The organism is Amycolatopsis sp. NPDC004772 (assembly GCF_053601215.1).
This window is the reverse complement of record NZ_JBSGBK010000006.1, coordinates 55,269-166,010: the sequence shown is the minus strand read 5'-3', so window position 1 is coordinate 166,010 and position 110,742 is coordinate 55,269. Positions and strand designations below refer to the sequence as shown.

The 110,742-nt window shown below is 70.4% G+C and carries 114 protein-coding genes, 2 tRNA genes and 1 pseudogene (2 of these 117 running past the window's edge); 62 read left to right on the top strand and 55 right to left on the bottom strand.

Annotated features, from left to right (window positions below):
- The 4 genes from ACWEF6_RS06400 to ACWEF6_RS06385 form a co-directional block, all read left to right on the top strand.
- Positions 1–215 carry the final stretch of a hypothetical protein gene (locus ACWEF6_RS06400; protein ID WP_449681943.1) on the top strand. It extends 394 nt beyond the left edge of the window, so the window shows 215 of its 609 coding nt (coding positions 395–609); its start codon lies beyond the left edge, outside the window; the stop codon is at positions 213–215.
- A gap of 102 nt (positions 216–317) precedes the next feature.
- Complete coding sequence (locus ACWEF6_RS06395) at positions 318–1,472, top strand: sensor histidine kinase (RefSeq protein ID WP_449681942.1); 1,155 nt, start codon at positions 318–320, stop codon at positions 1,470–1,472.
- Positions 1,469–2,125: a response regulator gene (locus tag ACWEF6_RS06390; protein WP_449681941.1), complete on the top strand. Its 657-nt coding sequence runs from the start codon at positions 1,469–1,471 to the stop codon at positions 2,123–2,125. The genes ACWEF6_RS06395 and ACWEF6_RS06390 overlap by 4 nt, the downstream gene beginning before the upstream one ends.
- A 9-nt stretch (positions 2,126–2,134) precedes the next feature.
- The gene (locus tag ACWEF6_RS06385; protein ID WP_400896558.1) at positions 2,135–2,332 is read left to right on the top strand and encodes a hypothetical protein; all 198 of its coding nucleotides are present in this window, start codon (positions 2,135–2,137) and stop codon (positions 2,330–2,332) included.
- Here the strand turns inward: ACWEF6_RS06385 and ACWEF6_RS06380 are convergent.
- Positions 2,322–2,768 (bottom strand): nitroreductase family deazaflavin-dependent oxidoreductase, encoded by a 447-nt coding sequence (locus ACWEF6_RS06380; RefSeq protein WP_449681940.1) that lies wholly within the window; start codon positions 2,766–2,768, stop codon positions 2,322–2,324. The two genes, ACWEF6_RS06385 and ACWEF6_RS06380, sit on opposite strands and share 11 nt — an antisense overlap.
- A 125-nt stretch (positions 2,769–2,893) precedes the next feature.
- Between ACWEF6_RS06380 and ACWEF6_RS06375 the strand changes: the two genes are divergently transcribed.
- Both ACWEF6_RS06375 and ACWEF6_RS06370 read left to right on the top strand, forming a co-directional pair.
- The gene (locus ACWEF6_RS06375; protein WP_449681939.1) at positions 2,894–3,565 is read left to right on the top strand and encodes a TetR/AcrR family transcriptional regulator; all 672 of its coding nucleotides are present in this window, start codon (positions 2,894–2,896) and stop codon (positions 3,563–3,565) included.
- A gap of 37 nt (positions 3,566–3,602) precedes the next feature.
- Positions 3,603–5,126: a 3-hydroxyacyl-CoA dehydrogenase gene (locus ACWEF6_RS06370; RefSeq protein ID WP_449681938.1), complete on the top strand. Its 1,524-nt coding sequence runs from the start codon at positions 3,603–3,605 to the stop codon at positions 5,124–5,126.
- A gap of 46 nt (positions 5,127–5,172) precedes the next feature.
- Here ACWEF6_RS06370 and ACWEF6_RS06365 read toward each other — a convergent pair whose 3' ends face one another.
- Positions 5,173–8,148, bottom strand: a complete 2,976-nt coding sequence (locus ACWEF6_RS06365) for a PQQ-dependent sugar dehydrogenase (protein ID WP_449681937.1) — start codon at positions 8,146–8,148, stop codon at positions 5,173–5,175.
- Between the two features lie 111 nt (positions 8,149–8,259).
- Complete coding sequence (locus tag ACWEF6_RS06360) at positions 8,260–8,919, bottom strand: L,D-transpeptidase (RefSeq protein ID WP_449681936.1); 660 nt, start codon at positions 8,917–8,919, stop codon at positions 8,260–8,262.
- 217 nt (positions 8,920–9,136) lie between these two features.
- On the opposite strand from ACWEF6_RS06360, the gene ACWEF6_RS06355 reads away from it, so the two are divergent.
- Complete coding sequence (locus ACWEF6_RS06355; RefSeq protein WP_449681935.1) at positions 9,137–9,634, top strand: hypothetical protein; 498 nt, start codon at positions 9,137–9,139, stop codon at positions 9,632–9,634.
- Here ACWEF6_RS06355 and ACWEF6_RS06350 read toward each other — a convergent pair.
- Both ACWEF6_RS06350 and ACWEF6_RS06345 read right to left on the bottom strand, forming a co-directional pair.
- Positions 9,624–10,514 (bottom strand): serine/threonine-protein kinase, encoded by an 891-nt coding sequence (locus ACWEF6_RS06350; protein ID WP_310969336.1) that lies wholly within the window; start codon positions 10,512–10,514, stop codon positions 9,624–9,626. The two genes, ACWEF6_RS06355 and ACWEF6_RS06350, sit on opposite strands and share 11 nt — an antisense overlap.
- Before the next feature lie 8 nt (positions 10,515–10,522).
- On the bottom strand, positions 10,523–12,217 hold the full coding sequence (locus ACWEF6_RS06345) for an HsdM family class I SAM-dependent methyltransferase (RefSeq protein WP_449681934.1): 1,695 nt from the start codon (positions 12,215–12,217) through the stop codon (positions 10,523–10,525).
- A gap of 78 nt (positions 12,218–12,295) precedes the next feature.
- Here ACWEF6_RS06345 and ACWEF6_RS06340 point away from each other — a divergent pair, with 78 nt between their 5' ends.
- On the top strand, positions 12,296–13,039 hold the full coding sequence (locus ACWEF6_RS06340) for a PP2C family protein-serine/threonine phosphatase (RefSeq protein WP_449681933.1): 744 nt from the start codon (positions 12,296–12,298) through the stop codon (positions 13,037–13,039).
- Between the two features lie 44 nt (positions 13,040–13,083).
- Positions 13,084–13,168 (top strand) — tRNA-Ser (locus ACWEF6_RS06335).
- Positions 13,169–13,259: 91 nt separating this feature from the next.
- Here ACWEF6_RS06335 and ACWEF6_RS06330 read toward each other — a convergent pair.
- The 10 genes and pseudogenes from ACWEF6_RS06330 to ACWEF6_RS06285 all read right to left on the bottom strand — a co-directional run bounded on the left by ACWEF6_RS06330 (position 13,260) and on the right by ACWEF6_RS06285 (position 22,006).
- Positions 13,260–14,618 (bottom strand): tyrosine-type recombinase/integrase, encoded by a 1,359-nt coding sequence (locus ACWEF6_RS06330; RefSeq protein ID WP_449681932.1) that lies wholly within the window; start codon positions 14,616–14,618, stop codon positions 13,260–13,262.
- Between the two features lie 13 nt (positions 14,619–14,631).
- Positions 14,632–14,934 (bottom strand): helix-turn-helix domain-containing protein, encoded by a 303-nt coding sequence (locus ACWEF6_RS06325; protein ID WP_449681931.1) that lies wholly within the window; start codon positions 14,932–14,934, stop codon positions 14,632–14,634.
- Positions 14,935–15,120: 186 nt separating this feature from the next.
- Positions 15,121–16,446, bottom strand: coding sequence for a DUF3987 domain-containing protein (locus ACWEF6_RS06320; RefSeq protein WP_449681930.1), 1,326 nt, complete (start codon positions 16,444–16,446; stop codon positions 15,121–15,123).
- 334 nt (positions 16,447–16,780) lie between these two features.
- A pseudogene (locus ACWEF6_RS06315) lies at positions 16,781–17,263 on the bottom strand (DNA cytosine methyltransferase); the annotation flags it as partial.
- 26 nt (positions 17,264–17,289) lie between these two features.
- Positions 17,290–17,649 (bottom strand): hypothetical protein, encoded by a 360-nt coding sequence (locus ACWEF6_RS06310; RefSeq protein ID WP_449681929.1) that lies wholly within the window; start codon positions 17,647–17,649, stop codon positions 17,290–17,292.
- Positions 17,650–17,883: 234 nt separating this feature from the next.
- On the bottom strand, positions 17,884–20,076 hold the full coding sequence (locus ACWEF6_RS06305; RefSeq protein ID WP_449681928.1) for an FtsK/SpoIIIE domain-containing protein: 2,193 nt from the start codon (positions 20,074–20,076) through the stop codon (positions 17,884–17,886).
- 65 nt (positions 20,077–20,141) lie between these two features.
- The gene (locus ACWEF6_RS06300; protein ID WP_449681927.1) at positions 20,142–21,044 is read right to left on the bottom strand and encodes a hypothetical protein; all 903 of its coding nucleotides are present in this window, start codon (positions 21,042–21,044) and stop codon (positions 20,142–20,144) included.
- On the bottom strand, positions 21,041–21,358 hold the full coding sequence (locus ACWEF6_RS06295; protein ID WP_449681926.1) for a hypothetical protein: 318 nt from the start codon (positions 21,356–21,358) through the stop codon (positions 21,041–21,043). The genes ACWEF6_RS06300 and ACWEF6_RS06295 overlap by 4 nt, the downstream gene beginning before the upstream one ends.
- Position 21,359: 1 nt before the next feature.
- Positions 21,360–21,716, bottom strand: a complete 357-nt coding sequence (locus ACWEF6_RS06290) for a hypothetical protein (protein ID WP_449681925.1) — start codon at positions 21,714–21,716, stop codon at positions 21,360–21,362.
- Positions 21,713–22,006, bottom strand: a complete 294-nt coding sequence (locus ACWEF6_RS06285; RefSeq protein ID WP_449681924.1) for a hypothetical protein — start codon at positions 22,004–22,006, stop codon at positions 21,713–21,715. Before ACWEF6_RS06285 ends, ACWEF6_RS06290 begins: the two co-directional genes overlap by 4 nt.
- A 119-nt stretch (positions 22,007–22,125) precedes the next feature.
- On the opposite strand from ACWEF6_RS06285, the gene ACWEF6_RS06280 reads away from it, so the two are divergent.
- From ACWEF6_RS06280 to ACWEF6_RS06270, 3 genes are all read left to right on the top strand, one after another.
- Positions 22,126–22,452 carry a GntR family transcriptional regulator gene (locus ACWEF6_RS06280; RefSeq protein WP_286001402.1) on the top strand — a complete coding sequence of 109 codons (327 nt, stop codon included), beginning with the start codon at positions 22,126–22,128 and terminating at the stop codon, positions 22,450–22,452.
- Positions 22,453–22,637: 185 nt separating this feature from the next.
- Positions 22,638–24,113, top strand: coding sequence for a helix-turn-helix domain-containing protein (locus tag ACWEF6_RS06275; RefSeq protein WP_449681923.1), 1,476 nt, complete (start codon positions 22,638–22,640; stop codon positions 24,111–24,113).
- 19 nt (positions 24,114–24,132) lie between these two features.
- On the top strand, positions 24,133–25,707 hold the full coding sequence (locus ACWEF6_RS06270; protein ID WP_449681922.1) for a hypothetical protein: 1,575 nt from the start codon (positions 24,133–24,135) through the stop codon (positions 25,705–25,707).
- 151 nt (positions 25,708–25,858) lie between these two features.
- Here the strand turns inward: ACWEF6_RS06270 and ACWEF6_RS06265 are convergent, their stop codons facing one another.
- Genes ACWEF6_RS06265 through ACWEF6_RS06255 form a run of 3 tightly spaced genes read right to left on the bottom strand, consistent with a single transcriptional unit; the run spans position 25,859 to position 27,270 of the window.
- The gene (locus ACWEF6_RS06265) at positions 25,859–26,287 is read right to left on the bottom strand and encodes a PIN domain-containing protein (protein ID WP_449681921.1); all 429 of its coding nucleotides are present in this window, start codon (positions 26,285–26,287) and stop codon (positions 25,859–25,861) included.
- Complete coding sequence (locus tag ACWEF6_RS06260) at positions 26,284–26,487, bottom strand: type II toxin-antitoxin system VapB family antitoxin (RefSeq protein ID WP_449681920.1); 204 nt, start codon at positions 26,485–26,487, stop codon at positions 26,284–26,286. The genes ACWEF6_RS06265 and ACWEF6_RS06260 overlap by 4 nt, the downstream gene beginning before the upstream one ends.
- A gap of 15 nt (positions 26,488–26,502) precedes the next feature.
- A complete protein-coding gene (locus ACWEF6_RS06255) occupies positions 26,503–27,270 on the bottom strand; it encodes a hypothetical protein (RefSeq protein ID WP_449681919.1) in 768 nt (255 codons plus the stop codon).
- An 877-nt stretch (positions 27,271–28,147) separates the two neighbouring features.
- Between ACWEF6_RS06255 and ACWEF6_RS06250 the strand changes: the two genes are divergently transcribed.
- The 4 genes from ACWEF6_RS06250 to ACWEF6_RS06235 are packed head-to-tail and all read left to right on the top strand — an operon-like array spanning position 28,148 to position 31,819.
- The gene (locus ACWEF6_RS06250; protein WP_003056176.1) at positions 28,148–28,408 is read left to right on the top strand and encodes a hypothetical protein; all 261 of its coding nucleotides are present in this window, start codon (positions 28,148–28,150) and stop codon (positions 28,406–28,408) included.
- A gap of 5 nt (positions 28,409–28,413) precedes the next feature.
- Positions 28,414–28,659, top strand: a complete 246-nt coding sequence (locus ACWEF6_RS06245; RefSeq protein WP_086849216.1) for a hypothetical protein — start codon at positions 28,414–28,416, stop codon at positions 28,657–28,659.
- 35 nt (positions 28,660–28,694) lie between these two features.
- Positions 28,695–31,421, top strand: coding sequence for an FtsK/SpoIIIE domain-containing protein (locus ACWEF6_RS06240; RefSeq protein WP_449681918.1), 2,727 nt, complete (start codon positions 28,695–28,697; stop codon positions 31,419–31,421).
- Positions 31,418–31,819: a hypothetical protein gene (locus ACWEF6_RS06235; RefSeq protein ID WP_449681917.1), complete on the top strand. Its 402-nt coding sequence runs from the start codon at positions 31,418–31,420 to the stop codon at positions 31,817–31,819. Before ACWEF6_RS06240 ends, ACWEF6_RS06235 begins: the two co-directional genes overlap by 4 nt.
- A 110-nt stretch (positions 31,820–31,929) precedes the next feature.
- Here ACWEF6_RS06235 and ACWEF6_RS06230 read toward each other — a convergent pair whose 3' ends face one another.
- From ACWEF6_RS06230 to ACWEF6_RS06205, 6 genes are all read right to left on the bottom strand, one after another.
- Positions 31,930–32,304 carry a YbaB/EbfC family nucleoid-associated protein gene (locus ACWEF6_RS06230; protein WP_449681916.1) on the bottom strand — a complete coding sequence of 125 codons (375 nt, stop codon included), beginning with the start codon at positions 32,302–32,304 and terminating at the stop codon, positions 31,930–31,932.
- Complete coding sequence (locus ACWEF6_RS06225) at positions 32,301–32,630, bottom strand: hypothetical protein (protein ID WP_449681915.1); 330 nt, start codon at positions 32,628–32,630, stop codon at positions 32,301–32,303. Before ACWEF6_RS06225 ends, ACWEF6_RS06230 begins: the two co-directional genes overlap by 4 nt.
- On the bottom strand, positions 32,627–33,163 hold the full coding sequence (locus ACWEF6_RS06220) for a hypothetical protein (RefSeq protein ID WP_449681914.1): 537 nt from the start codon (positions 33,161–33,163) through the stop codon (positions 32,627–32,629). The genes ACWEF6_RS06225 and ACWEF6_RS06220 overlap by 4 nt, the downstream gene beginning before the upstream one ends.
- A gap of 38 nt (positions 33,164–33,201) precedes the next feature.
- A complete protein-coding gene (locus tag ACWEF6_RS06215; protein WP_449681913.1) occupies positions 33,202–34,404 on the bottom strand; it encodes a putative T7SS-secreted protein in 1,203 nt (400 codons plus the stop codon).
- On the bottom strand, positions 34,401–35,144 hold the full coding sequence (locus ACWEF6_RS06210; protein ID WP_449681912.1) for a hypothetical protein: 744 nt from the start codon (positions 35,142–35,144) through the stop codon (positions 34,401–34,403). The genes ACWEF6_RS06215 and ACWEF6_RS06210 overlap by 4 nt, the downstream gene beginning before the upstream one ends.
- 141 nt (positions 35,145–35,285) lie before the next feature.
- Positions 35,286–37,751: an endonuclease/exonuclease/phosphatase family protein gene (locus ACWEF6_RS06205; RefSeq protein WP_449681911.1), complete on the bottom strand. Its 2,466-nt coding sequence runs from the start codon at positions 37,749–37,751 to the stop codon at positions 35,286–35,288.
- A 126-nt stretch (positions 37,752–37,877) separates the two neighbouring features.
- On the opposite strand from ACWEF6_RS06205, the gene ACWEF6_RS06200 reads away from it, so the two are divergent.
- Positions 37,878–38,795 carry a CapA family protein gene (locus ACWEF6_RS06200; RefSeq protein ID WP_449681910.1) on the top strand — a complete coding sequence of 306 codons (918 nt, stop codon included), beginning with the start codon at positions 37,878–37,880 and terminating at the stop codon, positions 38,793–38,795.
- A 291-nt stretch (positions 38,796–39,086) separates the two neighbouring features.
- Here ACWEF6_RS06200 and ACWEF6_RS06195 read toward each other — a convergent pair whose 3' ends face one another.
- A complete protein-coding gene (locus tag ACWEF6_RS06195) occupies positions 39,087–39,533 on the bottom strand; it encodes a limonene-1,2-epoxide hydrolase family protein (protein WP_310969361.1) in 447 nt (148 codons plus the stop codon).
- Between the two features lie 16 nt (positions 39,534–39,549).
- Positions 39,550–40,470 carry a TauD/TfdA dioxygenase family protein gene (locus ACWEF6_RS06190; RefSeq protein ID WP_449681909.1) on the bottom strand — a complete coding sequence of 307 codons (921 nt, stop codon included), beginning with the start codon at positions 40,468–40,470 and terminating at the stop codon, positions 39,550–39,552.
- Between the two features lie 309 nt (positions 40,471–40,779).
- Between ACWEF6_RS06190 and ACWEF6_RS06185 the strand changes: the two genes are divergently transcribed.
- Both ACWEF6_RS06185 and ACWEF6_RS06180 read left to right on the top strand, forming a co-directional pair.
- Positions 40,780–41,151 (top strand): hypothetical protein, encoded by a 372-nt coding sequence (locus tag ACWEF6_RS06185; RefSeq protein ID WP_449681908.1) that lies wholly within the window; start codon positions 40,780–40,782, stop codon positions 41,149–41,151.
- The gene (locus ACWEF6_RS06180) at positions 41,148–41,720 is read left to right on the top strand and encodes a hypothetical protein (RefSeq protein ID WP_449681907.1); all 573 of its coding nucleotides are present in this window, start codon (positions 41,148–41,150) and stop codon (positions 41,718–41,720) included. Before ACWEF6_RS06185 ends, ACWEF6_RS06180 begins: the two co-directional genes overlap by 4 nt.
- Here the strand turns inward: ACWEF6_RS06180 and ACWEF6_RS06175 are convergent.
- The 6 genes from ACWEF6_RS06175 to ACWEF6_RS06150 form a co-directional block, all read right to left on the bottom strand.
- On the bottom strand, positions 41,713–42,495 hold the full coding sequence (locus ACWEF6_RS06175) for an SDR family oxidoreductase (RefSeq protein WP_449681906.1): 783 nt from the start codon (positions 42,493–42,495) through the stop codon (positions 41,713–41,715). The two genes, ACWEF6_RS06180 and ACWEF6_RS06175, sit on opposite strands and share 8 nt — an antisense overlap.
- 17 nt (positions 42,496–42,512) lie before the next feature.
- Positions 42,513–42,989, bottom strand: coding sequence for a hypothetical protein (locus ACWEF6_RS06170; protein ID WP_449681905.1), 477 nt, complete (start codon positions 42,987–42,989; stop codon positions 42,513–42,515).
- A gap of 55 nt (positions 42,990–43,044) precedes the next feature.
- Positions 43,045–43,131, bottom strand: a tRNA-Ser gene (locus tag ACWEF6_RS06165).
- 33 nt (positions 43,132–43,164) lie between these two features.
- Positions 43,165–43,380, bottom strand: coding sequence for a CsbD family protein (locus ACWEF6_RS06160; RefSeq protein ID WP_449681904.1), 216 nt, complete (start codon positions 43,378–43,380; stop codon positions 43,165–43,167).
- A 20-nt stretch (positions 43,381–43,400) separates the two neighbouring features.
- Entirely contained in the window at positions 43,401–43,829 is a 429-nt protein-coding gene (locus ACWEF6_RS06155) for a nucleoside deaminase (protein WP_449681903.1), read from the bottom strand.
- 23 nt (positions 43,830–43,852) lie between these two features.
- Positions 43,853–44,335, bottom strand: a complete 483-nt coding sequence (locus tag ACWEF6_RS06150; RefSeq protein WP_400867089.1) for a tRNA adenosine deaminase-associated protein — start codon at positions 44,333–44,335, stop codon at positions 43,853–43,855.
- Between the two features lie 77 nt (positions 44,336–44,412).
- On the opposite strand from ACWEF6_RS06150, the gene ACWEF6_RS06145 reads away from it, so the two are divergent.
- Positions 44,413–45,642, top strand: a complete 1,230-nt coding sequence (locus ACWEF6_RS06145; RefSeq protein ID WP_449681902.1) for a M20 metallopeptidase family protein — start codon at positions 44,413–44,415, stop codon at positions 45,640–45,642.
- Here ACWEF6_RS06145 and ACWEF6_RS06140 read toward each other — a convergent pair.
- The gene (locus tag ACWEF6_RS06140; RefSeq protein WP_449681901.1) at positions 45,639–47,588 is read right to left on the bottom strand and encodes a phosphocholine-specific phospholipase C; all 1,950 of its coding nucleotides are present in this window, start codon (positions 47,586–47,588) and stop codon (positions 45,639–45,641) included. The two genes, ACWEF6_RS06145 and ACWEF6_RS06140, sit on opposite strands and share 4 nt — an antisense overlap.
- A gap of 69 nt (positions 47,589–47,657) precedes the next feature.
- On the opposite strand from ACWEF6_RS06140, the gene ACWEF6_RS06135 reads away from it, so the two are divergent.
- The 4 genes from ACWEF6_RS06135 (at position 47,658) to thrS (ending at position 50,623) form a co-directional block, all read left to right on the top strand.
- The gene (locus ACWEF6_RS06135; RefSeq protein WP_449681900.1) at positions 47,658–48,035 is read left to right on the top strand and encodes a VOC family protein; all 378 of its coding nucleotides are present in this window, start codon (positions 47,658–47,660) and stop codon (positions 48,033–48,035) included.
- A gap of 25 nt (positions 48,036–48,060) precedes the next feature.
- A complete protein-coding gene (locus ACWEF6_RS06130) occupies positions 48,061–48,528 on the top strand; it encodes a heme-degrading domain-containing protein (protein ID WP_449681899.1) in 468 nt (155 codons plus the stop codon).
- Between the two features lie 78 nt (positions 48,529–48,606).
- On the top strand, positions 48,607–49,239 hold the full coding sequence (locus ACWEF6_RS06125; protein WP_449681898.1) for a dihydrofolate reductase family protein: 633 nt from the start codon (positions 48,607–48,609) through the stop codon (positions 49,237–49,239).
- Positions 49,240–49,336: 97 nt separating this feature from the next.
- The gene (thrS, locus tag ACWEF6_RS06120) at positions 49,337–50,623 is read left to right on the top strand and encodes a threonine--tRNA ligase (RefSeq protein WP_449681897.1); all 1,287 of its coding nucleotides are present in this window, start codon (positions 49,337–49,339) and stop codon (positions 50,621–50,623) included.
- Here the strand turns inward: thrS and ACWEF6_RS06115 are convergent.
- The 5 genes from ACWEF6_RS06115 to ACWEF6_RS06095 form a co-directional block, all read right to left on the bottom strand.
- Positions 50,553–51,521 carry a MerR family transcriptional regulator gene (locus ACWEF6_RS06115; RefSeq protein WP_449681896.1) on the bottom strand — a complete coding sequence of 323 codons (969 nt, stop codon included), beginning with the start codon at positions 51,519–51,521 and terminating at the stop codon, positions 50,553–50,555. The two genes, thrS and ACWEF6_RS06115, sit on opposite strands and share 71 nt — an antisense overlap.
- 113 nt (positions 51,522–51,634) lie before the next feature.
- The gene (locus ACWEF6_RS06110) at positions 51,635–52,462 is read right to left on the bottom strand and encodes an ABC transporter permease (RefSeq protein ID WP_449681895.1); all 828 of its coding nucleotides are present in this window, start codon (positions 52,460–52,462) and stop codon (positions 51,635–51,637) included.
- Positions 52,459–53,352: an ABC transporter permease gene (locus tag ACWEF6_RS06105; protein ID WP_310969388.1), complete on the bottom strand. Its 894-nt coding sequence runs from the start codon at positions 53,350–53,352 to the stop codon at positions 52,459–52,461. The genes ACWEF6_RS06110 and ACWEF6_RS06105 overlap by 4 nt, the downstream gene beginning before the upstream one ends.
- A 229-nt stretch (positions 53,353–53,581) precedes the next feature.
- Positions 53,582–54,625 (bottom strand): ABC transporter ATP-binding protein, encoded by a 1,044-nt coding sequence (locus ACWEF6_RS06100; protein ID WP_449681894.1) that lies wholly within the window; start codon positions 54,623–54,625, stop codon positions 53,582–53,584.
- A complete protein-coding gene (locus ACWEF6_RS06095) occupies positions 54,622–55,848 on the bottom strand; it encodes an extracellular solute-binding protein (RefSeq protein WP_449681893.1) in 1,227 nt (408 codons plus the stop codon). The genes ACWEF6_RS06100 and ACWEF6_RS06095 overlap by 4 nt, the downstream gene beginning before the upstream one ends.
- A 62-nt stretch (positions 55,849–55,910) precedes the next feature.
- On the opposite strand from ACWEF6_RS06095, the gene ACWEF6_RS06090 reads away from it, so the two are divergent.
- The 3 genes from ACWEF6_RS06090 (at position 55,911) to lysA (ending at position 59,001) form a co-directional block, all read left to right on the top strand.
- Positions 55,911–56,615 carry a GntR family transcriptional regulator gene (locus ACWEF6_RS06090; RefSeq protein WP_449681968.1) on the top strand — a complete coding sequence of 235 codons (705 nt, stop codon included), beginning with the start codon at positions 55,911–55,913 and terminating at the stop codon, positions 56,613–56,615.
- Positions 56,612–57,517, top strand: coding sequence for a dihydrodipicolinate synthase family protein (locus ACWEF6_RS06085; RefSeq protein ID WP_449681892.1), 906 nt, complete (start codon positions 56,612–56,614; stop codon positions 57,515–57,517). The genes ACWEF6_RS06090 and ACWEF6_RS06085 overlap by 4 nt, the downstream gene beginning before the upstream one ends.
- Positions 57,518–57,657: 140 nt before the next feature.
- Entirely contained in the window at positions 57,658–59,001 is a 1,344-nt protein-coding gene (lysA, locus tag ACWEF6_RS06080; RefSeq protein ID WP_449681891.1) for a diaminopimelate decarboxylase, read from the top strand.
- Here lysA and ACWEF6_RS06075 read toward each other — a convergent pair.
- A complete protein-coding gene (locus tag ACWEF6_RS06075) occupies positions 58,979–60,529 on the bottom strand; it encodes an APC family permease (protein ID WP_449681890.1) in 1,551 nt (516 codons plus the stop codon). The genes lysA and ACWEF6_RS06075 overlap by 23 nt on opposite strands.
- Positions 60,530–60,793: 264 nt before the next feature.
- On the opposite strand from ACWEF6_RS06075, the gene ACWEF6_RS06070 reads away from it, so the two are divergent.
- Positions 60,794–61,270 carry an Lrp/AsnC family transcriptional regulator gene (locus ACWEF6_RS06070; RefSeq protein ID WP_086845095.1) on the top strand — a complete coding sequence of 159 codons (477 nt, stop codon included), beginning with the start codon at positions 60,794–60,796 and terminating at the stop codon, positions 61,268–61,270.
- Positions 61,271–61,314: 44 nt separating this feature from the next.
- Here ACWEF6_RS06070 and helR read toward each other — a convergent pair whose 3' ends face one another.
- Both helR and ACWEF6_RS06060 read right to left on the bottom strand, forming a co-directional pair.
- Positions 61,315–63,519 (bottom strand): RNA polymerase recycling motor ATPase HelR, encoded by a 2,205-nt coding sequence (gene helR / locus ACWEF6_RS06065; protein WP_449681889.1) that lies wholly within the window; start codon positions 63,517–63,519, stop codon positions 61,315–61,317.
- Positions 63,520–63,620: 101 nt separating this feature from the next.
- On the bottom strand, positions 63,621–65,438 hold the full coding sequence (locus ACWEF6_RS06060; protein ID WP_449681888.1) for a LamG-like jellyroll fold domain-containing protein: 1,818 nt from the start codon (positions 65,436–65,438) through the stop codon (positions 63,621–63,623).
- Between the two features lie 79 nt (positions 65,439–65,517).
- Here ACWEF6_RS06060 and ACWEF6_RS06055 point away from each other — a divergent pair, with 79 nt between their 5' ends.
- Positions 65,518–65,910 carry a VOC family protein gene (locus ACWEF6_RS06055; RefSeq protein WP_449681887.1) on the top strand — a complete coding sequence of 131 codons (393 nt, stop codon included), beginning with the start codon at positions 65,518–65,520 and terminating at the stop codon, positions 65,908–65,910.
- Here the strand turns inward: ACWEF6_RS06055 and ACWEF6_RS06050 are convergent.
- Positions 65,886–66,374: a DUF6328 family protein gene (locus ACWEF6_RS06050; RefSeq protein ID WP_449681886.1), complete on the bottom strand. Its 489-nt coding sequence runs from the start codon at positions 66,372–66,374 to the stop codon at positions 65,886–65,888. The genes ACWEF6_RS06055 and ACWEF6_RS06050 overlap by 25 nt on opposite strands.
- A 125-nt stretch (positions 66,375–66,499) precedes the next feature.
- On the opposite strand from ACWEF6_RS06050, the gene ACWEF6_RS06045 reads away from it, so the two are divergent.
- A complete protein-coding gene (locus tag ACWEF6_RS06045) occupies positions 66,500–67,057 on the top strand; it encodes a superoxide dismutase (protein ID WP_449681885.1) in 558 nt (185 codons plus the stop codon).
- On the opposite strand, the gene ACWEF6_RS06040 is transcribed toward ACWEF6_RS06045, so the two are convergent.
- The 3 genes from ACWEF6_RS06040 to ACWEF6_RS06030 all read right to left on the bottom strand — a co-directional run bounded on the left by ACWEF6_RS06040 (position 67,058) and on the right by ACWEF6_RS06030 (position 70,481).
- Positions 67,058–67,447 carry a TIGR03667 family PPOX class F420-dependent oxidoreductase gene (locus ACWEF6_RS06040; protein ID WP_449681884.1) on the bottom strand — a complete coding sequence of 130 codons (390 nt, stop codon included), beginning with the start codon at positions 67,445–67,447 and terminating at the stop codon, positions 67,058–67,060.
- Between the two features lie 68 nt (positions 67,448–67,515).
- Positions 67,516–69,456: a DUF2339 domain-containing protein gene (locus ACWEF6_RS06035; protein WP_449681883.1), complete on the bottom strand. Its 1,941-nt coding sequence runs from the start codon at positions 69,454–69,456 to the stop codon at positions 67,516–67,518.
- 59 nt (positions 69,457–69,515) lie between these two features.
- Positions 69,516–70,481, bottom strand: a complete 966-nt coding sequence (locus ACWEF6_RS06030) for a Gfo/Idh/MocA family protein (protein WP_449681882.1) — start codon at positions 70,479–70,481, stop codon at positions 69,516–69,518.
- Positions 70,482–70,668: 187 nt separating this feature from the next.
- Between ACWEF6_RS06030 and ACWEF6_RS06025 the strand changes: the two genes are divergently transcribed.
- The 5 genes from ACWEF6_RS06025 to dusB all read left to right on the top strand — a co-directional run bounded on the left by ACWEF6_RS06025 (position 70,669) and on the right by dusB (position 77,230).
- Complete coding sequence (locus ACWEF6_RS06025) at positions 70,669–71,391, top strand: FHA domain-containing protein (protein ID WP_449681881.1); 723 nt, start codon at positions 70,669–70,671, stop codon at positions 71,389–71,391.
- An 84-nt stretch (positions 71,392–71,475) separates the two neighbouring features.
- Entirely contained in the window at positions 71,476–73,815 is a 2,340-nt protein-coding gene (locus ACWEF6_RS06020; protein WP_449681880.1) for a DUF4407 domain-containing protein, read from the top strand.
- The gene (locus ACWEF6_RS06015) at positions 73,809–75,290 is read left to right on the top strand and encodes an FHA domain-containing protein (RefSeq protein ID WP_449681879.1); all 1,482 of its coding nucleotides are present in this window, start codon (positions 73,809–73,811) and stop codon (positions 75,288–75,290) included. Before ACWEF6_RS06020 ends, ACWEF6_RS06015 begins: the two co-directional genes overlap by 7 nt.
- Positions 75,291–75,292: 2 nt before the next feature.
- Positions 75,293–76,024: a hypothetical protein gene (locus ACWEF6_RS06010; RefSeq protein WP_449681878.1), complete on the top strand. Its 732-nt coding sequence runs from the start codon at positions 75,293–75,295 to the stop codon at positions 76,022–76,024.
- 66 nt (positions 76,025–76,090) lie between these two features.
- Positions 76,091–77,230 (top strand): tRNA dihydrouridine synthase DusB, encoded by a 1,140-nt coding sequence (gene dusB / locus ACWEF6_RS06005; RefSeq protein WP_449681877.1) that lies wholly within the window; start codon positions 76,091–76,093, stop codon positions 77,228–77,230.
- Here dusB and ACWEF6_RS06000 read toward each other — a convergent pair.
- The gene (locus tag ACWEF6_RS06000; protein WP_449681876.1) at positions 77,151–77,552 is read right to left on the bottom strand and encodes a hypothetical protein; all 402 of its coding nucleotides are present in this window, start codon (positions 77,550–77,552) and stop codon (positions 77,151–77,153) included. The genes dusB and ACWEF6_RS06000 overlap by 80 nt on opposite strands.
- Positions 77,553–77,690: 138 nt before the next feature.
- Between ACWEF6_RS06000 and ACWEF6_RS05995 the strand changes: the two genes are divergently transcribed.
- The 12 genes from ACWEF6_RS05995 (at position 77,691) to phoU (ending at position 91,490) form a co-directional block, all read left to right on the top strand.
- The gene (locus tag ACWEF6_RS05995) at positions 77,691–78,338 is read left to right on the top strand and encodes a VC0807 family protein (protein WP_449681875.1); all 648 of its coding nucleotides are present in this window, start codon (positions 77,691–77,693) and stop codon (positions 78,336–78,338) included.
- A gap of 32 nt (positions 78,339–78,370) precedes the next feature.
- Positions 78,371–79,063 (top strand): GntR family transcriptional regulator, encoded by a 693-nt coding sequence (locus tag ACWEF6_RS05990; protein WP_449681874.1) that lies wholly within the window; start codon positions 78,371–78,373, stop codon positions 79,061–79,063.
- On the top strand, positions 79,060–80,055 hold the full coding sequence (locus ACWEF6_RS05985; RefSeq protein WP_449681873.1) for an ADP-ribosylglycohydrolase family protein: 996 nt from the start codon (positions 79,060–79,062) through the stop codon (positions 80,053–80,055). The genes ACWEF6_RS05990 and ACWEF6_RS05985 overlap by 4 nt, the downstream gene beginning before the upstream one ends.
- A complete protein-coding gene (locus tag ACWEF6_RS05980) occupies positions 80,052–80,927 on the top strand; it encodes a PfkB family carbohydrate kinase (protein ID WP_449681872.1) in 876 nt (291 codons plus the stop codon). Before ACWEF6_RS05985 ends, ACWEF6_RS05980 begins: the two co-directional genes overlap by 4 nt.
- Positions 80,924–82,357 carry a purine-cytosine permease family protein gene (locus ACWEF6_RS05975; protein WP_449681871.1) on the top strand — a complete coding sequence of 478 codons (1,434 nt, stop codon included), beginning with the start codon at positions 80,924–80,926 and terminating at the stop codon, positions 82,355–82,357. The genes ACWEF6_RS05980 and ACWEF6_RS05975 overlap by 4 nt, the downstream gene beginning before the upstream one ends.
- Positions 82,354–82,881, top strand: a complete 528-nt coding sequence (locus ACWEF6_RS05970; protein WP_449681870.1) for a cysteine hydrolase family protein — start codon at positions 82,354–82,356, stop codon at positions 82,879–82,881. Before ACWEF6_RS05975 ends, ACWEF6_RS05970 begins: the two co-directional genes overlap by 4 nt.
- A 10-nt stretch (positions 82,882–82,891) precedes the next feature.
- On the top strand, positions 82,892–85,885 hold the full coding sequence (locus ACWEF6_RS05965) for an NACHT domain-containing protein (RefSeq protein WP_449681869.1): 2,994 nt from the start codon (positions 82,892–82,894) through the stop codon (positions 85,883–85,885).
- Positions 85,882–86,715, top strand: a complete 834-nt coding sequence (locus tag ACWEF6_RS05960; protein WP_449681868.1) for an alpha/beta fold hydrolase — start codon at positions 85,882–85,884, stop codon at positions 86,713–86,715. Before ACWEF6_RS05965 ends, ACWEF6_RS05960 begins: the two co-directional genes overlap by 4 nt.
- Before the next feature lie 87 nt (positions 86,716–86,802).
- Positions 86,803–87,366 carry an isopentenyl-diphosphate Delta-isomerase gene (gene idi / locus ACWEF6_RS05955; RefSeq protein ID WP_449681867.1) on the top strand — a complete coding sequence of 188 codons (564 nt, stop codon included), beginning with the start codon at positions 86,803–86,805 and terminating at the stop codon, positions 87,364–87,366.
- Between the two features lie 120 nt (positions 87,367–87,486).
- Positions 87,487–88,161 carry a GGDEF domain-containing protein gene (locus tag ACWEF6_RS05950; protein WP_449681967.1) on the top strand — a complete coding sequence of 225 codons (675 nt, stop codon included), beginning with the start codon at positions 87,487–87,489 and terminating at the stop codon, positions 88,159–88,161.
- A gap of 1,191 nt (positions 88,162–89,352) precedes the next feature.
- Positions 89,353–90,741, top strand: a complete 1,389-nt coding sequence (locus ACWEF6_RS05945) for an LCP family protein (RefSeq protein ID WP_449681866.1) — start codon at positions 89,353–89,355, stop codon at positions 90,739–90,741.
- An 83-nt stretch (positions 90,742–90,824) separates the two neighbouring features.
- Positions 90,825–91,490, top strand: a complete 666-nt coding sequence (gene phoU / locus ACWEF6_RS05940) for a phosphate signaling complex protein PhoU (RefSeq protein ID WP_449681865.1) — start codon at positions 90,825–90,827, stop codon at positions 91,488–91,490.
- A 125-nt stretch (positions 91,491–91,615) separates the two neighbouring features.
- Here the strand turns inward: phoU and pstB are convergent, their stop codons facing one another.
- From pstB to ACWEF6_RS05910, 6 genes are all read right to left on the bottom strand, one after another.
- Positions 91,616–92,392 carry a phosphate ABC transporter ATP-binding protein PstB gene (gene pstB / locus ACWEF6_RS05935; protein WP_086862623.1) on the bottom strand — a complete coding sequence of 259 codons (777 nt, stop codon included), beginning with the start codon at positions 92,390–92,392 and terminating at the stop codon, positions 91,616–91,618.
- A 10-nt stretch (positions 92,393–92,402) separates the two neighbouring features.
- Positions 92,403–93,323: a phosphate ABC transporter permease PstA gene (pstA, locus tag ACWEF6_RS05930; RefSeq protein ID WP_449681864.1), complete on the bottom strand. Its 921-nt coding sequence runs from the start codon at positions 93,321–93,323 to the stop codon at positions 92,403–92,405.
- Positions 93,324–93,325: 2 nt separating this feature from the next.
- On the bottom strand, positions 93,326–94,249 hold the full coding sequence (gene pstC, locus ACWEF6_RS05925) for a phosphate ABC transporter permease subunit PstC (RefSeq protein ID WP_449681966.1): 924 nt from the start codon (positions 94,247–94,249) through the stop codon (positions 93,326–93,328).
- A 195-nt stretch (positions 94,250–94,444) separates the two neighbouring features.
- A complete protein-coding gene (gene pstS / locus ACWEF6_RS05920; RefSeq protein ID WP_449681965.1) occupies positions 94,445–95,575 on the bottom strand; it encodes a phosphate ABC transporter substrate-binding protein PstS in 1,131 nt (376 codons plus the stop codon).
- Positions 95,576–95,800: 225 nt separating this feature from the next.
- On the bottom strand, positions 95,801–96,700 hold the full coding sequence (mshD, locus tag ACWEF6_RS05915) for a mycothiol synthase (protein ID WP_449681863.1): 900 nt from the start codon (positions 96,698–96,700) through the stop codon (positions 95,801–95,803).
- Positions 96,701–96,771: 71 nt separating this feature from the next.
- Positions 96,772–97,521, bottom strand: a complete 750-nt coding sequence (locus tag ACWEF6_RS05910) for a winged helix-turn-helix transcriptional regulator (protein WP_449681862.1) — start codon at positions 97,519–97,521, stop codon at positions 96,772–96,774.
- 150 nt (positions 97,522–97,671) lie between these two features.
- On the opposite strand from ACWEF6_RS05910, the gene ACWEF6_RS05905 reads away from it, so the two are divergent.
- From ACWEF6_RS05905 to ACWEF6_RS05860, 10 genes are all read left to right on the top strand, one after another.
- Positions 97,672–98,571 (top strand): LmeA family phospholipid-binding protein, encoded by a 900-nt coding sequence (locus ACWEF6_RS05905; RefSeq protein WP_449681861.1) that lies wholly within the window; start codon positions 97,672–97,674, stop codon positions 98,569–98,571.
- A gap of 11 nt (positions 98,572–98,582) precedes the next feature.
- Positions 98,583–99,011 carry a TlpA family protein disulfide reductase gene (locus ACWEF6_RS05900; protein WP_449681860.1) on the top strand — a complete coding sequence of 143 codons (429 nt, stop codon included), beginning with the start codon at positions 98,583–98,585 and terminating at the stop codon, positions 99,009–99,011.
- A gap of 85 nt (positions 99,012–99,096) precedes the next feature.
- Positions 99,097–99,195: a putative leader peptide gene (locus ACWEF6_RS05895; RefSeq protein WP_310969441.1), complete on the top strand. Its 99-nt coding sequence runs from the start codon at positions 99,097–99,099 to the stop codon at positions 99,193–99,195.
- Positions 99,196–99,277: 82 nt separating this feature from the next.
- Complete coding sequence (locus tag ACWEF6_RS05890; RefSeq protein ID WP_449681859.1) at positions 99,278–99,712, top strand: DUF4395 domain-containing protein; 435 nt, start codon at positions 99,278–99,280, stop codon at positions 99,710–99,712.
- 30 nt (positions 99,713–99,742) lie between these two features.
- Complete coding sequence (locus ACWEF6_RS05885; protein ID WP_449681858.1) at positions 99,743–100,579, top strand: sulfurtransferase; 837 nt, start codon at positions 99,743–99,745, stop codon at positions 100,577–100,579.
- Positions 100,579–100,890: a DUF1416 domain-containing protein gene (locus ACWEF6_RS05880; RefSeq protein WP_310969444.1), complete on the top strand. Its 312-nt coding sequence runs from the start codon at positions 100,579–100,581 to the stop codon at positions 100,888–100,890. The genes ACWEF6_RS05885 and ACWEF6_RS05880 overlap by 1 nt, the downstream gene beginning before the upstream one ends.
- Before the next feature lie 232 nt (positions 100,891–101,122).
- Entirely contained in the window at positions 101,123–101,737 is a 615-nt protein-coding gene (locus ACWEF6_RS05875; protein ID WP_449681857.1) for an FABP family protein, read from the top strand.
- A gap of 4 nt (positions 101,738–101,741) precedes the next feature.
- Complete coding sequence (locus ACWEF6_RS05870; RefSeq protein ID WP_449681856.1) at positions 101,742–102,338, top strand: 5-oxoprolinase subunit B family protein; 597 nt, start codon at positions 101,742–101,744, stop codon at positions 102,336–102,338.
- A complete protein-coding gene (locus tag ACWEF6_RS05865; protein WP_449681855.1) occupies positions 102,335–103,180 on the top strand; it encodes a 5-oxoprolinase subunit C family protein in 846 nt (281 codons plus the stop codon). The genes ACWEF6_RS05870 and ACWEF6_RS05865 overlap by 4 nt, the downstream gene beginning before the upstream one ends.
- Before the next feature lie 98 nt (positions 103,181–103,278).
- A complete protein-coding gene (locus ACWEF6_RS05860; RefSeq protein WP_449681854.1) occupies positions 103,279–103,704 on the top strand; it encodes a hypothetical protein in 426 nt (141 codons plus the stop codon).
- Here the strand turns inward: ACWEF6_RS05860 and ACWEF6_RS05855 are convergent.
- Entirely contained in the window at positions 103,683–104,531 is an 849-nt protein-coding gene (locus ACWEF6_RS05855; RefSeq protein WP_449681853.1) for an aminodeoxychorismate lyase, read from the bottom strand. The genes ACWEF6_RS05860 and ACWEF6_RS05855 overlap by 22 nt on opposite strands.
- A 31-nt stretch (positions 104,532–104,562) precedes the next feature.
- On the opposite strand from ACWEF6_RS05855, the gene ygfZ reads away from it, so the two are divergent.
- The 3 genes from ygfZ to ACWEF6_RS05840 are packed head-to-tail and all read left to right on the top strand — an operon-like array spanning position 104,563 to position 107,235.
- Positions 104,563–105,693 carry a CAF17-like 4Fe-4S cluster assembly/insertion protein YgfZ gene (ygfZ, locus tag ACWEF6_RS05850; protein ID WP_449681852.1) on the top strand — a complete coding sequence of 377 codons (1,131 nt, stop codon included), beginning with the start codon at positions 104,563–104,565 and terminating at the stop codon, positions 105,691–105,693.
- A 49-nt stretch (positions 105,694–105,742) separates the two neighbouring features.
- Entirely contained in the window at positions 105,743–106,306 is a 564-nt protein-coding gene (locus ACWEF6_RS05845) for an RsiG family protein (RefSeq protein ID WP_191315250.1), read from the top strand.
- Entirely contained in the window at positions 106,303–107,235 is a 933-nt protein-coding gene (locus ACWEF6_RS05840) for an asparaginase (protein ID WP_449681851.1), read from the top strand. Before ACWEF6_RS05845 ends, ACWEF6_RS05840 begins: the two co-directional genes overlap by 4 nt.
- Positions 107,236–107,654: 419 nt before the next feature.
- Here ACWEF6_RS05840 and ACWEF6_RS05835 read toward each other — a convergent pair whose 3' ends face one another.
- Positions 107,655–108,551, bottom strand: coding sequence for a hypothetical protein (locus tag ACWEF6_RS05835; RefSeq protein ID WP_449681850.1), 897 nt, complete (start codon positions 108,549–108,551; stop codon positions 107,655–107,657).
- A 207-nt stretch (positions 108,552–108,758) separates the two neighbouring features.
- Between ACWEF6_RS05835 and ACWEF6_RS05830 the strand changes: the two genes are divergently transcribed.
- Together ACWEF6_RS05830 and ACWEF6_RS05825 are read left to right on the top strand one after the other, a co-directional pair.
- On the top strand, positions 108,759–108,953 hold the full coding sequence (locus ACWEF6_RS05830) for a DUF3073 domain-containing protein (RefSeq protein WP_091319261.1): 195 nt from the start codon (positions 108,759–108,761) through the stop codon (positions 108,951–108,953).
- 126 nt (positions 108,954–109,079) lie between these two features.
- On the top strand, positions 109,080–109,934 hold the full coding sequence (locus ACWEF6_RS05825; RefSeq protein WP_449681849.1) for a 3-hydroxybutyryl-CoA dehydrogenase: 855 nt from the start codon (positions 109,080–109,082) through the stop codon (positions 109,932–109,934).
- Here the strand turns inward: ACWEF6_RS05825 and ACWEF6_RS05820 are convergent.
- Positions 109,925–110,742, bottom strand: the 3' portion of a protein-coding gene (locus tag ACWEF6_RS05820; RefSeq protein ID WP_449681848.1) for an ECF transporter S component. Its footprint extends 4 nt past the window's final position; only the last 818 of its 822 coding nucleotides appear in the window; the start codon falls outside the window, past its right edge; its stop codon occupies positions 109,925–109,927. The genes ACWEF6_RS05825 and ACWEF6_RS05820 overlap by 10 nt on opposite strands.

Sequence of the window (110,742 nt, the reverse complement as noted above, 5' to 3'; positions counted from 1 at the left end):
CGCTGACCAGCAAGGACGGCTACAAGCAGACGTACACGCTCGACTCGTCGACCCAGAAGACGGGCGACGTGAAGACGGGCGACACGAACGTCACGGTGGTGGCCAAGGTCGAGGGTCAGACGGCCACCGCGACGACGTTGGGCAAGGGCTTCGAGCCGGGCCAGCGTCAGCCGGGCCAGCGCCGGGGCGGCTACTCGGCCCGCCCGACGAACTGACCCGCCTCCCCCAGTCGGGGAACGCCCCGGTGCCGCGCACACCCCCTCACGTCGCATCGGGGCGTTTCCCGTCCGTTCCCCGGGTAGGGCACAGTTGCGGGTGTGCAGGACATCCGGGGGTCGCTGAGACGGCAGTCGCTGCTGGTCGCGCTCGTCTGCGTCGTCTGCGACGCCGCCCTCTTCACCCTGCGCGGGCCCCTTCCCGAGGCCGGGTGGCGGGCCTGGATGGTGCTGGCCGCCGGGATCGCCGTCAACGCCGCGCTCGCCGGGGCCGCGCGCTACTCCGGGTGGGTCGCCCTCGCCCACGCCGCGCTCTTCGCGAGCGCCCCGCTCCTCCTCTGCACGTGCCAGGGGTACGTCACCGGCAACAACGCCGGGATCCTCATCGCCGGCTACCGCGCCGGGGCCTGGCTGCGGACGCGGCCCGCCGTGCTCGCGCTCGGCGCCCTGCTCACCGGCGTCACCCTCGGCTGCATCGAAGGCGGCGGCCGGACCGCGTCCGACTGGCGGCTCATCGCCATCAACGTCGGCGTCTCCGCGCTGCTGCCGTGGCTGGTCGGCCGGTACACGACCGCGCGGCGCGCCTACATCGCCGACCTCGAGCGGGAAGCCGACGAACGGCGGCAGCACGAGGAAGAAGCCGTCAAGCGGGCCGTCCTCGAGGAGCGGACCACCATCGCGCGCGACCTGCACGACGTCATCTCCCACCACGTCAGCGCCATCGGCGTGCACGCCGGCGCCGCCCGGCTCGGCCTGCCCGAGGGCGCCGGAGCGGTGCGGAAGTCGCTCGGCGCGGTCGAGTCGGCGAGCCGCTCGGCGATGGCCGACCTGCGCCGGCTGCTCGACCTCCTGCACGCCGAGACCAACGCCGAACAGCCCGGTCTCGACAACCTCGACGAGCTGGTCGAGACGGTCCGCGCGGCCGGCCTGCCCACCCGCCTGACGCTGCGCGGCGAGCCCCGCGAACTGCCCGGTTCGCTCGACATCGCGCTCTACCGGATCGCGCAGGAGGCCCTGACCAACGCCCTGCGCCACGGCCAGGGCCCGGTCGAGGTCGAGCTGAACCACGGCCGCACCGAGGTCGTGCTGACGGTGACGAACGGGCTCCGCGCCGGCCGCGCCGAAGAGAACGAGCACGCACCCCGCGGCCTGGCGGGGATCCGCCGGCGCGTCACCCTGTTCGGCGGCCAGGTCTCCTACGGCGAGACCGGCGGCCACTGGCAGCTGCGCACGACCTTCCCGGTGGAGAGCACATGATCCGCGTCCTGCTGGCCGACGACCACGCGATGTTCCGTTCCGGGATGCGCGCGCTCCTCGACACCCAGCCCGACTTCACCTGCGTCGGCGAGGCGTCCGACGGCCGCGAGGCGGTCGCCGAGACCGCCCGCCTCCGCCCGGACGTCGCGGTCCTCGACGTCCGCATGCCCCGCCTCGACGGCCTCGCGGCGACCGAGGCGATCCTGGCCGCGCCGGGCAACGACACCCGCGTCTTGGTGCTCACGACGTACGACGCCGACGAGTACGTCTACCGCGCCCTGCGCGCCGGGGCGAGCGGGTTCCTGCTGAAGAGCCTGGCGCCGGAGGAGCTGGTCGCGGCGATGAGGGTGGCGGCCCGCGGCGACGCCCTGATCGACCCGTCGGTGACGCGGCGCCTGGTGGCGAAGTTCGCGGCGGTCCTCGAACCGGCGGCCGCGGAGCCCCCGGAGCTGGCCCGGCTGACGTCCCGCGAGCGCGAGGTGCTGCTGTTGCTGGCGGGGGCCTGCAGCAACGCCGAGATCGCGCGGAAGCTGCACGTCGGCGAGGAGACGGTCAAGACGCACGTCTCGCGCGTGCTCAGCAAGCTCGGGCTGCCCGACCGCGTGCACGCGGTGGTCTACGCCTACCGCCACAACCTCGTGCCGCCCGCTTAAGCTGGGTGGATGAGGCGGTGGATCACCCTCGCGGTCGGAGTCGTGCTCGTGCTGGTCGGCGCCGTTTGGGTGCTGCAGGGGATCGGCGTCATCACCGGCAGCTTCATGACCGGCCAGAAGCTGTGGTTCCTGATCGGCCTGGCCGCGTTCCTGGTCGGCGTGGTCCTGGTGGCGGCCAACCTCACCCGGCGCAAACCTACTTCGTGAAGATCTCGAAGATCGGGTAGCCCGGGGCGATCTCGCGCAGCTTCTCGTCCGAGGCCTTGGCGTCGACGCCGTCGAAGAACACGCCGACCTCGAACTTCCAGCGCTTGAGGTACGCGCGGAGGATGCCCGGCTTCTCGTCGTGGGCCAGCTCGCGGAACGTGAACGTCTCGACCCGGCGCCCGACGCGCAGCGTGCCCTGGCCAGCCGCCCGAAGGTTGCGAACCCACTGCGTCTCGCCGCGCGGGGCGACCAGGTACCGGACGCCGTCGACGGTCAGCAGGTTGACCGGCACCGAGCGCGGCTCCCCGCTCTTCCGGCCGACCACGGTCAGCACCCGGCTGCCCCAGACGCTCAAGCCCAGCTTCGTCAGCTTCGCGACCAGCTCGTTGAAGGCGCTGGTCGACTTCTTCGGCTCGATGTAGCGGGTCCCGGTCATGGTGTCCTCCGAAGGTTGGGAGAGCAGTGCTCTCGGTTAAGAGCAGTGAACACGAGAGCAGTGCACCGTGTCAAGAGCACTGCTCTCGGTTTGGTGCACTGCTCTCGTCGTGGCACACTGATCTCATGACCGCCCCCCGCACCGCACGCGACCGTGCCCGCGCCGAACTGGCCCAGGAGATCAAGGACGAGGCCCGCCGCCAGCTCGGCGAGGTCGGCGCGCAGGGCCTGTCGCTGCGCGCGGTCGCCCGGGAGCTCGGCATGGTGTCGTCCGCGATCTACCGGTACTTCCCGAGCCGCGACCGGCTGCTGACCGACCTGATCGTCGACGCCTACAACGCCATCGGCGAGGCGGCCGAAACCGCCGACCCCGGTACCGGCGACCTCCGCGACCGCTGGGTGGCGATCTGGCAGGGCACCCGCGACTGGGCCCGCGCGCACCCCCACGAGTACGCGCTGATCTACGGCTCCCCGATCCCCGGGTACGCGGCCCCGCAGGACACCGTCGTGCCGGCCTCCCGCGTCGCGCTCGCCCTGGTCAAGGTCCTCACCCACACCGAGCTGCGGGACATCGACGGCGAAGTTCCGCCCGAGCTGCGCGCCCAGGCCGAGACGCTCACGAAGGCCCTCGGGATCATCGCCGGCCCGGAAACCGTCGCCCGCCTGCTCATGGCGTGGACACAGCTGTTCGGCGCGATCAGCTTCGACCTGTTCGGCCAGTACGTCGGCAGCGTCGACCCGGCCGACGCGTTCTTCGCCCACTCGGCGAGGCGGATGGCGGAGTTCGTCGGCCTCTAGGCTGGGGCGAGAGTCCAACGGCGGAAGGCGGCACGACGTGACGGGGTGGGCCGGGCAGGTCGGCAGGATCCGGGTGATCGGGACCGGGGTGATGGGCCGCGGGATCGTCCAGCTGGCCGCGACCGCGGGGGTGACCGTCGAGCTGGCCGACGTCCGGCGCGAGGCCGTCACCGAGGCGATCGATCACGTCGGCGCGATGGTGGACAAGCTCGCCGCCAAGGGCAAGTTGAGCGAAGACGCCCAGGCCGTCAAGGGCCGGCTGGTCGCCGTGGCCGCGCCCGACGCGCCCGCGGACGGCGTCGACCTCGTGGTCGAAGCCGTCCGGGAGGACCTCGAAACCAAGCGCGCCCTGTTCGCGAGCCTCGAACGCGTCTGTCCACAGGAGACGATCTTCGCGACGAACACGAGTTCGCTGTCGGTCACCGAGATCGCCGCCGGGCTGGCCGACCCCGCCCGGCTCGTCGGCCTGCACTTCTTCAACCCGGTGCCACTGATGCGGCTGGTCGAGGTCGTCCCCGGTGCGCGCACGCACGGCTGGTTGCCCGGCGAGGCGCTCGAACTCGTCAAGAGCTGGGGCCACGAGCCCGTGCTCGCGAAGGACGCCCCCGGCTTCCTGGTCAACCACGCCGGCCGCGGCCTGAACACCGAGGCGCTGCAGATCCTCGCCGAGGCGCTGGCCGAGCCCGCCGACGTCGACCGCATCGCCCGGGACGTGCTCGGCCTGAAGCTCGGCCCGTTCGAGCTGCTCGACCTCACCGGCCTCGACGTCTCGCACGCCGTCCTCGAAAGCATCTGGAGCGGCTTCCACGGCGACCCGCGGCTGCGGCCGTCGTGGCTGACCCGGCCGCGCGTGGCCGCCGGGCTGTTCGGGCGGAAGAACGGCGAAGGCTTCTACTCCTACGCCGACGGCAAGCAGCAGGTCGCCGACGAGCCCGCCGCCCCGCCGAAGCCGGCCAGCCCGGTGTTCACCGCGGACGAGCACCTCGCCCGCGCGCTGTCGTCCGCGGGCGTGCAGGTGGTGTCCGACGCCTACCCGGACGCGATCCTGCTCGTGCCGCTCTACGGCGAGTCCACAGTGGACGCGGCGGTCCGCGCCGGGTTGCCGCCGGCCCGCGTCGCCGGCGTCGATCCGCTGGGCGGCTACGAACGCCGGCTGACGATGTCCGTCCACCCGGGACTCGACCCGGCGGCGGCCCGCGCCGCCTGGGGCGCGCTGGCCGCGACCGGCCACCCGGTGACGGTCGTCCGCGACGGGCCCGCCCCGATCGCGCAGCGCCTGCTGGCGTCGATCGTCAACACCGCTTGCTTCATCGCGGGCCAGCACCTGGCGACCCCGCAGGACATCGACACGGCGGTCCGCCTCGGCCTCGGCTACCCACGCGGCCCGCTGGCCTGGGGCGACCTCGTCGGCGGCGACGTGGTGCTGCGCATCCTGCACGGCCTCACGGCGACCACCGGCGACCCCCGCTACCGGCCGAGCCCGTGGCTCACCGAGCGCGTCGCCCTCGGCCTGCCACTGACAACGGCCGGCACGACCCCGGCGGACCTGCGGCAGTCCTAAGAGGACTTGGCGGACGGGCCGGACTTCAGCGACGCCGCGGGCCGGATCACCAGCGGAAGTCGCGGGACCCGGTGGCGGTGTAGGTGATGTACCCGCCTTCGAAGTCGCTGCGGTACCAGCCGTTCGTCACGTACTCGTCCGATTTCGGGTAGCGCAGGTAGGAGTACTCCCAGCCGAGCGCCGCCCAGCGGTTGCGGATCTCGCCCTTCACCATGTGGGCGCCGGTGGCCGTCGTGTAGTAGATCGAGCCGCCCTTGGTGAAGTGGTTGTAGCGGCCGCGGCCGTCCGGGGTCGCGAGTTCGTCGGTCGTCGGGTACCCCAGCCCGCGCTCGTAGTCCAGCGCCGCCCACTTCTTCCGGATCTCGCCGTTGATCGCCCGCGCGCCCGTCGCGGCCGTGTAGTAGATCGATCCGACCGTGCCGCCCTTGGCGAAGTGGTTGTAGCGGGCGACGCCGTCCGGTGTCCCCAGCTCGTCGGTCGTCGGATAACCCAGCCCGCGCTCGTAGTCCAGCGCCGCCCACTTCTTCCGGATCTCGCCGGCGATCGCGTGCCCGCCGGTCGCCACCGTGTAGTAGATCGACCCGACGTTGCCACCCTTGACGAAGTGGTTGTACCGCGCGACACCGTCCGGTGTGGCCAGCTCGTCGGTCGTCGGGTAGCCCACGCCGCGCTCGTAGTCCAGCGCCGCCCACCGCTTGCGGATCTCGCCGGTGATGAGGTGCGCGCCCGTCGCGGCCGTCGAGTAGATCGACCCCACGGTGCCGTTGGCGAGGAAGTGGCTGTACTGGGCCACGCCGTCCGGCGTCGTGGCCGTGTCGGACGTCGGCGGCCCGAGCAGGGCGTGCCCGCCCAGGGCGAGGTACTTGTCCAGCACCGGGCCGGTGACGTACCGGGTGCCCGTCCCGGCGCTCCAGTAGAGCCGGCCGTTCGCGTAACCGCGGTAGTGGACCGGGCCGTCGGTGATTTCCGGCCCCGACGGCGCGCCGAGGCTCGCGCGCAACGCCGCGTCGCCGCCGTAGCGCTGGTCGATCGGGGTCGCGTAGTTCGCCGTCAGCGTCAGGTCGGCCGAGCCGACCGTGACGATCCACTGGGGATCCGCCGGACCGCCCTGCCAGCCGGCGAACTTCGAGACGCCGTCGATGGCCAGCGGCGCCGCCTCGACGTCGAAGGAAGCGCCTTCGGTGACCATGGCCGAGCTGACCCCGCCCGCCACCGGGATGCTCAGCTCCGCGGGCTGGGTGCCGCGCAGCGTGATCCGGTGCTGCCGCGGCAGCGCCGGGTACGTCTTGGCCGTGGTGACGCCCGCGCTGTCGGTCACCGTCGCGGTGAGCTCCATCCGGGAGTCCGGGTGCGCGGTGAACGGCTGCGAGAAGCTCGACCCCGTCCCGCCGACGCCCGGGTGGGAGTGGCACGTCGCTTCGCTCGGGCAGTGCCGCACCGCCGTGGTCCAGGTGATCGGCAGCGCACCGTCCTCGGCGTCGGACGCGGTGGCGCTCACCGAGACCGTCTGGTTGACCGCGAACGTCGTGTTCCCGGGGGTGTTCAGGGTGAGCACCGGGGTGCGGTTGCCGGGCGCGACGGCGATGGCGGCCTCCCCGCTGAGTCCCAGCGGGTCCCGGACGCGCAGCTTCGCGGTGAACGACGCCGTGCCCGCCGGGTAGCGGTGCGACACCTTCGGGCCGGCGTCGACCGCCGTGGTCCCGTCCCCGAAGTCCCAGTCGTAGGCGAGCGGGTCGTCGTCGTAGTCGACCGACGCCGAGCCGTCGAACGACACCGTGCGGGTGTCCGGGTTCGTGGCCGTCGTCGCCTTGGCCACCGGCGCGGTGTTGCCGGCCGAATAGCTCAGGCGGCGCACGTTGCCGGACAGGATGTCGGCGAAGACGATGTCGCCGTTCGGCGCCGCCGCGAACTTCACCGGGCCGCCGACGCCGGTGAAGACCGGCGGGTTCTCCGGCGCCTGGCTGAGCTTGCCCTGGCCGTCGTACCGCAGCGTCCAGACCTTGTTCGCCACGTAGTCGCCGAAGAAGTACGAGCCGCGGTAGGCCGCCGGGTAGCTGGATCCACTGTAGACGATGCCACCGGTGACGCTGTTGCCGTTCATCGGCCCGGTGCCGTGCGTGTACTCGTGGATGGGTGGCTGGTTCGGCACGCCGGCGCAGCCCGCGAGGCCGCTGTAGCCGGGTGTCGGGCGGCTACCCTCCCAACACGGCCAGCCGTGGTTGGCGCCGCGCTGGACGACGTCGACCTCTTCCCAGTTGCTCCAGCCGACGTCGCCGGCCACCGGCAGGCCGAGGTTCGGGTCGATGCCGAAGCGGAACGGGTTGCGGAAGCCGCGCGCGAACACCTTGCTCGCGGTCGAGCCGGGGTCGGCGGCGTCGTAGTACGGGTTCCCCGGGACGCCCTGGCCGGACGCGGTCAGGTGGAAGATCTTGCCGTAGGGCTGGTTGACGTCGAGGGCGCGCAGCGCGGCCGGGTCCATCATCCGGTAGTCGCTGCTGTCGCCGACGGACAGCCACAGCGTCCCGTCCGGAGCCGCGATGACCGCGTCGATGCCGTGGACGTTGGACGTGCCCGGCACCTCGAACAGCGGCTGCTCGCCGGTCAGGCCGGTGGGCGTCCCGGCCGCGTCCACGGTCACGGTGAACTTCGACAGCCGCATGACGAAGCCGCTGCCGGCGTTGATCGACCGCGTGAGGTAGATGGCCCGCGAACTCGCGTAGCCGGGCGCCACGGCGAGCCCGACGAGGCCGAGGTCCTCCTCGGCGCGGACCGGCAGCGTCGCGATCGTGCGGCCGGCTCCGCCGACCGGCAGCCAGCGGACGGCTCCGCTCTTGCCGGTGGCCAGGACGGAGTTGTCGGGCAGGTACGCGAAGTCGGTGAGCTCGTACGGCCCCAGGCCGGTGTCGGTGTCCCGGAGGACGAACCCCGGCGGGAGCGTCGCCGCCGTCGCCACCTCCTGTGACACGACGGGGAGCAGCGCTCCCACCAGGACCATCACCAGCAACAGGCGAAGTGCGCGCATGGCCAACCCCTTCCCGGATGATCTTTCATCGCGGGAGCGCGGGGACTGGTTGCAGCAATCCCGACTACTTCACCCGAACGTGACTTACGCCACGTGACGGAACGTAGTGAATTACGGGACGACCTGCACGACGTCACCGATGTGCAGCGTGTTGAAGAACTTCAGGGACGCGGCCGGCGACAGGTGGATGCAGCCGTGCGAGTACACCGAGAGGCTGCCCGTGTGGAAGGCGTCGCCCGGGTAGAAGAAGACCGAGTTCGGCATCTCCGCGTTGTCGAATTCCTTCGACAGGTGCATCTTCTCCTTCGACAGCACGTGGAACGTGCCGGTCGGGGTCGCGTAGCCCTTGCGGCCCGGCAGCATCGGCACCGGCCCGTAGACGACCTTGCCGCCCTGCAGGATCCACGCCTTGTGCGCCGAGAGGTCGACGCAGGCGGCGGTGCCCGAGGCCGCGGCCGCCGCCGCGCACGGGACGCCGGGGTCCGCCGCGGGCTTCGGGGCCGGCTTCGGCGTCGGCTTGGGCTTCGGCTTGGCCGAGGTGCTGGTCGGCGCCGCCTTCGTGGTCGCCGTGGTGGGCGTCGGCACCGTGGCGGTGCTGGTCGGCGTGGGAGTGGGGGTGGCGCTGGACGTCGTCGGCGTGCCGCCGCCGGTGCCCGCCGCGGCGACGGCCCCGCCGCCCGCGTTCGAGCCACCGGCCGAGCCCCCGCCGGAGCACGCGGCCAGCACGAACGCGGTGGCCAGCGCGGCCGCTCCCGCCAGAAGCCTCTTCACGATCCGGTACCCCCAGCTGTCTCGATCATCGCGTTTGGACACCGGTAAAGACGGTGGTCACCCGTTCGAGGTTCGTCGGGAAAGGTCACGATTTGGGTAGCTGCGGTCAACCCGGGGGTGGAGACCGGAATCCACCCGGATCCGATCCCCGGGCCGACGAAACCGGGGCGCCGGTCGCCGAAGCTGGGGAAACCTTCGAATCCAGGGGAGCCTCGAAATGTCCAGCGTCCTGCTCTACGCGGTCATCGCCGCCTTCGTGCTGTACAAGGTCGTGTACAAGCAGGTCCGCGGCACGTTGCTCAGCCGCCGGACGCTGGTCGTGCTGCCGCTGCTGCTCACGGCCTTCGGCGCGTACCTGACGCTGAAAGCGCTGCCCGGCGCGTCCGCCGCCGAGCTGGGCCTGCTCGCCGCCGACCTGCTGCTGCTCGCCGGGCTCGGCGTGCTGCGCAGCACCACGACGACGCTCACCGAGCGCGACGGCACGACGTTCCAGAAGGGCTCGGCCGTCACGATCGGCCTGTGGGTGCTGACGGTCGCGGTCCGGGTCGGCGTGATCGCGCTGGGTACCGCACTCGGCATCACGGGCCCGCTGACCTCGGCGTCGATCGCGCTCAGCCTCGGCCTGAGCATCGCGGTGCAGAACGCGACGACCTACCGGCGCATCCAGCGGCGTGGGCTGCCGCTCGCCGACCAGCGGCCGGCCGTCACCCGCTGACGCGGCCCAGCATCCGGGCGTACATCCGGCCCGGGCTCGGCACCGACGGCGGTACCAGGAAGCCCGGCAGCGGGGGCAGCCCGCCGACGAACGCACCGAGCCGCTCGTACAGCACGGCGGCGCCGGCCGGCCGGGCTTCCGGATCCTTGGCCAGCACCTCGGCGAGCAGCGTGTTCAACGGTTTCGGGACACCCGGCACCGGCGGCGGCAGCTCCTTGACCTGCCGCTCGAACACCGCGTACGCGGTCGGCCCGTCGAAGAGCCGCCGCCCGGTGAGCATCTCGTGCAGCACGCAGCCCAGCGCGTAGAGGTCGCTGCGCGGTTCGGCGCCGCCCCGCTGGATCTGCTCGGGCGCCATGTAGGACGGGGTCCCCAGCAGCTGCCCGGCCCGGGTGAACTGCGCCGCGTCGGCTTCGCGGAGCACGGCCAGCCCGAAGTCCATCACCTTCACGCCGCCGTCGGGCCCGAGCATCAGGTTGGACGGCTTGAGGTCGCGGTGGCAGACGGCGAGCGCGTGGGCGGCGGTCAGCACCGCGCACGCCTGCGCCGCGATCGCCGCGGCCCACGGCACCGGCAGCGGCCCGTGCTCGGCGAGCAGGTCGGCCACCGTCACGCCGTCGACGAACTGCATGACCTGGAACAACCGGTCGTCGTGGGTGCCGTAGTCGTACAGCGTCGGGACGCCGGGGTGGTCGAGCGTCGCCAGGATCCGGGCTTCGCGCGCGAAGCGGGCTTCGAGCTCTTCGTCGCGGCCCGGCAGCCTGAGCAGCTTGATCGCCACGCGGCGGCCGAGCCTGCGGTCGAACCCGCCGTGCACCGCGCCCATCCCGCCGCGGCCGAGGGGCAGCTCGTCGAGCTCGTAGCGGTCGGCGATCAGCATCCGTTCCCCTAGTGGCCCGGCCTGAGCCGTCCTTCGACAAGTCCTGCGAAGCCTAGCCGGACCAGCTCACGGCCCGTTTCCGCCGCCTCGCGCAGGACGGTGTCGAACTCGGCGAGCCTGGTGAAGACCCGGCCGTACTCCCGCTGGACGGCGATCGGCAGCCGCGGGATCCGCACGCGCCTGCCGTCGATCCGGGTGGACGCCGACGCGGCCGGCAGGTCGGCCGCGCGCAGGCAGCCGGCCAGGAAGCCCGCGTCCAGCCGCTCGTCGTCCACGCGGTACACGGTGAGCCCGGCGCCCACCGGCCGCGGCGGTCCACTGTGGACGTACGCGATGCCGGTCACCGACGCGACGACGTCACCCGCCTCGGCCAGCGGGTGTTCGGCGTCCGCGCGCACCGGCGCGTGCCGGACGTCGACGACGCCGGCCTTGACCAGCTCGCCGATGGTCGTGAACGCCGGCTCGGCGTCCGCCGCTTCGAGTGGTGGCAGCTGCGGAGTCAGCTCTTCGAACTTCGCGCGCACGGCTTGGAAGGCCTGGCCGGGGTCCTCGTCCCGGATGCGGCGGCGGGCGGGTGTCAGGTCGACGTCGTCGTCGAGCAGGTCGATGATCCGGACGCCGGATTCGGGGTGGTGGCCGAACTCCTGCCACATTTCTTCCACTGTGGACAGTTCGTCGCCCGCTTCGCCGAGCAGCACGGTGGACGGCGCGCGCTCACCGGGAGCCGGCCGCCGCAGCAGCCAGAGGTCGGGACCCGCCGGCGTCAGCGTGACGACCGCGCGGACCGCGCCCGCGCGCAGCAGGTTGCCCCGGATGCGCTTGCCGCTGCGCCGCCCGGCCGCCGCGCCCGGCATCAGGATCGCCACCGTGCCACCGGGTTCGACGTGCGCGAGGCAGTGCTGCACCCAGGCGAGCTCGGGCTCGCCGCGCGGGGGCAGGCCGTACTCCCAGCGCGCGTCGCCGACGAGTTCGTCGTGGCCCCAGGCCCGTTCGTTGAACGGTGGGTCGCACAGCACCGCTTCGGCGGTGCGGCCGGCAAAGGCGTCTTCGCGCAGCGCGTCGACCGCGTGGACCTCCGCCTCGATGCCGCGCAACCGCAGCCGCAGCGCCGCGATCGACGCCGTCATCGGGTCGCTGTCCTGCGCCAGCACGGTTTTCGCGCCGCTCGCCAACGCGAGGGCGCCGAAGCCGCACGCGGGGTCGAGGATCGTCGACACCGGGCCGGCGAGGCGGGCCATCAGCTCGGCGATCGGCTCCGGCGTCGCCGACAACCGCCGCGAATGCGCCTCGAAGTACCGGCGGCACACCAGCTCGAACGCTTCGACCGGCCCCGCCTGGTGCGTCAGCTCGCTGAGCAGGGTGAGCAGTTCCGGGTCGTCGAGCCGGCTGTCGAAGGTGTCGACGAGGCCGGCCTGGAAGGCGAAGAAGCCGCCCGCGCGGCTGACGCGCTCGGCGAGGTCGAGGTCGTCACCGAGGGCGCGCAGGCGCTGCCACGCGCGTTCGCCGGCGCTCAGCTCGAACTTCTTGCCGCGGGCGCGGAACCAGGCGGCGACGGCGGACAGGCCGAACAGCGGGCTCGACGCCGTGCCACCGACCGGCGGCGGGAAGTCCGGGTAGCGGCGGCGCCAGTTGCTGACCGCGGCCCGCCCCACCCCGGCGAGCCGCGCGATGTCGGCCGCGCTGACCGTGGCGTCGTCGTCCATGGCGAGGACTCTATCGGAGGATGCTCCATTCAGCCGAGGCGCTTGTGAACTCAGTCAACCAATGCTTTCATGGGGGACATGACACACGATCGGTACGTCCTGCGGTACGCCGCCGGGTCGGACGTCGGGAAGCGTCGCCGGGTCAACGAGGACGCGGTGTACGCGAGTTCCCGCCTGCTCGCCGTCGCCGACGGCATCGGCGGCCAGCCGCACGGCGAGGTCGCCAGCGCGACGGCGGTGGACGTGCTGCGCGAGCTCGAAGTCGACCTGCGACGGCTCGATCTGACGAACGTGGACCTGGCCGCGACCCTGACCGGCGTGGTCAAGTCGATCGCCGATCGGCTGCACGAAGTGGCGTCGCAGGAGCCGGCGACCGAAGGCATGGGCACGACGCTGACGGCCCTGCTGTTCGACGGCACCGAGTTCGCGGCGGCCCACATCGGCGACTCCCGCGGCTACCTCCTGCGCGAGGGCGGCCTGCGCCGGCTGACCCGCGACCACACGCTGGTTCAGGCCCTGGTCGAGGACGGCCGCGTCGCCGCGGAGGACGCCGAGTCCCACCCCCGCCGGTCGTTGCTGATGAAAGCGCTTCAGACGGCGGGCTCGGGCGACCCGGACATCTGGACGTTCAAGGCCAAGCCCGGCGACCGCTACCTGCTCTGTTCGGACGGCCTCAGCGGCCCGGTCCCCGAGGCAACCCTGCGCGACGTCCTGGACGCCGGCCAGGAGCCGGCCGAGGTGATCCCGGAGCTGATCCGCCTGGCCAACGAAGGCGGCGGCCCGGACAACATCACCTGCGTGGTCGCCGACGTCACGGCCTGACCCACCTGCACAGGCGGCGGAGACCATCCGGTATCGTCTCCTGCGGAGGATTGGCCGAGCGGCCTAAGGCGCACGCTTGGAAAGCGTGTTGGGTTCACACCCTCGCAGGTTCGAATCCTGTATCCTCCGCTGCAGTAACCAGGCAAAACGCCGGGTGCCCCACTTCGGGACACCCGGCGTTTTCCGTCTTAGTCTCAGTTCTAGTCTCATTCGCCCCTGGTTAGGCCACCTCCGGGGTCTCGTCGTCGCTCTTCCCCACGTCGTCCGGCGGTGCCCAGAGCAGCCCGTCGACCCGGCCGGCCACGCCCCGGCGGATGCGGTCGGTCACGTGCTGGTACCGCGCGGCCATGGCCGTGCTCGACCACCCCATGATGGACATCACCGTCCGCTCGGGGACCTCCAGCAGCAGGAGAACCGTCGCGGCGGTGTGCCGGGCGTCGTGCAGCCGCCGCTCTCCCACCTTGGCGTCGCGCAACAGCTCCTTCCAGTGGTGGTAGTCGGTGTTCGGCACCAGCGGCTGACCGGTCGGCTTGGTGAAGACGTAGCCGGTCTCCTCCCAGAGGTCGGCCGCCAGGGCGCGTTCCTGGGCCTGGGCCGCCTGGTGTCGCACGAGCAGCAGCGCGAGTTGCTTGGGCAGCCCGATGTACCGCTTACCGGCCCGCGACTTCGTCGGCGCGGTCTCCCGGCGCGTCGAGACGCGCTGCGGGCAGTAGCCAGCGAACTTCCGGCCGCACGGCGTCGGGCAACCGTGCTTGTACTTCGGCCGGAGCCGGTTCCGCCGCACGCCGATTTCGGGCGTGTGGCGCTCGAAGCACTCTGCACAGAACGGGGACTTGTGCTTCTTGCACGCCCGGTCCCAGCGGTCCCAGTTCACGTCGGGCCACTGAATCCCCAATGCCTCGCCCTGGCGGAGACCCAACGCGAGAGCGATAGCCCACCGGGCACTGTTTCGCCTACGCGCGGCGGTCTCCAGGATGCGCTGGATCTCGTCGACGTCGTACGGCTCGTAGTCCTGCTCCTCCACCTTCGGGGCCCGAGCCAATTCCGCCGGATTGTCCGTGATGATTTTGCGCTTCTTGGCTTCCTTGAGCGCGGTCCGGATGGTGCGGTGCACCTGATGCACACGGCCGGCGGCAGACCCTTCACGCATCATCTTGCGGTAGAGCTTTTCCAGATGGTCGGGTTCCAGCCTGTCGCCCGTGTGCGAACGCTGGAGACGGTGTGCACCCACGCCCGGGATGAGGTGAACCCGGCACGCCACCTCGTACGCGTCCCACGCGTTCTCGGTGATGGTCGGTGGCGCGACGATGTTCTCAAGCCAGTGCGTCAGCCAAGACTCAACAGTCCAGTTCTGCCCTGCCTTCCGTACGCGCCCCTCGTCGCGCTCGTTCTCCCACTCCCGCACCTTGTTCCGGACCTTGGCTTCGTCCTTGGACATCGCGTGACGGCGGTCCGGCTTCCCGTTGTCCTTGCGGCCGACCGTCACACGGCCGTGCCAGTGACCGTCGCTTTCGCTGAAGTAGACGCTGCTCGCACCGTTCGGGGCGCGCGTGCCCTCGGGGCGCTTTTTCCTTGCCATTGAAAGTCCTTCCTCAGGCGGCGGCCTCGCCAGCGGAACCGGCGACCAGACGGGCAGCGAACGCGTCGATGGCGGATACGGAGATGCGGCGGAGTCGGCCGATGCGGACGGATTCCAGCTCTCCGGAGCGGACCAGGCTGTAGGCGGTGGTGCGGCCGATGCCGAGCCGTTCCCCGGCCTCTTCGACGGTCAGCAGAACCCGCGGCGGCAGCGGCCGGGGCGCCGGCCGCGCGTCGGCGACATGCTGTGTGGCGAGACGTTCGGCGAGCTGGGCGAGGCCGGCGGCGAGCTGGGCGATGTCGTTGGCGGTAGCCATTGGTGGTGAGCCCTTCGTGCTGCGGTGCGGTGGGTGGCGGCGATGTGCACGGGGCCTCCTCGGTACGTAGGAAACGAAGGAACGAAGTAAGTGCCTGACTTGGGGTTTCTTCGGTGACTTAGTTCGTTCGGTACGAACTAATGAAGTCGGGACGTCGGCGTTTGTGCTGGTCAGCGGGTTTGTTCGTTAGTTCGTTTGGTTCGTCGGGTTGTCGGGGGCGCGGGCGGTGTAGACCTCGCTCGGACGGCCTCGGCCGCTGGCCGATGGGCGGGTGGTGACGGTGATCTGCCCGGCGGCCTTGAGCTGGTCCAGCAGCGTGGTGACTTCGGCGGCGGGGGTGTTGCCGCGGAAGTACTCCGCCGTAATCGCCTTCCGGGTCCGGCCCTCGGCGCCGGCCGCGCCGATCCACGCTGCGAGCTTGGCCAGGGCGGAGGTGTCGGTGAAGACGGCGCGGGCGGAGGCGATGGAGTAGCGGACCAGCGCGGCCGCGGCGGTCAGGTGCGCCACCCCGATCGTCGACGTGCCGTCGAGCGCGGCATGGATGCCGGCGATGCGCAGGCAGTTCGGCGCCGCGCGAGAGGAGAACTCCTCGACCGGTCCGCCTTCGGCGTCGCCGTGGTCGCCTCCGAGTTCGATGTAGAGCCGCCACCACAGCTCCACCGCGTCGTCGGTGAACCCGAGCGTCCCGAACGTCGCGCCGGTCGTCAGTCGCTCGCGCAGCTCGGAGCCGAGCCGTTCGATCAGGTTCGGGTCCGCGCCCTGGGAGAAGGGCAGGAACTGGCACTGCGCGACGGCGATGGGCAGGAACCGGTTATAGGTGCCGCCGGCGAGGTCGGAGGCGGACACCTTGGCGCGGAACTCCTTCGGCGTGATGTGCCCAAGAATGCCGACGTGGGTGTCCTTAGCGATGCGGGCGGACACGGCGAGGGTGGACAGGTCCCCGCCATCCCACGCGTTGCGCAGGGTGGCGGAGAGCGAGTTGCCCTCGCGCTTCATCCGCTGCATGACTCCGGCCCACTCCGCCTCGAACACCAACAGACGCTTGTCGCCGGGCGGCAGCGCGCCGGGTGCGCGCTTGCCGTCGTCATCGGGCCCGTCCTCGTCGGCGGCGAACATCGCGGCGAGCCCTTCCCCGGAGGTGAGCCCGGAGCGGACGTTGACCGTCATGAATTCCGCGTCCGCGGCCGTGAGCACCCGCCGTGCCGAGCCCCACCCGGCCCCTTTCCGACCGCCTCCGGTGCGCCCGACGATCAGCGGCCACACCAGCAGCGGGTGCGAGTCGTCCCCGGCCCGCACGTGCGGAGACCGTCCCAGGTGGACGCCCGCCGCGCAGAGAAGGGAAGCGAGGATGCCGATCGGGTCCGCCTCGGTGGTCGGGGCGATCTGGTGCGTGATCCACCCGAGGTAGGTGTCATAGACGGCGGAGTCCAGACCGGGCAACGCCTTGCGGGCGTGGGCGACCTGCGCGCGGGCGCGTTCCTCGGTCTCGTTCAGGGTGGCGGTCGCGGGCATGTCACCTCCTCCGGTGGCGGGGTTGGGCGGGACCGACCGCAGGGGCCGGGCAGGGCTGGTCATCGGCGTGGTTCCTTCCGATGGGCGGGCGAGTTCAGGCGGCTACCGCGGGGGCGGTGGCGGCGTGGTGGGTGGCGAGGATCAGGCGTCCGAGGCGTTCGGCGGCGTCGGGGACGACGGCGTTGCCGAGGGCGCGACGTCGGTCCACCCCTCGGGGAACCCCATAAGCCACTCGACCCACGTCGGGTTCGACGGCCCACCGAGCACGGTCCGCAGGTTCACCCCGCCGGACCGGCCCGAGGTCCCCGGGCCGCCGGTGGCATCGGAGGCCGTGGGCGTGGGCCACGCCGAACAGGCGGCGTCGCAGGTGTGGGGCACCCACGGCACAAGCGCTGAGCGTGCCGACGCGGCATCGGTACCCGAGACGATCGAGGTCAGCGAGAACAGTCCGGAGTCCTCGGGTCCGCAGACCGGGCACGTTCTCCCACACGACCCATGACGGTCGGAGGTCGGCGACGACGTCGGCCATCGCCGGCCAGAGCCACCGCGGGTCCCGTTCTCCGAGCATGAGTCCGGCGTTGCTGGCCGGTTGGCACGGGAACCCGCCGGCGACGACGTCCACCCGGGGACGGTGCTGGGAGTGCCACCACTGGACTGCGGTGCGGACGTCGTCATGGCGCGGGACCTCCGGGAAGTGTCGGGAAAGGACGGTGCGGCAGAACGGATCGAGTTCGACTTGGCCGACGGTGGTCATCCCGGCGCGTTCCAGGCCGAGTTCGAGACCGCCGATGCCGGAGAACAGCCCCAGCACGGTCATCGCTGCTGTGTGGACGGTGGCGGTCATCAGGCGACCTCTCGCGTAGCGATCCACTGTTCGACCCGCGCCCACGACGCGACGGCCTGTGCGCGGATCTGGTGCGGCGTCAGGGCGGGCCGGGTGACTTCGGCGCGGCGGCGTTCGAGTTCGGCGTAAGTCGGCGCGGCGGCGAGGGCGCGCCAGTCGGCGGCGGCCGACACGGCGTTCGAGGTCTCGCGCAGCGTGCGGCGGCGGTCCCATTCGACCCATTCGGCGAGCAGTTCCGCGACGTGCGGGCTGGTGGCCAGCAGTCGCCAGGCGGCGGCATCGAGGGTGAGCGAGCGGTACTCGGCGAACGGGATGGTGACCCGGGTGGCCGGGCCGGCGGCGGTGATGTGCGTGGTCAAGGCAGGTCCTCACGTCGGTCACACAGGGTGACGGTGTGTGGGTGCGTTCGGCCAGGGCTAGGGCCGGGTGATGATGGCGCTAGCCTGGTTTTCCGGGTGTTTCCGCAGGTCGGAGCGAGGTCGGTCTAGGGCGCTAGTGCGCTGTTCACACCCGCTGCGGGTGTCTAGAGGAGGGGTCTAGGTCTAGGGGCGGTCCGGCCTAGGACGCGCACCGCCCCTAGCCTCCGAGACTGGTTACGCTCGGTTATTCTTGGCGGTGGTGAGGGCGTCGCGGGTGTAGCCGTTGCGGTTGGCTCCCTTGCCGGTGTCGGGGTCGGTGCTCCACACCTGCTTAGGCTTGACTCCGTAGGGCTTGAGCGCGGTCGCGAGGTTCTGCGCGGTCCAGCCCCGGTACTGCGCGGGCCGCAGCTCGGCGAGCCGGGTCACGATGGCATCCGACCAGAGCTTGTCCTCCCCGCGCTGGAAAACCGCGATGGTGTCGGCCAGCGGGTCCAGCCGCGCGGCCTCGACGTCGACGGCATCACCGGCGGCGTAGCCGGTGACGTTGCCCAGCGCTTCGCGGCGGGCGCGGGCACCGGCGGCGATCTTCTTGGCGTCGGTGGCGTCCTTGTAGACGCTGCGCACGATCTGCGCGTCGTCACCTTCGCCGGCGAGGTAGCCGATACCCCGGTCGGAGCGGGCGAACATCGTGGCCCGCACCCCGGACTTGTACTGGCTGGTGCCGAGAACCATGTCGTTCGCCTGCTGCCCCATCACCTTGAGGCAGAACCGCAAGATGGCGTTCGCGGAGATCCCGGTGGGCAGCGACTTCGCGTCCGGGCGCTGCGTGGCCAGGATCAGCGTGATCCCCAGCGCGGGGCCGCGCTTGACCAGGTCGGTGCAGATCTCCTCCAGCTCCTCGCCGTGCTCGGGGTGCTCGAACCACACCTGGCACTCGTCCACGCCGACCACGATCGGCGCGAGCCGCAAGTCCTTGCGCGCAGCCAACTCCGGGGTGACCTTGTTGTCCGGGCACACCGACTCCGGCAGGTTGCGGATCACCTTGGTGCGGCGGCGCATCTCCTCGCGAAGCTCCCGCATCTCCACCACCATGCGTTCGATGTCTTCGGGGTCATCGCCCACGCCGTAGCCGTGCGCGCACTGCCCCAGCGGCGAAAGGTCGCCGGTGCCTTTGAGGTCGTAGGCGTACAGCACCGCGCGCGGGTCCAGAGCGGCGATCAGCAGCAGTTCCCGCAGCGTGACGGTCTTGCCCATCCGCGGGACCGCGCCGATCACCATCGAGGCGAACATCAGCGTGATGGGCACCCACCGGCCGCGCTGGTCAGTGCCGAACGGCTGGGCCTTGAACAGGTCGACCGTCGCGCCCGGCTTGGCCAGCGGCCACGGCTTCTGCTTGGCCTTGGACATGTCGACGTCGCCGACCCACAGAACCAACCGTCCTTCGTGGACCTTCGCGTCCCCCTCGGGCCACACACACCCGATCTGGCGGCGCAAGGCGGAGGACAGCTCGTCGCGCTTGGCGATGATGTCGCCGGCCGTGACCCCCAAGGGCAGGTCGACGTCGGCGCGCCAGCCGTCGCCGTCGCGGGCGATCGGGTTCGGGAACTCGATGCGCTTTCCCTTGGCGTAAGCCTGGTTCAGGCCACCGATGCCGAGAGAGCACAGGGCATCCTCGATCATCGACGACGTCAGCTTGGGCGTCTTGACCGAGTCCACGGCGCGGCCGGCGACCGGCTTGTCCGCCGGTGCGCCCCACCAGCCCACGAGCGTCATCGCGACGACCAGGCCGGTCCAGTTCCAGAACGGCGTGACGAACGCGATGCACAGGTACACGATGGCCAGCAGCACGCACACGGCGAACATCACCGGTCCCATACGGCGGCGCACGGTGTCGTTGCGGATCTCGCGCAGCTTCATGTACAGCTCGGCGTCGGAGCGGTCGCGGGCGTTCATGCGCACCGGGTGGGACTCCGCGTCGTACACCCACGCCCGCAGCCGGGCGACCAGCCGACCGGTCGCGCCGAACGAACGCAGGAACGCCGTCGGCACGTACACCGGCACCCGCAGCGCGTGGAACGCGAAGGTGTGGGCGGCGTAGCGGACCAGGAACCGAGCCCGCGACTTGAACTCCTCGGCGGAGGTCAGCCAGCGCGCGACCAGCGGCCGGGCCGTGGCGTGGCCGGCGGACTCCCACCACGTCGCCTTCGTCGCCGGCGGGTCGACCAGCCGGACCGCCGTGCCGTCGTCGGCGGCGGGCCGGTCCTGCTCCGGGATCTCCTCCGGGGTGCGTGCGGCGTCGGGGCGGATCGGGACGACGTTCCCGGCACGGGTGACGGCGGTGTCGGTGGCGGTCGGGTCGGTGTTCACGGGGCCGTTCACGGGCGCGTCGGCCGGGGTGTTCTCGAACGGGTCGGGCGTGTTGTTCACGGGAAGAGGCCTCTCGGGGTCGGGTCCGTTCACGGACTCAGGCGTGTGGTCGGCGGTGGTAGACATCAGGCGGCCTCCTCCTGGTCGACGGTCACGGACTGGTCGGCGAGCACCGGCGCGACGACCGGGCGGGCGGTTTCGGCGATCAGGTCGTCGGCGACGTTCTTGCTGGTGCCGCGCGAGATCTCCGGGCACACGGACCGGACCCAGGCCGGGGTGATCTCGATGCCCGGTGCCCACGCGGCGCGGGCGTCGGCCAGGTAATCCCCGCGCAGCTTGCGCGCGGGCTTCGCGGCGGGCTTGCGGGCCGGACGGCGACGCGGCCGGGCGACCGGTGCCTGCGTCTCCCCCGCCTTGTTCTCCGCCGGAGCAGGCTCGGCGGCTGAGGCGTCGGCGGTGGGCTGGCCCGTGAACGCGGTGCCGGCGGCGGCCATGACGGCCTCGGTGAGCTTGTCCCGCAGCACCGGAGCGGTCTCCGCCGCGAGGAACACCAGCACCGGCGGAACCGAGTGCAGCACCACCCCGGCCACGTCGAAGTGCGTCCAGGACTTCCAGGTGTTCATGACGTAGGTGGCCAGGAACGCGAACCACTTCGTCCGGTGCGCCCACCGGCCGGTGTCGACCTGGTACCGGGCGGTCACCTGCTCTGCCCGCAGGACCGCCACGAGTACAAGCGACACCATCGGGTCCAGCAGCCACCCGGCGAGCCAGCCGAGCGACCAGGTGGCCGCGCCGCCGGCGGCGAAGGACTGGACGTTGACCATCGTGAACGCCAAGCCGAGGAAGATCCCGAGCCAGATCACCGCGTCGATCTGCGTGCGGACCTTCTCCACCCGCAGCGCCACCACGTCCGGGTGGTTAGCCAGCCGCCGGACCTGCGCGGCGGTGGCCGCGTCCTGCGCGAGCTTGTCGGCCTCGGACAGCGGCTGGTGCCGGGCGTCGGTCGGGGTGAGTGCGGTGGTGGTCATCGACGGCCTCCCCGGGTGGTGTGGACGATTTCGGTGATGGCCATCAGCCGCACGATCGTGGCGGCGGCCAGCAGCGCCGGGACGACCAGCGCGATCCAGGTGGCGGTGGTGTCCTGGATCTTCACGATCACCAGCCACTGGACGAACGCGATGATCGCCGTGGCCATGACCAGGCGGATCGTGTTGCCGGTCATGCGGGTGATCTCGCGGACGCCCTTCTGCGCCCTTACCGCGGACTTGCGGCCGGAGCGCCACACGGCAAAGACGCCGACCAGCGCGAGACCGCCGAGGACCATCAGCACCTGCGTGGACATGTCAGGCCACCTCCGGGACGTCGAAGAGGTCGGATTGGCCGGGTGCCTGCCAGTCCCCGCCGTGCCACACCGCGTCCAGCGCGATGCCGTGTTCGGCGCGGATGATCGGCTCGGCTTCGGCGAGCCAGGCGCGGCGTTCGACGGCCGGGGCCTTGGCCCACGACCGGCCGGCGGTGTGGTAGCGGCGGATCGCCAAACGCTCGATCGCGCGGGGAGTCAGGGTGCTTACCATGGGAGACCTCTCCGAGTAGCTACCTGCGTGGTGGTTGTTGGCGAGACCCGACGCGGCGTGCGCGTTCTTGGCGGGATGAGCCGCCGTGTCGGGGCTGAATGTGGAGATGACGAGTCGGACCGTCATGCGGCCTCCCCGCTCTCCGCCGTCTCGGCCGTGTCGAGCCGGAACGGCAGGACCCGCAGCGCCGCGCGGCTGGTGCGCCGGCGAGTGCGGTGGGCGTGCTGCGGGTCGGTGAACGCGTACCGGGTGCGGACCTCGGCCACGGCGGTCGCGGCGGTCAACTCCTGGTCGACCTCGGCGATCAGCGCGTCGATGGCGGACTCGTCCAGACCGTCCGGGCAGTGCCCGTGAGCAGCGGAGACGCCGTCAACAGCGGCACGGACAACGCGGTTGGTGATGTGTGCGGACTTCATGAGGAGCCTTTCGATTGAGTGCCTTGCTGCGCCTTAGCGCACCTTATGGCACTCGGGTAAGTCAAGGTCGCACGTGTGGCGCATTAGGGTGATGTTGGTTTTCCGCGTACCCTGGCGAGATGCCTATCGATCAGCAGGGAGCGCAGCCGCTAGGCGCACAGATCAGGGATGACCTGGTCCGACGCATCCGAGCGGGCGAGTTCGCGCTCGGGGAGAAGATCCCGTCGCTCAAGGCGTTGGCCGGGACGTACAACGTCGCGGAGCTGACCGTCCACAACGCCATCCGGGAGCTGCAGCACGCCGGCGTGCTCGAGTCCGCCGCCGGGCGAGGCACGTTCGTCCGGAGCCTCCCGGATGAGAGCGCGCCCGCCGATGACGTCGCCGCTCTCCGAGCGGAGGTTGCCGACCTCCGCCGGCGGGTAGAGGAGCTTGAGAAGCGGTCGTGATGTCCGGCCGCTCGGTCCGTGGTTCGTGATCATGGAGCTAGCTTCACCCGTGAGCACCACCACCGTCCAAGGCCGGACAGTCCTAACGCCGCTCCTGCATGACAGCCAGGCATAACCGCAGGTCAAGCACCGCCTAGTCCGCCCGATCGCAGCCGAAAAAGATCGAAACGAAGGGACTTTCTTCAGTGGAAGCAGACCAGCCGTGGCTCTCGCCGAGGTCGACAACCGAGGTCGAACTGAACACCGGGCTGCTTGCCGATGTCCTGAAGGAGTACCGGAAGGCCAACGGGCTCAACCAGGCCGACCTTGCCCAGATCCTCAACATGGACCAGTCGTACATCTCGAAGATCGAGACCGGCCAACGGCAGGTCCGAGACCTGGACACGCTGCTGCGGGTTGCCAACCAGCTCAGCATCTCCCCCGCGCGCCTCGGGTTGTCCAAGGAGCTGCTTCAGCCGGTCGCTCCTCCGTCAACGTCCGCGCTGGTCAACGAGGTCGACCCGGTCGCGGTGAGCCAAGAGGAATGGCGCCGGATGCGGCGTGAGCTCAACGGCCGCCGGCGCGAGCTCGCCGAGGCGGCCGCGTCGCTCTACAGGCCGGAAGCGCGCATCGGCAAGGCCCCGCTGATCGCCCGCCGCGAGTGGATGCCGCCGGCACCGGTGCGCCTGGAAGACATCAAACTTGAGTGGTCGGACCACCGGGTCCCGATCACGGTCACCGGCACCGAACCCGAAGCAGACAAGGCGTTGCCGCTCCGCGCGCCTGGACGCCGCTTCGAGCGCTACACGTCTGCGATCAAGTACCTGGACCCGCCGTCACTGTTCGAGAACCGCACGAGCTACCGGCTGTTGGACGTCGACCTGACGCCGTCGAACGAGCGGATGACGTTCGGCCTGGCGACGTACTTCGACAAGCTCGACCTGTCCGAGGCCATCGCGCACGAGCTGGCCGTCGCGCAGGCCCCGAACCGGAAGATGCCGCGTGCGGACTGGGCGGAACTCCCGCTGCGCGGCTTGATCGGGGATCCGTTCGACCTGGAGCGGCGGCCGGTCATGCCCGCGATCGAGACGCTGACGCTTCGCCGCCAGCGCGATACCGGCAAGGCGACGTTCCTTCTGCATTGGCGCGACCCGGCCAAGGTGGCGACGGCCGCAGGCATCTACGGCCTCATCTCGGCCGGCGAGTTCCAGCCGTCTTCTGTGGCAGCCTGGGACAAGGAGAACGACTTCGACCTGTGGCGCAGCATGGTCCGGGAGTACTCCGAGGAGATCCTCGGCGAGCCGGAGCGGGACGGCAGCCAAGGCGAGCCGCTCGATTACGAGAACTGGTCGCTGTACCGGAACCTCCAGGCCGCACGCGAGGAAGACCGCGTCACCGCCTACTGCCTCGGCATTGGCCTGGACACCCTGACTCTTACAGCGACGGTTTTGACAGTCGTCGTGATGGACGATGACGTGTTTGATGACCTGTTTGGCGACGCCGTCGACGTTAACGCCGAAGGTGTTCTAGTAACCGCCTCTGAGTCGTCATCGGTTTCCGAGGGTGTTCCCTTTACGGAAGAGAGCGTGAGTCGGCTTCTAACACAGGAACCGATGGCCTCACCTGGCGCATGCATCTTGGATCGAGCCTGGCGATTTAAGACACATATCCTTGGAATTTGACAAACACTAGGATATTCAAATGACCGAAAGCCCCGATCCCGAAGTCGACACGGAATCACAAGACTCAGAGATTCCCGACAGTACACCTGAAGGGGAAGCAAAAGAAGCATCTCCACTTCTCCCAAAGAGGAACAGGACGTGGTGGTGGCAAAGGCCGACACTTCGTTCAATCGAACGCGACTACTTCGAACGGTCCATTGATCGCGAAAGCGCTAGAGATACTCGCGAAAACGAGCGAACGCGACTTCCTGCAGAAGAAGAAGTACACCTAGGCGCACTCGTTCTAGTAGAAGCATTCACACCTTCGACTGTCGCAAACCTCTACCGCGCACTGGAGGACCCGGAGAAATTTCAGAAGCATACCAGCATCGATCCCCAGGAAGAGCTTCTACGGAACAGACGCGGAAAGCGCGGCGGGTGGCAGAACCTAGGCTACGTAAGACGTCCCGGGAAGTTCTCGCTCGGCGGCAGCATAGACGAGAAGCTACCGAAATTCGTGGATGCCGCTTGGCTACAACTTCATTACCTGACGCCGTCATTGGCGGTCGTGGTGTCCACCTTTACAATAACACCCGAACATGGCGACCTATCCGGCCTCTTGCGCGCAGATTACCACTCCGACAATAGCCAGATGCAAATCAAGGCCTTCGGCTTTGCCGGCGGACTCCGAACAAGGATTCCTTGGTCACGCCCTCGCGTATATTCACCTGTCGGATTGCGGTACCCTAGCGCCTACTCTAGAAAAAAAGCAGTCAATCACCTAATTGACGGCTACGAGCAGGCGTGTCACGAATGGCTAGCGCGCCGATATAGCGGTCGATTTGCCAAACTTCCCGTAAGCGCACGACCGATCGTTCGCACCTTCTTTACAAAGAATGAAGCTCCATACAGCGGAGACCAGCAATGGTTCACAGCGATAAATCTAGACGAATCATTTGACACCTGGGAGTCATACGACCCGCCCGGATGGTATTTAACGGATAGAGGGTCAAATGAAGACGGGCGAGCGAGTCGATTCACGATTGCAGCACGAAGAAGCGACCTTTTAGAAAGCAGCAGAAACAGTGAAGACACCATATGGGTCCTGACACAGAAGTTATATGACGAGCAAGCCGGCCTGATTGCACGACTAGGCTCCCTCGCTCTACTCGACATATACGGGGATCGCCTGAGCGAAATCCGCGATCAGTCTCAAGTGCGGTCACGACCTCGACGACCAGTGCAGGAGGCAAAAGACCTAGATTCTTACCTTATTGGAGACGGGCTCGATGCCGCGACCGTAGCCGAAGATCTAGCATCGGCTGCGAAGGACTTACAGCGGTTCCGTTGGGACACTGCCGAGTACCGTGAGAAGCACTACAGCAGGTTGCGACGGCCAGAGCCAACTGAGCCGAGGGACTTTCTTCCGAGCCTCAGCAAGCTTATTCAGGAGCGCGCAAGCCGCCTTAAAATTGACACGGTCGCGATAACAGGAAACTTCAGAGCGTCGGCGGAACTTCGTCAAGCCATCACTAACGCTCGACTCCAGCGAGTCGCCGCCATCCTCGCAGTGCTTGCCACCATCGCAGCAGTCATCGCCCTATTCGTCAATTGACCCACTTGACGACCCCTCGCATCAATGACATTTAGAGACTCCGCAGGTAAGGTCGGTTAGAGTGTCCATTAAATCCGTCCAGCACTCGATGGCGACATACGCGGAGTCACCTAACGCTGATTAGCGCGATCGATATCGACCAACAGGGCGTTCATTCTTTAGCCAGAGATCCCAGCGGGACAACCCAACATGATTTCACGTCGGAGAACTCTGAGATTCGCTCGAAATCGGAATCGTAGTGCATGACCGTCAGATCGTTATTCCTCGCAACAGCCGAGATTATGAGATCAGGAACCTTAGGGCCCCTATGCTGACTCTTGCTGGCAAGAGCCGTTTGGATTCGAAGCGCCGCCTGCCAGTCTTCTTCCGTCGAGTCGACATACTCAAGAATCGTCGCTCGCTGCAGGCGCAGCTTCTCATAGTCGCTAGAGTTTTTGGCTGAGTAGAGAGCCTCAACCTCGATTGCCCCACAGGTACACAAGCGCCTGGCATTGAGCAACGGCACAAGGACAGCGGCAACCTCCGGCAACTTAATCCGATTCATTGCACTGTTGTCGATCATGTATTTCTCGTCAGTCACGCCCGCCACGCCTCTGCCTGAACCCTATCCAACTCCTCAATATCCTGATTGCCCATGAATTGCAGGAACTCGTCCATCACCCTCTTGCGCACTACTTCACGTAGTGCCGCATTGACGGTATCCTTCTTGTTCTTCGTTCCGAGGATCTCCTGAGCTTCCGACAGGGTTGATTCATCGATATTGTCCACATTTGTAGACATCTTTACAATCACCTCCTACGGCTTATCGCCAGGATAAAACTTGTCGTGGCACCTATCGCAGGCTCCACCCGTCATTATGAAGGTGTCAATTCGGACTACTAAGGGATTAAGTTTTGAGACTAGTCGTCGGCATACATCACAGGAATTGTCTTCGATGTATGGAAGCCTCCAGGCGCCGGACTTGAACTTCGCCGCCATTCGCATTTGACACTCATTGCATAGCCAATGACCACTGCCCAGAAGGAGGAACCAGGTTTGATTAGGTCTAGCGATAAGGTGCCCACAGCGGTCACCTTTGCTCAATTCTGCATCTAGCAGGCGATTTCCCCAAGCAAGGAACTCCTCGTCTTCAACTTTAGGCATCCCGGCCATCGTTATATCCATAGATTCACGAGTCCGGACAACCGCCGCCATAAACAAATCTTCGAGCGACTTGCCGTTTACGGATTCGTTGAATCTATCAACGAGCGGAGCGATGTTCTCGTCTGCCGCCGGACATGTTGCCCTATGGTCAAAGACGAAGTTGTGCAGATCCTTACCGTCAGCCGCGATGACATCCGCGACCGCGCCGCAACCTTCACACGAGCCCGAAAGCATCGCATCCCTACGAAGCCGCAACGCGTACTCAAGTTGAGGTTCCGCACCTGGCGGGATCGGTGGCACTATCACCAGGACGTCGCCGATCGCCCAGAACTCACCCTGCCCACTGACGGAGACGTACCGAGGCTCTTCGCCTGTCGCATACGCCTCAGCGAGCTTCGCCCGGGCGTCCGCACTTCCCATGCAACATCCTCTCGCCAGCTACACAGCCGCCTCTAAGCGTCAATCATCCCACGCACTCCACAGTGATGTAAGTCACAAGTAACCGTCTCGTGACCTTGTGTCACGCAAGAGCCCTGCCGGTTGGCCCCGCGAGCCCACCTTCACTCGCCGGCGAGTCTCGCACGTGCGATGAGTACGCACCCGCTCCGTCTTCAGTCTCAATCTTAGTCTCATTCGCCCCGGTCCATCCGAGTCTGCCGACCGCCCCAGGAGGGCTTTGACCTGGGATTTTACGTCTGGCGACACGTCGCGTACGGCCGTGTGCAGACTTGGAAAGCGTGTTGGGTTCACGCCCTCGCAGGTTCGAATCCTGTATCCTCCGCCGGTTGATCAGACGGACGCCGGGCCGGCCTTTCACGGGCCGCCCGGCGTTTCGTCGTCTCGGCCCCCGTCGGCCGCTCGCGCGACCCACCGTGGGTATGTCCGGGACACAGTTGCGCGGCACTTTCGGCCCACCGGAACGTGAAATGCCTTCGGTGCTGGGAATTTCTGCGCCTGTACGGGGAGTTACGAACAGGGCTGACCGCAAGCGGTTACTCCGGTCGCGCTAGTCTCACCAGCACCTCGCCCGCCCCTGTCGAGAAAGGCCAGCAGTGGCACTGAAACCGCTCTGACCTGGGGTAGCGCTGGCCAGCGACTTCAAGGTGCGGTACTGGCGTCGGGACGACCCCCGCACAGACCGTGATCGGCCCGGCCCCGGACGTTCCCACGTCCGGGGCCTTGCTGATTCCGGGCCCGCGATCACTCGGCAAAGTCTGATGATCACGCTGAGTCGCTGGATCTGTTTCAATGGAATCCGTCCCCCGTACGACACCAGATTTCGAGGAGTAGAGGCCCGATGGCCGGAGTCGAAGAGATCCGCGCTGGCATCGCGCTCGCCAACGAGAAGGCGTCCGCGAGCATCGCCGCCCTGCAGCAGGCAGCGCAGTCTCTCGAAGAAGCCCAGCAGTCGCTCGCACAGGCGACGCAGGGGAGCAGCCAGCACGAAGTGAGCCAGGCGCACGGACTCCTTGCGGAGGCCCTGCAAGGCATCAACGGCTTGCAGAGCACCGTCCAAGCAAGCATTTCCTCCGCCGACTCCTACTCGGCGCGTCTGTAAGCCGGATGACGCTCGCCGAACTCCACCAGCTGCTCACCGCTGCCGTGACCGGGCTCGCCGACGCGCGCGCCCACTCCGAACGGGCCACAAGCCTGCTCGGAGAAGCCCGGCAAGCTCTCGTGGATGCCCAGGCCAAGGCCGATCCCTGGCTTCCGTTGCAGTACGCACAGGCCGGCGAGGGGCTGGACCAGCTCCTCGTCCGCCTGCACGCTGCCGAAGATCTGGTGAGCGGATACCGGTCGCGCCTGTAATCCTTTTCCGGGGACACCTTTTCTTGGGGACGCCGATGGCCAACAAGTCAGCCGAGCAACGCAACCGGGTCGAGACCGCGCTCGACCGGGTCCGCCACCAGATCGGATTGGTGCTGGGCGCGGCGGCCGGCGCGCGCCAAGCCGCGGAGGCCGACCTCGCCAAGCTCCAGCTCGAGCAGGACATCGTCAAGGTCGGCATGAACCACGCCAGTGCCGAACAGCAGAATGAGTGGTCACGCCATCCCGCCGCGCACGAAGTGTTCGGCGCGCTCGGGACGGTGCGAAGCGCTTTCTACACCGACTGGAGCCAAGGCCCCGCGACCCTGCGGGAACTGGTCGCGCAGAACGCACCCGGCCCGGCCGGGCTGCCACCGGGCGACTGGCTCGGCACGGTCGGGCACAACCCCGGCCTGACGTCGCCCGGGCTGTGGCGCGTCGGCTCGGCGACCGCCGCCGGCGGGGACGCGACCCGCACGTTCGACGTCGCCGTCCCGCTGCTCGACGAGTCGCACCTGGCGATCACGTCGGCGCCGAAGACCCGGCCGGTGATCGACGGTATCGTGCAGAACCTGCTGGTCCGCGTGCTTTCGACGTTCGAGCCCGGCGCGGTCCGCGTGCACCTGTGGGATATCGGGCAGCTGACGGCGATCCTGCCCGACCTCTACCCGCTCAGCCACACCAGCGCGCTCTCGCTGTACGACCCCGGCCGGCTCGAAGACCTCCTCGACGAGCTGGCCGGCCACATCCGCCGCATCCACGCCAGCTGCATGTCCGCCGGCTTCACGTCGCTGCGGGAAATGCGGCAGCACAACCAGCAGCGGGGCGAGCCGTACCGCATCGTCGTCCTCTACGGCAACGGCGAGACCCTCGAGCCGGAACGCGCCCGCGACCTCAAGCGCGTCGCGAGCGGCGCGCTGGCCGCGGGCATCTGCCTGATCATGGTCGACGTGCCGACGGCGGTGAGCGCACCCGTCGAGACGCTGAGCCTGCTCGACGAGAGGCACGCGATCAGCAGCATGACCGGCACCGACCTGGTCGTCGACCTCGAAGCCGCGATGCCGTCCGCGCAGGTGATCCGGGCCGTCGACAAGATCGCCAAGGCGCTGATCGCCAAGCAGGGCGGGCCACGGTCGTTCGACGACCTCCTGCCCGCGGAGCTCGGACAAGAGAACTCGGCACGCGAGCTGCGCGCCCCTGTCGGGTTCTTCGAAGGCGAGCCGGTCGAGGTCGTGATCGGCGACGCGAGCCCGCACGCCCTGATCGGCGGCCCCTCCGGTTCGGGCAAGACGAACTTCCTGTACGCGCTGCTCGGCAGCCTCGCGGCGCGGTACACGCCCGCCGAGCTGGCGCTGTACCTGCTGGACTTCAAGGAAGGCGTCTCGTTCGCCGGTCTGGCGCCGGGCCGCAAGGACGCGAGCTGGCTGCCGCACGCGCGGCTCGTCGGCGTCAACGTCAACACCGACCGCGAGTTCGGCCTGGCGCTGCTGCGGTTCCTGGCCGACGAGCTGCGCCGCCGGTCCGCCGCCGCGAAGGAACACGAGGTCACCAACCTGGCCGACCTGCGCGACGCCGATCCGGGCGGGCAGTGGCCGCGGATCGTCGCGGTGATCGACGAGTTCCAGTACCTGTTCGCCGGCCGGGACCAGGTGACGGCGACGGCGACGCAGCTGCTGGAGGACATCGCGCGGCGCGGCCGCTCGCAGGGCATCCACCTGGTGCTGGCCAGTCAGGACGTCGCCGGCATCGAGGCGTTCTGGGGCAAGCCGGCGGTGTTCGAGCAGTGCACGCTGCGGATCGCCATGCCGAAGGCGCGGCGCGTGCTGGCCGAAACGAACAACGCGGCGGTGTCGGCGCCGAAGTGGCACGCGGTGATCAACCACGACTCCGGCGTCGCGCACGGCAACCAGCTGGCCCACATCCCAGACGCGAGCAGCAAGAACGTGTTCGTCCGGCTGCAGCACCGGCTGTGGGAGGAGTACGCGGGCCACTTTCCGCGGCCGCGCCTGTTCGACGGCGCGCACCAGCCGGTCCTGGAACGGTTCCCGGCGTACCTGGACCTCAAGCCCGGCACGAAACCGCGGGCCCTGCTCGGCCAGTCGATCGACGTGACCGAAACGGCGTGCGGCGTCGACCTCCCCCGGGCCCCGGGCCGCAACGTCGCGGTGCTCGGCTCGGCGACCGCCGAGGCACTGTCCATCATGGACTCGGCGGCGCGGTCGCTGGCCCGGCAGTACGAACCCGGCGAAGTCGAGTTCATCCTGAGCTGCCCGATCGAAGCGTGCGCCGACGCGGCGATGGAGCTGACCGAGCGCCTGCGTGCGGACCATGCGGCGTCCCTGGTCGACGACCTGACCGGCGTCCTGGAGTCGCTGACCGGCTCGATGTCGGGCGGCGCGAAGGTGCTGCTGCTGTACGGCGTCGACGCGGCTTTGCCGGTGCTGGAAGCGAAAGCCGTCGGTCAGCTGAAGAGCGGCCTCGACCACCTGCGGGTGGTGCTCAAACAGGGGCCGGGTCACGGCATCCACACGATCGGCTGGTGGCGCAGCATCGCCCGGCTCAAGGACACGCTGGGCTTCGGCGGCACGGACGACATCGGCACCTGGGCGGCGCTCGACGTCCAGGGCAACGAGCTGTCCCCGTTCGCGGCGGGCCAGGTCGTGCACTGGTCGCCACGGCCGGGCCGCGCGTTGTTCTTCGACCGCACGACGCACGGCGCACCCGAAGTGATCATCCCGTTCCAGCGTCCGGAGAACGACCGATGACCGACGACGCCACCGCGGCCATGCGGTACAAGGAGATCATCGCCCTCTCCCGGGGTTCGGCGGAGAACCTGCGCGAGTGGGAACTGGCGCGCGCCGAGGCCCTGGAGACGGAGATCGAGGCGGCCACGACGGCGATCGAAGTGGCCACCGAGCGCGAAGCGAGGGCGGCCGAGCGCGCCACGCGCTGGTGGAAGATGGCGCTGCACAACATCCAGGGCTTGACGTGGCTCGCCCCGGGCGACGACCCGCGCCCGGTGTCGACGGCCCGCGCGGCGTACCTGGAGCGGTACCTCGAGGAGGTCAAGCCGAGCTACCAGGAGCTGGTGCAGGCGGTGTTGGCATTGGGCTGGCGAGCCAAGCGGGCGGCGGCCAAGCAGCGCGGGGAGCCGCCTGCTTGACGGATAACGTCAGGCTGGCGGCCATGAGGCTGACGAGCACGACGGTGAGCATCAGCCAGAGCAGCAGATCGGTGGCGCTGCCCGAGCGCGCGGCCGGCACCATCACCGGGCTAGACATCGAACACCGTGTCGTAGGGATCGTCGTCGTCCGCCGGAGCCGGCCTGCGCGGCGCTGCCTTCGGGACCGGAGCGGCCGCCGGTTCCGGGGTGGCTCCCCTCCCGGCGGCGACGGCTTCCCGGATGGCCGCGGTGATGGTCCGGCTCAGCGTGACGGCGTCGAACCGCATGGCTTCGGGCGCGAGCCGTACTTCGCTGACGACCCCGCCGGGCCCGGCGAGCACGGTGACGGACCGGTCGGCTGATGTGACGGTGGCGTGGTCGCTCCCCGCGATGGCCGCCAGGACGCGCTGGTTCTCGGCCTTGCGGTCTTCGATCCGGCGGAGCTGCCAGCGCATTTCCTCGATCAGCTGCGCGTTGTCGGTCATGCGAGTCTCCCCGGCTGGTGCGGCGTGAAGACGAACTCGTAGTACTTCCCGACCCGGTGATCGATCAGCGAGTACCCCCGGCTGTACGAGACCTGGATCAGGTCCTCGCGGGCAAGCCCGATTTCCATCTTCCGGATGTACACCTGGTTCCGGCCGTCGAGCTGCGCGGCCAGGCGGGCCATCTGCTCTTCGCGCGACTTCGTCGAACGAAGTGCGCGGAAGATCGTCAACGTCAGACCGGCAAGGACCACCACGCCCATCAGGACGAGGAAGGCCATCCGCATGGCCGGCGACTCGGATGAACCGGCGGCCACCGTGCTGATCACGGCGTTTCCCCGCTGCGCAGGCTCCACGCCACCTTCGCGGTCGCCTCGGCCACCGCGGGCCAGGCGTCCTCGGACTCCGCGACCACCGACAGGATCACCACGGACCGGCCGTCCGGTAGCGGGATCTGGTACTCGGCCTTGATCTGGGTGCGCACGTCCCGTTCGGGAACGTGGAACTCGCCACCGCTGATCGCCACGATGGCCGGGCCGATCGGCAGCCGGACCGGCTGGACGACCGCCCGCTTGTGGCGGCCGCGGTACTCCTCGGCCAACGCCGCCACGACGGCGTCCCGGTTGCCGGGTGCGGTGTCCGGCCACTGCGCCACGCCGAGCGTCAGGGTCGCGACGTCGCCCTTGCGCCGGCCGACCGCAAACTTGCCGAACACGCGGATGCCGTTGGCCTGCATGGTCGGGACCAGCGCCATCAGGTAGCTGCCGAACTCCTCGACCGACTTCCCGGCGCCGCCGGCCACGTTCTCGGCCACGGTCCAAGCGTGGCCGCGGTTCATCTTGTCGTCGGCGCCGATCGGCATACCTGCGAACCCGGGTGGAAGATCGAGCTGAAGCGGCATCAGTTCCACACCTCGTCTTCCGCGCGCTGACGCCGTCGCTCCGGCGCGTTGTCAGCCTGCATCCCGGCATCGACCGCATTGCCCACCGCGACCGCAGCCCACGGGGCGGGACCCAGGACGATCGTCCCGGCGACGACGGCCGCCTGGCCCATGTCCTTCGGCACCCAGTAGTTCTGGAAGTCGTCCCACGGGCTCTCGAAGTCCTTGCGGCCCGCAATCTCGCCGATCCCCTGGTTCGCGAGAAAGCCGTAGGTCGCCACCTTGATCGCGGCGTCGGGAAGCACATCCGCGGCCCCGACCAGTGACGTGACCGCGCCCGCCACATCGAAAATCAACGTCTCGGTCGACACATCGGCCCCGGCCGTTTTGGCCAGGCCATGGCCGCTGAGCGCCGCAAGCCCCAGCCCGGTGGCGACGCCGCTCGCAACCACGTCGGCCGGGGGCGGCAGGACATCGCTCATGACGCCGAGGCCGTTGCCGATGTCGCCGACCACGTCCGAGAGCTTGGAGATCAGCTCCGCGTGGTCCTGGACGAAGTTCCACGCCTCGTCGAACCCGTCCGCGAGGGTGTTCGACAAGTCGACAAGTGCCCCGCCGACCGCGTCACCGAGTTTGTCGAGGAGGTCCGGCTCGTCCGGGGCGAGCTCCTTGGCCTTCCGCAGCAGCTCCGCGACCCGGGCCGCGGCGTCCTGGTGTTCCTGCTGGAGCTGCTTCGCCGCGTCTTGGACGTTCTGGCAGCCGTCGATGGCCGTCCGGAGTTGCTGGCCGGCGTTGTCCAGGAGGCGCTGGGCGATCTGCAGAGACTGCTGATCCGGGAACGTCCGGTTCGCCAGGGCCAGGTCCGGATTCGCCCGCGTCTGCTCGGCCGCCCGGGCCGCCGCTTCCGCTCTGGCCTCCAGGTCGGCTGCGCGTTTCTGAAGGTCGCCGAGGGTTTGCGCCCAGCCTTCGAGCGCGTCGGCGGCTCGGCTCATCGACTTGGCGGCACCGTCGAGGTACTCCGGCAGCGGGCCGACGCGCCGGGCGAAGGCCTCGCTCGCCTCGCCCTGCCAGACGCCCTGCTTCCGGACGATCCGGCGGAGCGAGTCGTCGGCCTCGGTCAGGTCGTCGGCGACCGCGCGGTACTTGCCGGCCAGGTCGGCGCTGCCGTCGAGGTCGCCGGGCGCCGGGTCGAAGCCCAGGGCCGGGAAGTCGCGGGCGCTCACCGGTCGAGGCCGTTCAGGAGGTCGGTGATGCCGCCGGTCGCGCCGCCACCGGGCGGGCGGTCGCCGCGCTTCGCCGGGTCATCGGGCTCGGCCAGCCGGTCAATGCCCGGCACCCCGCCCGTCACGCCGCCACCCACCGGACCGTCACCGCGCCCCGCCGGGCCACCAGGCTCCGCCAGCCGACCAATGCCCGTCACGCCGCCACCGACCGGCGCTTCACCCGGCTCAGTGACCGAATCAGTCCGCCCGGCCGGCCCCTCGCGGCCCGTCTTCGACGTGAGATCGCCGATCCCACCCGCCGGTCCCTCGGCCAGGTCGCCGATCCCCGGCACTCCACCGGTGTACCCGCCGCCCACCGGCCCCTCGGCCGGCTGCGCGATCCGCGGGTGATTCCCCTTCACCCCGCCCGTGGGGTCCCCACCAGGGGGATCACCTCCGAACACCGCCGAGCCGAACTTGGCCAGCTCACCGCCGAACTGGGCCTCGATCTGCTCGTACTTCTGCTTCGCCGCCTTCAGCCGCTCGGTCACCTCCGAAGCCGCCTCGCCGAGGCGGGCGATGCCGAAGCGCCAGGCCTCCTCGAACTCGACGCCGGCTTTGTCCAGCTCCGCCGTTCCCAGTGCGCCGAACGCCCCGCCGCCGCCCAGCTTCTTGTTGGCGCTCGACATGCGATCTGCCGCCGTGTCGAGGTCGCCGATGAGCTTGCCCAGCTCCTCGACCTTCACCGCATACCCGTCCACGCCACCCCTCCCCTTGTGGTGCCTTCAACCGTAAGACGGCCGTCAACGCTCCGCGGTTCCTCGGTCACCCATCGGAGTGGCGAAAACGAGAAAGGCCACCTCCGGGCAATGCGCCCGGAGGTGGCCTCGTCGCGAACAGACCTACTTCACGAAAACCTGCTCCAACCAGTCGAGGAAGTCGTAGAACGCGTCCTCCAACGGGTTGCCCGCGCCCGGCCGGAACCGGATCACCTGCGGGTCGTGGTCGCTGGCCTGGTCGGCGAATTCCGCGTTGATGTGGACGACGTCGTAGTCCACCCCGCGCGGCGCCCGCGACGCCAGGATGTGGTCCAGCACCTGGGATTGCCCCTCGAACACGTAGCTGTACCGCTCGGCCTCCGGCACCGACGCGATCAAGTCCTTCAGCGCGCCACCCGCGGTCAGCGTCTGGACCGCCGGCGAGAACGGGTAGTCGTTCAGGTCGCCCGCCACCACGATGTTCGCGTTGCGATCGGCTGCCAGCAACGAATCGACGAACCCGCGCAGCACCGTCGCCTGCTTCGCCCGCTGGATCTCGGAACTGCGCGTCGGCGGCTGGAAGCGGCCGTGCGTCGGCTGGTCGCCGCCCTTCGAGTTGAAGTGGTTGGCGATGACGAACACCGTGCGGCCCTTGAAGACGAACTCGCCGGCCAGGGGCTTGCGGCTGGTCGTCCAGGCTTCATTGGCGGGGTCGACGCGGCCCGGCGACGCCGTCAGGTGCGCCTTGCCGTGCTCCCGGACGACCCCGACCGCCGTCGTCGACGTCCCACCCGGACGGTCCACAAAGGACACGCGAGCCGGGTTGAACAGGAACGCCACCCGGATGTTGCCGCCCGGCTGGCCGCCGTCCTGGTCGTTGACCGGGTCGATCGAACGCCACTGGTAGCGCGGGCCGCCCTTGGCCACGATCGCGTCGGTGAACTTCTGCAGCGTCTGGTCGGCGGCGACGGTGCCGTCGTCGGTCGCGCCCGTGTTGTCCTGGATCTCCTCCAGGTTCACGATGTCCGGCGTCGCCAGGTGCGTCACGATCGCCTCGCCGAGCCGGTCGTACTTCGCCTGCGGGTCGCCGGGCGCCAGGTTCTCGACGTTGTACGTCGCGACGGCGAGCTCGCCGGTCCGCTGCTTGCGCGTGGTCTCGCCCTGCAGCCCGTTGTCCTTTTCGGTCCCGAGCACACTCGCGAACAGCGTGTAGCCGCCGAAGTCGTCGTACTCGACCGGGCCCGACGTGACGCCGGTCAGCACGTCGCCGACGTTGAGCTTCGGGAACGGCCGCTCGGCGAACGGGATCAGCGACGAAACCTTCAGCACGCCGCTGTTGAGCTGGTCGTACCCCAGGTAGACGCTGCCGCCTCGGACGGACTTGTGCTGGTCCGGCTTCGACGTCACGTACAGCTCGTTGAACGAGTTCGTCGGCCCGACGACCCGCGCGTCGGTGACCGAAACGATCTCGCTCTCGTGCGCTTCCCAGAAGTCCAGCGCGTACTTCGCCGGCTCCAGGGTGAGCGGCTCGATGTTGCCGCCCGGCGACGGCGCGTACGTCGCCGGCACGGTGTCCGGGTTCAGCACCGTCGGCGCCGGGAGGGCGTTCCCGTGCGAGTCGACCGTCCACTGTGCACTGCTCAGCTCGGTGAGCGACTGGAAGTTCGACGTCGCGGGCGCGTCCGGGTAGAACTCGCGGACGGTGCCGGTCGCGGTCACCGCGTCGCCGGCCGCGACCGCCGGGGTGGTCGAGCCGGTGAAGACGAACAGGCCCTCGCTGGTGCGCGGGTCGCTGTCCGGGTTCGGGTCGGTCAGCCAGAACCCGCGCTGGGAGCCGAACGTCCGGGTCGCAGTGACGACCCCGGTGACGCCGGAGACCTTCTGGTCCTTGAAGGGCGAAATGCGCGTGGTGCCCTGGATGTCGTGGATCTTCGCCGGGGTCGGCGCCGGGCCGGGGTCCCCGCCGGTCGACTCGCCCGCGGTGTTGGTCGGGGTCGGCTCGCCGGCGGTGAAGTCGGCGGCGTTGTCGTCGGTGTCGGCCAGCGCCGTGCCGCGCGCGACGGACGTCGTGTTCGACGGCGCCGCGGTCGGGTTGCCCTCGCGCACGGTCGCCGTGCCGAACCCGACGAGGTCCTTGATCCGCGCGTCGGCGGCGCAGTCGGCGGCGGTCTTGCAGGTCAGCGCGGTGGTTCCGGAGACGAGGGCGATCGTGCCGGCGGTGGCCGACATCGCGATCGCGCCGGTCGCGTCCGGCGTCGGCAGCGCGACGGTGCCGCCGGAGCCCTTGCTCTCGGCGACGAGGTAACGCCCGCCCGGCGCGACGCTGCCGGCCAGCGGCGTCACCTGCCAGGTGCTCGACGGGCTCGCCGAACCGGGCAGGTACTGGACGCTGAATCCGGCGAGGCTCGCGGCGGCGGCGCCGCGGTTGGCGAGCTCGACGAAGTCGCTGACGAGCGTTGCGCCCGAGTTGCCACCGCCGCCGTAGACCTCGGCGATGACCGCGTCGGCGCTCGGTGTGGCGAGCGCGGCCGGTGCGGCCACGCCGCCGAGCACCAGGCCCGACGCGACGGCCAGCGTGAAGGCCGCCTTGGATCTGTGGGTCTTGGTCACCCTGAGTCCCCTTTGTGCTTGAACAGTCGTGGCATAGTCCCCCGAACAAGTGAGGAGGAGGAAGACAAAGATGCAACGATTCGTAACAACTACTTTCGTCGTCACTCACTCGGCAGAGCAGGTTTCGTGATCACGCTGGTACTGGGCGGAGACGTCACTCTTCACGGCCGGCCGACGCCGTCTTTCGAGCAGCTGGAACCGCTGCTCAAGGGCGCCGACCTCCGGTTCGCCAACCTCGAAGGCCCCGTCGACGCGGCGGCGGCCGAAGCGCTGAAGTCGATCGGCATCGACGTCGTCTCGGTCGCCAACGACGCGCCCCACCCGCCGGCGAGCCTGGCGGTCCTCGACCACGCCGGAATCGCGTATTGCGGCGCCGGGCCGGATCCCGTCGCCGCACACACCCCCGCGGTGATCGAGCGATCCGGCGAAAAGGTCGCATTTCTCGCGTACACGTCACTTCGCCGCCCCTTCGCCGCGCAACCGGACCTCCCGGTGGTCGCGCAAGCGTTTGCGACGACGGCGTACCAGCCTGATCCGCACGTCGCGGAGATCCCGGGCCGCCCGCCGCTCGTCCGCACCACGCCGGTGCCCGAGCACCTGGACCGGCTGGTCGCGGACGTCAAGCGGGCCAAGAACGACCACGACCACGTCGTCGTCTCGATGCACTGGGGCCTGCCGGGCGCGGAGCTCGCCGAGTACCAGGTCACCTACGGGCGCGCGGCGATCGACGCCGGCGCCGACCTGGTGGCCGGGCACGGCTCACCCACGATCCAGGCCGTCGAGGTGCACCGGGGCCGTCCGATCCTCTACGGCCTCGGCCACCTCGCCGCCGACCGGCCGGACGGGCTGCTCGCCGGGTGCGTGTTCGGCGACGAACCGCGGCTCGAGCTGATCCCGGTCCGGCGGAACGCCGCCAACGAGTGCGAGCCGCTCGGCGGGGATGAAGCGGACCAGGTGCTGCGGTACGTCGCGGAGGTGTCGACGCTGCGTTCCTCCAAGGTGACCGTCCAGAGCGGAATCGCATCGGTATCCGTTGGCGCGTAACGGATTGCGCCCGCTCTGTGACAGCCGGACACCGGCGTGTCACCCATCCGGCGCATCTGCCTTAAATGAAGGTCAAGGGTCGGAACAACCTGCGTGAAGCGGCGGTACGGTCTGCGTGAGCCGCCGGAAAAGTGGCAAAGACCACTCCCCGACAGCTCACGGTAGGCACGACACGGGGGGAGGGAAAATGATCATGTGGGGGCTGATTGTTTTCAGCTGCGTGTTCGTGCTGGTGCTGGGGATAGCCGCGGTCGTGGACCTCAGGGACCACGACCGCGGCGAACACCGGGTCTAGCGCACCGGCTGCCTCGCCTTGTACCGGCCGAGGAGCGTGCGCGCGCCGGCCAGGGCGACCCGCCCGGCACCCTTCGCGCTCGCGGCCAGCACCGTCGTCCAGTCGAAGTAGTCGCGCCAGAGCACGATCCGGCCCGCCTCGACCTCGAACGTGCCGCACACCCAGAACTCCGCTTCCCACGCGCCGCGGCGCAGCACGTCGGTGCGCTCGGTGAGCACGACGTTGCCGTCCGCGGCGATGTGGTGGGTGCGCGCCTCGAACCCGGAGCCGTACTTGGCCATGACGCGCAGTTGCTTTTCGAACGCCGCGACGCCGCGGGCGGGCGGCAACGGCACGTTCTGGTACACGATGTCGCTCGCCACGAACGTCAGCGCCCGGTCGACGTCGAGGTCCTCGAGGGCCTCCAGGAAACCGGTCACCACTACCTTGGGTTCATCGGTCATGACCTCAGGCTACGGCTCAGCGGGGCCGGTCGCCCGCGATCGCGACGCGCTCCGCGATCCGGACGTGCGGGTGGTAGTCGTTGACCGCGTAGTGCTGCGTGGCGCGGTTGTCCCAGAACGCGACCGAGTTCGGCCGCCAGCTGAACCGGACCTGGAACTCGGGCGTGTGAGCCTGCAGGAACAGGTACCGCAGCAGCCGGTCGCTCTCGGCCCGGTCCAGACCCACGATGTGCGTGGTGAACGCCTGGTTGACGAACAGGGTGCGCCGCCCGGTCTCCGGGTGCGTCCGGACCACCGGGTGTTCCACCGGCGGGAAGCGGTCCTGCCACCGCGCCAGCAGCGCGGGATCGGAGAACCGGTCGAAGCCGGGGAGGTAGTCGTGCACCGCGGTGAGCCCGTCGATGCGGGCGCGGACGTCTTCGGGCAGGTTGTCGTAGGCCGCGGCCATGTCGGCCCACATCGTGTCGCCGCCGACGGGCGGCACCTCGATCAGCCGCAGCACCGAGCCCAGCGCCGGTTCGGGCCGCCAGGTGACGTCGGTGTGCCAGATGTTTTCGTACCCCGGCATGCTCGCGGTGCGCTCGAAGCGCGTGACCGCTTCGTCCTCGCCCCGCGCGATGAACGGGTTGGTCTCCAGCTCGCCCCAGTTCGCGGCGAACGCGCGCTGCTGCGCCGAGGTGATCCGCTGGTCGCGGAAGAAGAGCACCTTCCACTCGAGCAGCGCGTGGTTGAGCTCTTCACGCAGGTCAGAGCCGACCGGCGCGCCGAGGTCGACGCCGTCGACCTCGGCGCCGATCACCCGGCCCAGCGGGCGGAGGGCGAACAGCTCGTACGGCCTCCGCTGCGGTTCCCGGAGAATTCGGGGGCCTTCGACGATGCCATCCGCGGGCGTGACCGCCCCGCGCAGCTGAATCCGGGCAGGAACATCTACGGACATGGTTGTGCTCCAAGGGTTTTCGGGGAAATCGGACGCCGGATTCGCGTCAGGCGGGCGGCGAACCCAGGCGGCCGCGGCGCAGCAGGAGCTCCGCGATGCCTTCCCCGATCGACCGCGCGAGGGCCCGGATCGGCGTGCTTTCCGAGGTGGCGGGCATGTGTTCATGGTCGCCTTCTTCCCGATGCGCGGTCAAGACGTCCACTTGGTGGAACGCTGGCAACGCCGCAGGTCACCGCGATGCGGGCGGCTCGGGAGCATGAGGCAAGATCTTCCCCGATCGGGTGAGCGCCCTTGATGACGGAGGTCCCCATGCCGGAAGGCAGAGGCTCGCGGATCAGTGACGACCCGGGGCTGCGCCCCGGGGCCGGGGGCTTCGCCACCCGGAACCCCCAGGAGAACGGTGATCGGCTGCGCGCCGCCGCCGATTTGCTCGACCAGGCGGCAGCCGCCGACGACAAGGCCGCGGGCAGGTTCGCCGAAGCGCGCGTCGATTCGACGCCGTTCGGCATCTCGCCGCAGGCGCGTGAGCTGGCGGCGCGCTGGACCGCGGCGCTGGCGGCGCGCGAGGCCGACGCGCGCGTCCTCGGCGACGCGACGTCGGACCTGGCGGGCCGGCTGCGCATGGCGGCGGTGAGCACGCGGAGCACCGGGTTCCGGGGGCGGTTAGCGGTGGCACCATGACCGTCGAGGTCTTCGAACACCCGGCGCTGGTGTCGGCGGCTTCGCAGCTGACCCCGTTGCGCGCGGCGGCCGGCCGGCTCGGCGTCGCGGACCCGGTGGCGGCGCTGCGGCACCTCGACTGCGCACCGACGTCGATCCGCGCGTCCGCGACGGCGGTCGACACCGGCGCGCTGGGCGTGACCGCGGCACAGGCCGAGTTCCGCGCCGGCGTCGAGCGTGCCGAAAACGGCGGCAGCACCGAGGCTTTCGGTACCTGGGCGGACACAGTGGACGGTCAGTACGCCGCCGCAGCGCGGGCAGCCGCTTCGACGGCGGCGCTGGGCGCCCGCCTCGCCGACCAGCTGGACGAGCTGGCGGTGGCCGCGGCCGAGGAGGTCTGCACGCTCGCGGCCGACGCCGCGGGCCCGGTTTCGGCGGTCCTGGCCGGCGACCGCTCGGCCGATGTGGTGAGCGAGGTCAGCGCCACGTGCGCGGCGGTGATCCGGGCCGTGCAGGAGAAGATCGCGGCGCTGGCCGCGCTGGCGGCCGAACTGGAGCCGTTGACGGCCCCGGTCGTCGAACTCAGCTGAAGTGCTCGCGGGCCCAGTCCGCGAAGGGCCGCGCGGGGTGCCCGGTGACGCGGGGGACGTCCAGCGACACGGGTTCCGGGTCCTCGACGAGTGACGCCCAATGGTCCACCGCGCCGCCTGCGAATTCCGGTCCCATGAAGGAACTCAGCTGCGCTTTCGCCTCTTCCGGCGGTTGTTCTTCCCACGTGACAGGCGTTCCGAGCGCGGCACCGATGAGCCGGGCCTGGTCGGCCTGCGCGACGGCTTCCGGGCCGGTGACGAGGTAGATCTGCTTCGCGTGGTCCTCGGTGAGCGCCTTGACGGCCATGTCGGCGACGTCGCGTTCGTGGACGACCGACCGCTTTGCTTGCCCATAGGCCGCCCGGACCACGCCGGTGCCGGCCTGCTGCGCCCAGGCGAGCGCGTTGGTGGCGAGTCCGGTGACGCGGAGGAAGGTCCAGTCGTCGGTGACCTTTTCGACGGCGGCTTCGACGTCTCCCCAGACACCGCCGTCTTCGGCGGACATGGCGGAGAGGTAGACGATTTTCTTGCCCCGGAAGGGTTCCACGGCCTGTTCGATGCCGTCGGCGGTGAAGAAGGGCCAGAGCAGGTAGACGGCGTCGACGCCTTCGGCGGCTTCGGCGGGATCGGTGATGTCACCCTGGACGACGTCGACGCCCTGGGGCGCCTTCGCGGGATCACGGACGAGGACTCTGGTGGTGACGCCCGCGGCGCGGAGGCCGGCGACGACGTGCCGTCCGGTGTGGCCGGTGGCTCCGGTGACGAGAATGGTCATGCCGCCACGGTCACACTTCAAGCGCCCTTCAAGTCAAGCGGACGGCTCAGCTCATCCCGCGCCGCGTCGAGGAAGGCGACCTTCGGGCCCCTGAGGTGGTCCCAGAGCGAACCGTCGTCGACCTTCTGCCAGATGACGTGGTCCAGCGCCTTCACGTAGGCGCGGGCCAGGCCGTGCAGGTTCGAGGCGAACAGGACGTGGATCATCCGTTCGCACACCCACAGCTCGTCGACGACATCGAGAGCGGCCGTCTTCCACGATTCATCGTCGTCTTCGCGATCCTCGGCGGCCCGCTCGGCCTGCTGGGCGACGCGGATGAACTGGCGCAACAGCTCCACCTGCTCCTCACGCCGCTTCTCGACGCGCTCGGCGGCCAGCCGCCGCCGCTCACTGCGCTCGTTGCGCCGTTGCACGGTGGTCTGCACCAGGTACGAAAGGCCACCACCGAGCACCACGCCGATCAGGGACAGGACCGCGAGCCACACCTGCGTCATGCGCATTTCATAGCAAAACGCCCGGCGCCTTCGAGAGGCACCGGGCGTTCAGGAGCGGTGGCGGTGGGATTTGAACCCACGGACGGGATTAACCGTCACACGATTTCGAGTCGTGCTCCTTCGGCCGCTCGGACACGCCACCGCGAAGAACAATACCCGAGGGCCGGTGCCGGTCTCACCTGGGGTCGACCGGCCGCTCGCCGCGCAGCCTGACCTGCGCCTCCCGTACCGCGCGCGTGGCCCGGCGGCGGACGTCGGACGCCGTTGAGCGGAGCTGGGCCGAGCGCCGCTGGGCGCGGCCCGATGCCTCCAGACGGCGGTTGCCGGTCGCCATGCCGGCCTTCTCGCGAGCGCTGCCCACTGCCTGCTGGATCCGGTGCTTCATCGTCATACCGGAGGAGTACCCAAAACTCAGCGGCGCGTAGCGAAGTACGTCTCCAGCAGCCCCGCGCACTCCTCGACCAGGACGCCTCCGTGCACTTCAGGCCGGTGGTTGAGACGACGGTCACGCACGACGTCCCACAGCGACCCCACCGCGCCCGTCTTGGGCTCCCACGCCCCGAACACCAGCCGGGCGATACGGGCCAGCACCAGCGCGCCCGCGCACATCGTGCACGGCTCCAGCGTCACCGCCAGCGTGCAGCCCTCGAGCCGCCAGCCGTCGCCTGCCACCTGGGCCGCCGCGCGCAGGGCGAGGATCTCCGCGTGCGCTGTCGGGTCGCCCAGCTCGACGCGGGCGTTGCGCGCCGCCGCCAAGGGCACGCCGTCGGGGCCGAACACGACCGCCCCGATCGGCACGTCCGCGCCGGGGGCGCGCGCCGCTTCCAGCGCGGCCTCCACGGCCTCGGTGTCGGACGGGCGTCTCAGAGCTCGTCCAGGAGCTTGCCGAACTCGCTGCCGAACCCGCAGCGCTGCGCGACCATCTGCAGCTGCTCGTCCGGGTACAGGTCGACCTCGCCGACGATGACCTCCAGCTCCGGCCCGGGCAGCCCGAGATCCGCCAGGATCTCCAGGTCGCCCTCGGGCCAGACGGAGTCGTCCTCCTCGTCCGGCGGGTCGACGCGCAGGACGTCGAGGACGTCCGCCGCGATGTCGTAGTCCAGCGCCGCCGCCGCGTCCGAAAGCAGCAACGACGGCCCCCGCGGGCTCGGCCGGACGATCACGAAGAACTCGTCGTCGACCGCCAGCAGCCCGAAGCTCGCGCCGGTGGAACGTAGTTTGCCCAGTTCAGTGATCGCTGCGTCCAGCTCGGTCAACGCCCCCGGGTCGAGCGCACTGCACCGCCACCGACCGTCTTCCCGGACCACAGCCACCGCGAAGCCCGTGACCGGCTCATCCACCGCCATGCGCACACCGTATTCCGCCGGTCGGTCCGGCGCACGCACGGTGCGCCCGAAGCGCCGCATGGGGCACTATCGGGACCATGACCGGCCCCACTGACCTGCCCACCTTGCCCGGCACGCCGTTCGCCGGGCTCCTCGACGACGCGCGGGCGCTGCAAGGCCGCACGGTCGCGCTCCGGCGGGCCGTGCACCGCCACCCGGAACAGGGCCTCCACCTGCCGCGCACGCAGGCGGCGATCCGCGAGGCCCTCGACGGCCTGCCGCTCGAGATCACCGAGGGCCGGGCCACGACGTCGCTGACGGCCGTCCTGCGCGGCGCGCGGCCCGGTCCGGCGGTGCTGCTGCGCGGCGACATGGACGCGCTGCCGCTGACCGAGGAGACCGGCCTCGAGTTCGCGTCGGAGGACCCGGAGTCGATGCACGCGTGCGGGCACGACACGCACGTCGCGATGCTGGCTTCGGCGGCGCGGCTGCTCGCGGAGCGCCGGGACCAGCTGGCCGGGTCGGTCGTGTTCATGTTCCAGCCGGGCGAGGAGGGGCACCACGGCGCCCGGTTCATGATCCACGAGGGCGTGCTCGACGCGGCCGGGACGCGGGTCCAGCGCGCGTTCGGCGTGCACATCCTCGCCAACGCGCGCAGCGGGCTGCTGCAGCTGCGGCCCGGCCCGCTGATGGCGTCGGCGGACTCGTTCCACGTGCGCGTCACCGGCAAGGGCGGCCACGGCTCGGCACCGCAGCACACGATCGACCCGGTGCCGGCCGCCGCGGCGATGGTCGGGGCGCTGCACACGATGATTACCCGCCGGGTCAGCGTGTTCGACCCCGCGGTGCTCTCGGTGACCCGCATCCAGGCCGGCACGACGTCGAACATCATCCCGGAGACCGCCGAGCTCGAGGGCACCATCCGCACGCTGTCCGAGCCGACGCGCGCGCTGGTCCGGGCCGAGCTGCCGAAGGTGTGCGAGCAGGTCGGCGCGGCCTACGGCTGCCGCGTGGTCGCCGACGTCGAGCCGGGCTACCCGGTGACGGTGAACGACGACCGGATCGCCGCCGAGGTCCTGGAACTCGGCGCGGAGGTGCTCGGGCCGGAGAACGTCGAACTGCTCGCCGACCCGCTGATGGGTGCGGAGGACTTTTCCTACGTCCTGCAACGCGTCCCCGGCGCGTACGCGTTCCTCGGCGCGTGCCCGCCCGGCGTCGACCCGGCCGAAGCGGCGGCGAACCACTCGAACCGCGTGCTCTTCGACGAGGACGCGATGCCCCACGGCGTCGCCATGCTCGCCGCCTTCGCGCTCGACGCCCTCCGCTAGGGCCCGGTCCGCGACGGGCGGCCGTCCTCCAGGTGCCCGGCGAAGCGGCGGCGCCACCCCGGCGTCTCGAACGTGACGTCGTACCAGCCGTTGCTCGCCGGCACCGGGAAGTCGTGCGTGCCGCCCGGCGGGAGGGTGACGTCGTTCAGTGTGACCGGCGCCGGCCCGCTGTTGGTCACCGTGACCCGCAGCGCGGGCGTGTCGAGGAACGTGACCGCCGCGTCGAGGCCCACGCCGCCCGAAGCCTCGACGACGAAGCCGTTCGGGCCGTGGATGGCGACGTCGTACGTGCCGCCGTGCGCGACCTCGCCGGCCGTGGAGGCGCCGGGGCCGACGTCGAAGCGTTGCGACGTCCCGCCCGCGTGGTAGGCGTAGGCGGCCAGCTGCAGCGCCTGCGTCCCGTGGTTGGTCAGGTGCAGTTTGAGGGCGTTCGCCTCGGCCGTCACCCAGGCGACCGGCTGGTACGGCAGCGGGCGCGCCTTCGCTGTGCCGGGGTCCTGCACCAGCGCGGCCGGCCCCAGCCCCGGCTTCGGGAGGCGTCGCTGCGTGCGGTCGGCTTCGGCGCGCAACGCGTCCGCGTCCGGCAGCAGCGGGATGGTCGTGTCGGGCGCGCGAAAGTCGAAACAGCTGGTCAGGTCGCCGCAGATGGCCCGGCGCCAGGCCGAAATGTTCGGCTCGCGCACGCCGGTCCAGGTCTCCAGGAAGCGCAGCACCGACGTGTGGTCGAAGACCTGCGAGTTCACCCAGCCGCCGCGGCTCCACGGCGAAACGACGGTCATCGGCACCCGCGGGCCCAGCCCGATCGGGACAGGCGGCCCGGACGGCTCGCCCTTCTCCGGCCGGTGGCCCGGCAGGTACTCGCCGGGCGTGCCGGGCGGCGGCGTCGGCGGGACGACGTGGTCGAAGAAGCCGTCGTTTTCGTCGTAGTTGATGAAGACGACGGTCGATTCCCACAGCTCCGGCTTGTCCCACAACGCCTTCAGCATGCGCTGGAGGTAGGCGGCGCCGTCGACCGGCCGCGCGGCCGGGTGCTCGCAGTAGCCGTACGGGGCCACCACCCACGACACGGCAGGCAGCGTGCCGGCCGCGCAGTCGGCGAGGAACTCGGCCAGCACGTGGTCGAGGTCCTTGCCCTTCCCCGAGTCGGGCAGGAGCTTCTTGCGCAGGTTCCCGCGCTCGGCCAGCCGGCGTTTGACGGGGTCCATCGAGTACAGCGCGTCGTGGAAGTTCTGGAACAGCCAGAGCGGGTTGTCGCCGTAGTCGCCGACGAAGTGCTCGGGGACGCCGCGCTCCTCGTCGTTCGCGTAGATCCGCCACGTGATGCCCGCGGCCTCGAGGCGTTCGGGGTAGGTCGTCCAGCGGAACGAGGGCTCGTAGTCGGGCGCGTTGTGCGTCGCGGGGCCGCCGGCGAGGCCGTCCGGGTCGATCGTGCCTGTCCAGTGGTAGAGCCGGTTGGGGTGCGTCGGGCCCTGGATCGAGCAGAAGTAGTGGTCGCACAGGGTGAACGCGCTCGCCAGCGCGTGCTGGAACGGCAGGTCGTCGCGCGTGAAGTACCCCATCGTCATGGGGCTCTTCGCCGCGATCCAGCGGTCGTAGCCGCCGCCGTTCCACGCGCGGTGCGTGCTGTTCCAGTCGTGCGGCAGCTCGCCGAGGTCCTGACCGTCCACAACGGACGTGTCGATCCGGAACGGCAGCACCGGGCCGCCCTTGTCGCCACGCTGGTGGAAGACGTCGCGCAGGGCCGCGCGGTCGCCGAAGCCGCGGACGCCGGCCATCGTGCCGTAGTAGTGGTCGAACGACCGGTTCTCCTGCATGAGCACGACGACGTGGCGGACGTCGTCGATCGTGCCCGTCCGCGGCGCCGGGGCGCAGGCGACCGGCAGCGTGCCGGCGACGGTGGCCGCGGCCGCGCCGCCCAGCACCGTGCGCCGACGGATCCGGCCCATGCCCACCTCCTCGTCCCCCGGTCGCGGCTCGGCCGGAGGGGTACGTTCGCCACCGAGAGAGGTGAAGCCATGCTCAACTCAGCGGAATTGGTCGCCTTCGCACCGTCGACCGACCTCGATCGCTCACGTGCCTTCTACACGGATGTCATCGGGCTCGAGTTCATCGAGCAAACCCCCTTCGCGTGCGTGTTCCGCAGTGGCGCGACCATGCTGCGTGTCACCGCCGTCGCCGAGTTCACGCCGCAGCCGTTTACGGTGCTCGGCTGGGCTGTCGCCGACATCCGGGCCGCGGTGGCCGAGCTGCGCGGCCGTGGCGTCGAATTCCTCACCTACGCCACGCTGCCACAGGACACCGACAAAATCTGGACCACGCCGGGCGGCCGGATCGCCTGGTTCCCCGATCCGGACGGCAACGTGCTGTCGCTGACCGAGTTCGCTGGTAATTAAACAACAGTGTTGATTTAATAGCCTCATGAACGAAGCCGACCGCCTCGCCCAGTTCGCCGAGCAGGAGGAACGCCTCCAGTTCACGAAGTTCGACAACGAGACCGCCCTCGCCCTCGGCCAGCAGCTCCTGACGGCCGCCCGGGACCGCGGGCTGCCGGTGACGATCTCGATCCGGCGCAACGGCCAGCGCCTCTTCCACGCCGCGCTGCCCGGGACGTCGGCCGACAACGACGCCTGGATCGACCGCAAGAGCCGCGTCGTCGACCGCTACGGCCACAGCTCGTTCTACATCGGGACGCAGTTCCGCTCGAAGGGCGGCTCGTTCGAGGAGCATTCCCGCCTCGACCAGGACCTCTACGCGGCCCACGGCGGCGTCTTCCCGGTGCTGGTCCGCGGGGTCGGGCCGGTCGGCACGGTCGGCGTCTCCGGGCTCCCGCAGGCCGAGGACCACGCGTTCGTCGTCGAGCAGCTGGAGCTGTTCCTGAGCTCCTGAGAAATTCTCCGGCCGGTTTGTCGATCCGAGGGTGCCCCGTCCGACGGGACAGGCAGGACCGACCCGAAGGAGACACCCATGGGCACACTCACCGTGACGACGTTCCTCACCCTCGACGGCGTCTACCAGGCACCGGGAGGTGAGGAAGAGGACACTTCCGGCGGCTTCGACCTGGGCGGCTGGGTGAAGCCGTACTACGAGGAGGACATGGGCCGGTTCGTCGCGGAGTGGTTCACCCGCGCGGACGCCTTCCTGCTCGGACGGCGGACGTACGAGATCTTCGCCGCGCACTGGCCGAAGGTCACCGACCCCGCCGACCCGGTCGCGTCCGGCCTCAACACCCTGCCGAAGTACGTGGCGTCGCGGACCCTGGCGGACCCGTCGTGGGCCAACACGTCCATTGTGGATGGTGACGTCGCCGGGTTCGTCCGCGACCTCAAGGCCCGGCTGGACGGCGAACTCCAGGTCCACGGCAGCGGCGACCTCCTGCAGACGCTGATCGCGCACGACCTGGTGGACGAGTACCGGCTGTGGCTGTACCCGATCGTGCTGGGCAAGGGCCGCCGGCTCTTCCCGGACGGCGTGGTTCCCAAGGCGTTCGAGCACGTCGAAACCCGGCAGACCGCCGCGGGCGTGAACGTGCTCGTGCTGCGCCCCGCCGGGAAACCGCGGTTCGACACGTTCCGGCTGCCGGAGGACCAAAAGTATTGACCGCGGCTGCTACCGTCGACCATATGAAGCGCGCTGCAGTGACGACGACGCCGAGGAGTGTCCCGGCGCGCTGAACGACGTTTCGAGCCCGGGGCGGGTGCCCCGGGCTTCGTCTTGTGGTCTCCCCGCCTCGCCGTCCACGAGGGAGTCCACCATGCCCGACCACCGCAAGCTCGGCCGCGAACTCGGCCTGTTCGGCACCGACCCGCTGATCGGCGCCGGCCTGCCCTACTGGCTGCCCGACGGCGCGATCGTCCGCCACCGCCTCGAGGAGTACGTCCACGCCCTCGAACGGCGCGCGGACTACCGGCACGTCCATTCGCCGGTGCTGGGCAAACGCGAGCTGTACGAGATCTCCGGGCACTGGTCGCACTACCGCGACGACATGTACCCGCCGATGGACGTCGGCGGTGAGCAGCTCGTGCTGCGCCCGAGCCTGTGCCCGCACCACGCGCTGATCTACCGTTCGCGCGGCCGCAGCCACCGCGAGCTGCCACTGCGGCTCGCGGAGATCGGCGGCATGTACCGCAGCGAGCCGTCCGGCGTGCTGGGCGGTCTGTCCCGGGTACGCGCGATCCAGCTCAACGACGCGCACGTGTTCTGCACCCTCGACCAGGTCGAAGCCGAGGCGGCCGCGGCACTGGCCCTGATCCGGCAGGCGTACGACGCGCTCGGCATCAGCCCGGCCCGCTACCGGCTCTCGCTCCCCGGCCCCGGCGGGAAGTACGTGCCCGGGGACTGGTCCGGCGCGGTGGACATCCTCCGTTCGGTTCTTGGTGACCTCCCGTACGACGAGGGCGAAGGTGAAGCGGCGTTCTACGGGCCGAAGATCGACGTCCAGATCGCGGACGCCGCGGGCCGCGAATCGACCCTGTCCACCGTCCAGGTCGACTTCCACCAGCCGGCGCAGTTCGGCCTCGAGTACGTCGGCGCGGACGGCGCGAAGCACCGCCCGGTGATGGTGCACCGGAGCATCATCGGCAGCGTCGAGCGCGCGGTGGCCCAGCTGATCGAGGTCCACGGCGGCGCGTTCCCGGCCTGGCTCGCACCGGTGCAGCTCCGGCTGCTGCCGGTGTCCGCCGCGGAAGTGCCGTACGCGCGCGAGATCCTGGACCGCTGCGACGACCTGCGGGCCGAGATCGCCGCGGACGGCAGTCTCGGCGCCCGGATCCGCGACGGTCGCCTGGTGCCGTTTCAAGCCGTGATCGGGCCACAGGAGGTCGCCGCCGGCCAGCTTTCCGTCCGGTTGCGCGACGGAAGCCGGGCCGACGCCCGACCGGTGGAGGCCGCGCTGGCATCGATCGTCGAGGCGGTCAGGCTGCCATCGCCTCGGCCAGCCAGTCGAAGGCGGGAGCCAGGCTTTCCGGTGCCGCCCAGCCGTTGATCACCCCCAGAAGTTGTAGGTAGCGCTCGCGGCGCGGATCATTGGCGACGCCGAGCCAGTCCCGGAGCTCGCCGGGATCGCGCCCCAGCCCGTCGACGATCGCCTTCGCCGCCGGCGACTGCGGCACGATCCCGGCCACGACGGCCGGGGTGACGGCCTCCCGCACCTCGGCCGCCAGGTCACGACGCAGCCCGGGTTCGTGACTGTCCGCGAACCGGCGCAGGTTCGCGCGGAAGTCCGTGTCCCGCATCAGCGCGGCCAGCTCGAGCCACGCCTCGGCCTGCTCGGGGCTGGGGTGCTCGGGCAGGTCGGGGGTCAAGGTCCGGGCGATCCCCGCCAGCTCGGGGCGGTCACCCAAGGCCTCGGCGAGGAAGTCGCCGATCAGGCATCGTCGTTCCACTTCGGACAGCACGGCCCGCTGGTGCGCGAGACTCGCTTCCACGGGGGACGTCGCCTGGTGCGCGAGGTTCGCATCCTCGCGGCGCGAGCCACGGCTTACCTCGCGCACGAGACTCGCTTCCTCAGAGCGCGAGGCACCGTTCGCCCGGTTCGCCAAACTCGCTTCCTCGGAGCGCGAGCCACGGTTCGCCACTGCGTTCAGCACCTCCCTTCGCCGGCGCAGCACGCCGATCTGCACCTCCACTGCCGCGGCGTGCTCCGCCGCCACCTCCGCGACGGTGGTCTCGCCGTCGATCACCTGCCGGATCGTGGCGAGGTCGACGCCGAGATCGCGGAGGACGCGGATGATGTCGAGCCGGGCGAGCGCGGCGTCGTCGTAACGGCGCTGGCCCGCGGTGTTGCGCCCGGATGGCGGCACGAGGCCGCGATCCGAGTAGAACCGGACGGCCTTGACCGTGAGGCCCGTCCGGTGGGCGAGTTCGCCGATGGAGTACCGCATGCCACCAGCGTGGCAGCTCCCCTCGGGGGAGGCGCAAGACCTGCGGGTTCGCTCGATCGTGTCGATCATGCGTTCGACTTTTCGCGGTACAGTCGAACGCATGAGCGAACGAGTCAGGCCTCCTCCCGGATCCGGGTCACCAGCTGGGTCGGGTTCACGAACCGCAACGCAATGAGAAGGAGCACGAGCATGGACGCGGTGTAGATGGTCGCCATGGCGTCGACGGACTGGTTGGCGCGGATGCCGGCGGCGAACACGGAGTTGTAGAGCGCCACCACGAGGGTCGTCGAGTCCGGGCCGGCGGTGAGGAACGTCAGCTCGAACATGCCGACCGTGCGCACCAGCACCAGGATCGACGCGGCCAGGATGCCCGGCAGCAGCAGCGGGCCGAGGATCCGGGTGAACACCGAGACGGTCCGCGCGCCGGACATGCGGGCCGCGGCCTCGATCTTCGGGTCGATCTGCTCGATGAACGGCGTCATCGTCAGCACGACGAACGGCACCGAGGGCACGAGGTTGGCGAGGATGACGCCGGTGATGGTGCCGGCCAGGTGGAACTTGTACAGCACGGTGGCCAGCGGGATGCCGTAGGTGATGGGAGGGATGAGGATCGGCAGCACGAACAGCAGCATCACCAGGCGCTTGCCGGGGAACGAGCGGCGCGCCAGCGCGTAGGCGGCCGGGACGCCGACGGCCACCGACACGGCGATCACCACGAGCGCGACGATCGCCGTCGTGAGGAGGACGTCGGAAAGGCCGAACTCGCGCCAGGCGTCGGCGTACCAGTGAGTGGTGAAGCCGTCCGGGAGCCAGGTGCCGAACCACTGGGTGCCGAACGAGTCGACGACCACCGAGAACACCACGCCCGCGAGGTTGACGAAGAAGAACGCGACGACGGTCCAGACGACCCAACGTCCGGGACGCGCGACCCAACCGGTCATCCCTTGCCTCCGGTCGCTCCGCGGTACAGCGTGCCGCGCCACGCCATGACCAGGCCGATCACGATCAGCATGACCACCGCCATGAGCATCGCGACGGCCGAGCCCATCGAGTAGTCGTACTCCTCGAACGCGGCGTGGTAGGCGGCGATCGAGATGACACGGGTCTCGTTCGCGGGGTCGCCGACGAGCTGCGCGCTCGGGAAGACCGAGAACGCCATGACGAACGAAAGGCAGAAGGTGATCGCCAGGCCGGGTGCCAGCAGGGGCAGCGTGATCCGCCGGAAGCGCTGGACGCCGTTCGCACCGAGCGTGGCGGCCGCCTTTTCCAGGGAGGGGTCGATACCCGACAGATAGGACAACGTCAGCAGGAAGGAGAACGGGAAGCCGGTGATCACCAGGGAGAGCAGCACGCCGGTGTAGTTGTGGATCAGCGGCAGCGGCTGGTCGGTGACGCCGAGGACGGTGAGCACCTTGTTCAGCCAGCCCGCCGGCCCGCCGTACATGATCAGGCCCTGCGCGGTGAGCACCGTGCCGAGCGTGATCGGCACGACGAGGATCGTCGTCAGGAGGCGCTTGCCGCGGACGCGGCCGCGCATCACGTAGGCGATCGGGATGCTGGCGAGCACGTTGATGAAGGTGGCCGGGAGGGCGATGCCGAGCGTCGTCCAGATGGTGTTGCGCAGGTAGGGGTCGCCGAAGAACCGCGCGTAGTTCGCGAAGACGCCGCCCTTGCGCGGCGCGAACGACAGTTGGAGGCCGTAGAGGAAGGGGTACAGGAACAGGCAGGCGGTCACCAGGAGGCCGGGCACCAGGAGCAGCAAGGTGCGGTCGATGCCGCGTTCGGCGAGGCGGTGCCGCAGCGCCGGGCGAGCACTCGCGACGGCGGTCATGGCGCGACCTCCCCACCGCGGGCGGCCGTGCCCGTGCCGACGACCACGGCGGCAGCCGGCAATGCACCACGGGCAGCAACTGCCCGCGCGGCGGACACCATCACCGCGCCGCGAGCGACACCACTCCCCGCGGCGGCCACCACCGCGCCGCCGCCAACATCGGCACTCGGCGAGCCGGCGGCGAAACCACCGCACCGCCCAGCGCCCACCCTCGTCGCGATCCCGGCGGTCACGGCGCGAACACCAGGACCCGCTCGGCGGGGACGCCGATCTTCGCCGTGTCGCCCGGCGCGAGGCGCTTGTCGGTCCGGAAGTAGACCGGCACGCCCGTCGTCAGCCGGGCGGAGATCGACAGCTCGCGGCCGTGGTACTCGACGATCTCGACCGTGACGTCGAGGGCGTTCTCGGTGCCGTCGCCGATCACGAAGTCCTCCGGGCGAATCGCCACCTTCGCCGGGCCCTCCGTGAGCGGACCGCGGCTGGTGAGGCGGACGCCCGCGCCCTCCACGGTGATTGCGGAGCCGGCCGCTCCCGTCACCGTCACGTCGAGGAGGTTGCGGTAGCCCATGAAGGACGCGACGTAGCTGTTCACCGGCCGGGCGTACACCTCCTCGGGCGTGCCGACCTGCTGGACCGCGCCCTCGCGCAGCACCACCAGGCGGTCGGCCAGCGACAGGGCCTCCTCCTGGTCGTGGGTGACGTACACCGTGGTCAGGCCGAGCGTCTGGTGGAGGCGGCGGATCTCCATCCGCATCTCCAGCCGGAGCTTGGCGTCCAAATTGGACAGCGGCTCGTCCATCAGGACGACCGGTGGCTCCAGCACCACGGCGCGGGCGATGGCGACGCGCTGCTGCTGGCCGCCGGAAAGCTGCGCGGGGAACTTCGCCGCGTGCTCGGTCAGCTGTACCAGGCGCAGCGCTTCGTCGACCCGCCGCCGGGCTTCGGCGCGGCCGACCTTGCGCATCTTGAGGCCGAAGCCGACGTTGGCACGCACGGACATGTGCGGGAACAGCGCGTAGTTCTGGAACACCATCCCGAACCCGCGCTGCTCCGGCGGCTGCCCGTCGATGCGGGTGTCGTCGAGCCAGATGCTGCCCGCGGTCAGGGGCAGCAGGCCGGCCAGGCAGTTGAGCGCCGTCGACTTGCCGCAGCCGGACGGGCCGAGCAGAGCCACGAACTCGCCCCTGGGAATCGCGAGGTCGAGGCCGCGCAGGGCGTTCGCGGTGCCGAAGCTGCGCGAGACGCCGTCCAGCCGCAGCTGCCCGAACGTCACTTCTTGCCGACCTTCGAGCCGCCGACCAGCTGGTTCCACTTGTCGAACGCCTTGACCTGCTGCTCGGCCGGCAGCGACGTCTCCTTGGGGTACTGCGCGATCCACTGCTCGTACTCCGGGCGCCCGAACTGCTTGATCGTGTCCTGGCTCTTCTGGGGCGCCATCTGCAGGGTGACGTCCTTGACCGCCGGGCCGGGGTAGAAATAGCCGTCGTCGTAGGCGATCGCCTGCTGGTCCGGCTTGAGCATCCACGCGACCAGCTGCAAGATCGCCGACTCCTGGTCGGGCGAGAGGCCCTTGGGGATCAGGGCGTACTGGGCGTCGGTGACCCAGTGCATCGGCTGCATGATCGCCGTCTTGACCGTGTTGGGCACGGTGCCGAGCTTGCGCGGGTTGATGTCCCACCCGGTCGTCGACATGATCATGTCCACCGAGCCGGACGCGAGGTTCTTCATCGTCTCCGTGGTGCCCGACGGGTAGTACTTCACGTACTTGCCGAGTTCCTGCAGGAACGCCCAGGTCTTGTCCCAGCCCTTGTCCGGGTCCTTCGGGTCCTTGTCGCCCAGCAGGTACGGCAGGCCCATCAGGAACGTCCGGCCCGGGCCGGAGTTCGACGGCTGGGCGTACTGGAACTTCTCCGGGTGCGCCTTCGCCCAGTCGAGCAGCTCCTGCGGGGACGCCGGGGCGGCGGGCACCGCGCCGGGGTTGAACTCCAGGAGCGGGCCCGACGGGTAGTACACGACCTCGATGCCGTAGCCGTTGGCCAGCTCCTGCATCTTGGCCGCGGGCTCGAGGTAGTTCTGCATCAGGTTCGGGAACCGGCTCGAGAAGTCCGGCAAGACCTTGGCCAGGGTGCCGTTCGCGATGCCGGCGGAAAGGCCGTCGGTGCCGCTGAGCACCAGGTGGGTCTGGGCGACGCCGCCGTCCTGCTCGGCCTTGAGCTTGCCCGCCATGCTCGGGGCGGGCGCCGTCGAATAGGTGACCTTCGCGAGGACTTCCGGGTGCGCGGCCTTGAAGTTCTCGATCATCTGCTTGGTCAGCTGCAGGTTGCCCGCGACGTCGAGGATGTTCAGCTCGACCGGCTTGCCCGGCTTGTCCGGCACGGCCTGGGGATCGGCCGCCTGGCCGCCGTCGCCACCGGGCGCGCCGCAGGCCGCCAGGCCCGCGGCGAGGCTCACCGCCAGCAACACTCGTCGGAATCGGAAGCCGGTGCAACGCTGCATGGCTGCTCCCTAGGTCCGTGATAATGTTGTATGTCGCATCGTATATCAGATCGGACATGCCAGTGGCGAGCACTTCTTCGGCCCGGAGGCCGCCGCCGCCCGTCTCGCGGACGGATTTCGTGCGCGACGCGATCAAGGAAGCGATCTTGAGCGGGGAGTTCGGGCCGGGCGAAACGCTCGTCGAAGCCGAGGTGGGCGCCCTGCTCGGGGTGTCGAAGACGCCGGTGCGCGAAGCACTCCGGATCCTGGCCGGTTCCGGTTTGGTCACGATGAGCACGTACAAGGGCGCTGCGGTCCGCGTTATGGACGCCGAGAGTGCGTACGCGGTGTACGACCTGCGCGCGCTGCTGGAGCCCGAAGCCCTCCGGCGGGCCGTCGAACAGGGCGCGGACTTCGCGGAAGCGCGGCAGGTGCTGGCCGGGGTCGAGCCCGGCGCCGCGGCCGGCGATCGGGCGAAGGCGAGCCTGGCCAACCGGCTGTTCCACCGCGCGCTCTACGCCGGTTGCGGGAACCCGCTGCTGGTCGAAGTCCTAGACGGGCTGCGTGACCAGGCCGCGCTGATCACCGTCACCGGCTGGGGCATCAGCCCCACCTGGCAGGGCGAGGCGGCCGAACACCGGGCGATCCTGAACGCCGCCGAGAGCGGCAACGCCCGGCAGGCCGAACACCTGCTGCGCAAGCACATCACCGATTTCATCGACCGGGTCGCCTTCGGGCTGCCCGGCGAGCGCACCACCGAGACCGGCGATCCGAAGGGGGCCCGATGACGTTCGAGGAGCAGAGGCGGCGGCTGTCCGGGGTGGTGGCCATCCCGGTCACGCCGTTCGACGCCGACGGCGCCGTCGACGGCCAGACGTACGCGAAGCTGGTGGACCGGCTGATCACCGGCGGCATCGAGGTCGTGACGCCGAACGGCAACACCGGCGAGTTCTACGCGCTCGATGCGAACGAAGCGCGGCAGTGCCTGGCGGTCACCGTCGAGGCCACGGCCGGCCGGGCGAGCGTGCTCGCCGGGATCGGGCACGACGTCGCGTCGGCGACGCGGGCGGCGGTGCACGCGCGCGAGGCCGGCGCGGACCTGATCATGATCCACCAGCCGGTGCACCCGTACATCTCCGGCGACGGCTGGGTCGACTACCACGCGGCGATCGCCGCGGCGGTGCCGGAACTCGGCGTCGTGCTCTACGTCCGCAACCCGGCGATCACCGGCGAGCAGCTGCACGCGCTCGGCGAGGTGGCGCCGAACGTCATCGGTGTGAAGTACGCGGTCCCGGACCCGGTGCGCTTCGGCTCGGTCGCCCGCGATGCCGGCTTCGACCGGTTCGTGTGGATCGCGGGCCTGGCGGAGCTCTCGGCGCCCGGCTACTTCGCCGTCGGCGCCACCGGCTTCACGTCCGGCCTGGTGAACGTCGACCCGGCGATCTCGCTGGAGATGTTCCACGCGCTGTCCACAGGGGACTATCCGGCGGCGATGACCGTCTGGGAGCGGATCCGCCCGTTCGAGGAGCTCCGGGCGGCCAACGGGAACGCGAACAACGTCAGCGTGGTCAAGGACGCCCTCGGCCAGCTCGGCCTGTGCCGCCCCGACGTCCGGCCCCCGAGCCGGCTGCTCACCGGACCCGAGCGGGAGCAGCTCTTCGGGCTGCTGTCGTCGTGGGGGCTGTCGTAGGTGACGCAAGTTACTGGCGCGTTAATAAGGAGTAAGCGGACAAACCAAAAGCGTCAGGACGGCATTCACGGGTGATCTCCGGGCCCGCTCGCGGCGGTGTCCTGGCGGGGTCCGATCCGCCGTGATGCCCGGAGGCACCCGTGACGCTCAGCGAGCTTCTTCCCAGCCTCGGCTGCGAAGCCGCCGATCACCTCGAGCCAGGAGTCTGGCCGCGAAGCACCCGACTCGGCGAAGACGGCGAGCTGCTCTTCGCCGGCGCCAAGGTCAGCCACCTCGCCGCCCGCTTCGGGACGCCGTCCTACCTGCTCGACGAACAGCAGGTCCGCGACACCGCGCGCGAGTACCGCGAAGCGCTGCCGGACGTCGAAGTCGCGTACGCGAGCAAGGCGCTCTGTACGCGAGCCGTACTGCGTTGGGTCGCCGAAGAGGGGTTGTCGCTCGACACCTGCTCCGCCGGTGAGATCGCCGTCGCGCGTTCGGTCGGCTTCCCCGCGGAACGCATGCTGCTGCACGGCAACGCGAAGACGCCCGAAGACCTTAAGGCCGCGCTCGGCTACGGCGTCCGGCGGATCGTCGTCGACTCGCTCGACGAGATCGAGCAGCTCGGCACGCTCGCCCACGGCGCTCAGCAGGTGATGATCCGGGTGACGCCGGGCGTCGCGGCCGGGGCGCACGCCGCCATCAGCACCGGGGCCGAAGGCCAGAAGTTCGGCTTCTCGCTGCTCGACGGCGTTCCCGACAACGTCGACGCCGCCGTCGAAGCCGTGAAGCGACAACCCGGGTTGCGACTCCAAGGCCTGCACTGCCACATCGGCTCGCAGGTGTCGCGCGTCGACCGCTACGAGGCGGCCGCGCGGCGGATGGCCGAGGTGCTCGTCCGGATCCGCGACACCCACGGCGTCACGCTGCGGGAGCTCGACCTCGGCGGGGGGCACGCGGTGCCGTACGTCGGCGGCGAGCCCGCGTTCGACCTCGGCGGCTACTCGCGGCGCCTGCGCGTGGCGCTGGCCTACGAATGCGCGGCGCACGGCTTCCCGCTGCCCCGCCTGACGATCGAGCCCGGCCGAGCGCTCGTCGGGCCGGCCGGGATCACCGTCTACCGCGTGTGCGCGGTCAAGCGCGGCAGCCGCACGTTCGTCGCGGTCGACGGCGGCATGAGCGACAACGCGCGGCCGTCCCTCTACGGCGCCCGCTACACGACGCGCTTGGTGGGACGGCGGTCGAAAGCGCAGCGCGTCCCGATGACCGTGGTCGGCAGGCACTGCGAAGCCGGTGACATCCTCGCCGACGGCATCAGCCTGCCCGCCGACCTGCACGCCGGCGACCTCCTGGCCGTGCCGTGCACCGGCGCCTACCACCATTCGCTGGCCTCGAACTACAACCAGATCGGCCGCCCGCCGCTGGTCGGCGTGCGGGGCGGCGTCGCGACGCTGCTCGTGCGCCGCGAGACCGAGGAGGACCTCAGCCGGCGTGATCTGGGCTGACGATGCTGTCGCCGCCGCGCGGCACGAACCCGCGCGGCAGGCGGCGGCCGGCGAAGAAGTCGCGGCAGGCGCGGTGGACCGCGAACATCAGCGGTACCCCGAGCACGATCGACACGACCCCGATCACCGCGACACCGCCGATGCCGAACACCATCGTCTCGCCCGCGTCCGGCCGCGCGTACTCGATCAGCGCGAACACCAGCACTGCCAGGAAGAACACGCCACCGGTGAACGGCAGCAGCCCGCGCAGCACGAAGTTGCGGACGCTCGCGAAGAGCGTCCGGCGGAACACCCAGACGCAGGCGAGCGCCGTCATCGTGTACTCGATCGCGATGGTCAGCCCGACCGCGTCGACCGAGTCGGCCAGGACGTTGTCGCTGATCAGCGCCAGGAGGACGTACACCGCCAGCGACACCAGCCCGAACGCCCAGGTCGCCACGGTCGGCGTCCGGAACCGCGGGTGCACGCGCCCGAAGACGCGCGGGAGGGCGCCGTGGCTGGCCATCGACAACGTCGTGCGCGCCGCCGGCATGATCGTCGCCTGGCTGGTCGCCGCGCCGCTGGTCAGCACGGACACGATCAGCAGCACGCCCAGGACCTTGCCGCCTCCGCCGTCGCCGAACACCGCGCCACCCAGGCCGGCCAGCACGTCCTCGGAGTTGGCCTCGTTCGCCAGGCCGATCCCGTCTTCGCCCACCCCGGCGAAGGCGAGCGCGGCGACCGTCACGAGCAGGTAGTTCAGCACCAGCAACACCGTCGACAGCACGGCCGCGCGGCCCGGTGCGTGCCGCGGATCGGCGGACTCCTCGTTGACCGACAGCGAGCTTTCCCAGCCCCAGTAGATGAACACGGCCAGCAGCACCGCCGAAACCGCGGTGCCGGCCGACACCCCGCCCGGCCACAGCCAGTCCAGCCGCGGCAGCGACGCCTGCGGACCGGCCGTGCCGTCGAAGACGCGGACCAGCGCGACGGCCGAGAAGAGCACCAGGACGGCGAGTTCCACGCCGAGCAGGATCCACTGCGCCCGCGCGGACACCTCGATCCCGCGGTAGCAGAGCCAGCACAGCGCCAGCAGCCAGGCGGCGCCGATCGCGGTCGTCACCCACCGGTTGCCCGCCGCGTCCGAGGCGCCGAGCAGCAGCAGCGTGTACCGGCCGGTGAGCGCGGACTGGCTGCTCATCACCAGCAGCTGCGCGACCGTGACGACCCAGCCGGTGAACCACCCGGCGTGCGGGCCGAACGCGCGCGCCGCCCAGGTGAAGTTGGTGCCGCAGTCGGGTTCCGCGGTGTTCAGCTCGCGGAAGGCGAAGGCGACGAACAGCACCGGCACGAACGAGAGCAGCACGAACGCGGCCGCTTTGAACCCGGTGCCGGCCAGCACGATCAGCCCGAGCGTGGCCGCGATCGAGTACGCCGGCGCCGTCGACGACATCCCGATGACCATCGACGACACCATGCCCAGCGCGCCGCCGCGCAGCCCTTTCGCGGGAACGGCGGGGGCGGCACCGAGCGCCACGGCCTCCGACATGCGTTGGTCCTCCTGGGGTTGCTGCGGACGAGAGAGCCGCCAGACGGTACCTGGCGCGGCCCCGGGAGCGCGTCCAGCTGTGCGCGGGCGCACAAAACCGCCTCGGAAAGCCTCGTCAGTTTCGCTCTTGACCACCGATTCCTCGGCTGAGCGCGACGTGCACGTCGAATCGCGCGAAGCTGGCGCGGAGGGCTCGCTTTCTCCGCAGGTCTCGATACGCTGCGCACTTGACAAATCACATGCCGAAACACAGGGAGGGACGGCATGGGTGACGAAACACGTGCGCGCGCGCTGGACAACACGGACAGATCGCTGATCGACCTGCTCCAGAAGGACGGCCGGGCCTCGTTCACCGCGCTCGCCAAGGCGGTCGGGCTTTCGGAGGGAGCGGTCCGCCAGCGCGTGCAGCGGCTGCTGCGTGACGACCTGATGCAGATCGTCGCGGTGACCGACCCCGCCAACGTGGACCTGACGCGCCAGGCCATGGTCGGCATCAACGTCGACGGCGTCGATCCCCGCGAGGTCGCGGACAAGCTGTCCGAGCTGACGAACGTGCACTACGTCGTGCTGTGCGCCGGGCGTTACGACCTGCTGGCCGAACTGGTCTGCCGGGACGACGACCACATGCTCGACGTGCTGGGCGAAGAGATCCGGAAGATCCCGGGCGTGTCCGGGACGGAGCTGTTCGTGTACCTGAAGCTGGCCAAGCAGAACTACTCCTGGGGCCGGCTCACGGCGTAGCGGTGCGGGGATGACGGGTACCGCCACCCGCCACCCCCCGTTCGCTACAGGAACCGCCGGTGCCCGGACCGCACGGGTACCCCGGCCTCGGCGAGGCCGGTCAGCGCCGCCGGGAGCGGATCCCGGTGCAGCACCCCGAGGCGCTGCGTGGCGCGCGTGAGCGCGACGTAGAGCTCGGCCGCGCCGCGCGGGCCCGCGGCCAGGATCCGCTCCGGTTCGACGACGAGGACGGCGTCGAACTCCAGGCCTTTGGCCGCCGCGGCCGGGATCGTTCCCGGCACCCCGGGCGGCCCGATCACGACGCTGGTGCCTTCGCGGCCGGCCTCGTCGCGGACGAAGTCGTCGACGGCGTCGGCGAGCTCGTCGTCCGCCACTCGCCTCGACCACGGCCGGACCCCGCAGGCACGCACCGATTCCGGCGGTCGCGCGTCCGGCGCGAACTGCGCCAGCAGCGCGCCCGCGACGGCCATGATCTCCGCCGGGGTGCGGTAGTTCACGGTCAGCTCGCGGTACTGCCAGCGATCGCCGACGTACGGCGTGAGCACCGGGCCCCACGCCGTCGCCCCGGCCGCCGAGCGGCGCTGGGCGAGGTCGCCGACGATCGTGAACGACCGGCTCGGGCACCGCCGCATCAGCACCCGCCAGTCCATTTCGGACAGTTCCTGGGCCTCGTCGACGACGACGTGCCCGTACGTCCAGTCGCGGTCGGCGGCCGCCCGCTCGGCGAGGTCGCGCGCGTCACGCTCGACGAACCGCCCGGCCAGGTCTTCGGCGTCGAGCAGGTCCTCGGCGACCAGCTGGACGTCCTCGTCGAGTTCCTCGGCGTCCAGCTTCATGAGGTCCATGACGCCGGAGGCGTACTCGACCTCGGCTTCCGCCCGCCGGCGCGCGGCGGCGCGTTCGGCGGTGTCGTCCCGGCCGAGCAGGTCGGCCAGCTCGTCGAGCAGCGGCACGTCCGAGACGGTCCAGGCCGTGCCGTCGGCACGGAAGAGCGTCGGGTCGGCCCCGGCGGCCTCGAGGCGGCGCGGGGATGCGTACAGCGGCGCCAGCAGTGTCTCCGGCGTCAGGTACGGCCACAGCGCGTCGAGTGCGGAGCCGAGCGCTTCGTGCTCCGCGAGCTCTTCCAGGACGTCGGCGCGCAGATCCGCCCACAGCCCGCGGTCCTCCCGCGTCATCCAGCCTTCGCCGATCTTCGCCACGACCCGCTCGGCGACGAGCGCCACCGCCTGCTCCCGGAAGATCGCGCGGGCTTCGTTGTGCGGCAACCCCGACTCGCGCGCGGCGAGCCGAGCCTCGGTCACGAGCTCGGCGTCGAGCGCCACGACGACGTCACCCAGGTCGACCGGCACCGGCTCGGCGGGCACGTGCTGACGGTCCGCGACCGCGGCGGCCAGCACGTCGAGGATCCCGAGCGATCCCTTGAGCCGCGCCACCTCCGGCCGGTCCTCGGCCGTGACGCGCAGCCCGGGCACCAGGTCGCCGGTGGTCAGGAAGACGACGTCGGACTCGCCGAGCGACGGCAGCACCCGGCCGATGTGGTCGAGGAACAGCGGGCTCGGCCCGACCACCAGCACGCCGCTGCGGGACATCCGCTCGCGCCGGGTGTAGAGCAGGTACGCCACCCGGTGCAGGGCGACGGCCGTCTTGCCGGTGCCGGGACCGCCCTCGACCACCAGCACACCCGCGTGGCCGAGGCGGATGATCTCGTCCTGCTCGGCCTGGATCGTCGCGACGATGTCCCGCATGCCCTCGCCGCGGGGCGCGTTGACGGCCGCGAGCAGGGCCGCGTCCCCGCGTTCGGTGTCCCCGGGACGGCCCAGGACCTCGTCGGTGAATTCGAGGACCCGGCGCCCCATCGTGTGGAACTGACGGCGGCGGCGCATGTTTTCCGGCCGTGCCGCCGTGGCGACGTAGAACGGCCGCGCCGCCGGCGCCCGCCAATCCAGCAGGAACGGTTCGTAGTCGTTTTCCGCGTCGAACAACCCGAGCCGGCCGATATAGCTGGTTTCGCCCGAAAGGGCGTCCAACCGGCCGAAGCACAGGCCGTTGTCGGCGACGTCCAGCCGGGCCGCCTCCCGCGACCGGCAGCGGACGTCGGTCTCCCGTTCCCCCGGCGTCACCCCGGTTTGCCCGAGTGCGCCGTGGTACCGGGCCTGCGCCGCCGCGCGCTCGCGGTCGAGCCGCTCGTACAGCGCGGCGACGTAGGCCCGTTCTTCCCGCAATCCCTCGTCGTACCCCTGGTTTGACAAGTTCCCCTCACAGCGGTTAGACTCTTAACAGGTTCGGCGATCGCTCCCATTGTTTCCGGAGAGCACGCCGATTTTTTATTGTCCACCCGCTGTCAAGGGCCTCAGCCCAGCATGAATTCGCGCGGGTTCAGCGGCCGGTCGGCCACCCGCACGTCACCCAGCAGCCCCGCGAAACTGCGGTCGACCTTCCCGCCGTAGGAGGATGCGCCGACCAGCCACGGGCCGCCCGGGTCGGCGAGCCCGACCGCGGGCGTGGCCGGGTTCCGGACCACCGGGCAGCCGTCGACGTACACGGTCGTGCGCCGGCCGTCGTTGACCACGGCCACGTGCCACCACTTCTCCACCGGCAGCTCGTGGCCCCAGTTCGTCGACGTCCGGTTCTGGTTCAGCGGGTACACCGCCCACTGCAGCTCGCCACCGTCCGAAAGGGACAGTGTGGCCGCCGACTCCTCCGGGTCGTCGCCGGTCTTGCCCGCGGCCGCGCCGCTGCCCTGCCGGGCGAACAGGCCGCACCAGCCGTGGTGGCCGTCCTTGAAGTTCGCCGGCAGCCAGAAGAACGCCTCGACGGTGTAACCGCGCTCGAACTTGAGCTTGTTGATCGGCGCCGTGTCGACCGTGCGCAGGTAGGCGCCCCGGCTGGGGTCGCGACCGCCGTCGAACCGCAGGCTGGCCCGCGACGGCTGCCGCGGCGAGAACTCGTTCGAGTACTTCAACGCGTCCGGTCCGCTGCCCGGCGCGGTGACGCGCGTGAGGTCGTTGCCACGGCCGGTCTGGTCGCGCACGACGACGTCGTCCGGCACCGCCTTGCCGTCCTGGCCGCCTTCGAAGCGCCAGTACGCGACGGTTCCGGGCACCAGCAGCTGCTTCGCCGGCCGCGCGGGCGGGACCGGCACCGGCGCGAAGCCCTTGAACCGCTCGGCGAAGTCGATCTCCAGGCTGAAGTAGTCGGACGAGCCGCTGCGCTCGATTTCGATCTGCTGCAGCTCGCTCAGGTGGTCCTGCGCGGCGAGCCACGGCGAGAACGTCCGGACGTCGATCACCCCGCGCGCGAGGTCGAACTGGTAGAGCCGGACCATGGCGCTGCCGCCGTAGTAGCGGTCCTGGTAGTTGGCGATGTGGACGTGCACGTCGTGGCCGGCGGCGTTCTTCCGGACGGTCCGCCCGGTCGGCCAGTAGTGGCCGTTGAGCGTGAGGAAGATCTGGTCGTTGCCCTGCACCAGTTCCTTCCAGACGAGCTCGCCGAACGTCGAGAACTGGGCCTGGTGGTCGTCGTCGGCCCAGACCAGCTCGTGGATGGTGAGGATGGCCGGCAGCGTCGGGTGCTGCGCGAGGACCTGCTTCGCCCAGTTCAGGCCGCCGGCCGAGGGCCGCCAGTCCAGCGCCAGCAGCAGCCATTCCCGGCCGCCGCCGCGGAAGATGTGGAAGGTGTTGTAGCCGTCCTTGGACGCGCCCTTGAAGGTCGGCGAGTTGCGCTGGCGCTGCGGGCCGAACGCGTCGAGGTACGGCGACGGGCCGCGCTGGTCGTCCTTCGAGCCGTCGATGTCGTGGTTGCCCGCGAGGGTGCTGTACGGGAACCGGCGGCGGTCGAGCGCCTGGAACGACCGGCTGATCCTGGCGAACTCGTCCGCCCGGCCGTTCTGAGTGAGATCGCCGAGGTGGGCGAGGAAGACAACGTTGTCGTCCTGCCCTTCGAGGACGTACCGCAGCGAGGCGTCCAGCGGGGCCGCGTCGCCGCGGTCCTCGTCGAACAGGTACTGCGTGTCGGGCATGACCACGAGCGTGAAGCGCGGATCTTCGGCGTCCGGGCGGTGCCGGCCGGTGGCTTGGGCGGCGGGCGCGCCGAGGACGTTCGGCAGGGTCGCCGCGGCGGCGACGGCCGGGGCGCCGAGGAGGAAGGTCCGGCGAGAAGTGTCAGTCACGGGCGGGAAGCTACGGGCGGCTTCCGACCACCCCGGCAACTGCTGCCGAACACGGGGTGAACAGCGGTACTGTGCCCGCATGAGCGGCCCGCGGGTGTTCCGGTTGATCCAGCCCGTCGACGATATCGAGGTCGCCGTCGCGTTCTACGCGGCCGTGTTCGGCGACCCCGGTGAGCGGATCGCGCTCAACCGGCACTACTTCACCTGCGGCGGCGTGGTGCTCGCCTGCGTCGAGGCGCCGCCCGAGCACCGTGAGCCACGCCCGCAGCGGGACCCGCGGATCGTCTACCTCGCGGTCGAAGACGTCGAGAAGACCTTCGAGCGGGTGCGCGCCGCCGGGCCGCGCTGGGCCGACGACGCCATCGAGACGCAGTTCTGGGGCGAACGCTCCTTCTACGCCGACGACCCGTTCGGCAACCCGCTCTGCTTCGTCCAGGAGGACACGCTCTATTTGGGCGGTCCGGTCGGCTGATCGCCGTTGCCCGGGTGCATCCGGATCGGCATCACGAACCAGAGGACGCCGAAGATCAGCAGGCACAGCACGGCCATGATGACCATGGCGATCCAGCTGTAGACGACCTTGGCGATCAGCGCGACCGTCGACGTGATGGCGAGGGCCAGGCAGACCAGCCCGACCAGCACCAGCCGGTTGCCGACGGTCAGGATCCGTTCGCGGCTGCCCGTGCGAAACAGCAGCCGGTGCCACGCCGCGGGCGCGGTCAGCAGGGCCGTGGCCGCCACCGCGAGCGCCACCGCGGACAGGTGCAGCGACTTCTCGAACCCGCTGGCGTCGTGGAACCGGTCGGTGAACACGACCGACAGCAGGAAGCCGAACAGGATCTGCACCCCGGCCTGCGCGACCCGCAGTTCCTGGAGGAGCTCGCCGACGTTGCGGGTGAGCTGCTCGTTGCGGGTTTCGCCGGTGTGTTCGGGCACCAGACGACCATAACCGGGCGCAGGACGGTCCACCGGCTGGGAAAACCGTGACTTTTCCACCAAATCGGTCACACTTTCGAGTGATGATCATGGCGGTGGCCCGGGCGGCTGGCTAAAGAGGGGAAATGCTTCTTCTTCCCGCCTTCACCGCCGCGGCCGCTGTCGCCGTGCTCGCTCCCGGCGTCGCCGCCGCGTCACCGTCACCGGTGCGGTTCACGACTGCGCACGGCACGTTCACCGCGGCTGCCCCCGGCGCACCCGCGGTGACGTACCGCCCCGACCTCGTCCCGGCCGGCGCCCAGGCGCACGTGTTCGGCGTTTCGGCCGCCGGCACGACCACGCTGCTCTTCGTGACCGGGCTGTGGCCTGGACGTACCTACGGCGCGCACGCCCACACCCAGCCGTGCGGCGCGACCGGCGATGCCGCCGGACCGCACTTCCAGCACGTGCCGGACCCGGTGAAGCCGTCGGTCGACCCGGCGTACGCCAATCCCCGCAACGAGATCTGGCTCGATTTCACCACCGACCGGGCCGGCACCGGCTTCGCTCGGTCCACAGTGGACTGGACGTTCGCCGGCCGGCGGGCGAAGTCCGTGGTCGTCCACGAGACCCACACGCACAGCGATCCGGGCCACGCGGGCACGGCGGGTGCCCGGCTGGCCTGCCTGAACGTCGATTTCTAGTCAGAACCCCCAGCTGCGCTCGGGCACCACGCGGATGCGGACGGAGTACTTGGCGTCGAACCCGTCCGCGGTCAGGCCGATCGCCTCGTAGCGGGAGCCGTACTTGTCGAGGTATCCGGGCGCTTCGGACGCCTTGCCCGGCTCGACGTGCGCTTTGCCGCTCACCACGAGGATCGAGCCGCCGCCGGGGTTGCTGTTGAAGTGGAAGCTCACCTCGGGGTTCGCCTCGATGTGCCGGAGCTTCGCGGTGCCGGGCTCGCTGAACACCACGATGTCTTCGCCGTCGAGGACGAACCACACGGGCCGCGGTGCGGGCCGCCCCTTCGGAGTGACCGTGGTCAGCCAGGCGATCGGCTCGCCGGCGCGTTCGGAGAGTTTCGGTGCTGCCATGTCGGTGCCCCCTGGTCGTCGGTCTGTGCTCCAGGGAACCACGGGGCACCGACAATTTCTTCCCGGACTTAACGCGACGCGACCCGCCGCGCGTACCGCGTCCCGGCCGCCAGCAGGACCAGACCCGCGCCGAGGAACGCGCCGACCCTGGCCAGCCCGTCGAGCGCCGACAGGTCGAACAGCACCAGCTTGAGCACCGCGGCGCCGACCAGGATCAGCCCGGTCACCCGCAGCGCGACGATGTCGATCCCGCGCAGGAGCAGCACGAGCGCGGCGATCGTCCAGGACACCGTGATCAGCGCGTGGCCGAGGAGGAACCCGGTCCGCCCCGGGACCGCGAGCAGGGCGCCGCACAGCACGACCCCGGCGGCGCCGTACAGCGCCGAAACCCCGGCGAGCAGCCAGATCGGCAGGTCGTCGGCCGGCCCGCGGAACACCGCCAGCCGCGCGGCGGCCCACGGCAGCGCGATCGACACGGCGAGGATCAGCGCGGCGACCGCGAGCGCGCCGGTCAGCTCGGCGACCGGGTGGGCGCGGGGGACGATCAGCAGCCCGGGCGTGACGTCGAAGACCACGCCGAGCAGGCCGCCGATGGCCGCAAATCCGAGCGCGGCGGCCAGTGCGCCCCGGTTGCGGCCGCCCACCGCGGCCACGACCAGCAGCAGCGCCTCGCCGAGCAGCACCCCGGCACGAGCCGGGCCGTCGAACTGGGTCACCGTCGCCTGCAGGAGCGCGAGCAGCCCGGCCAGGCCGGCCACCTGCCCGGCGAACCCGGGCCACCAGCGGCGCGCCGCCCAGACGGCGAGCAGCAAGACGCCCGCGCCAGCCGTGATCGGCACCGCCTGCGTCTTCGGCAGCAGCACCGCCGCGATGAGCGTCGGCAGCACGGACGTCGCCAGCAGCGAAAGCGCGGCGGGGTCGTTCTCGCGGCGGCGCAGCACGATCAGCGCGAGCACGAGCCCGGTGACGCCGGCGCCCCCGGCCGCGGCGGTGTTGGCCCAGCTGCCGCCCCCGCCGAGCCACGCCGTGCTGATCACCGAGGCGAACAGCGGCGGGACACCGGCGGCGAGCGTCAGCGACGACCAGTCGCGGCGCAGCTGCACCGGCGCCGTCGCGAGCTGGATCATCAGCAGGAAGGTGACCAGTTCGGGGGTGAACCCGCGGACGATCATCGGCGCGCACACGGCACAGCCGATGACGACGGCGGACGCCAGCAGCGGCGACTCCCAGCGTACGGCCACGAGCAGCCCGCCGACGGCGACCGCCAGCCCGGCGGCGAGCCCGGCGAGCACCGGCAGGAATTCGTACAGCGTGGTCGCGGCGACGACGTCGAGGTAGAGCGTCGCGATGCCGGTGGCGGCCAGCGCGAACGCCCCGGTGCGGCCGGCGGGCTTGCGGTGCAGCCAGACGCCGGTGCCGGTCAGCGCCAGCCCGAACCCGGCGCCGACGAGCACCCGCGGCAGCGGCCCGAGCCACCCCCGCTGCACGGCCAGCACCAGCAGCAGGACGACGCCGAGCAGCGTCACGGCCCCGCCGACCCAGGCGAGCACCCGGCTGCCGGCGCCTTCCTTGCCGAGCTTCTCGCCCAGCGTCTGCCGCGGAACCGGCAGGTACGGCGTCGGCGCCGGGACGTACGGCGGCCGCTGCGGTGGCGGCGGCGGGGCGTACTGCGGTTGGGGCGGCTGCCACTGGTACTGCGGCCACGGGACCGACTCGGGCCGCACCGGCCGGGGCGGCGGCTGTGGCTGTGGCTGCGGCGGTGGTTCAGGCTGTGGCTGTTCGGCCGCTTTCGGCTGTTCGGGCGCTTTCGGCTGTTCGGCCGCCTTTTGCTGCTCGGGCTGCTTTTGCCGTTCGGGCTGTGGCTGCTGCTCGGCGTGCGTCTCCTGGCCGGCTCGCTCGGGCTGCTCGTCCCGGACGGTCCGCAGTTCGGAGCCCACCAGGGCGAGACGACGCCCCAGGTCGTCGATCTCGCCGGCGAGCCGGAGGAGCACATCTGCTTCGGTGGTCATACCGGACAGGGTCACCCAAAGGCGTCACCTGCGGATCCGTAGCACTACTCAATCCCGGGTCACGTCCTGGTCGCGGCCCGCACCTCGTCCATGGTGGTCATGATCGAGACGGTCTCGGCCAGCGGCATGAGCGGGCTTTCGGTCTCCCTGGCGGCCAGCCGCAGCGCCACTTCGTCGGCCTGGTGCCGCAGGCCACGGCCTTCATCGACGTATTCGAAGCGCCGCCGCTCGCCTTCGCGCGGAATGAAGGTGAAGGAGGCGGGAGCGTAGAAGGGCCCGTCGACCTCGATGCGCGCCTCGGTGCCGACGATCGACGCGGTGGTCGGCGAAATCGCGCTCAAGGTGCAGGTCAGCACGGCCTGCGCGCCGCCGGCGTAGCCGAAGAGCATCGACATCTGCGCGTCGACCCCGGTGAAAGCGGGCGTCGCCATCGCGGCGACGCGCTCGGGCTGCCCGAGCACCATCGACGCGAAGGAAACGGGATAGATGCCCAGGTCGAGCAGGGCACCCCCGCCCAGTTCGGGAGCGAACAGCCGGAAGGCGGGGTCCTCGGCGAACCACTGCCCGTGGTCGGCGGCGACGGTGACGACGTCCCCGAGGCTGGGCAGGAGCTCGCGGATGTGCCGGATGTGCGGCAGGAACCGCGTCCACATCGCCTCCATCAGGAAGAGGCCCTGAGCGCGCGCGAGGTCGACGAGGTCGCGAGCCTCCTCGGCGTTCATCGTGAACGGCTTCTCGACGAGCACGGGCTTCCCGGCTTCGAGGGCGAGCCGCGCGTTGGCGTGGTGCATGGGATGCGGCGTCGCGACGTAGACGACGTCGACGTCCGGATCGTTCGCGAGGGCGTCGTAGCTGCTGTGGCGGGTGGGGATGTCCAGCTCGCCGCCGAACCGCTCGGCACTCCCACTCGACCGCGACCCGACCGCGGCGACCACGCCGGACTCGGTGAGCTGCAGGTCCCGGGCGAAGGCGTCGGCGATCGCACCGGTACCCATGATCCCCCACCGCAAGGGCGTGTTCGTCATACACCGAACCCTATGCCTGCCGGGAGCGGGCCAACAAATCCGCCCGGCGACTTCCCACGAGATTCGCCACGGAATCGGAAATCTGTTGACGCGGAGAAATATTGCGATCCCTCGTAATGCATCGGACGGTCGCGGCGACTCCGATTCGGACACCATCCGAAGGTGGCTTTCGAGGAGGTTCTCACGCATGGCCGGAATCGAGTGGTTCGGCACCGACCGGTTCGGTGCGGCGACGGAGCTTTCGTTCGAGGACCACCTCTGCCGGCGCATTGTCGAGGCCCTGCTGGTGAGCGCGAGAAACGGGGTGCCGCGGAACCCGACCGTCCGGGTTCCGATCGCCGAGCAGATGCTCACCCTGCTCCCGGTCGACCGGGCGGAGTTGCGCGTCCGCCTCGAACGCGCCGTGCTGCGCAGCTGGCCCGGCGCTCCTCTCGGGACGGTCCGGGTGTTGTGCGAAACGATGACCGCCGACCGCAGTGAGGTCGAGGTCCTCGCGCCGGGCGACAGGGACGCGGTGCCCACCGCGAACCACGGACCACCGCGGCCGGCGCATGCCCGCCCCGCAGCGCCGCCGCACGCACGCCCCGCCGCGCCGCCGGTGGCCCGGTCGCTGATCCACCGCCCGACTGGCGCCCGGATCTTCCTACCGTCGCAAGGGATAACGCTCGGCCGGGCCGTGCCGCCTCCCGGCCGCCTCCAGGACACGCGAGCCGGCCGGCGCCACTGCCACGTGCTGCCGACGCCCACCGGTGTGCGGTGCGTCGACCTGCGCTCCACGAACGGCACGTGGGTCGACGGGGTCCGCATCCACGGTTCGGCGGATCTCCGCCCCGGACAGGTGATCCGGATCGGCACCACGGAGTTCGCAGTGGACGGCTCACCCGGGCGGATCCAGTGCGAACCCTCGTAGCCCCCGGCGGCGGTTTCCGGCCACGAATTCGTGTGACAGTGGGAAACAGGACGATCAGGGGCAATCATGGCAGGAGGTACCGAGGTGCAGCGAAGGTTCGGTGATCTCCTTTTCTGGTGCGCCGGAGCGGATCCGGCGCTGACCGAAGGCAGCGGGGTGCAGCGGCTCGAACGGGCCCGGTACGTCTGCACCGGGCTCGCTGTCCTGCTCACGGCGTTGGCCAGCGGCATTTCGATGACGATGGTGATCGGCACCGTCCGGCATGCGTTTTCGTCGTGGCACCTCGTTCTGGCCGCATTCTGGGCGCTGATCATCTTCAACCTCGACCGCAGTTTGGTCAGTTCGGTTTCGTACGGAAAGCCGGAGGGGCAACCGCGGCGCGAGTGGACCGGTGTGGCCGGCAAGGTCGCCGCCGTTCTCGGCCGGTGTCTCCTCGCCGTTGTCATCGCCTCCGCCGTTTCCGAGCCCGTGTTGCTGACGATGTTCGCGCCGGAGATCGCGCACCAGGTCGACATCGACCGGAACGGCCAGGAAAAGAAGACGCGGGAACAGGTGGAAGCGACTTTCTCGCAGCGACGTGCGGAAATCGAGCACACCTGGGCAACCGCGCAGCAAGCCACCGTCGACGCTCAGGCCGCCCGCGACAAGGCGCAGAAGGACGTGGACGACGAGATCGCGGGCAAGCACGGCACCGGCGTCGGGTGCTCGCTGCGGGACGGCAGTCCGTGCGCCACCTACCAGGCGACGCTCAGAGAGCGGCAGAACCAGGTCGCGACGGCTCAGGAGGCAGAGGGCAAGGCGAAGACGAAGTACGGCGCAGATCTCGCGGCGCTCAAGACGGAGATCGACCAGAAGGTCATCGAGCAGGACCGCATCACTTCGCAGGCCAACGGCCTGCTCGCGCAGGAGAAGGCACTGGACGAGATCGTCGACGCCAATCCCGCGTTGAGCCTGCGGGTGTGGATCGTGCGGGGGATCTTCCTGCTCATCGACCTGCTCCCGATCATCTTCAAGTTCTTCGCGCCTCGAAGCGTCCACGACCGGGTTGCCCGGCGCACTGTCCTCCGGGCCTTCGAGCGCGAAGAGGCTCAACACCAGGAAGACGAAGAACTCGAAGCCGCGCGCAGCCGGTCCCGGCGCGTCTCCGGCCTCGCGAGCATCCAGGCGGACGAGGACGTGCTGCTGGAACAGATCGCGAAGGAGAAGGACCTCGAGCTGGAACGGCTCAAGCTGGACCACGACCGGGATCTGCAGGTGCACCGCTGGCGGTACGAAGGCGAGATCGCGGCGGCCAAGGCCGCGTTCGGGACGACCACCGTGCTCCCGTCGTCCCGCGACGACGAGGCGGACCGGCTGACGGTGGTCGACGACTCGCACGCCGAGACCGTCCTGCTCCCGCGGCAGCGCGAGCAACCGGCTCGCCGTGTCCTGGACGATCGCTGGGTGGTGGAGGGACCGCTGCCCGACGCGGACCGCCCGGGCTTCAGCCTGGTCCTGCTCGCCCACGACCTGCTCGAGCCGAGCTTGTCGGTGGTCGTCAAACGAGCGGTCGAACACGACTACGCCCAGGAAGCCATCGAGAAGGACCTGCACTTCCTGCGGAAGATCCGGAGCAAGTTCGTGGCACCCATGCTCGGCGTGGGCCGGGACCCGCTGTTCGGCGCCTACATCGTCACGCCGAGGTACCCGCAGACGTTGAGCAGACTGCTGCGCGACGGCGACAGCGTCCGGACCCTGGAGTGGTCCATCCGCATCGTCGGGCAGGTGCTGCTGGGGCTGATGGACTCGTGGACCGCCGGCTGCGTCCACCTCGACATCAAGCCGGCCAACATCGCGCTGGACCCCGACGGCAACGTGCGGCTGATCGACTTCGGCCTCGCCAAGGCGGTCGACGACGGCACCCAGCCGCCGACCGGCGGCGAGATCAAGTTCACCCGCTGGTACGCCCCTCTCGAACAGGTGCTTCGCGAGCCGCGCAACGGCTGGGCCAGCAGTGCGAGCGACGTCCGCGCGGTCGGGGCGGTCTGGTACGAGCTGCTCACCGGGCAGCGGCCGCTCTACCACGAAGCGCGGGCGAACGGGTGGGATCCGGACGGCATCGGCGTCCACCAGCTGGTCGAGCTGCTGCGCGAGCACGACCCGATCGATCCGCGCGTGCTGAACCCCGACCTGCCCGAGTCGGTCGCGGTGCTCGTCATGCAGTGGCTCCACCGCAATCCGGCGAAGCGCGTGTCCGGGCAGCTCGGCGACCGGAGTCACGCCGAACTGGCCTACGAGGCACTGGAGCTGGTGCGGCAGGACGTGCAGGACCGGGACGTGCAGTACCAGCTGCTGCCGCCGAACCAGCTGGCGGCCGGCAGCTCCGGCGACGACGGCGGACCGTCGTCCGCTCCCACCAACCTCGGAGGTGACGGGAAATGGTGAACGTGCTGTCGGTGCTGATCGGGTTCGTCGCCGGTATCGCGACGACGATCTGCACGTTGACGCTCTTCCGCCACACGACGGCAGCCGGACGTCCGGTCCGCTCGCGGGAGCACCGGGGACGGAAGACGAGAACCCGGCGCCGTGAGCTCGCCCTCGCCGAAGCCGAAGCGGTTCCGGAGCCGCTGCCGGGCGAGCGGCCCTTGGCCCTGCCCGCGGCCGAGAGCCTCCGGCAGCTCGAGAGAGAGCGGGCCGACCGGATCGACGACGGCGAGCCGCCGGGCACCGAGGTCTTGGCGGCCGCGCCACCCGGCACCGAACTCGTCGTGCGTGATTCCGCGGCACCACTGCGCCCCGCCGATCCCGCAACGGAAGTACTCGTCGCGGCCGACCTGCAGCCGTCCCGGAAAGCCGTGGCGGAGCAGCCGGCTTCACCGGTGGCCGAAGGCGGCGAACAGCGTCGCCGGGTCGCCACGACCCTCGCCTGGCTGCGCGGCACCGACGACTTCCTGCTCAGCCGGGCCAGCACCGTGATCGGCCGCAGTTCGCAGTGCGACATCGTGCTCGGCGGCGATCGCGTGAGCAGGCGGCATTGCGTGATCAGCCAGATCGAGGACGACTGGTGGCTGGAGGCGTTCCCGACGAGCAACGGCACGTCGCTCAACGGGCAGGCGGTATCGCCGGGCCGCCCGGTCCGGCTGCGAAACGGCGACGAAGTCTGCCTCGGCGGCGCGGAGGTGCTCAGCCTGGTCGTCCCCCGCGACCGCGCGGGCGAGCTGTGCTTCGACGCCTTCGGCGACAGCGTGATCGGCAGCCGGCGGAAGAACGAGGACGCCTTTTTCGCGGACTTCTCCGTCGTCGCCGTCGCCGACGGCGTGGGCGGCCGTCCGGCGGGAGCGGTGGCGGCCCGGATGGCGGTGGACGGGGTGCGGCACGCCGGCCCGGAGCAGGACCTGGCCATGACCGCGGCCAACCTGAACCGCGCGATCCGCGCCCGCGGAGCCGACGACGTGCTGGCGACCGGGCTCGCCACCACCCTCGACGTCGCGATGCTGCGGCCGCACGGCACGCGCTTCCGCGTCGAAGGCCTGCACGTCGGGGACGGCACCGTCCTGCTGCAGACGGAGGCGGGGATCAGCCGCCTCGTCCGGCCGCACGCCACGCAGGGGTTCGCGCTCGCGGGACGGCGTGACCCGGTGGCCAAGGGCCGGCTGCTCCGGGCGGTGGGCCTTGCGGACTCGGTGCAGCCCGACCACTGGGAGAAGATCGCCGCGGTGGGGCAGCGGTTCGTGCTGGCCACGGACGGCCTGGTCGGCTCGCTCGGTGCCGAACGCCTCGAGGAGGTGCTCCTCGCCGCGCGCGACGAGCCGCCTCGAGAGTGCGTGGCCACCCTGCTGGCCATGGTGGGACAGGTCGGTGCGGCCGACAACGTGACCGTCGTCGTCGCCGACGTGATCGAGGAACGAAAGCAGGGATGAACGTGGCTCGCCTGACCTTGATCACCCCGCCGCAGCCGGACCGGGACGTCCTGGCCGGCACCGAGGTCTACCTCGACCGGGAGTTCTTCTCGGGCGCCAGTGGCCGGGTCGCCATTTCCCGCCGGCCCAACACGCCCTGCCTGCGTTATCGAGCGGGGGACTGGTGGCTGGACAACGACTCGACCGCGCACAACGGCCTGCTCTCGGTCCACTTCGCCGGTGAGCCGAAGCGGGTTCAGGTGCCGCAGCGGTGTTCGGTGCGCCTCCCGGACGGTCGCGCCGAGGTGATCGCCTGGAACAAGGAATGCCGGTTGTGGCTGGCCATCGAAGGATCGGCGCACCAGGGCGTCAAGGTCGGCACCCCGGACGGCGAGCGCACCGAAGTCGGCGTGCCGGGCGCGGTGCTCCGGGTGCGCGAGCTGTGGCAGCGGGTGCCGGTGCACCGGGTGATCCTCGCCGCGCACTACCGCGAGTACTTCACGGCCGGGCTGCACGCGCCGGCCCCGCAGGGCCGCACGCAGACAATGCGGTGCATGGGGCAGGAGAAGGCCACCCAGCTCGACCGGGCCCTCCGCGAGACGATGGACGCGGTCTGGGGCGAGCAGGGGCACGGCGAAGAGCTGCCGGACTACCTGATCAGCCAGCACCTCCTCGGACCGCGTGACCTGCACCTCGTACCGCACCGGGCGTGCCGCCACCAGCGTCCCGGCCCGGTCGGGCACGACAGCAACTGACCGGCGCTCCGCCGCCTGCACACCGTTCCGAGCCCTCGATCGGCGTGATCGACACCACAGGCGACAATGGAGGACGTGACCGCGACCTTGAGCAAGCCCGCCCTGCGAATCGGCCCCTACGAGGTCGATCCGCCGGTGGTGCTCGCGCCCATGGCCGGGATCACCAACGTCGCCTTCCGGCAGCTGTGCGCCGAGTACGGTGCCGGTATCTACGTGTGCGAGATGATCACTGCCCGCGCCGTCGTCGAACGGCACCCCGGGACCATGCACATGATGACCTTCGGGGCGGACGAAAAGCCCAGGTCCATGCAGCTTTACGGGGTGGACCCGAAGACCATGGCCGAGGCTGTCCGGATCATCGTCGGCGAGGGGCTCGCCGACCACGTCGACTCCAACTTCGGCTGCCCGGTCGCGAAGGTGACACGCAAGGGCGGCGGGGCCGCGCTGCCGTTCAAGCGGAAACTGTTCGAAGCCATCGTGCGCGAGTCCGTGAAGGCGGCCGGGGACACGCCGTTCACGGTGAAGTTCCGCATCGGCATCGACGACGACCACCACACCTTCCTCGACGCCGGCCGCATCGCCGAGGCCGAAGGCGCCGCCGCCGTCAGCCTGCACGCGCGCACCGCCGCCCAGCGCTACTCCGGCCAGGCCGACTGGACGAAGATCGCCGCGCTGAAGGAGGCCGTGACCAGCATCCCGGTGCTCGGCAACGGCGACATCTTCTCCGCCGCCGACGCCCTGCGCATGGTCGAGGAGACGGGCTGCGACGGCGTCGTCGTCGGCCGCGGCTGCCTCGGCCGCCCGTGGCTGTTCGGCGAGCTCGAAGCGGCTTTCCAGGGCCGCGCGCTGCCCACCCCGCCGAACCTGGGCGAGGTGGCGGCCGTGCTCCGCCGCCACACGGAACTGCTGGTCGAGCACGACGGCCACGACAAGGCGATGCGCGACATCCGCAAGCACATGGCCTGGTACCTGATGGGCTTCCCGGTCGGCTCCGAGCTCCGCCGCGGCTTCGCGATGCTGTCGTCGATGGACCAGCTCGACGACCTGATCGCCCAGCTCGACCACTCGGCACCGTTCCCGGACGCGGCCACCGGCCCGCGCGGCCGTCAGGGCTCGCCGGGCAAGGTCACGCTGCCGCATGGCTGGCTCGACGATCCGGACGACGACTGCGTCCCGGAAGCCGAAGATATGCACTCGGGCGGCTGAGCTGCACCAGGCTCAGGCCGAACAGCAACACCCCCAGCGGCACGTGCACGACCTTGACGTGCGCGATCCCGAGGAACACCTGCGCTGTCACAAGGCCCAGGAACACGGCCGCGTAGAGGATCATCCCCGGCGAGCCCCCACCGGGCCGCCACACCAGGACCGCGGCGACCACCTGCACCACGGCGACAATCCACACCGTGTAGGCCGAAGCACTGTGCAGGACGTGCCCGTTCGGGGTGGTCAGCAGCAGGCCGGCGGTGATCGGCGCCAGGAAGAGCGCCAGCGTCTGCAGCGCGATCGTGCCGCGCAGAAAGATCGTCATGCCCGGTAGACGGCGCAGCCGCGCGGAATGTGAGGTCGACCGCCCGATCGGGTGAGCCGGCCGACCGTGACATCTGTCAGCCCGAAGTCGTGGCGGACGGCATCCTTGCCGAAGCCCCCGCCGCGACAAGCTCGTCCCATGACGACGAACCAGCCCGCAAGCTCCCTGGTCAAGACCCTCGCGATCGAGGTCGCCGTGCCCATCGGCGTCTACTACGCACTCCACTCGCTCGGCGCGAGCGACTTCACCGCCCTCGCCGTCTCCGGGGTCTTCCCGCTGGCCAGGACGCTCTACCAGTTCGCCAAGGACCGCACGCTCAACGGCCTCGCCCTCGTCGTCCTCGTCACGAACGTCGTGGGCATGCTGCTCACCTTCGTCTCCGGCGACGCCCGGATGATGATCGCCAAGGATTCGCTCGGCAGCGGGATCACCGGCCTGGTCATCCTCGCCTCCGCCTTCACCGCGGCCCCGATCATGACCAAGACGATGCGGCCCTTCCTCACCCGCGGCAAGGCGGAGAACGAAGCCGCGTGGGAACGGCTCAGCGGCACCGAAACCTTCGACGCCATCCTGCGGCGCTGCAGCGTGATCTGGGGCATCGGCTTCGCGCTGGAAAGCGCGGTTCGCATCGTCGGCGCCTTCACGCTGCCGATCTCGACCATGGTGTGGCTGAGCACCGCCATCTTCGCGGGCGCCTTCGCGGTGATCATGGTCGTCTCCGGCAAGGTGGCCGAGAAGGCCGGCAAGATGATCGTCGCCGACGCGAAGCCCCTCGTGGCCGCTTGACCTGCGACAACGCCGGGTGTACAGGTGTGGACATGTACAGCAAGCGGCAGCAGCTGGTCGGCGACCTCACCGACCTGATCCGCTCCGGGCGCCTCGCCCACGGCGAACGCCTCCCCGGCGAGAACCAGCTCGCCCTGCAGTACCAGGTCAGCCGCGGCACCGTCCGCAGCGCGCTGTCCGAGCTCCAGCAGCTGGAGCTCATCTCCACCCAGGCCGGTGTCGGCTCCTTCGTCATCTTCGACGGCGTCCAGCTCGACCAGCGGATCGGCTGGGCGCAGGCCCTCGCCGACGCCGGCGCGCCGGTCACCACCGAACTGCTCGGCATCGAGGCCGTCGAAGACCGGGCCCTCGAAGAAGAATTCGGCGAACCGGCCTACGTCGCCGTGCGGCGGCTGCGGCGGGAGCACGACCGCGGGATCTCCCTGGAAACCGCCACCGTGCCCGCCGTCGGGCCGCTCGCCGGCCTCCCCGAGACCGGCCTGCGGGACGGCTCCCTGACCAAGACCCTCGAAGCCGCCGGGCGGATCTCGGTCGGAGGCGACCAGTGGATCAGTACCGAACGCCTCGACGCCTGCGCCGCCGAACTGCTCGGCCGCAGCATCGGCGAACTCTTCCTCCGCGCCGAACGGACGTCGGTCGACATCGAAGGCCGGCTCGTCGAGCGGGTCGTCAGCCTGCTGGACCCGGACCGGTTCCAGTTCCACCTCACCTTCGGACACCGGTGACCGCGCGGGACCGGGCGCTCGGCGCGTTCACCGGGCTGGCCGTCGGCGACGCGCTCGGCATGCCGACGCAGTCGATGTCCCGCGCCGCCATCGCCGCCACCTACGGACCGGTCACCGGCCTGCTCACCGCCGTCGCCGAACAGCCGGTCGCGCCGTCGATGCCCGCCGGCTCGGTCACCGACGACACCGAACAGGCCGTGCTGCTGGCCCGGCTGCTCATCGACGGCCGCGGCGTCGTCGAGCCGCACGTCTTCGCCGACGCCCTGCTGATCTGGGAGGCCGACATGGTCCGCCGCGGCTCCGCGGACCTGCTCGGACCGTCCACCAAACGCGCGCTCGCGCGGCTCCAGGACGGCGTCCCGGCCGACGAAGCCGGCCGCACCGGCACCACCAACGGCGCCGCCATGCGGGTCGCGCCGGTCGGCATCGCCACGCCGTCGGAAAACCTGCACCGCCTGGTCGACGCGGTCGTCGCGACCGCGCGGGTCACGCACAACACCAGTTTGGGCATCGCTTCGGCCGCGGCGGTCGCGGCCGTCGTCTCCGCCGGGGTCGACGGCGCGAGCCTGGCCGAAGCCCTCGACGCCGGTGAGCGCGCCGCCGTCGTCGGCGGGGAACGCGGGCACTGGGCGCCCGGCGGGGAGATCGCCGCCCGGATCCGGTGGGCGCGCGACTGGGTGCGGGGCATGGCGCCGGCCGCCGTCGCCGACGCGGTCGCGCAGGTCATCGGCACGTCGGTCGCGTCGCAGGAGTCCGTCGTGGCCGCGTTCGCGCTGGCCGAAGCGATGGGCGACGACCCGCCGTCGGCGTTGCGCCTGGCCGCCGGGCTCGGCGGCGACACCGACACCGTGGCCGCGATCTGCGGGGCAATGCTCGGCGCCGCGCACGGTGTCGGCGCCTTCCGCCCCGACGTCGTCGAAACCGTGCTCGCCGTCAACCGGCTCGAATTCGGGCCGCTCGTCGACGAACTCCTGAAGCTGCGCCGCCGATGACCGGGCGGCTGGTACACACCGGGCAGGTCGTCGTCGACCTCGTCATGGCGGTGCCGGCCCTGCCCCCGGTCGGCGGCGACGTTCTCGCTTCATCAACGAACCTGTTGCCCGGCGGCGGTTTCAACGTCATGTCCGCAGCGGCACGCTCCGGCGCGAAAGTGCTTTACGCTGGCAGCCACGGAATCGGCGGCTTCGGCGATCTCGTCCGCAGCGCCCTCGCGGCCGAAGGTATTGCCCTGGCCCACGATCCGGTGTCCGAAATGGACACTGGGGTCGTCGTCGTGCTGGTGGACGCGACCGGAGAACGCACCTTCGCGACCGGCACCGGCGCCGAAGGACGGCTGAGCGCCGAACTTCTCACCCGCGTCACCCCAAAGAATGACGACGTCGTGTACGTGAGCGGATACAGTTGGTTGCACGAGATCAATCGCGGCGCCCTCATCGAGTGGCTGCCCCGGCTGCCCGGCTCGAAGATCCTGTTCGACCCCGGCCCGCTCATCACCGACATCGACCCTGGAGACATCCATGACCTTTTGTCCACCATAGACATTCTGAGTTGCACCGCCCGCGAAGCCGAGGTGCTGGGCGAGCTGCCGCCCGTCGCCATCGTCCGCGAGGGCGCGAAAGGCTGTCGTGTCCACGAAAACGGCCGGATCACCGACGTCCCCGGGTACCCGGTCGACGTCGTGGACACGACCGGCGCCGGCGACACGCACTGCGGCGTGCTGGCCGCGGAGCTGTTGCGCGGCAGCACCGTCCTCGACGCCGCCGTGCGCGCCAACGCGGCGGCCGCGCTTTCGGTGACCCGGCGCGGCCCGGCGACGGCGCCGGGCCGGGAAGAGATCGACCAGCTGGTGGAGGCCATGCGATGACCGGTTCCCGCAGGCTCGAGGTGGAGACCAACGGCCTCGACGTGATCGACGACGCCGAGCGGCGCGGGCGCCCGCGGCAGCTGTTCTGGCCGTGGTTCGGCGCGAACGTGTCGGTGCTGGGGCTGAGCTACGGCTCGTTCACCCTCGGCTTCGGCATCTCGTTTGGGCAGGCGCTGGTCGCCGGCGTGGTCGGCATCCTGTTCTCGTTCCTGCTGTGCGGGTTCATCGCCATCGCCGGCAAACGCGGGTCGGCGCCGACGATGCTGCTCTCGCGGGCGGCGTTCGGCGTGCGCGGCAACCGGCTGCCGTCGGCGATCTCGTGGCTGCTGACGGTCGGCTGGGAGACGGTGCTCGCCGCGCTGGCGACGCTGGCCACGGCGACGGTGTTCGAGCGCCTCGGCTGGGGCGGCGGAACACCGACGAAGGTGGTCGCGCTCGTCGTGGTGGCAGCGCTGACCGTCGCGGCGGGCGTGCTCGGCTTCGACGCGATCATGAAGCTGCAGACGTGGATCACCTGGATCACCGGCGTGCTCACGGTGGTCTACGTGGTCCTCGTGGCCGGCGACGTGCACTGGGACGCCGTCAGCGCGCTGCCGTCCGGCTCGGCGCAGCAGTGGGTCGGGGCGCTGGTCTTCCTGATGACCGGCTTCGGCCTCGGCTGGGTCAACGCGGCCGCGGACTACTCGCGCTACCTGCCGCGGTCGGCGTCGAGCCGGGGCGTGGTCGGCTGGACGACGTTCGGCGCGTCGGTGGCGCCGGTGGTGCTGCTGGTGTTCGGGCTGCTGCTGGCCGGCTCGTCGCCGGACCTGAACAAGGCGATCGCGGCGGACCCGATCGGCGCGCTGACGACGTTGCTGCCGCTGTGGTTCCTGGTGCCGTTCGCGATCGTCGCGGTACTCGGCCTGGTCGGCGGCGCGGTGCTGGACATCTATTCGTCGGGGCTGGCGCTGCTCTCGGCGGGCCTGCGCATCCCGCGCCCGGCGGCGGCGCTGGTCGACGGTGTGATCATGATCCTCGGCACGATCTACATCGTCTTCTTCGGCGGCGAGTTCCTCGGCCAGTTCCAGGGTTTCCTGGTGACGCTGGGGGTTCCGGTCGCGGCCTGGTGCGGCGTGATGCTCGCGGACGTCCTCCTGCGGCGCCGCGACTACGCCGAGCCGGACCTCTTCGACCCGGCGGGTCGGTACGGTGACATCCGCGTCGGGCCGATCGCCCTGGTCCTGGTGGCCACGGCGCTCGGCTGGGGCCTGGTGACGAACACGTCCGCGGAATGGCTGAAATGGCAGGGCTACCTGCTGGAACCGCTGGGCCTGGGCGGCCGCAAAGGCGCGTGGGCCTTCGCGAACCTCGGCGTGCTGCTGGCGCTGGCCTTGGGGTTCCTGGTGACGTTGCTGACGCGGCGGCGGGTCCGCGAACAGGAGGCAGTGTGAGGAGAATTCTGGCGGTCATCGACCTGCAGAACGTGTTCGCCGACAGGGCGAGCCCGTGGTTCACTCCCCGCTTCGCCGAGGTGGTCCCACGAATCCACCGCTTGGTGACGGCTTTCGGTGACGACGTCGTGTTCACCCGGTTCGTCGCGCCCTCGCGCCCGGAAGGAGCGTGGCGCCGGTATTACGAGCAGTGGCCGTTCGCCTTGCAAGCGCCGGATTCGCCGCTGTATCAGGTGATCGACGCGTTCGAGCCGACGTCCACAGTGGACGCGACCACGTTCGGGAAGTGGAACGCCCGCATGGCCACCCGGGTCGGCGGCGCGGGCCTGGTGCTGGCCGGCGTCTCGACGGACTGTTGCGTGTTGTCGACCGCCCTGGCGGCGGCGGACGCGGGTGTCGCGGTCACCGTGGTGTCCGACGCGTGCGCGGGCGTGGACGACGAGAGCCACGCGAAAGCGCTGGACATCCTGCGGCTGTACGCGCCCTTGGTGACGGTCGCCACAGTCGCGGAGGTGCTCGGCTAGGCTGGGCTCGGTGAGCCTCGAAGCCTCGGCGATCGCGTTGACCACGGCGGTGGTGAAGGCTGCCGCCAAGATCTGGCTCGGAGATCGCCCGATCGCCGCGGACGCCACGGCCAAGGTGTTCGACCTGCTCGAGAAGCAGGTGACCGGTCTCAACGACCGCCGCAAGCTCCGGCTGCTGTTCACCAACCTCGAGTCCCGGGTCGCGGATCGGCTCCTGCCGTTCCTCGACGTCGAGTTCCGCTCGCTGCCGGAGAACGAGCGCGCGGCCGCAGTCGATGCGGTACGTGAGACGTTCGAGCGCGCCGCGTTGACCGACGAAGACCTGTTCGACGCCGACCTCGACGCCGCGTACCTCTACCGCTACCTGCTCCGGACCGTCCCCGGCGTCACCCGGCTCCTCTCGGCCGACGCGACCGAGCTGTACCAGCGGGTGCTGCGGGAAAGCTGCGCGTACCTGGTGCAGGTGACGAGCACCCTGCCACGCTTCCAGCCGGGCGCGCTCGTCGAAGTCCTGCAGCGCGAGACGGAGATCCTCGAGACGGTCCGGAAGGTGCTGGCGACGCTGCCGGAACGCCGTCACCCGGACGACTTCGCCGCGGACTTCCGCCGTCAGGTCGTGACGGCGCTCGACCGGATGGCGCTGTTCGGCGCGGGCCTGGCCGAGGCGACCCGGCTGTACCCGCTGTCGGTCGCCTACCTGAGCCTGAGCGTCACGACCGAGGACGACGTCGCCGGCGATCGGATCGAGCACGTGCTGCCACGGACGTCGAGGATTCTCCTGCGCGGTGAAGCCGGCTCCGGCAAGACGACGCTGCTGCAGTGGCTGGCCGTCCAGTGCGCGAGCCGGCAGCTGCAGAACGTCGGTGGCTGGGACGACCTCGAGCCGTTCCTGGTGCGGCTGCGCCGGTTCAGCCACTCGCCGCTGCCGACCCCGGAACGCTTCCTCGACGAGGTCGGCAGGCACATCGCCGACGAGATGCCGTCCGGCTGGGTGCAGCGGCACCTGCGCCAGGGCCGGGCCGTCGTGCTCGTCGACGGCCTCGACGAGGTCCCGGACATGCGCCGCCGCGAGGTGCGTGAATGGCTGCGCGAGCTCGTCGGCGCGTTCCCGCGCGCCCGGTTCGTCGTCACCACACGCCCGACCGCGGTGACCGCCGGCTGGCTGCGCGACGAGGGCTTCACCGAGGTCCGCCTCCAGCCGATGACCCCGCGCGACGTCCGGACGTTCGTCACGCGCTGGCACCACGCACTGCCGGACGGGCCGCTCGACCAGGAACGTGATGCCCTGATCGCGGCTATCGGCGCCCGCAGCGCGCTGCGGCGGCTCGCCGAGAACCCGCTGCTGTGCGCGTTGCTGTGCGCGCTGCACCACCAGGGCAACGGACGCCTTCCGGAGAACCGGATGGAGCTGTACGAAGTCGCGTTGCGCATGCTGCTCGACAGCCGCGACATCGAGCGCGGGATCGAGGCTCCCGTCCGGCTGTCGCTGACCGAGAAGCTGGTGCTGCTGCGGAGCCTGGCGTACTGGCTGGTCCGCAACGGCCACACGGACGTCCCGGCCGCCGACGCCGAAGCCCGCATCACAGCGAAGCTGCGTTCGATGGGTCAGATCGACGTGACGCCGCGGACGGTGTTCCGGCACCTGCTGGATCGCGGTGGCGTGCTGCGCGAACCGGTCCCGGGCCGGATCGACTTCGTGCACCGGACGTTTCAGGAGTACCTGGCCGCCGAAGAGGCGATCGAAGAGGACGACATCGGCATCCTGACGGCGAACGCCCACCGCGACGACTGGCGCGAAGTGGTGGTCCTGGCGGCGGGCCACGCCCATCCCGCGCAGCGCGAGCGCCTGCTGGACGGAATCCTCCAGTGGGACGCGGACGAGAAGGGCCGGCTGAAGCTCGACCTGGTGGCGCTGGCCTGCCTGGAGACGTCACCGGTGTTGAGCGAGCGGCTGCGCAACGAGATCGAAGATCGGGCCAGCACGCTGATCCCGCCGTCCAGCGACGAGAAGGCGGCGGCGCTGGCAAGAGCCGGCGAGTTCGTCCTCGACCTCTTGGCCACCGCTGACCCCGAAACTCCCGAAGCAACGGCGGCGACCGTCCACACGATCGCGTCGATCGGCGGGCCGGGGGCGTTCGAACTGCTGACCCGCTACCGCAATGCCCGGGAAAAGGCCGTGGTGGACAAGCTGGTCTGGGCCTGGACCCGGTTCGACCCGATCGAGTTCGCCGAACGCGTGCTGGCCGATCTGCCGATCGATTTCCTGTGGTTGGACGAACCGGCGGCCCTGGCCGGCCTGAAGCACCTGCGGCATCTCAGGCGCCTCTTCTGTGACGTCACCGGTCCGGACGAGTTCTGCCTTGCGCCGTTGGCGGACACCTCGTTGGAAAGCATCATGCTGGAAGGGGGCCGGGCCGATGCCTCGACGGACATCGCACCGCTGTCAGGGATATCCACCCTTCGCGAGATCATCGCCACGACGCCGACCCACGGGTGGGCGCGACTGGCCGAACTGCCGCTCCTGAAGGCACTCACGCTGAGCCACATCGAAGACATCGGCTTGATCGCCGAGCTGACCCCCTTGCGGCACCTGTCCGCGCTGACGCTGCGTGACCTCCCGCACCTCGCGGATCTGCGGTGTTTGTCCTTTCTGGACCAGCCGCACCAGCTCTGCTTCGAAGTCTGCCCCAGCCTCCGGGATGTCCGCGCCCTGGTTCACTGGGCCGGCAGCCTGACCGAGCTCAGCTTCTTCGATTGCCCCGAGGTGGACCTGAGCTTGTTGCCTTCCCTCACTGGCCTCCGGGTGCTGGAGCTCGCGAACACCCCCGTCCCGGACCTTCGGCTCGTGTCCCGGCTGAGCTCCCTCCGGGAACTGCACCTGCACGGCAGCGGCGACATCGATCTGAGCCCCCTCGCCGACCGGCCCGACATCGAGGTGAAAGCAACCGTCGACCCCTCGTACTCCGACGTGGGAGCGGCAGCAAGCGATAGATTCAGGTCGTGATCGACCACATCAGCATCCCCACCGAGGCCGGTTCCTTCGACGCCATCGCCGCCGGGCCCGAAGACGGGCGGCCCGTGCTGCTGCTGCACGGCTTCCCCGAAGCCGCGATCGAATGGGAGCACCAGGTTGCCACCCTCGGGGTGCTCGGGTTCCGGGCCGTCGCGCCGGATCAGCGGGGGTACTCGCCTGATGTGCGGCCCGAGCAGGCCGGCGACTACTCCATCGATCACCTCGTCGGGGACGTCGTCGCGATCGCGGACGCGCTGGGGTGGCCGGAGTTCGACCTCGTCGGGCACGACTGGGGTGGCGCCGTCGCCTGGTGGACCGCCGACATGCACCCCGGACGTCTTCGCAGCCTCGCCGTCGTCTCGACGCCGCACCCGGGTGCGCTCGCCGATGCCATGAAGACCGATGAAGACCAGCACCTGCGGACGCGCTACATGACCGAGTGGCGACAGACCCGTGTCACCGAGCGGCGGATGCTGGAGAACGGCGCCCGCGCGCTGCGCGAGATGTTCGATCGGCGTGTCTCACCGTCGAAAGTCGACGACTACGTGCAGCGGCTGTCCGAGCCGGGCGCGCTGACCGCCGCCCTCAACTGGTACCGGGCCGGGCGGCCGGGCGGGAAGATCGGCACCATCACCGTGCCGACGCTGTACATCTGGAGCACCGAGGACGTCTCCTTCGGCTCCACCGCCGCGCTCGACACCGCCAACCGGGTCACCGGGCCCTACCGGTTCGAGATGCTCGAAGACGTCTCGCACTGGGTGCCCGAAGAAGCGCCGGAGGCCGTCACCTCGCTGCTCGTGGAGCACCTCAACGCGCGGTGACGGCGCGTCACCCCGCCGGGCGGATCGCGGGTAACCCACCCGCCTCGCGGTACGGCGCACGGCGGGCCGTCGTGTTCACTGGGGCACGTGGATACCGCGACCGAACCCGAGACCGAGCAGGTCGTCTTCGTCACCGAGGACGGCGTGCCCACCGGCGAAACCGGCCCGAAGCTGGCCAGCCACCACGAGCACACCCGGTTGCACCTGGCCTTCTCGTGCTACGTCCTGCGGCGCAGCGACAACGCCCTACTGATCACCCAGCGTGCCCTTCACAAGAAGGTCTGGCCGGGGGTCTGGACCAACAGCGTCTGCGGCCACCCCGCGCCTGGCGAAGCGCTCGAGGACGCCGTCCGGCGCCGCGCGGGCTACGAGCTCGGCCTGCCGTCGCTGTCGGAGCTGCACTGCGTGCTGCCGAGTTACCGCTACCGGACGCCGCCGTTCCAGGGGATCGTCGAGAACGAGTTCTGCCCGGTGTTCGCCGCGTGGGCCGACGCCGAGCCGGCGCCGAACCCGGAAGAGGTCGGCGACTGGCGCTGGGTCGCCTGGACCGACTACACGGAGTTACTGAACGATGCGACGGCTAATGTGAGTTACTGGGCCAAGGACCAGTACTCGCAGCTCAAGGGCATCGAGCCGTTCTCCGGGCTTTGAGCCGAGCGCTTCGGAGAGTCACCGTCACAGTCCCGTTTGAGCGAAATTCATCTTCTTCGGCACCGGTACCTCAAGCGCGGCCGTCCCCTCGACGACAACCAAGGGGTGGTGGAGGTCGGGATGGTCGCCGAGGGCGAAGGCGCGCTGGGCCGGGCGGCCGGCCCGCAGCCGCCGGACCTGCTCCGCCTGCACGAGGCCATCGCCGGCCTCTTCGCCACCCAGGGCGACTGGCGGCGGGCCTACCAGCACCTGCGGTCCGCGCTGGACATCGCCCGCGACGGCAGCCTCCGCGACGCGCTGACGTCGAGTTACAACCGCCGTTACCTCGACGAGCGCCTGTACGGACCGCTCACCGACCGTCCGCCGCTGTCGCTGGCGCTGATCGATCTGGACCACTTCAAGGGCATCAACGACACGTACGGTCACCTCGTCGGCGACCGCGTCCTGCGCCGGGTCGCCGATCTGCTCCAGGAGAACCTGCCGCCGGACGGCTTCTGCGCCCGCTACGGCGGCGAGGAGTTCGTCCTGTGGTTGCCGGGCGTCGACGCCGGGCGGGCTCTCGGTGTCGTCGACGGCGCCCGGCTGCGCGTCGCCCGTCATCCCTGGTCAGAACTCCAGCCGGGCCTGCGCGTGACCATCAGCGCCGGCCTCGCGCACGAGCCCGGCACGCCGTCGTCGCCGGAGCGCCAGTTGCGCCGCGCGGACGGTCTGCTTTATGCCGCGAAACGCGCGGGCCGCAACAAAGTCGTCTATCACGACGCGCAAACGACACAGTTAATAACCCACTCTGAGTAACGCAAAGGGTGCATTACTCCGTCTGTCGACAAGGGGTATCACCCGTTTGTCGACGCGCACCGGCCGTTCGTCGACTCAAGGTGAAGAAAATTCCGATGGGGTGTCGTCACGAACGGGGGGTATCCGTACGATAACGAAAACCGCCGGGGGAACGATCACCTCCTGCGGGGGAAGACGGCCAAGTCGAAGCAACCCTTCGATCGCGCGAAAGGAGACCGAGTGCCGGACGAGCTCGACAGCCCGGGAACCGGTCGCCGCCCCGACGTTCCCGCGCGCCCCCGGCCCGGACGGCGCCGGTCGATGGAGGACCAGGGCGGGATCAGCGTCTCCGACGTCGTCGCCAAGACCACCGGCGCTCGCCCGGTGCCGCCGCGCGAGCAGCAGGACCGCCCCGACCAGCCGGGACGCCGGGTCCGCGCCGCCGAACCACCGGCCCCGCCGCGGTCGTCGCAGCCGCGCGCCCCGCGGCCGGCGCAGGGGCCCGCTGAAGACCCAGTACCCACGGACGCCACACGTCAACCGCGCGCGCCCCGCCCCCGCCAGCCCCGCCGCACGACGGCGGCCGCCCCGCTGCCCGAAGCCCCGCTCCAGCGACGCCCGCCGGCGGCCAACCCGGGCCCGCAGCAGACGTCGGCGGCGCAGCAGCCGCCCCGACGCCCTCGCCGCCCGGGGGCCGAGGACGGGCCCGCACCGCGGCGCGCGCCGCGCCCGGACTCAGGTGCACCCCAGCGGCCGACGCCGGACAGCCCGTCGCCCCGCCGGGCTGATGGGGCCGCGGGCCGCCGCCCGGCCGGTCCGGTCGACGCAGGTGCGCCGCGCCCTGCCGCGGACGGCCCGCCGCCCCGCCGCACCGGCGAAAACCCTCGGCGCCCGGCCGACGCCGCAACCCCGCGCGCCACGCCGGACAGCCCGGCGCCCCGCCGAGCCGCCAATGGGGTCGAGGCTCCGCGGCCTGCCGCGGACGGCCCTGCGCCCCGCCGCACCGGAGAAGCCGCAGGCCGCCGCCCGGCCGACGCCGCGTCCCCGCGCGCCACGCCGGACAGCCCCGCACCACGCCGCACCGCCAACGGGGCAGCAGCTCCGCGCCCCGCCGCCGACGGCCCTGCAGCTCGCCGAGCGGTCGACGTGTCAGCAGCTCAGCATCCCTCCGACGGTGGTGTGCCGCCGCGGGCTGCTCTTGATCCGCTGACCATGACCGATGAAATGGAAGCGATCGACGAGGCCACCCAGTACCGGCGCAAGATCGATCACACCCTCGCCCGGTTCTCCGCGGCCCACGATGAGATGGAAGCCGAGGAAGCCAAGCGGCGGGAACGTCGTGAGCGGCTCTCGCCCGCCTCCATCCTCGAGAGCACCCGCACCGCCCTTCAGCGCGTTGTCACCACTATCCCCTCCGAAGCCGCCGAAGCCGAAGCAGCGGCCGAGCTCAGCCGGCAGCAGGAAAAGAAGCGGCGGTCGGCTCTCGCCGGGCGGATCGCCGCCGCCGTCGTTGCCGGGCTCGTCTTCCTCGGGATCGGGGGTGCCTGGGGCGCTCAGACCTACTTCGACGCGAAGTTCACCCAGGTCTCCGCGCTCGACGAGAACTCCTCCGACATCCAGGACGCCGAGGCGCAGGCCAACGACGAGAACTTCCTGATGGTCGGCTCCGACACCCGCGACGGCGCCTCCGCCGAGGAAGGCGTCGGCACCGCCGACAGCACGCCCGGCGCGCGGAGCGACACCGTGATGGTCGCGCACATCCCGGCCGACCGGAAGCGGGTCGTCGTCACGTCGTTCCCGCGCGACCTGGAGGTCAACCGGCCGGACTGCCAGAAGTGGGACCCGGCGCAGAACAAGACCACCGACGAGGTCTACAAGGGCGCGAAGTTCGCCAAGCTCAACACCGCCTACGCCGTCGGCGGGCCGGCCTGCGTCACCAAGGTGATCCAGCAGATCACCGGGCTGCGGATCAACCACTTCGTCGGCATCGACTTCAACGGCTTCAAGGAAATGGTCGACGCCGTGCACGGCGTCACCATCCACAACGAGATCCCGATCGACGACACCATCCTCGGCAAGGTGTTGCTGCAGACCGGCGACGTCACGATCTCCGGTGACCAGGCGCTGAACTTCGTCCGCGCGCGGCACGTCAAGGGCGACCCGACGTCCGACTACGGCCGGATCAAGCGGCAACAGGAGTTCATCGGCGCGCTGCTGAAGAAGGTCATGTCTTCGGACGTCGTGCTCGATCCCGGGAAGCTCAGCGACTTCATCAACGCCTTCGCGAAGGCGACCTTCGGCGACAACCTCGGCGTCAAGCAGATGATGACGCTGGCGCAGTCGATGAAGGGCCTGGACCCGTCGAAGATCGCCTTCCTCACCGTCCCGACGGTCGGCATGGCCAACAACCGCGGCAACGAGGTCCTCGTCGTCAGCAAGACCAAGGCGCTCTTCGACGCGCTGCGCAACAACACCCCGCTGCCCGACCCGAACGCGCCCGTCCCGGCGAGCGAGCAGGCGCCGCCGACCAGCACCTCGAAGTCGAAGAGCAGCGGCAGCTCCAAGTCGACCACCACCCGCAAGAGCAGCGGAAACGGCTGATCCGCGAGGATCGTTAGGCCGGGTTCACGTGCGGTTCACCCGGCGATGCGGTATTTGGCCACCCTTGGCCGTAGGGTTGGCCCATGCGTGAGGCTTACCATGTCGAACTCGAACAGCTCGCCGACCACCTGGCCGCGATGTCCGTCCAGGTCGCCGACGCCATGGAGCGCGCCACGCGCGCCCTCCTGGAGGCCGACCTCAGTCTCGCCGAGCAGGTGATCAGCGACGACTCGAAGGTCGACGACGCCCGCGCCCAGTGCGAGGAGCAGGCGTACGCCCTGCTGGCCCTCCAGGCGCCCGTGGCGACCGATCTGCGCACGGTGCTCGCGGCGATCCACGCCGCGGAGAGCCTGGAGCGCATGGGCGACCTGGCCCTGCACGTGGCCAAGGCCGCGCGGCGCCGCCACCCGGAGCCGGTGCTGCCGGACTCCGTCCGCCCGTACTTCTCCGAGATGGGCGAGGTCGCGGTCAAGCTGGCCCGCCAGGTCGAGCAGGTCATCCACTCCAAGGACGTCGAAGCGGCGAAGACCATCGAGTCCGAGGACGACCAGGTGGACGACATCCACCGCCACCTGTTCACCGTCCTGATGGACCGCGAGTGGCCGTACGGCGTCGCCTCCGCCGTCGACGTGACGCTGCTGGGCCGGTTCTACGAGCGCTACGCCGACCACGCGGTGTCGGTCGCGAAGCGGATGATCTTCGTGGTCACCGGCAAGATGCCGGGCTACGGCACCGACGACGACATCTGAGCCACGCAAGCGAAACCGCCCCCGGTCGCGGCCGGGGGCGTTTTCATTGCTCCACTTAGGACAAAAGAAAGGCTTTTCCCGCCGCCCCGAGCGCGGCGGGAAAAGCCTTCCCGGTCAACGGCAACTCAGCCGAACCGGCCGGAAATGTAGTCTTCCGTGGCCTTTTCGTCCGGGTTGGAGAAGATCTTCTCCGTGTCGTTCAGCTCCACCAGCCGGCCCGGCTGGCCGACACCGGCGAGGTTGAAGAACGCCGTCTGGTCGGAAACCCGGGCCGCCTGCTGCATGTTGTGCGTCACGATGACGATCGTGTAGTCCTTCTTCAGCTCGCCGATCAGATCCTCGATCGCCAGCGTGGAAATCGGGTCCAGGGCCGAGCAGGGCTCGTCCATCAGCAGCACGTCCGGCTGGACCGCGATCGCGCGGGCGATGCAGAGCCGCTGCTGCTGACCGCCCGAGAGGCCGCCGCCCGGCTTGTTCAGGCGGTCCTTGACCTCGTTCCACAGGTTCGCGCCGCGCAGGGCGCGCTCGGCGATGTCGTCGAGGGTCTTCTTGCCCTTGGTGCCGCCCAGCTTCAGGCCCGCGACGACATTGTCCTTGATGGACATCGTCGGGAACGGGTTGGGGCGCTGGAAGACCATGCCGATCGTGCGGCGCACCTGGACCGGGTCGACCGCCGACGCGTAGATGTCCTCGCCGTCGAGCAGCACCTGGCCGTCCACGCGGGCGCCGGGGATCACTTCGTGCATGCGGTTGAGCGTGCGCAGCACCGTCGACTTGCCACAGCCCGACGGGCCGATGAACGCGGTGACGTTGCGCGGCGGCACCGACAGGGTGACGCCGTCCACGGCGTGGAACTTGCCGTAGTAGATGTCCACGTCCTTGACGTCGATTCGCTTGGCCATCAGGAACAGCTCACTTCTTCTTCGGGGCGACGAGGCGCGCGAACACGGTGGCGAGGAGGTTGATGATCGCGATGATGAGCACGAGGGTCAGGGCCGCGCCCCAGATCCGGTCGAAGCCGACCGTGCCCGGGTCCATCGGGTTGCTGACGCGCTCGTTGTTCATCAGCAGCGGCAGCGCGGCCTGCTCGCCGCTGAAGATGTCCCAGTTCGTGTAGGCCGAGTAGCCGACCAGGACCAGCAGCGGCGCCGTCTCACCCATGACGCGGGCCAGCGCCATCATGATGCCGCCGATGATGCCGGACAGCGCCGTCGGCAGCACGATCTTCATGATCGTCTTCCACTTCGGCACGCCGAGCGCGTACGACGCCTCACGCAGGTCGTCGGGGACGATCCGCAGCATCTCCTCCGACGACCGGACGACGACCGGGATCATCAGCAGCACCAGGGCCAGCGAGACGGCGAAACCGCTGCGCGGCAGGCCGAAGGTGGTGATCCACAGCGCGTAGATGAACAGCGCCGCCACGATGGACGGGACACCGGAGAGGATGTCGACCATGAAGGTGGTCGCCTTCGCGAGCTTGCCGTTGCGGCCGTACTCGACGAGGTAGATCGCCACCAGCATGCCGATCGGCACGGCGATGATCGCGCACACCAGGCCCTGCAGCAGGGTGCCGATGATGGCGTGCAGCACGCCGCCGCCTACCTCGTCGGACAGGACGTCGCCGAAGTCTTCGGTCCACCAGTTGCTGTAGGGGATCCGCTTGATGCCGTCGACGATCACCGTGTAGAGCACCCACACCAGCGGGACGACGGCGATCAGGAACGACAGCCAGACGAGCGTGGTCGCCAGCCCGTTCTTGACCTTGCGGGCCAGGCTGACCTGCTGGAAAGCGGGGGTCGTCGCGGGGGCTTCGAGCGTGGTGGTGGACATGCTCAGTCCCCCTTCTTGTCACCGATGATGGACCGCGCGGCGAAGTTCACGACGAAGGTGAGCACGAACAGCACCAGGCCGGCCGCGATGTACGCCCCGGCCGAGACCTCGTTGTTGAACTCGCTGTAGTTCGCCGCGATCTTCGACGCGAACGTGGCGCCGCCGTCGAAGAGGCTCCAGTCGAAGTTCTTGCCCTGCGGGATGAGCAGGATGACGGCCAGCGCGATCGTCTCGCCCAGCGCGCGGCCGAGACCGAGCATGGACGCGCCGACGTAGCCCGCCTTGCCGAACGGCAGCACCGTCGTGCGGATGACCTCCCAGCGCGTCGCGCCGAGCGCCAGCGCGCCCTCGATGTGCGGCGTCGGCGTGCGCTCGAACACCTCGCGCGAGAGCGACGTGATGATCGGCAGGATCATCACGGCCAGCACGATGCCGGCGGTGAAGATCGTGCCGCGCACGCTCGGCGAGACGTTGCCGGGCGCCAGCAGCGGGAACCACGAGAACGTGTCGTTGACCCACTGCGAGAACGGCTCGATCGCCGGCGCGAACACGAGGATGCCCCACAGGCCGAAGATGATCGACGGCACCGCGGCGAGCAGGTCGATGATGTAGGCGAACGGCCGGGCGAGCCGCGGCGGCGCGTACTGCGTCAGGAACAGCGCGATGCCCAGCGAGACCGGCATCGCGATGATCAGCGCCACCAGCGACGTCGCGACGGTCACCTCGAGCAGGTCGAGGATGCCGAACGACATGTTCGCCGGGTCGTTGGTCGACCAGCCGTGGTTGGTCAGGAAGTTGGCCTTGTTGGCCTGCAGCGCCGGGATGGCCTGGATGAGCAGGAAGAGCCCGATCAGGCCGATCAGGGCGACGACGAAGATCCCGGCCCCGGTGGTCAGGTTCTGGAAGATGCGGTCACCGGGCCGCACCTTCTTCGGTTTCTCGGCCGCGGGCGGCTGCTTGTCCGCCGGCGGGGCTGCTTGCTCCGAAATCGGGACCTCCGGGGGCGTCGTGACGGACGACGAACGCCCACCGGGGTCGCCGGTGGGCGTTCGCGTCGAGGATGACTCGCTCATCAGCTACTTCTGACCAGCCTCTATCACTCGGATGTCAGTCGCAACAGGTCAGGAGATGGCCTTGACCGCGGCCAGGACCTTGGTCTGCAGCGACTGCGGGATCGGCACGTAGCCCTTCGACGACAGCGGCTGCTGGCCGTCGGTGGCCGCCACCGTCAGGAACGCCTTGACTGCCTTCGCGACGTTCGGGTCCGCGTACTTCGAGCAGACGATCTCGTAGGTCGTCAGCAGCAGCGGGTACGCACCCGGGGTGTTGCTGGCGTAGATGCCGTTGAGGTCGAGCGCGAGGTCGTTGGAGCCGTCCTTGAGGAACTTCGCCGCGTCGAGGGACTTGGCCACGTTCGCCGCGTTGAGCTCGACGCCGCCGGAGCCGCTGTCGATCAGGGCCGGGGTCAGGCCGTCCTTGGCGAACGCGCCCTCGACGTAGGTGATGCCGCCGTCGGAGGCCTTCACCGCGGTCGCGACACCGTTGGAGCCCTGGGCACCGTTGCCGACGCCACCGTTGAACTTCTTGCCGGCACCCTTGGTCCAGTCGGCCTTCGCCGCCGCGCCCAGGTACTTCTGGAAGTTGTCGGTGGTGCCCGATTCGTCGGCGCGCGAGACGACCTGGATGGCCTTGTCCGGCAGGTTCAGGCTCTCGTTGCCCTTGACGGCCTTGATGGCCGGGTCGTTCCACTTGGTGATGGTGCCGCTGAAGATCTTGGCGGTCACCGACGGGGTCAGCACCAGCTTGTCCACACCGGACAGCTTGTAGGCGACCGCGATCGGGCCGACGACCAGCGGGATGTTCCAGGCGTCGCTGGCGCAGCGCTTCTTGGCCGCCTCGGCGTCGGCGTCCTTGATCGGCGAGTCCGAGCCGCCGAAGTCGATCTGGTTGGCGTTGAACTGCTTGACGCCCGCGCCCGAGCCGCTCGGGTTGTAGTTCACCTGCTGGCCGGAGCACTTCTTGCCGTACTGCTGCGTGAAGATGTCGATGGCGTTCTTCTGGGCCGACGAACCTTCCGCGGAGAGCGGGCTCTTGCCACCGCACTCCACGTCGGCGGTGCCGGTGGCAGCGGGCGCCGAAGCCGTGTTCGAGGCGCTGCTGTTGGTCGCCGCGGGGTCGGAACCACAGGCGGCGAGCACGAGGGCGGCGCTCGCGACGATGCCCACCGCGCTCAGGGGCCGCATGATCTTCACTGCTGTTTCCTCCATCAGGAGCTTGACCGGGTCGTCGCGGCGTGCTGCCGCGCCGGATCCGGACATTAGGCAGCCACGGTGGACGGGCGCCCCTCTCCAGATGAACGGAAAGTGAACAAGGTGCCGGGTGTGAGCAGTGCTACTAGCCCGAAAGAGTGCCGTGTCCCGCCCGTGACCTGGGCGTTCGCACACTGTGACGGATTGTTGGCGCGCCGTTTGTAACGGTCACCGTCCGTATTGGACGTCTGTCTCGTACCGCGCGAACCCCAGCTTGGTATAGACCGCCAACGCCGGCGCGTTGTCGCCTTCGACGTACAGGATGATCTGCCGCAGCCCCCGGTTCGCGAGGTACCGGAGCCCGGCCAGGGTGAGCGCCCGCCCGAGCCCGCCGCCCTGCGCGGCCGGGTCGACGCCCACGACGTACACCTCGCCGACGCGCTCGCCGCCGAACCGGCCGGGCGTCGGCTCGTGCACCTTCGTCCAGTGGAAGCCGATGACCTCGCCGTTTTCTTCGGCGAGGAAGAAGCCGTCGGGGTCGAACCAGGGCCGGGCTTCGTCGGCGCGGACGTCGTCGGCGGTCAGCGCGCCCTGCTCGGGGTGCCAGTCGAAGGCCCGCGCGTTCACCCGGACCACGGCGTCCTCGTCCTGGCCCGGTACGAAGGTCCGCAGCGAGACGCCGTCGCGCAGGATCGGCTCCGGCCAGTCCGCGCCTTCGACGTCGACGTGCAGGATCAGCAGCTCGCGCTTGCGCTCCAGGCCGGTCTTCACCGCCAGCTTCTGCGCGGCCGGATGATCGCCGTGGGCCCAGACGCGGAAGCCGACCGCGGCCCGCTCGTCGAGCGCCTGAAGCAGCTTCGCGCCGTATCCGCGGTCACGGTGGGCGGGGTGCACGAACAGCTCGGCGACCTGGTGGCCGAAGGAGTCACCGGTGGTGTCGAGGTGCGCGTAGCCGACGACTTCGCCCTCGACGCAGGCGACGAGGTGCTCACCGCCGTCGAACTCGCCGGGCAGCGGGCCCTCCGGCGCGACCTCGGGCCGCCCATCGGCCTCCCGCACGGCCAACAGCAGCCCGCGCACGTCCTCGAGCTGCTTTTCGTCCAGTTCCTGCCGCCACTCTCCGGTCACCCCTGCGACCGTACCCGCGGCCGAGGCAACGCGACGGTTGTCACCGCGTCCAGGTGAACGTGGGGACGTCGTCAGTGCGCGAGTTCGGGGGTCTCGGCGGGCGCTTCGGCCTGGGCCGGGACGCCCGGCCGCGGACCGCCGCTCTTGGCCGGCCGCTCGAACTTGTAGCCGACGTTGCGCACGGTGCCGATCATCTGCTCGTGCTCCGGGCCGAGCTTGGCGCGCAGCCGCCGGACGTGGACGTCCACCGTGCGCGTGCCGCCGAAGAAGTCGTAGCCCCAGACCTCCTGCAGCAGCTGGGCGCGGGTGAACACCCGGCCGGCGTGCTGCGCGAGGTACTTGAGCAGCTCGAACTCCTTGTAGGTGAGCTCGAGGGTGCGCTTGCGCAGGCGCGCGGTGTAGGTCGCCTCGTCGATGACCAGCTCGCCGACCCGCAGCTCGGCGTCGACCTGGGCGGAGCCGCCGTCGCGGGTCGTCACCAGGCGCAGCCGGGCGTCGACCTCGGCCGGGCCCGCGGTGGGCAGCAGGATGTCGTCGGTGCGCCACTCGGCGCTGACCGCGACGAGCCCGCCCTCGCCGACGACGGCGATGATCGGCGTGGCCGCCTCGTCCTCGCCCGTGCCCTTGAGCAGGCGGCAGAGGCTCTTCGCCGAGGCCAGGTCGCTGCGGGCGTCGAGGAGGATCACGTCACGGTGGCCCGCGTCGAGCAGGGCCGTCACCTCGGGAGCGCGGACGCGTACGGTGTGCGGCAGCAGGTCCAGCGCGGGAAGCACCGAGGTGGCGTCGGCCTCCGCAGTCAGTACCAGAAGGTCCAGGCTCATCAGCCGCACCGCCTTCGCGTCGTCGCCGCACAGCGGCGTTGGTCGGTGCTAAGTGAGAATAGCGGCTGAACGGCCGGGCACCTAACCCTTGCTGGATCGATCACACCTGGAGGAATCCCGGTGTCCCCGACGAACAGGAGTACGGACGCGATGGTGAGCAGGCCCGTGACCCGGGACGACCGACCCGCACCGAGGCCCGACGCACGACGCCGCGGCCGTCGGGCCCGGCGCTGGGTGATCGCACTGATCGTCCTGGTCCTGCTGCTGGTCGGCGCCGATTTCGGGGCCGCGGCGTTCGCCGAGCACATGATTTCGCAGAAGGCCCGCACGCAGCTGCAGCTGAGCGACGACCCGTCGGTGACGATCCACGGCTTCCCGTTCCTCACGCAGGCGCTGAGCGGTGACTACAGTCACATCAGCGTGTCCGCCGCCGGCCTCCCGGTCGCGGACAAGCTGCAGGACGTGGCGGTGAACGCCGAGCTCGAGGACGTCAAGGCGCCGCTGTCCGACCTCACGAACGGCAACACGAAGGCGATCACCATCGGCCAGCTGACCGGCGCGGTCACCATCAAGGCCGCCGACCTGGCCCGGCTGTCCCCGCTGGACAAGATCAAGGACCTCCGGATCGAGCCGTCGACCACCGAGTACGTCCAGAACGGCGACAGCGGGCAGAGCGAGCCGGCGCCGACCACGACGAAGACCACCGAGGGCCAGCCCGACCAGGACGAGTCGAGCACCGGTGTCCGCATTTCGGGACACCTTCAGTTCGCGGGCAAGGATCTGGAAATCTTCTGTTTCGCGATGATCGAGGCGGACGCGGCCAAGGGCACGATCAACTTCCTCCCGAAGCGCCTGCAGTTCGGGAACGACCAGGAGACCACGGTCGTCCCGCAGGCGGTGCAGAAGGCGCTGATGCCGAACTTCAACGCGTCGATCAGCACGAAGGACCTGCCGCTGTCGGTCACCCCGACCGGCGTGCGGGTGCAGAGCGGCTCGGTGACGATCAAGGGCAAGGCGGCGAACGTGTCGTTCGCGGACCTGAGCAAGTAGGGAGCGGTGCGGTGACGGGGCTGTGGGTGCTCGTGGCGACGCTGGTGGCCGCCGCGGCCGTCGGCGGGCTGCTCAAGGCCCGCAACGGCCGGGTGCGGGCCGCCAAGCCGGCCGCTCGCGAGCTGCCCGCCCCCGTCACCGACGTGCTCGACCCGGCGTCCGCCGTGACGCTGGTCCAGATCTCCACCACCTTCTGCGCGCCCTGCCGGCACGCGAAGGCCGTGCTCGCGCCGCTGGCCGAGCGGACCGACGGCCTGCACCACGTCGAACTCGACGTCACGAACCAGCCCGAGGTCGCGCAGTCGCTGTCCGTGCTGCGGACGCCGACCACGATCGCGCTGACCCCGGACGGCCGGGAGCTCCTGCGCGTCGGCGGCGTCCCCAAGGGCCCCGAACTGCTGGACGCGCTGAGGCCGCATCTCACAACGCGGACGTCCTGACCGGGATTCTTCCCGGATCCTGGGAATCGTCCCAAGGTATGAACGTGGTTCCCACCTTGAGAGAGCGCTGGGTACCCTCGCACCCGTGACCGGGCTGACCAGCTTCTTCCTGACGCAGCGGCGCGCAGTCGACCTCTGCCGCGTCCGCAGCAGCCTGTGTCGCGTTCAGTCCGACCGGCACTGAACTCCCCGATCCGGTCCCCGCCAGCCCTGATGCCGCTGACGCGTGCCGTTCGCACGCACCCCTTGCTCCAGCTGGAGGCACCATGTCCGCCGGACCGGCCGTCGACCCGCGCGGCCCGCGGTTCGCCGCCATCCTGACCACGATCGTGCTCGCGGTCGTGCTGGTCACCGAGTGGTGGCCGCTGCTGGCCGTCCAGACCGTCGTGTTCGCCATCGGCGCGTTCGTCGGGCTGAAGCAGGCGCCGTACTCGATCGTCTACCGCGCGCTGGTGGCCCCGCGCCTCGGCCCGACGTCCGAGCGCGAGGACGCGGCGCCGCTGCGGTTCGCCCAGGCCGTCGGGTTCGTGTTCGCGCTGGCCGGCACGGTCGGCTTCGCCGCCGGGATCACCCCGCTCGGCATCGTCGCGACGGCGTTCGCGCTGTTCGCGGCCTTCCTCAACGCGGCCTTCGACTTCTGCCTCGGCTGCGAAATGTTCTTGCTGATCAAACGCTTCAGCCCCGCCCGCGCGTCGTCCTGAAGTCCAACCCAGAAAGAGAGTTCTGTTCTCATGAGCCGTGAAGACGTCCTGGTCACCACCCAGTGGGCCGAGGAGAACCTGGACACCCCCGGCGTCGTGTTCGCCGAGGTCGACGAGGACACCACCGCCTACGACGCCGGCCACATCCGGGGCGCGGTGAAGTTCGACTGGCGGAACGACCTGCAGGACGGGGTGCGCCGCGACTTCGTCTCCAAGGAGGGCTTCGAGAAGCTCCTCTCGGAGAAGGGCATCGCCAACGACGACCTCGTGATCCTCTACGGCGGCAACAACAACTGGTTCGCCGCGTACGCGTACTGGTACTTCAAGCTGTACGGCCACGAGAACGTCAAGCTGCTCGACGGCGGCCGCAAGAAGTGGGAGCTCGACGGCCGTGAGCTGAACTCCGACGACGTCAAGCGCGACACCACCGAATACAAAGCCCAGGACCAGGACCTCTCGCTGCGCGCGTTCCGCGACGAGGTCGTCCAGTCGATCGGGTCGAAGAACTTCGTCGACGTGCGTTCGCCCGACGAGTTCTCCGGCAAGCTGCTCGCCCCGGCGCACCTGCCGCAGGAGCAGTCCCAGGTTCCCGGCCACATCCCCGGCGCGCTGAACGTGCCGTGGGCGAAGGTCGCCAACGAGGACGGCACCTTCAAGACCGAGGAAGAGATCAAGGAGCTGTACAAGGACGAGGGCATCGACGAGGGCAAGGGCACCATCGCCTACTGCCGCATCGGCGAGCGCTCGTCGATCGCGTGGTTCGCGCTCCACGAGCTGCTGGGCTACGAGGACGTGAAGAACTACGACGGTTCATGGACGGAATACGGCTCGCTCGTCGGCGTGCCGGTCGAGTTGGGAGCCAAGTGATGGCGGTTGACGACAGCTGCGGCGCACCGGTCCAGGAGGCCACGCCGGCGGACTTCGACACGCGCGGGCAGGTCGTGCTCGCCGGCAAGGTGACCGGCGCGAACGGGCCGGTCGGCGGCGCGTTCGTCCGGCTCCTCGACGGCGGCGGCGACTTCACCGGCGAGGTCGTCTCGTCGGCCGACGGCGACTTCCGCTTCTACGCGGCGCCGGGCGAGTGGACGGTCCGCGCGCTGCACCGCTCCGGCAATGGCGAAGCCTCGGTCACCGCCGAGGGCCCCGGCCTGCACCAGCTGGCCATCTCGGTCGCCTGAGTTCCGCTTCACCCGCGAAGGCCTCCCTGCTCCGGCAGGGAGGCCTTCGCGCGTTCCGGCCGGGTGACCGTGCTCACCGCGCCGACCCTGCGCAGGGCCGTTCCGCACCCGGCGGACTATTCTGCGGGGCGTGGAAGCCTTCTTTACGACTCTGCTGGTCCTCGCCGGCATCGCGATCACCTGGTTCGCCGTGTACGTCGTCTACCGGCTGTACGCGGACCAGCGCTGACCCATGACCGCCAGCGGCGACGAAGCCATCGTGGCAGCGGAGAAGCGCGCGGAAAGCACCCGCACGCGCAACCTCCCGCTGTGGGACGACCTGCCCATCCCCAACGACACCGCGAACCTGCGCGAGGGGCCGAACCTCAACGACGCCTGCCTCGCGCTGCTGCCGCTCGTCGGTGTCTGGCGCGGTGAGGGCGAGGTCGACTACCCGACCATCGACGGCCCGCGCAAGTTCGCGCAGCAGCTGACGATCTCCCACGACGGCCGCCCGTTCCTGATCCACGAGTCCCGGGCCTGGCTGCTGGACGACGAGGGCAACGTCGTCCGGCCCGCCGCCCGCGAGTCCGGGTTCTGGCGGCCGCAGGAAGACGACACGATCGAGCTGCTGCTCACCCACAACACCGGCATCGTCGAGCTGTACTACGGCAAGCCGCGCAACCAGACGTCGTGGGAGCTCGGCACCGACGCGGTGATCCGCACGGCCACGGCCAAGGACGTCACCGCGGCCCAGCGCCTGTACGGCCTCATCGAGGGCTCCCTCGGCTACGTCGAGGAGCGGGCCATGGTGGGCCAGGAGATGCAGCCGCACACTTCGGCGCTGCTGCACCGCGTCGTCGGCTGACGCCGTGCGCTGGCGGCGGTGCGGCGAGGACGCCGCCCTGCTCGACTGCGACTCGCCGGACCAGCTGCGGGCCGCCCACGCGACCGTGCTCGCCGCCCGGCCGCCCGGGGTCGTCGACCTCGTGCCGGGCGCGCGCAGCCTGCTCGTCGTCGGCGGCGTCGCGGCCGTGCGGGCCCTGCTCGAAGCCGCCGATCTCACGCACCCGCCCGCGGGCGAGCCGCGCGAAGTGACCCTCGACGTCCGCTACGACGGCGAGGACCTGGCCCTGATCGCCGCCGACGCCGGGATTTCGCCCGAAGCCGTCGTCTCGATGCACACCGAAGCCGGTTACACGGTCGCGTTCACCGGGTTCGCACCTGGCTTCGGCTACCTGACCGGGCTTCCAGCTCCGCTCCAGCAGCCACGCCTGGAGACGCCGCGCACCTGCGTCTCGGCCGGGTCGGTCGGGATCGCCGGCGAGTTCACCGGCGTCTACCCGCGCGAGTCGCCGGGCGGCTGGCGGCTGCTCGGGCACACATCGGCCACGCTGTTCGACCCCCACGCGGACCCGCCCGCACTGTTCGCGCCGGGGGACCGCGTGCGCTTCCGGAGCGTCCGGTGAGGAGCCTGGAGGTGCTCGACCCCGGGCGGTACGCGCTGGTCGAGGACCTCGGCCGGCCCGGGTACGCCCACCTCGGGGTCGCACCATCGGGAGCGCTCGACCAGGTGTCGCTGCGGCTGGCGAACCGGCTCGTCGGCAACGCCGAGGACGCGGCCGGCATCGAGGCGCTGTTCGGCGGCCTCTCCGTGCGGTTCCCGGCCGCGGTGACGGCGGCGGTCACCGGCCCGGCGGTCGACGTCCGGGTCGACGGCCGCCCGGCCGGCTCCCACGCGCCACTGGCTGTTCGTGCCGGTCAGACGTTGACGCTGGGGACGCCTTCCGCCGGTCTCCGCTGCTACCTGGCCGTCTCGGGAGGCATCGCGGTCGAGCCGGTGCTGGGCAGCCGGTCCCGGGACGTCCTGTCCGGCATCGGCCCGGCGCCGCTGAGCCGCGGTGACGTGCTCCCGCTCGGCACCCCGGGGATCCCCGCGGGCGCGGACGTCGTCGTGCCCGTGCGGGCGCCCGGTGAGCTCGTGGTGCCCGTGACGCTCGGCCCCCGCGACGACTGGTTCGACGACCCGGCGGGCGGGCTCTCGGCGGGCTGGACGGTGACGGCCGAGTCGAACCGCGTCGGCCTGCGCCTGGACGGGACGCCGCTGCGGCGGGCCGTCGACGGCGAGCTGCCCAGCGAGGGCGTCGTCACCGGCGCGATCCAGGTGCCGCCGAGCGGGCTGCCGGTGGTGTTCCTCGCCGACCACCCGACGACCGGCGGCTATCCGGTCGCCGCCGTCGTGAAAACGACCGCGCTGAGCGCCCTCGCGCAGGCTCGGCCGGGTACCCGAATCCGGTTCCGGCCTTCCTGAGCAAGGCGTACCGCCGCGCGGGTGAGACCCGGGTCACCCGGTGCACCCGTCCGGGTAGGGGCCGGAACCATGTCGCGCCGTCGCCCGTCCTCATAAGCGTGGAACAGGTGACGATCAGCGGTGGCGCGGGTTTCCTCGACGTGAACGCACGGGCGCGGGCGGAGCTGCCGCAATCGCTGCGGATCGCGCTGGCCACCGGGCAGCTGCGCCGTCCGCTGGCCACCACGCTCGGGCCGGTGCTCGACCTGCTCGTCGACGGCGACTACCGGGTGAGCGGCCCGGAGCGGCTCCCGGAAGACCAGCTGCTCACGCCGACCGACGCCTGGCCGCCGTCGGACGAGGCCCGCGTCGGCTACTACCGGACGGCCATCCGCACCGGGCACCGGCCGGTCGCGGTGGTACTGGCCGACGGCGAACGCGAGCTGATCATCGACGGCCACCACAAGATCGCCGCCTACCGCGCCGAAGAGGTCGCCCCCGCCGTCGTCCGGATCACCCAGGGTCAGGCGTATTCGCCGTCGTAGGCCGCGACGAGCTCGGCGTACACCGCTCGGGAATCGGGCAGGCGCTCGCCGTCGAGGGTGTGCACCCGGGTCAGCTTGCGGACGCTGGAGGCCATGAAGACGCCGTCGCCCTCGACGAGGTCGCGCACGGTCAGCGGCTCCACTTTGATCGCCCAGCCCGCCTTCTCGGCGCCGCGGAACAGCGCGGCCTGGGTGGTACCCGGCAGGATCCCGATGCTCGACGGCGGCGTGTAGAGCGTCCGCCCCTTCGCGAGCACGACGGTCGAGGTCGGGCCTTCGAAGATCGATCCGTCGGCCGCGGTGAAAATCACATCTTCGGCTCCACGGCGGCCCGCCTCCCGCACGGCGGCCATGTTCATCGCGTAGGACAGCGGCTTCGCGCCGAGCAGCAGCCAGGGCGCGCGCTCGGCGAGATCCGGCGGGAAACCGCGCTCGAGGGTGATCGCGGCGACGCCTTCGGCGCGGGCCTTGAGGATCGCCGGGGCGACCTCCGAACCGAGCGCGAAACCGGTCGGCGCCGCGGCCGGATCGCCGTCGGATCCCCTCGTGTACACCAGTTTCAGCACCATTTCGGGGCCGCCGGCCCACCTTTCGAGCACCCGCGAAACGACCCGTTCCCAGGCCGCGAGGTCGGGCTCGGGGAGGTCGAGCATGGCCGCCGAACGGGCCAGCCGGTCGAGGTGCGGCCGAAGCTCGCGGGGCTCGCCGTCGACGACGAGGATCGTCTCGAAGACGCCGTCGCCGCGCAGCAGCCCGAGGTCGTCGACCTTGATCTGGGCCACATCGGGGTCGGCCGGGGTTCCGTCGAGGAAGACGAGCACGCGCATGCCGACACCGTACTCACCTAGGCTGGGCGGTATGCCGTACCGCTCGCCGCTGCTGGACGTGCCCGGATCGATCCCCGCCCCCGACGACCACCCCGAAGCCGGCGTCCCCTGGCACTGGGGAGACCCCTTCGCGGAGCAGCGCACGGCCTCGCGCAGCGTGGTCGTGATCGACCGGTCGCACCGCGAGTTCCTCGCCGTGACCGGCGAAGAACGGCTGTCCTGGCTGCATCTGGTGATCTCCCAGCACGTGACCGGCCTGGCCGAGGGCTCCGGCACCGAGGCGCTGGTCCTCGACAGCCAGGGCCGGGTCGAGACGCACATGGTGCTGGCGCACCTCGACGGCACGGTCTACCTCGACACCGACGCCGGCACGCACGTGACGAGCGCACTGCCCAAGGGCGGTCCCCAGACGCTGCACGAGTACCTCGAGGCGATGAAGTTCTGGTCCAAGGTGGACATCCGGGACGCGACGGGCGAACTGGCGCTGCTCACCGTGCTCGGCCCGGACGCCGAGCGCGTGCTGAGCGCGGTCGGCGCCGAGGTCGGCCCCGAGCCGTACGCCGTGGCGGCGCTGCCGGGCGGCGGCTTCGCGCGCCGGATGCCGTGGCCCGGCCGGTGGAGCGTCGACCTGGCGGTGCCGCGCGCGGCGCTGGCGGACTGGTGGCAGCGGCTGACGGACGCGGGCGCGCGGGCGGCGGGCAGCTGGGTGTTCGACGCGCTGCGCGTCGAGTCGGTCCGGCCGCGGCTGGGCGTCGACACCGACGACCGCACGATCCCGCACGAGGTGGGCTGGGTCGGCTCGGCCGCGCACGTGGCGAAGGGCTGCTACCGCGGCCAGGAAACGGTGTCGAAGGTCCACAACGTGGGACGCCCGCCGCGGAACTTGCTGCTGTTGCACCTCGACGGCTCCCCCGAGGTCACCCCGGAGACCGGCGACCCGCTGCTGCTCGACGGCCGGACGGTCGGCCGGATCGGCACGGTGATCCAGCACCACGAGCTCGGCCCGATCGCGTTGGCGCTGGTCAAGCGGTCGACACCGGTGGGCGCGGAGCTGCTGGCGGGGTCGGAGGACAACCTCGTCCAGGCGGCGATCGACCCCGACTCGGTGCCCGCGGAACAGCCCGCGCCGGGCCGTGCGGCAGCAGCGCAACTCCGTGGCTGAACGAAAGCCCCTGACAGCGAGATCACGCTCAACCGGGATAAACTGCGCTGTGATCGAAGTGCGGCCCGGTGGCAGGCGGCGGATCGACCGCGTGCTCGGCCCGGGGTACCTCAGCGGCCTGGGTGAACTGCCGCTGAACGTGCTGCGCGAGCGGCGTGACGAAGCCGCGCAGGAAGAGACCGACCTGTCCTACCTGCGCCGTCTCCTGCACGCCCGGATCGACATCGTGCGCGCGGAGCAGGCCCGGCGCAGCTCGGGCGGCGAAGCGAGCATCGTCGACCAGCTGGCGACGATCCTGGCGGACAACGCACTGGGCCCGGCGGCGGGCTCGGGCCGGCACCAGCAGCTGGAGCCGTCCCGCGCCGGCGAGCACCGCCGGCACGCGGAGGCCCTGATCGGCGACACGGACCTGACCGACGTCGGGTCCCTGTCGGACGAGAAGCTCGCTTCCGCTTTGGACACGTACGCGCGCGAAGAGCTGTCGGTGTCTTCGTTCCGCCGCGAGGTCCAAGGCGTGATGGACACGCTGAACGCGGAGATCGCGAAGCGCTACCAGCAGGGCTCGGCCACAGTGGACGAGCTGCTGGAGAACGAAGGCGGCCGCGGCGAGTGAGCAACCCGGTGCTCGCCGAAGTCGTGCGGTCGGGTTTCGTCGAAAGCGTCCACCGGGGCGCGTTGGTGATCACCGGCCCGGAGGGCGCGGTCCGGCTGGCGCTGGGTGACGTGGTTTCGCCGGTGTACCCGAGGTCGTCGAACAAGCCGCTGCAGGCGGTCGGCATGCTGCGCGCGGGGCTGGATTTCACGGGCGAGGACCTGGCGCTGGCGTGCGCCTCGCATTCGGGCGAGCCGGGGCACGTGAAGCGGGTCCTGGAGCTGCTTTCGGCGGCGGGCCTGAGCGAGACCGACTTGGCGTGCCCGCCGGACTTCCCGTTGCACCTGCCGAGCATGCGCGACGCGGCCGAGCCCCGGCGGGTGATGATGAACTGTTCGGGCAAGCACACGGCCATGCTGACGACGTGCGTCCGGGCGGGCTGGCCGGTGCCGGGGTATGCCGAGCCGGACCACCCGCTGCAACAGCACCTCGCTGAGGTCGTGTCGTCGCTTGTGGGTGAGCCGATCGCCCACACGGGTGTCGACGGCTGTGGAGCACCGTTGTTCGCGTTCTCCCTGACGGGGTTGGCGCGCGCGTTCGGCCGGATCGCGGCGGCGTCGGAGGGCCCTTCGGCGGAGGTGGCGTCGGCGATGCGGGCAAATCCGTGGCTGGTGGCGGGAACGGGCCGCGAGGACACGGCACTGATGTCCGGTGTGGAGGGTCTGGTGGCCAAGGCGGGCGCGGAGGGCGTCCAGGCATTCGCACTGCCGGACGGCTTCGCGGCGGCAATCAAGATGGACGACGGCGCGAAGCGGGCCTGCGCACCACTGGCGGTGACGGCGCTGCGGTACCTGGGGGTGGATGTGTCGGGTCTGGAAGAGCTGGCACACCCGCCGGTCTTGGGTGGCGGGCAGCCGGTGGGCGAGATCCGAGTGCCGGAGTTGCGCTGACGCTGGCTGGTTGCCTCCGCCGTGCCGCGTTGGCCGCTTCTCGCGCTGCCACCCGCCTGCTGCCGCGCCGCCGAACCTCGCTGGCCGCCTCCGCCGCGTCACCTTGGCCGCGCCGTCGAACCCGCCAGCCGGGCCCGCCGCGCCGCCTGACTGCATCGCCGAACCCGCCGACCCACCCTGGCTGCACCGCCGAACCCGCCGGCCACTTCCGCCGCGCCGCCGAACCCCGCTGGCCGCCTCCGCCGCGCCGCCGGAGCCCTCGGCCGCCCCTCTGTCGCAGCTGCGGGCCGACCGAGCGTTGCGGCCGCTGGTCAGCGCAGCACGCGGCGGTCCGTGGCTGAGCAGCCCCCGTTTTCCACGCTACCGGTGGGCACCGACAGTTTCGGGGCGGAGAGCCGCCCTTGCCGTCCGGTTGTCCACTAGTTGGCGCGCTCGCGGGCGGCCACATCGCCCCAGAACTCGCGCAGGTCCGAGAACAGCTCGGCCAGCTCCTCGACGTTGCCCGAGCGTAGGGCGTCCAAGATGTCGTGGACCTCGTCGGCTGTGTTGTCGGCCTCCAGGACCGGGTCGGTGAACAGCTGGACCAGGCCGCCGTAGTCGAGCTCGATCACCGAGTCTTCGTGGAAGTTGTCCAGCCAGCGGCGCGTCTCGAACAGCACTCGGCCCGGCCCCGAGTCGCCGAAGGTCTGCTCCAGCAGGTCGCCTGCCTCGCGGGCGCGGTGCTGGGCGTCGGCGAGGGTGGCGCGCCAAGACAGTTCTCGCTGGGGGTCGGCGCGGCCGTTGCCGAGGACCAGGCGGCGCTCCTCCGGCTCGATCAGCACGAACCACGGCAGCGGCACCGTCCAGGTCGTCGACAACGTGTGCGCCGCCGACGTGGTCAGGTCCGCCATCGCCGACTTCGTCCGGGCGCGGATCGTCTCCTGGGTGAAGCCGCCTTCGTCGAGGACGACGTTCTTCAGCGCCGGGTGGGCGTCGCCGAGGAAGGTGACCAGGGCCGCCGCCGAGCGGGCTCGCAACTCCAGCGGGCAGACCAAGGGCCCGTTCTCGGCTTTGCCTCCGGGCACTTCAGCGGGGTCGAGGACCAGGACGTCGGTCAGCAGGCTCGGCGCCGGACGGCCGTCCGCGAGCTCGGCCGGCAGCAGTCGCCGGGGGGCGGCCACCTGTGACTTGAGCCACATGGCCTGCTCGCGCGCTCCCGCGTCCGTCCGCCGCAGCTTGGCCGCCGCGACGGCCGCACGCAGCCGTTCGTCCGGCGGATCGCCCAGGGCGAGCAGGGGTTCGTACACCCGCAGGTAAGCCACGAAGGGACGGAGCACGGGTAGATCGTGGCACGTCTACCTGCACCGATCGTCACCGACCGGCCGGTAACCGGTGTCCGGCGAACACTGTCGCGACCGGCACACCGTGCCACGTCGCATCGAACCCCCCGGACACGGTACGGTGTGAGCAGGAAAGAATTGTCGAGACGATGCGGGGCCGCCGATTCCCCCGGCCGCCCCGCCCCTGTGCGAGGGGGTCGAGCCATGGGGCGCGGCCGGGCTAAGGCCAAGCAGACGAAGGTGGCGCGTGAGCTCAAGTACAGCTCGCACGAGACCGACTTCGATGCTTTGCAGCGCGAGCTGTCGAGTAACTCCTCCAGTGACAACCACCACGAGGACTCTGCCGACAGCCGGTATGAAGACCCGTACGACGACGGGTACGACGAGTACCGTCGTTGAGCACGCGTAACCGCGCGAGGGCGTAGCCGGGCACCACCCGGCGACCGCCCTCGCGCGCTGCGTGCTGCCCACAATGCTGTCCAAACAGGGCGTGCGGGTCGGCGAAGCGGACGAAGGAGTGAGCCGGTGGTAAGTCGGGTTGGAGTCGTCGGGGCGGGCCTCATGGGGTCCGGCATCGCCGAGGTGCACGCGCGGTCCGGGTTGGACGTCGTGATCACCGAGGTGAACCAGCCGGCGCTCGACGCTGGCAAGGCGCGCATCGAGAAGTCGCTGCAACGCGGCGTCAAGAGCGGCAAGCTCTCGGCCGAGGACGCCGACGCGGCCCTCGGCAGGGTCCGGTTCACGACGGACATCGCCGAGTTCGCCGACCGCGAACTGGTCATCGAGGCGATCCTCGAGCAGGAGCAGGCGAAGGTCGACGTCTTCCGCCAGCTGGACAAGATCGTCGAGGCCGAGGACGCGCTGTTCGCGTCCAACACGTCGTCGATCCCGATCATGAAGCTGGGCATGGCGACGGGCCGGCCGCAGCAGGTGGTCGGCATCCACTTCTTCAACCCGGTGCCGGTGCTGCCGCTGGTGGAGCTGGTGCCCTCGCTGCTGACCAGCGAGGAGACGGCCCGCCGCGCGGAGGAGCACGCGACGACGGCGCTGGGCAAGACCGTCATCCGCTCGCAGGACCGCGCCGGGTTCATCGTGAACTCGCTGCTGGTGCCGTACCTGCTCTCGGCGATCCGGATGATCGAGTCGGGCTTCGCCTCGGCCGAAGACATCGACCGCGGCATGGAGCTGGGCACGGCGCACCCGATGGGCCCGCTGCGCCTGTCCGACCTGATCGGGCTGGACACGATCAAGGCCATCGCGGACTCGATGTACGCGGAGTTCAAGGAGCCGCTGTACTCGTCGCCGCCGCTGCTGCTGCGCATGGTGGACGCGGGCCTGCTCGGCAAGAAGACCGGCCGGGGCTTCTACTCCTACAGCTGACCGCGGTCGAAGGTCACGGGCGCCTCGAAGGCGGCCCGCCTGGCGGCGCGCCTCAGCACCGCCAGGACGGCCGGCCCGAGCAGGACGATGGCGACCGCGTTGGTGATCGCGCGGCCGGTGTCCCAGCCGAGGGTCGACGTCAGGACGGTGTAGGTCGCGAACCGGCGAAGGTTGTCGAGGAGCGGCGCACCGGGCACGAAGCCGAGCTGCGTTCTGTCCCCGGCGAGGAACGGCCACGACCACAGGCTCATCAGCATGCCGAAGAAGTAGGCCGCGAAGACGCCGTAGCCGACCAGCATGGCGACCTCGGCCTTGCCCCGCGGTTTCCGCGGCAGCAGGCCGGCCCCGAGCCCGATCAGTGACGACGCGAGCATCTGGAACGGCAGCCACGGCCCGACCCCGGCGGTGAGCAGCGCGCTCGTGAACAGTGACGTCGACCCGAGCACGAACCCGAACCCGGGCCCGAAGACGCGGCCGGCGAGCACGAGCAGGAAGAAGACCAGCTCGATGCCGCCGGTCCCCGCGCTGAGCGGCCGAAGCCCGGCGTTGACGGCCGAGAGCACGCCGAGGAGGGCGAGCGCTTTGGCGTCGATGCCGCCCCGGGACAGCTCGGCGAGCACGACCAGGATGAGCACCGGCAGGGTCGCCATGAAGACGAACGGGGCATCGGCGGTGTGCGCGGCCGCGGTCGGCTGGGGGTGGGCGAGCAGGGGCCAGCAGAACATGGCCATGCCGAGGAGGCTCGCGACGGTGAGGACCGACGCGGGCCGTGGGGTCAGGCGGACTGTGCGGGGTCTGAGGAAGTCGG

Bases quoted from the DNA above. Each gene is read 5' to 3' on its own strand.
- pstB (WP_086862623.1), bottom strand. From the start codon at position 92,392: ATGGCCAAGCGAATCGACGTCAAGGACGTGGACATCTACTACGGCAAG.
- ACWEF6_RS06345 (WP_449681934.1), bottom strand. From the start codon at position 12,217: ATGGACGACGACGCCACGGTCAGCGCGGCCGACATCGCGCGGCTCGCC.
- ACWEF6_RS06340 (WP_449681933.1), top strand. From the start codon at position 12,296: ATGACACACGATCGGTACGTCCTGCGGTACGCCGCCGGGTCGGACGTC.
- ACWEF6_RS06085 (WP_449681892.1), top strand. From the start codon at position 56,612: ATGACGTTCGAGGAGCAGAGGCGGCGGCTGTCCGGGGTGGTGGCCATC.
- ygfZ (WP_449681852.1), top strand. From the start codon at position 104,563: ATGCCGTACCGCTCGCCGCTGCTGGACGTGCCCGGATCGATCCCCGCC.
- ACWEF6_RS06075 (WP_449681890.1), bottom strand. From the start codon at position 60,529: ATGTCGGAGGCCGTGGCGCTCGGTGCCGCCCCCGCCGTTCCCGCGAAA.
- ACWEF6_RS06015 (WP_449681879.1), top strand. From the start codon at position 73,809: ATGGTGAACGTGCTGTCGGTGCTGATCGGGTTCGTCGCCGGTATCGCG.
- ACWEF6_RS06040 (WP_449681884.1), bottom strand. From the start codon at position 67,447: ATGGCAGCACCGAAACTCTCCGAACGCGCCGGCGAGCCGATCGCCTGG.
- ACWEF6_RS06245 (WP_086849216.1), top strand. From the start codon at position 28,414: ATGACGCTCGCCGAACTCCACCAGCTGCTCACCGCTGCCGTGACCGGG.
- ACWEF6_RS06380 (WP_449681940.1), bottom strand. From the start codon at position 2,768: ATGACCGGGACCCGCTACATCGAGCCGAAGAAGTCGACCAGCGCCTTC.
- ACWEF6_RS06170 (WP_449681905.1), bottom strand. From the start codon at position 42,989: ATGACGCAGGTGTGGCTCGCGGTCCTGTCCCTGATCGGCGTGGTGCTC.
- ACWEF6_RS06240 (WP_449681918.1), top strand. From the start codon at position 28,695: ATGGCCAACAAGTCAGCCGAGCAACGCAACCGGGTCGAGACCGCGCTC.
- phoU (WP_449681865.1), top strand. From the start codon at position 90,825: ATGCGTGAGGCTTACCATGTCGAACTCGAACAGCTCGCCGACCACCTG.
- ACWEF6_RS06355 (WP_449681935.1), top strand. From the start codon at position 9,137: ATGTCCAGCGTCCTGCTCTACGCGGTCATCGCCGCCTTCGTGCTGTAC.
- ACWEF6_RS06350 (WP_310969336.1), bottom strand. From the start codon at position 10,514: ATGCTGATCGCCGACCGCTACGAGCTCGACGAGCTGCCCCTCGGCCGC.
- ACWEF6_RS06055 (WP_449681887.1), top strand. From the start codon at position 65,518: ATGAGCGGCCCGCGGGTGTTCCGGTTGATCCAGCCCGTCGACGATATC.
- ACWEF6_RS06190 (WP_449681909.1), bottom strand. From the start codon at position 40,470: ATGTCCGTAGATGTTCCTGCCCGGATTCAGCTGCGCGGGGCGGTCACG.
- ACWEF6_RS05975 (WP_449681871.1), top strand. From the start codon at position 80,924: ATGACCGGTTCCCGCAGGCTCGAGGTGGAGACCAACGGCCTCGACGTG.
- ACWEF6_RS06250 (WP_003056176.1), top strand. From the start codon at position 28,148: ATGGCCGGAGTCGAAGAGATCCGCGCTGGCATCGCGCTCGCCAACGAG.
- ACWEF6_RS05830 (WP_091319261.1), top strand. From the start codon at position 108,759: ATGGGGCGCGGCCGGGCTAAGGCCAAGCAGACGAAGGTGGCGCGTGAG.
- ACWEF6_RS06255 (WP_449681919.1), bottom strand. From the start codon at position 27,270: ATGGGAAGTGCGGACGCCCGGGCGAAGCTCGCTGAGGCGTATGCGACA.
- ACWEF6_RS05990 (WP_449681874.1), top strand. From the start codon at position 78,371: ATGTACAGCAAGCGGCAGCAGCTGGTCGGCGACCTCACCGACCTGATC.
- ACWEF6_RS06145 (WP_449681902.1), top strand. From the start codon at position 44,413: ATGACCGGCCCCACTGACCTGCCCACCTTGCCCGGCACGCCGTTCGCC.
- ACWEF6_RS06035 (WP_449681883.1), bottom strand. From the start codon at position 69,456: ATGACCACCGAAGCAGATGTGCTCCTCCGGCTCGCCGGCGAGATCGAC.
- ACWEF6_RS06025 (WP_449681881.1), top strand. From the start codon at position 70,669: ATGGCCGGAATCGAGTGGTTCGGCACCGACCGGTTCGGTGCGGCGACG.
- ACWEF6_RS05945 (WP_449681866.1), top strand. From the start codon at position 89,353: ATGACCGATGAAATGGAAGCGATCGACGAGGCCACCCAGTACCGGCGC.
- pstA (WP_449681864.1), bottom strand. From the start codon at position 93,323: ATGTCCACCACCACGCTCGAAGCCCCCGCGACGACCCCCGCTTTCCAG.
- ACWEF6_RS06135 (WP_449681900.1), top strand. From the start codon at position 47,658: ATGCTCAACTCAGCGGAATTGGTCGCCTTCGCACCGTCGACCGACCTC.
- ACWEF6_RS06230 (WP_449681916.1), bottom strand. From the start codon at position 32,304: ATGACCGACAACGCGCAGCTGATCGAGGAAATGCGCTGGCAGCTCCGC.
- ACWEF6_RS06095 (WP_449681893.1), bottom strand. From the start codon at position 55,848: ATGCAGCGTTGCACCGGCTTCCGATTCCGACGAGTGTTGCTGGCGGTG.
- ACWEF6_RS06185 (WP_449681908.1), top strand. From the start codon at position 40,780: ATGCCGGAAGGCAGAGGCTCGCGGATCAGTGACGACCCGGGGCTGCGC.
- ACWEF6_RS06000 (WP_449681876.1), bottom strand. From the start codon at position 77,552: ATGACGATCTTTCTGCGCGGCACGATCGCGCTGCAGACGCTGGCGCTC.
- ACWEF6_RS06030 (WP_449681882.1), bottom strand. From the start codon at position 70,481: ATGACGAACACGCCCTTGCGGTGGGGGATCATGGGTACCGGTGCGATC.
- ACWEF6_RS06110 (WP_449681895.1), bottom strand. From the start codon at position 52,462: ATGACCGGTTGGGTCGCGCGTCCCGGACGTTGGGTCGTCTGGACCGTC.
- ACWEF6_RS06175 (WP_449681906.1), bottom strand. From the start codon at position 42,495: ATGACCATTCTCGTCACCGGAGCCACCGGCCACACCGGACGGCACGTC.
- ACWEF6_RS06325 (WP_449681931.1), bottom strand. From the start codon at position 14,934: ATGGCTACCGCCAACGACATCGCCCAGCTCGCCGCCGGCCTCGCCCAG.
- ACWEF6_RS06280 (WP_286001402.1), top strand. From the start codon at position 22,126: ATGCCTATCGATCAGCAGGGAGCGCAGCCGCTAGGCGCACAGATCAGG.
- ACWEF6_RS05995 (WP_449681875.1), top strand. From the start codon at position 77,691: ATGACGACGAACCAGCCCGCAAGCTCCCTGGTCAAGACCCTCGCGATC.
- ACWEF6_RS06070 (WP_086845095.1), top strand. From the start codon at position 60,794: ATGGGTGACGAAACACGTGCGCGCGCGCTGGACAACACGGACAGATCG.
- ACWEF6_RS06115 (WP_449681896.1), bottom strand. From the start codon at position 51,521: ATGCGGTACTCCATCGGCGAACTCGCCCACCGGACGGGCCTCACGGTC.
- ACWEF6_RS05950 (WP_449681967.1), top strand. From the start codon at position 87,487: ATGGTCGCCGAGGGCGAAGGCGCGCTGGGCCGGGCGGCCGGCCCGCAG.
- ACWEF6_RS06045 (WP_449681885.1), top strand. From the start codon at position 66,500: ATGCTTCTTCTTCCCGCCTTCACCGCCGCGGCCGCTGTCGCCGTGCTC.
- ACWEF6_RS06125 (WP_449681898.1), top strand. From the start codon at position 48,607: ATGGGCACACTCACCGTGACGACGTTCCTCACCCTCGACGGCGTCTAC.
- ACWEF6_RS05880 (WP_310969444.1), top strand. From the start codon at position 100,579: ATGGCGGTTGACGACAGCTGCGGCGCACCGGTCCAGGAGGCCACGCCG.
- ACWEF6_RS05905 (WP_449681861.1), top strand. From the start codon at position 97,672: ATGGTGAGCAGGCCCGTGACCCGGGACGACCGACCCGCACCGAGGCCC.
- ACWEF6_RS06160 (WP_449681904.1), bottom strand. From the start codon at position 43,380: ATGACGATGAAGCACCGGATCCAGCAGGCAGTGGGCAGCGCTCGCGAG.
- ACWEF6_RS06220 (WP_449681914.1), bottom strand. From the start codon at position 33,163: ATGCCGATCGGCGCCGACGACAAGATGAACCGCGGCCACGCTTGGACC.
- ACWEF6_RS06320 (WP_449681930.1), bottom strand. From the start codon at position 16,446: ATGCCCGCGACCGCCACCCTGAACGAGACCGAGGAACGCGCCCGCGCG.
- ACWEF6_RS06180 (WP_449681907.1), top strand. From the start codon at position 41,148: ATGACCGTCGAGGTCTTCGAACACCCGGCGCTGGTGTCGGCGGCTTCG.
- ACWEF6_RS06365 (WP_449681937.1), bottom strand. From the start codon at position 8,148: ATGCGCGCACTTCGCCTGTTGCTGGTGATGGTCCTGGTGGGAGCGCTG.
- ACWEF6_RS06260 (WP_449681920.1), bottom strand. From the start codon at position 26,487: ATGTCTACAAATGTGGACAATATCGATGAATCAACCCTGTCGGAAGCT.
- ACWEF6_RS06195 (WP_310969361.1), bottom strand. From the start codon at position 39,533: ATGACCGATGAACCCAAGGTAGTGGTGACCGGTTTCCTGGAGGCCCTC.
- ACWEF6_RS06290 (WP_449681925.1), bottom strand. From the start codon at position 21,716: ATGACGGTCCGACTCGTCATCTCCACATTCAGCCCCGACACGGCGGCT.
- ACWEF6_RS05855 (WP_449681853.1), bottom strand. From the start codon at position 104,531: ATGCGCGTGCTCGTCTTCCTCGACGGAACCCCGGCCGACCCCGATGTG.
- ACWEF6_RS06105 (WP_310969388.1), bottom strand. From the start codon at position 53,352: ATGACCGCCGTCGCGAGTGCTCGCCCGGCGCTGCGGCACCGCCTCGCC.
- ACWEF6_RS06375 (WP_449681939.1), top strand. From the start codon at position 2,894: ATGACCGCCCCCCGCACCGCACGCGACCGTGCCCGCGCCGAACTGGCC.
- ACWEF6_RS06300 (WP_449681927.1), bottom strand. From the start codon at position 21,044: ATGACCACCACCGCACTCACCCCGACCGACGCCCGGCACCAGCCGCTG.
- ACWEF6_RS05875 (WP_449681857.1), top strand. From the start codon at position 101,123: ATGACCGCCAGCGGCGACGAAGCCATCGTGGCAGCGGAGAAGCGCGCG.
- ACWEF6_RS06270 (WP_449681922.1), top strand. From the start codon at position 24,133: ATGACCGAAAGCCCCGATCCCGAAGTCGACACGGAATCACAAGACTCA.
- ACWEF6_RS05910 (WP_449681862.1), bottom strand. From the start codon at position 97,521: ATGAGCCTGGACCTTCTGGTACTGACTGCGGAGGCCGACGCCACCTCG.
- ACWEF6_RS06390 (WP_449681941.1), top strand. From the start codon at position 1,469: ATGATCCGCGTCCTGCTGGCCGACGACCACGCGATGTTCCGTTCCGGG.
- ACWEF6_RS06130 (WP_449681899.1), top strand. From the start codon at position 48,061: ATGAACGAAGCCGACCGCCTCGCCCAGTTCGCCGAGCAGGAGGAACGC.
- ACWEF6_RS06330 (WP_449681932.1), bottom strand. From the start codon at position 14,618: ATGGCAAGGAAAAAGCGCCCCGAGGGCACGCGCGCCCCGAACGGTGCG.
- ACWEF6_RS06150 (WP_400867089.1), bottom strand. From the start codon at position 44,335: ATGGCGGTGGATGAGCCGGTCACGGGCTTCGCGGTGGCTGTGGTCCGG.
- ACWEF6_RS05885 (WP_449681858.1), top strand. From the start codon at position 99,743: ATGAGCCGTGAAGACGTCCTGGTCACCACCCAGTGGGCCGAGGAGAAC.
- ACWEF6_RS06140 (WP_449681901.1), bottom strand. From the start codon at position 47,588: ATGGGCCGGATCCGTCGGCGCACGGTGCTGGGCGGCGCGGCCGCGGCC.
- ACWEF6_RS06285 (WP_449681924.1), bottom strand. From the start codon at position 22,006: ATGAAGTCCGCACACATCACCAACCGCGTTGTCCGTGCCGCTGTTGAC.
- ACWEF6_RS06295 (WP_449681926.1), bottom strand. From the start codon at position 21,358: ATGTCCACGCAGGTGCTGATGGTCCTCGGCGGTCTCGCGCTGGTCGGC.
- ACWEF6_RS06235 (WP_449681917.1), top strand. From the start codon at position 31,418: ATGACCGACGACGCCACCGCGGCCATGCGGTACAAGGAGATCATCGCC.
- ACWEF6_RS05980 (WP_449681872.1), top strand. From the start codon at position 80,052: ATGACCGGGCGGCTGGTACACACCGGGCAGGTCGTCGTCGACCTCGTC.
- dusB (WP_449681877.1), top strand. From the start codon at position 76,091: ATGGAGGACGTGACCGCGACCTTGAGCAAGCCCGCCCTGCGAATCGGC.
- ACWEF6_RS06385 (WP_400896558.1), top strand. From the start codon at position 2,135: ATGAGGCGGTGGATCACCCTCGCGGTCGGAGTCGTGCTCGTGCTGGTC.
- ACWEF6_RS05890 (WP_449681859.1), top strand. From the start codon at position 99,278: ATGTCCGCCGGACCGGCCGTCGACCCGCGCGGCCCGCGGTTCGCCGCC.